This is a genomic window from Arthrobacter sp. Cza30, from assembly GCF_059090765.1.
This window is the reverse complement of sequence record NZ_JBNHGA010000003.1, coordinates 626992-738603: the sequence shown is the minus strand read 5'-3', so window position 1 is coordinate 738603 and position 111612 is coordinate 626992. Positions and strand designations below refer to the sequence as shown.

Sequence of the window (111612 nt, the reverse complement as noted above, 5' to 3'; positions counted from 1 at the left end):
GGCGGTGCCGCCGGTCGTGGCGAGGTCGGCGAAGGCGGGAGAGGCGCCTGGCTGCTGGGCGGGCGAAAGCGGGGCCGCCGTGGCCGAGGGGGTGGCGGACGGCGTCGGCGTCATCTGCGTCAGCGTCACCTGCACCGTCAACGACGCCGCGCCGTTCCGCGTCGCCATGCCCGCCTCCCACGGTAGCGCGGCCGTCAGCGGGATCTGCGCGATCGCTCCCGGCTGCAGCGTGGGACCGGCCCAGGGCTCGTCATCGCCGAGGCTCTCGCCGTCCGCGGTGGCGACGAGAGCGTCGGCGAGGGCCGCATCGGCGGAAACCGCTGGGTCGACGGGCGTCCACGTGGCGCGTACCGATGTGACGGCGGGGTCCGCCGACGCGTTGCGGATCCACAGCGTCCGTGAGGCCGTGTCTCCCGGCACGAAGGTGTCGTCGGCGAACAGCACGAGCGACTCGCCGCTCGTCCACGTCCTCCCGTCGCCGCTGAGCTCGAGCTCCTCGGAAGGCGGGGGCTCCGTCGCAGCGCGCGCCGGGATGGGCGCGCCCACGACCGACCATGCGAGCGCGGCGATCACACAGGCTGCGGCGGCGCGCGGCGCGCTCCGCCGACGCACACCGTCCCGGATCAGCACGAGAGCGCCGTAGCCGACGGCGAGTGCTCCGATCGTGGTGACGACGACGGACTTGACGGCCGGGGTGGCCCAGACGTTGATGCGACCCAGCCACGGCACGGCGTACACGACCACGCCCCGCAGCTGTGCGGCCTGCACGGGTTCGGCGTCGGCGACGTTGTTGGCGTCGCCGCGGGTGATGAGCAGGCGCTCCCCGTGCCCGTCCTCGGTCACGCCGACCACCCGGTGGGTCGCCACCTCCGGCTGCCCCGACCGCAGCTGGAACGTGACGATGTCTCCCGCCTCGACGTCGTCGATGTCGATGGGACGCACGCCGACCAGGTGCCCGGGTTCGAGGCCGGGACGCATGCTGCCGGTCAGCACCGTGTACGGCTGGGCGCCGAGCAGGAACGGCACGACGACGGTGAAGACCGCGAGAAAGCACACGACCGCGACGAGCGCCGCCGTGACCCAGCCGAAGAGCGTGCGCGCCGGACTGCGGCCTCGTGACCGGGACGTCATGCGCACCGCGCCCCGAGCGGAAGCACGGTGTACGCCACGGGCTGCTGCGGGCTGGAATCCGGTGAGGTCCAGCCGGAGCGCACGGTCTTCACGCTGACCTGCAGAGTGCCGGGACTCAGAAGACCGGCGAGTCCGCCCAGCAGACCGGCGTTGATGACGATGAAGGGTTCGTCTACCAGCCGGCTCTGCGCGCCGCCGGCATAGGAGATCGTCACTTCGTAGCGCGCCGGCGCATCCGCCGCGGGCCAGGACACCCTCGCCGACGCGTTCAGGAGGGAACCGGCGTTGTCGCAGTCGATCGTCGCGGGAGGCGTCACCGTCCCCGCCGAGACAGTCACGGCTGGTGCCGTCGTGCTGGCGCGCCAGTAGGCGAGCGACGAACCGGGTGCGGCACCCACCAGCACGGCCGCCGCGACCGCGATGGCCACCGTCCGTCGCGCCAGGCGCCGTCGATGCGAACGCTGCGTCATCCGCCCACCTGTTCCGCCGAGACGATGATCGTGGGGGACAGCGCCTGACCCTGCAGCGAGCCGGGCGCACCCGTGGCCAGTGTGTAGCGGACGCAGACGTCCACGGCCGTCCCGATGCTGAGCGACCCGGTGGCGGGATACCCGTCGGCGGCAACCGGCGTCGCCGATCCGCAGCCGCCGGTCCACGCCTGGAAGGACGTGTACGGGCTGAACGCGTCCGCGACGGAGCCGGCGATCAGCATCCGCCATCCGAGGGTGCTGCCGGCGCCGACGCCGGTGACGCGCAGTGTCGCCTCGACACTGTCGCCGGGGAACAGCGGTCCCCATGTCGGGGCGCCGCCGACCCAGTGGGCGGTCACGTCGAGGTCTCCGGTGGTCGACACCCCCGCCGGCAGGGCGGAGCTCCGCTGCCACAGGCCGTGCGCGCCGGATGCTCCGAGCACGAGTGCCAGGAGCATCCCGGCGATCACGCCGATGTGTGAACGACGCATGACCGGAGGGGACGACTCAGCTGGTCGCCTGGGTCAGCGTGAACTCCACGGCGCTCAGGTCCAGCGGCGTGTTCACCAGGTCGCGGTCGGTTGTGGCGCCGTCGAACGTGATGGTCACAGTCGCGGTGACCGTCCCGGCCGTCTCCGGCGTGAACCGGTAGGTGTCGGCGCCCTCGGCGACGCCGCCGGACACCGACAGGTCGATGGTGAACGCGTCGGCTGCGGCGGCCGGGATCGCGTCGGCGGCATCCACGGCGAGCAGGCCCTGGATGGTGTCGCCGACGAGGGTGACGGTCACCGGCTGCGTCAAGGTCAGCACATCGCCGGGCACGATGCGGACGCTGCTCGGGTCGGCGACGGCGGTGGGGCCGCCGATGACGCCGTCGATCGTCCAGGATCCGGTGCCGAGCGAGAGGTCGAGATCGCCGGACTGGATCGTGCCGGCGGCGAGCGTCTCGGTCGTCGTCCAGTAGGCGAGCGTGGTGCCGCCACCGAGCAGCAGCACGGCGCCGGCGGCGATCGCGATGACGCCCTTGGTCCGGCCGCCCTTGGCGGTGCGGCCGCGGGCCCGGTCGCGGCGTGTGACGGTGGTCCCCGATGCTGCGGAAACGGCGCTTTGCGTGGTCATTTTTCCCCCTTGTCCTGCGATTCCCCCGCAGAGTCGACACAGAGTATCGACCACGCACGGCGGCGGCGAATCGTCTCACCTCCCGCTATCACCCCCGGGGTGATATCACGGCTCCTCACGACGCCCGGGCGACGTCTCGGAACGCGATCCGGCCGCGGAATCTGGCAATTCGCTCGAAGTCCGCGATGACTCGGCGTCCCCCAATCGGGGGACACGCTACGTTGATTCGCATGAACGCGGGCGGCCGCTGGGGAGCCGTTCGCGAGCTGAGGGGGAGTCATCAGACTGGGGCTGTGAAGCTTCCCGCGCACGGCGGGTCACCCCGGGTACGTCGGACTGCAGCCGACGCACCCGGGGTGTCGTCGTCTCTGCGGTCCCCGATCGCCTCGTGGCGGCGCCGGAGCCGCACGAGGGCCCTGGATAGGATGGGGTGTAACCGTCCGATAACGGGGGAGTAGCCCATGCCAGGCATCGTGATCGTCGGCGTCCAGTGGGGAGACGAGGGCAAGGGCAAGGCCACTGACCTCCTCGGCGAGCGGACGGACTGGGTCGTCAAGTTCAACGGCGGCAACAACGCCGGCCACACCGTCGTCATCGGCAACGAGAAGTACGCGCTGCACCTGCTGCCCAGCGGCATCCTCTCCCCCGGCGTCAACGCCGTCATCGGCAACGGCGTCGTGGTCGACCTCGAGGTGCTCTTCGCCGAGCTCGAGGCGCTCAACGCCCGCGGCGTGGACACGTCCCGCCTGCGACTGAGCGCGAACGCGCACATCATCACGCACTACCACCGCACCCTCGACAAGGTGACCGAGCGGTTCCTCGGCAAGCGCCAGATCGGCACCACCGGTCGTGGCATCGGGCCGACCTACGCCGACAAGATCAACCGCGTCGGCATCCGCGTGCAGGATCTCTTCGACGAGAACATCCTCCGCCAGAAGGTCGAGGGCGCGCTCGACCAGAAGAACCACCTGCTCGTGAAGGTGTTCAACCGGCGCGCCATCACCGTCGACGAGATCGTGGAGGACCTGCTGTCGTACGCCGACCGCGTGCGTCCGCTCGTCGCAGACACCTCGCTGCTGCTCAACGACGCGCTGGATGCCGGCGACGTCGTGGTGTTCGAAGGCGGCCAGGCGACCATGCTCGACGTCGACCACGGCACCTACCCCTTCGTGACGTCGTCCTCCGCGACGGCCGGCGGCGCGTCCACGGGATCCGGCGTGGGCCCCAACCGCCTCGACCGCATCGTCGGGATCGTCAAGGCCTACACCACGCGGGTCGGCTCCGGGCCGTTCCCGACGGAGCTCTTCGACGAGCACGGCGAGTGGCTGCGCTCACGCGGGTTCGAGTTCGGCACCACGACCGGGCGTCCCCGCCGCGTCGGCTGGTACGACGCGCCGATCACCCGCTACGCGACGCGGATCAACGGCATCACCGATCTCGTGCTGACCAAGCTCGACATCCTCACCGGGCTCGACAGCATCCCGGTGTGCGTGGCGTACGACGTCGAGGGCGAGCGGTTCGACGAGGTTCCCGTCAACCAGTCCGACTTCCACCACGCGGTGCCGATCTACGAGTACTTCCCCGGCTGGAAGCAGGACATCACCGGGGCCCGCACCTTCGAAGACCTGCCGGTCGAGGCGCAGGACTACGTGCTGGCGCTCGAGCGGATGAGCGGCACCCGCATCTCGGTGATCGGCGTCGGCGCCGCCCGTGACGCCGTCATCGTGCGGCACGACCTCATCGACTGATGGCGTCCGCGAGCCGCTCCTCGGTGCCGGCCCGGCGAGCGGAGAGGGAGACGGTGGCGTGAGGTTCTGGGTAGGCGGCTACGGCGCGGACGGCGGCGGCAGCGCCGAAGGGATCGGGATGCTGCTCGCCGACGCCGCCGACGAGGCTTCGGCGGGCGGTGCCCTGGCGTTCACCGGCATGGTCGCGGCAGCCGACTCGCCGTCGTGGATCGCGACGCACCCGCGTCTCGACGTCCTCTACGCCGCACTCGAGCACCGCGGGGCCGTGCAGGCCTACCGCCGCACGGGCGAGAGCTCCTTCACCCTGCTCGGCGATGCGGTCACGACCGGCGCGGCGACATGCCACGTGGCCGTCGCCCCCGACGGCCGCTCGCTCATCGCGAGCTGCTGGGGTGACGGTCGCGTGGTGCGCGTGGCGCTGGACGACGCCGGACGCCCGACGCGCGCGGTCGCGGCCCCCGCCGCCGCCGATCCCTACGGCCCGGATGCCGCGCCCGCCGTCGGGGCCGACCTCGACCTGGCGGCCGCGGCGCGCGCCCTGCGGGAAGCGGCGGGCGCGGAGTACGCGCACCTCGTCCCCGACATGGGCGGAGCCGCCGACCCGGCGGACGCCAGCGCCGGCGAGGCATCCGATCGCTCCTCACGCGCTCACCAGGCGGTGTTCCTTCCGGGTGGCCTGCTGGCGACGACCGATCTCGGCTTCGATCTCGTGCGTCTGTGGCGAGCGGATGCGTCGGGAATCGCTCCGCACCAGGACGTGGCCCTTCCCCGAGGCAGCGGTCCCCGCCATCTCGTGTGGCATCCGAGCGGGCACCTCTACGTCGTGACCGAGCTGTCGTGCGAGGTGTTCGTGCTCGCCGCCGCGGACGGCACCTGGAGCGTGGTCAGCGGGGCGCCGATCGGCGCGGGCACCCTCCCGGGTGACGCAGGAGCCGAGCTGGCGCTCTCGCGCGACGGCGAGTTCCTCTACGCCGGGGCCCGAGGCAGCAACACCATCGGCACGCTGCGCGTGCGCGGCCAAGGCGACCGCCTGGAGCCGGTCGCCCTCGTCGACGCGGGCGTCGACTGGCCACGCCATCACGCGGTGGTGCGGGACATCCTCCTCGTCGCCGGAGAGCGCTCGGACGAGGTCGCCTCGCTCACCCTCGACATCCGGACCGGCGTGCCCGGGCGGGTGCGCAGCCGGACGTCGGCGCCCACCCCCACGTGCGTCGTGCCCGCGCGCTGACCGGGGTCGGATAGCCTGATCGGCGGACGGAAGGCGGGTATGGCTTCGGACAGGACGTTGAGCGCTGCGGCGCGCAACCGACTGTTCGCATTCAACGGCTTCACCTGGATCTTCGGGATCGTCGTGATCGTCCTGATCGCGGCCGGGACGTTCTCGGACCTGCCGGCAGCGGGCGGCGGCGGTTCCGACGACTACGCCTACGAACCCTGGCGGAACCCCGACCCCGTGCTTGCGGACGACGAAGGCGACGGCGTCTACAGCGGCGTCGACGGTGCGATGATCCGCCTGAGCGATCTCGACCCCGGTCAGCCGCTGTTCATCAGCGCCCTCGACGACACCTACGTCGGCGGGATCACCGTCACGGGCCCCGGCGGAGAGATGCTCGCCGAGAACGAGTACGGAGACCCTGCCGACTTCACCTCGTACATCTCCGTCGACGGCCAGTACGTCGTCGTCCCGCAGGCGGACGTCGAGCTGTGGATCGACGGCTTCAGCGACGAGCGGTGGCGCGCGCGGGTGACGACCCCCGCGCTCGACGAGGAGTCCGGCACCGTCAGCGGTTTCGGCCCGGCCGCGTTCCTCTATCGCGGGGATGCCACCACCGCGCGGGTGAGCACTCGCGGTGAGGGACGCGTGTCCATCGACGCCGTCACGGTCACCGGCGTCACCGAGCTGCTGTCCGAGAGGGACGGCGTCGACCGGTCCGTCGCGTGGGCCGACAGTGATCTCGTGGTCTTCGTCGTCGACGCGTGGGACGACAGCGGCTGGACCATCGAGTTCCCGCCGCCCGCGGCGCCTGCGCCGTCCGGCTCCGCCTCCCCGTCCGCCACACCCGCGCCCACCGGGGGGATGCCGTGAGCGCGGGGGCCGAGCGCATCCGCCGGTTCTCGATCGGCGCGTGGGTCGTCGGGGTCGTCGTGATCTCGGTCATCGCGACCGTCGTCATGCCGCAGATCATGGTGGATCCCGACACCGGACGGGTCTACGTCGACGAGCCCGCAGGCGATGACATCGACTACCCCTGGCTGGGCGAGGGCGTGGAAGAGCTCGCGATCGTCGACGGGAAGATCCAGGGCACGCGGGACGGCGGGTATCTCCGTCTCGAGGCCGGTGCCGACATGATGATGATCTCGGCCGGCGAGCGAGATGTCGACACCGCCGACTGGGTCCGCGTCTATCAGCAGCTCAACACGGAGACCGACGTCGAGTCGGATGACTGGCTCAGCCCGGGGTTCCTCGGCAGCCTCTATCCCGACACGGACGTCCTCGTACTGCCTGGCGACCAGGATGGACTGCTGTGGTTCTCGGCCGCTCTCGAGGAGTGGACCGCGACCGTCAGCACGCCGGAGGTCATCCCGATGGGCGAGAGCTACTCGGGCGAGGGCAACGCGGTCCTCCTCTATGAGGGCGACGCCTTGAGCGGCCGCTTCCAGCACACCGGGTCGGGACTTTTCATCGTCGGAGCCGTCACGGTGGGCGATTGGCAGCTGCTGGTGAACGAGGCCGACGAGGTGGACGTCCGCACGTCCTGGCCGCCGACCGACCGCGTCGTGTTCCAGGTGGAGTCCGACACCGGCGACGGGACCTGGGCGATCACGCTCGATACTCCGGCGGCGGTGACCGGCGGCGACGCCGCCGACTCCGAGCCGCCCGACCCGGGCGCGACGCCGTGAACGCCGCCGGTACCAGGGCGACCACGACCACCCCTGCCACACGAGGAGACGATGTGACCTTCGCTGACACGCTCGACGAGGCGTTCAAGGCGCGCCTGCCGCTGCTCTACATCGAGACGGGCGAGGAGGTGCGGGCGATCAGCGCGATCGCCGACGCCGCGGCCGCGCAGCGGAACGCGCGCGCGCTGTGGACGTGGACGTCCGCCCTCGGCCTGACGGGTCCGGACGGCAAGTCCGTCGCGAACACCGCCAACCCTGCGCGGGCGCTGCAGCACATCGCCGGCGTGCAGGAGCCCTCCGTCTTCGTGTTCTGCGACCTGCACGCCTACTTCGGCAGCGAGCACCGCGCCGGTGATCCGGCGATCGTCCGAACGGTCCGCGAGACGGCACTGGAGTTCCGCCATGGCGACGTGTCGCGCACTCTGGTCATCACCGCTCCGGTGCGGGTCATCCCGCCCGAGCTGGACGAGCTCACGCATCTGCTGGACTTCCCGTTGCCCACCGCCGCCGAGATCCGTGAGCTCCTCGACACGATGATCGACAACAACGCCAGCGGCGGCGGGCGGATCCGAGTGGATGCCGACGACGCGGCCCGCGAGCAGCTCGTCCACGCGGCACTGGGACTGTCGATGGCCGAGGCCGAGAACGCGTTCGCCCGCGCCATGGTCAACGACGGGCGTCTCTCCGCCGACGACATCGGCATCGTGCTCGACGAGAAGCGCCAGGTGGTGCGCAAGTCCGGCGTCCTGGAGTTCGTGAAGTCCGACCTCGACCTCGGAGACGTCGGAGGCCTGAACAATCTCAAGCGCTGGCTCTCGCGCCGCGACGGCTCGTGGCTCGGCGACGCGCGCGAGTACGGACTCCCCGCCCCCAAGGGGGTGCTCATCACCGGCGTCCCCGGGTGTGGGAAGTCGCTGACCGCGAAGGCGACCGCGGCTTCGTGGGGGCTGCCGCTGCTGCGCCTGGACATCGGCCGCATCTTCTCGGGGCTGGTCGGGTCCAGCGAGCAGAACCTCCGCACGGCGATCGCCACCGCCGAGGCCGTCGCGCCGTGCATCCTGTGGGTCGACGAGATCGAGAAGGGCTTCTCGAACACGACCGGGCAGGGCGACTCGGGCACGACTGCACGCGTGTTCGGCACGTTCCTGACGTGGATGCAGGAGAAGCGGCATCCGGTGTTCGTCGTGGCCACCGCCAACAACATCGACGTGCTGCCTCCCGAGTTCCTGCGGAAGGGACGCTTCGACGAGATCTTCTTCGTCGACCTGCCCACCGCGCAGGAGCGGGAGGCCATCTGGACGCTGCAGATCCAGGCGCGCGCCACCGAGGCCAACGGCCTCGCCGAGATCGTGTCGGACCGATCGGCGATCGCCGCGCTGGTCGCCGCCAGCGAGAACCACTCCGGCGCCGAGATCGAGCAGGCGGTCGTCGCCGCGCTCTACGAGGGTTACAGTGCGCGAGGCATCGTCACCGCCGCGATGCTGCAGCACGTCGTGGAGACGATGATCCCGCTGGCCGTCACTCAGGCCGAGGAGGTGCAGCGGATCCGCGGGTGGGCGACGCAGCGGGCGGTGCGCGCGACCGGAGCAGAGGACCTCGATGCCGCCGAGCTGCACGACGGCGAGGCGGAGGGCGTGCTCTCGTCGCGGCGCGGCGGGCGCACGGTCGACTACTGAGGAACGGGAGGACGGTGAGCGACATGGCCAAGCAGCTCGTGGTCAAGCTTCGCGCCGACGGCACGGTCGACGCCGAGACGTTCGGCATGCAGGGGCCCGAATGCCTGGAGTACATCGAGGCGCTCGAGGCGCTGCTGGATGCCGAGACGGTGTCGTCGAGCTTCACCGACGACTACACCGCCGTGGGGACGTCGGCCTCCGACGTCGCTGTGGTGGACGCCGAGCAGGAGGACCGGGGCCTCTGATGCACGTGGTCGCGCAGTCACCGGGAAGCGGGGGAGCCGCCTCGCTCCTCGGCGCGACGATGCCTGCGCCGCGGCCGGGGGAGCTCGTGCGGTGGTCGCGCTTCCTGCCCGCGACCCGGGCCGAGGGCCCGGGCGTCCGGGCTGTGGTCTGGCTGCAGGGCTGCGCCGTGCGGTGCCCGGGATGCTTCAACCCGCAGCTGTGGGCCGATCGCGGCGCCGTCGTCTCGGACACCCACGCGCTCACCGAGGAGTGGATCAGCCGGGCGCGCAGCGCCGGAGCGGAGGGACTCACTCTGCTCGGCGGGGAGCCGTTCGATCAGGCGGCCGCGATGGCCGTCACCGCGGAGGCGTTCCGCGAGAGCGGCTTGACGGTGATGACCTTCACGGGCTACCCGCTGGAGCGGCTCGTCCGCTGGAGCCGCACGCGGCCCGACATCGCCCGCCTGCTGCAGGCGACGGACCTGCTGTGCGACGGCCCGTTCCTGCGTGGGCTGCCGGACACCCGACGCCCGTGGGTGGGATCGCGCAATCAGGGCATCCGCGCGCTGACCGACGCGTATGCGGAGGAGGTGGGCCGCATCGCCACCGACGGCGGTCACGACAGGCTCGAGGTGCGCATCGCGCGCGACGGCACCGTCGCCGTGAACGGCTGGGCGACGGATGCCGCGCTGGCCGCGCTGCTGGATGATCTGGGGGTCCGCGCCGACCGGCCGGGCGACCCGCGGAAGAACGCGACGGCGGCGCGGTCCGCCGACACGACAAGAACGAGAGCGGAGATCGCGCGATGAGCGTGTCCTTGATTCTGATCCCGGCGGCGCTCGCCGCCGTCACCGCGGTCAGCGCGGCCGGCGGGGTGGGCGTTCTGTCCCTGTCCGGGAAGCAGAGCGCGACGGACGACGATCGCGCCATCGCCGCCGAATCGGACGGGGGCGCGCGGCCGATCCAGGTGCGCACGCGGATGAAGGACCCCGACCTGCTGGGCGACGCGCTGCGAGACCTCGGCGCGACCGACCTCGCCGTCGGCCGCGATGAGATCACCGCCGTGATCGACGACGTCGAGGTCGTCCTGACCCGCACTCCCGACGGCGTCTGGGCCGCCCACTTCGCTCGCGCGGACGGCCATGACCTCGCGGAGTCCGTCGCGGTGCGGATCGTGGAGGAACTGGATGCCGCCTACGCGCGGCACGTCCAGCAGGCCGTCGCCGCCCGGATCCGCGATCGCGCCGCGGTGGCCGGCTTCGAACTCGTCTCGGAGACCCGTGACGACGAGGACACCGTGACGATGGTGCTGAACGTCAAGGAGTACGCGTGAGCACCGCACGCACGACCGGTGCAACGGACACGCCGAGCCTCGGCTGGCTGCTCGGGATGAGCTCCTGGATGCTCCTGACCGTCGTTCCCGGCCCCATGCTGGCCTGGCTCGGCTTCTCGATCGTGGGCGGCGTCTCGCGCAGCCGCCGCGTGATCGGCGTGGGCATTGCGGCGGCGGCGATGGCGGTCCTGGCGAACCTTCCGCTGTGGGGAACGTGGCAGCCGATCGTCGCGACCGTGGTCTATCTCGCCGGCATGCTGGTCGCCCTCATGGTCAACCCCGGCTGGCTGCGCACGATGTGGGAGCGGCGGACCGATGCGGGGGCATCCCGGACACGCGACGCGACGTGGCACCGACGCGCGACCACGACACCCGCCGACCGCCGGCCCGGACAGCGGTCGCCGTCCACCAAGCGCTCGAAGACCCGCGCGCAGCGCAAGGCCGAGGCGCGGGCCGACGCGGCGGCGAAGGCCGCGAGCACGAACCCGGAAGCGCGGACGGAGAAGTCCCCGGAAGCGACCTCGTCGGCCGCCTCGTCCGGTTCCGGCGACGAAGCGCGGCAGCTCGCCGCCGCAGCCGGCGCCTCCACCCACCGCTACCTCGCCACCGAACCGGAGCCCGCGGAGCCGGTCGACGTGAACACCGCAGCCGCTGACGAGCTCATGACGCTTCCCGGCGTCACGCGCGCCCGCGCGCGCCGTGCCGTCAAGCAGCGCGAGGAGCGAGGCGGCTTCACCTCGCTCGAGCAGTTCGGCGAGATCATCGGGCTGCAGCCGCACGAGATCGTCCGGCTGCGTCGCACGGCGACGTGCTCGCCTCGCCCTCGCGGCGAGCGCCGCTTCGGGCGCCGCGTGGATTACTGACGCCGTCCGGGGCCTCAGACCTTCGCATCCTGTCGGGGGATGAACACCTGCTTGATGATGAGCAGGACCGACGCCGTGACCGGGATGGCGACGAGAGCCCCGAGCAGCCCCAGCAGCGTCCCGCCCACCAGCGCGCCGATCACGACGAGGGCGCCCGGCACAGCGATCGTGCGGTTCATCACGCGCGGAGTGAGCAGGTATGCCTCGAGCTGCATATAGACGAGGTAGATCGCGGCGAAGAGCAGCGCCGGCAGCCACCCGGTGAAGAGCGCGAGCACCGTTGCCACGACCCAGTACAGCACCGAGCCGACCAGCGGGATGAGGGTGATGCCGAAGGCCGCGACCGCCATCAGCGCCGGGAAGGGGAGTCCCAGGAACAGGTGCAGGAAGAACGCCACGAGGGCGTTGCAGAACGCCAGCACCACCATGCCCATGAGGTAGCCGCCGATCGAGTCGGCGATGCGCTCGGTGAGCTCGGCCGCCTTCGCACGGTTGCGGGCGGGCGCCAGCCGGTTGAACGCGACCTTCATCGTGGGAAGCGACGCGAGGAAGTACAGGCTCAGCACCAGCACGATGATGAGCCCCGAGATCGTGGTGGCCACAGTGACGCCGAATCGCAGCACACCGCCGCCGATGGCGGCGAGATTCGCCGGATTCGTCAGGAACGTCTCGATCTCCTGCAGGACGCCGCCGACCTGGGGCCCGAACGTGTTCTGCAGCCAGAGGTACACATCCGTGTGCTGGAACTCGTCGATCGTCGTGGGGAGATCGGTGAAGAACTGGCCGATCTGCGACACCAGCGCGGGGATCACGAGGAGCAGCACGCCGACCAGCACGACGGCGAAGCCCGCGTAGACGATGACGATGGCCCAGGGGCGCGCGATCCGGTGCCGCTCGAGCCAGCGCACCACCGGGTCGAGGCCGAGCGCGGCGAAGAGTGCGAAGCCGATGTAGATCAGCACCGTCGAGAGGTTCCAGAACGCCAGCCCCAGCACGATGGCGACCAGGCCGCCGAGCGTGGCGAGCAGCCCGACGGTGAACGGCTGATTGATGTTCGCCCAGAACGTGCGCGATGCCGGCGCCTCACCCGAGCGGGCGGCGACCGCGTCGGGCACCGGCGCGCCGCCGTCGCGATCGGCGAGGGACGGCCCGTCCGTGTGTTCGCTGGTGCCGACGGAGGACGAGGCGTCGGTCATGGGGACACTCTAGGGCCCGGTATCGTCGAGGAGCGAGGGAGGACGCCATGACCGAAGACCCGATGACGACGCTCCGGCGCCTGCGCAGCAGCATCGACAACATCGACGCCGCCCTGGTGTACCTGCTCGCCGAGCGTTTCAAGGCCACCAAGCAGGTCGGGTTCCTCAAGGCCGAGCACGGGATGCCGGCGTCCGACCCCGCTCGCGAGGAGCAGCAGGTCGCGCGTCTGCGCAGCCTCGCCGAGCAGGCCGACCTCGATCCGGCGTTCGCCGAGAAGTGGTTCAACTTCGTCGTCGCCGAGGTCATCCGCCACCACACCGAAGCGGCCGACAGCCGCTGACGCACGCCGCCCGCGCCGCCGGATGCACGAATGCCCCGGCCCGCGCACGCGCGAGCCGAGGCATCCGACCTCCGAGCCGAAGCCCGAGTGCCCGGAGGGTCTACGGCACCGCGCGCCGCAGAGTCAGGTACGAGATCCCGGCGAGCACCGCTGCCAGCAGCAGCCCCCACAGGGCCAGACCGAGGGCGCCCTGGGTCGCGAACCACGCGAACACGTCCACCCAGGCGTTCATCTGTCCCACCAGGAACAGCGCCAGCACCAGGAGCGCTGCGATGCCGACGAGCACCGTCGTCAGCGCCACAGAGCCGAAGCGCTTGTAGATCGTGGCCGACCAGAATCCGGAGACGAAGAACAGCATCGTGACCGTGAAGAAGAACAGCGCCGCCGCGAGCGGACCGGCCTCCCAGATCCACGGCAGGTAGAAGAAGTACCCGTTCATGCCCCAGCCGCCGGTGACGTCCTCGATCAGGCCGCCGATCACGAACACGAGTGAGAGCGCCAGGCCCGTCAGGGCCGCGGCCAGCAGGGTGCCGAGGTAGAACTCGCGTCGCGTGACGCTCATGGCCTGCGAGAAGGGGAACGTGAGCGTGAGGGCCTGCACTCCGACCACGCCGAAGTACCACAGCGGCGCCTGCGCGCCACCGCCGTACTTGGGCGTGCCGATGCCGGCGTTGCTGAGGATCGCGTAGATCGCGAGGGTGACCAGCAGGGATCCTCCGAGCACCATGAGCGGCACCCAGATGTAGGTCTGCCGGTTGATCAGCTGCAGACGGACGACGTTGACGGTGCGGTTCATCGCAGTGCTCCTTCGTCGAGTTCGGCGGTGGCGCCGGATCGGGATGCCGCGGCGTCGGCGCCGGCGGCGTGCTGGGTCAGGCGCACGATCAGCTGCTGCAGCGACACGGGCGCCATGTCCAGCCCCGCCTGGCTCAGCCGCTCGCGGTCGGCCGGGGTGAGGGCGCCCAGCACCGTGACCGACGAGACGTGGCCCAGGCTCTCGCGGTGGATGACCTCTCGGCCGGTGACGAAGGCGTCGACCGCGGCGGTCTCGCCGACGATCGTGGCCGCGCGATCGCGCACGGCATCCGTCGACTCGTCCATGATGATGCGGCCGCGGTCGATCACCAGCACCCGCTCGATGAGGTTGGAGACCTCGTCGATCAGATGGCTCGAGAGGATCACCGTGCGCGGGTGCTCGGAGTAGTCCTCGATCAGCCGGTCGTAGAAGATCTGGCGTGCCACGGCGTCCAGGCCCAGGTACGGCTCGTCGAAGAACGTGATCTCGGCTCGTGAGGCGAGACCGATGATCACGCCGACGGCCGAGAGCTGGCCCCGCGAGAGCTTCTTGATGCGGCGCTTGACGGGCAGCTGGAAGTCATCGATCAGCCGCTCGGCGAGCTGCTGGTCCCAGTTCGGGAAGAACAGCCTGGCCGCCTCGAACGCGTGCCGGGGCTGCGCGTCATCGGGGTACTTCTGGCTCTCGCGGACGAAGCACATGCGCGAGAGCACCTTGGCGTTCTCGTACGGATCCATGCCGAACACCTTCACCTCGCCGCTGGTGGCGAAGTTCTGCGCGGTGAGGATCGACATCACCGTGGTTTTGCCGGCGCCGTTGCGCCCGAGCAGGCCGTAGATGGTGTCCTTCTCGATGGTGAAGCTCACGTCGTCCACCGCGAGGGTCTCGCGGTAGCGCTTGGTGAGATGGTTCACCTCGACGACGTGCGTCATGGTGGGTCCTTCCGGTCAGTCGGCGTGCGCGGCGGCACGGTCGTGGATGAGCAGGGCGAGATCGTCGGGGCCGAGGCCGAGCTTGCGGGCTTCGGCCAGAAGCGGATCGAGGTAGCGGTCGGCGAAGGCCGCGCGCCGCTCGTTCAGCAGCAGCTCCCGCGCTCCGGGGGCGACGAACATGCCGATGCCCCGGCGCTTGTACAGCACGCCCTTGTCAGCGAGCATCGCGATTCCCTTCGCGGCAGTGGCGGGGTTGATGCGGTGGAACGCCGCGAGCTCGTTCGTCGACGGCGCCTGCGCTTCTTCGGCAAGCGAGCCATCGATGATCGAGTCCTCCACACTCTCGGCGATCTGGAGGAACAGCGCGCGACCTTCTTCGATCACATCCACCTCGACTTGGTTGGTTACTTACTTGACTAACTAACCATGGAACACGAACCGGCGTGCTGTCAAGTCCCTCGGTTCGCCGCGCGCACGCGCGACTACCCCAAGGGCGCGGGACTCGTCCAATTTGCGACGCCGGCGCGGCGATGGAATGTTGGATGAGGCCCTTTGCGGGCCCTCCCGACCAGTCCGCGGTCGCCGGTGACACCCGTCAGACCGGTGAGCGTATGGTCGGCGGCCTTTGCGCGGACCCGACGTCCGCCGCCGGCGCCGCTCCGATGAGCAGTGCGCGTGTGGCCGCCCACCCGGGCGTGACCGATGCAGCCCACTGCACCGGGCTGCCGAGGTGCACAGTGCAGAATCCGCCTGCCCTCGAGGCGAAGAACCTGTTCAAGGTGTTCGGAAAGAACCCGGGCGCCGTCGTCAAGCGGCTGAAGGGCGGCCAGAGCCGCGCGGATGTCGCCGATGCCGGTACGGCCGCCGTGATCGATGCGAGCTTCACCGTCCAGCCCGGTGAGATCTTCGTGATCATGGGGCTGTCAGGCTCCGGCAAGTCGACCGTGCTGCGGATGCTCAACGGGCTGCTGCCTCCCACGGCCGGCGACGTGCTGGTACAGGGCCAGAGCATCGGAAAGGCCTCGCCGAAGGCGCTGCGAGGCATCCGTCAGCGATCCATCTCGATGGTGTTCCAGCACTTCGCGCTGCTGCCGCACCTCACGGTGCTCGACAACGCCGCATATGCGCTCGAGATCCAGGGCGTCGGCCGTGAAGAGCGGCGCGAGCGTGCGCGCGAGATCCTCGGCAAGGTCGGCCTCGGCGACCGTGCCGACGCCATGCCCGACGAGCTGTCGGGCGGCATGCGCCAGCGCGTCGGGCTCGCCCGGGCGCTGACGGCGGGCACCGACATCCTGCTGATGGACGAGGCGTTCTCCGCCCTCGACCCGCTCATCCGGCGCGAGATGCAGGAGCAGCTGGTCGAGCTGCAGCGCGAGCTCGGCCGCACCATCGTCTTCATCACGCACGATCTGAACGAGGCGATGTTCCTCGGCGACCGGATCGCCGTCATGCGCGACGGCCGCATCGTGCAGCAGGGCACACCCGAGGAGATCCTCACCGACCCCGCCAACGACTACGTCGCGCAGTTCGTGCAGGACGTCGACCGGGCGCGGGTGCTGACCGCCGGGTCGGTGATGGCCCCGCCGGTCGCCACGACGCCGGTCAGCGCCGGGGTGCGCGGCGCCCTGCGGGTCATGCGCGACCTGCAGGTGGGCTCGGTCTCGGTCACCGAGAACCGGCGCTTCCTCGGCACCGTTTCGGACCGCGCGGTGATCCGCGCTGTGAAGGACGGCCACACCGATCTGCGCTCGCTGGTCCGCGCCGGCCGGCCCGCCGTTCATGTCGATGACCCGCTCACGGACGTGGTCGAGCGCGCGGTCGAGAGTCCCGTGCCCGTCGCCGTGATCGATGACGCCGGGCGTCTGGTCGGCACGATCCCGCGAGTGACGCTGCTCGCCGCCCTGGGCGACGTGCCGGCGATCACCCGCGAGAACCCGGTGATCGACGTACCTGCTTCGGTTCCCACCAGCGAGATCGTCCAGACCCTCGCCGCGGTCGACGCGCCGACGCGCGGTGCCGCGACCGGAGCCGGCGCGCCGGCTCCGACCGGTCGGGCCGCACCGCCGATGCGGCTGGGCCCCACCGACGATCGAGCTGCGAAGGAAGGAGCCAGCCGATGAACGACGCCCTCCGTCTCCCGCTCGGCGACGTCGTCGAGACCGCCGTCCGCTGGGTGATCGACGTGCTCGGCGGGTTCTTCGACGTCGTCGCCTTCGTGTTCCGCGGCCTCTACGACTGGCTCGACGCGTCGCTGTCCGCTCCGCCGTTCTGGGCGGTGGTCCTCGTCATCGCGGCGTACGCGTACTGGTCGAAGGGCCTCGTGCTCGCGGTCGGCAGCGCGCTGGGGCTCACGGTGATCGTCGCGGTCGGTCAGTGGGACAACGCGATGGATTCGCTCGCGCTGGTGATCCTCGCGGCCGTGGTCGCCATCGGGATCGCCGTGCCGCTGGGGATTTGGGCCGCCCGCAGCGACCGCGTGTCGGCGGTGCTGCGCCCGGCGCTGGACTTCCTGCAGACGATGCCCGCGTTCGTCTACCTGATCCCTGCGATGCTGATCTTCGGTGTGGGTCCCGTGCCCGGCATGGTCGCCACCATCGCGTTCGCGCTCGCACCCGGTGTGCGGCTCACCGAGCTCGGCATCCGGGGCGTCGACGCCGAGGTCGTCGAGGCGGGGCACGCGTTCGGAGCGTCCCCCAGCCGCATCCTGCGTCAGATCCAGCTGCCGTTGGCGCTGCCGAGCATCATGGCGGGCGTCAACCAGGTCATCATGCTGAGCCTGTCGATGGTCGTCATCGCCGGCATGGTCGGCGCTGGAGGACTCGGCGGAGAGGTGGTGCGGAGCCTCAGCCGCATCGACATCGGTCTCGGCGTCGAAGCGGGACTGTCCGTCGTGATCCTCGCGATGATCCTCGACCGCGTGACGGCGGGCTTCTCGGCGCCGCGGCAGCGCACGCGCCGCACCGGCGCTCGCGTCACGGCGTCGCCCGCCGCGGCGGCACCCGGTACCCCGACGGCGACCGAGGACCCGGCATCCGTCCCCGCAGCCGATCCCGGCTCCGTCGCCCCCGCCGACGAGCGTCAGCCCGTATCGGCCTGACCACGGAAGGAACGAACATGTCGAAGCGACGCTTCTTCGCCGCCGGTCTCGCCCTCGCCGGCACCGCCGCACTGCTCGTCAACGGCGCCCTCGCGCAGACCGGCGGCGGCGGCTCCGACAAGGGCCGCATCACCGTGGCGGTGTTCAACGGCTGGGACGAGGGCATCGCGGCGTCCGAGGTGTGGAAGGCCGTGCTCGAGAAGGAGGGGTACGAGGTCGAGCTCGCCTACGCCGACCCCGCCGCCGCGTACACCGGCATCGCCAAGGGCGACTACGACCTGACGCTGGACATGTGGCTGCCGCTCACCCACGCCGACTACATGGAGACCTACGGCGACGACCTCGTGGACCTCGGCGCATGGAACGACGAGGCCAAGCTGACCATCGCGGTCAACGAGGACGCCCCCGTCGACTCCCTCACCGAGCTCGCCGCGAACGCCGACCTCTTCGGCAACCGCCTCGTCGGCATCGAGTCGGGCTCGGGTCACGTGTCGGTGACCCAGAACGCCGTGATCCCCGGCTACGGCCTGGAGGGGATGGACTTCGTCACGTCGTCCACGCCGGCGATGCTGACCGAGCTGCAGGCGGCGACGGATGCCGGCGAGAACGTCGCGGTCACCCTCTGGCGCCCGCACTGGGCCTACAACGCCTTCCCGATCAAGGACCTCGAAGACCCGGACGGACTGCTCGGCGAGGCCGAGGGCATCCACACGGTCGCCTCGACGACGTTCGAGGAGGAGTTCCCCGAGGTCTTCGCGTGGCTCTCGGACTTCCGCATGGACAACGAGACGCTGTACTCGCTCGAGGACGCCATGTTCGGCCAGTACGACGGCGACGACTACGGGCCCGTGGTGGCCGAGTGGATCGCCGCGAACCAGGACTGGGTCGACGGCCTCACGCCGTGACCCGTGTCGTCCCGGGCGTCAGGTCCGCGGCTTCGGCTGCGTCGCGCCCGGGGCGCCTCCGCCCGATGAACGATTCGGCACCGGCCACGGCGCGGGCTCGGGCGCGGCGTCGCCCCGCGATGGCGAAGGGGCGGTTCCTGCGGCCGGCGGCGTGAGCCCGACGGGTGCCGCAGGCCTCGTGTTCTCGTCGCCGGCGGCAGGTTGGGCGCCGCCTGCACCGGATGCCTCGGCGGGCGCGATCTCGAGCATGACCTTCTTCTCGAGCACTTCGATCGCCTCGTCCGAGACCGCGATGAGCCCGTCGAGCTCCTCGCGCACCCGGCGGTAGGCCAGCTGGCGCTCCGCGGGGGTCGCGGCCTCGTCGACGGCGACGGTCAGCAGCTGCTTGGCGGTGTCGAGGCGCTTGCGCTCGCCCTCCGTGAAGCCCGAGTCCTTGAGCCGGCGGGCATCGCGCTCGGCGACCTCGAACGCCACCTCGAAGTCCACTACGGCGTTGCGGTACTCGGCGAGCTGCTCCTTCGTCAGCTTCGCGGTCGACGATGCCGGCCGCAGCCCGTCGGCGATGCGCTTGGCGCGCAGGAACGCCGCCGTCAGCGGCTGCCGGCCGTCGCTCATCGCCGGATAGGCGATCATCTTCGCGACATCCAGCTCGTACTCCAGCCACCGCGTCGTGACGGCGTCGTGGGTCGCGAGCAGCCGCTCCAGCTGGGTGGCCTGCGTCTCGCGTCCCTCGGTCGCGGCCGATGTCGCGGTCGGCGCGGTCATGGGCGGAAGGGATGCCGCCGGCACGACCTTCCCACGCGCGGCCGCCTGGGCGGCCTTGAGCTCCGCCTTCGCGTGCAGCATCTCGAGGCGTCGCTTGTGGCGTCGGCGCGCGCCGCGCTCCCACGCGCTTCCGGCCGCGCCGAGCACCCCCATCAGGGGGAACGCCAGCCACCAGTAGCCGCCGATGAACTCGAGAACCGGCCCCACCCTGTCATGCTAGCCGCCGCGGCCCGAGGCCTCACCGGCCCGTCCGAACCGGCGATCGACGACGCGGTAGCGGGCGCTTGCGGATTCGACCGTTCGGCATCAGGAGATGGCCGGAATCGAGGATGCCTCGTGGCTCGCCTGTCCTCAGAACGGCCGTCCTCGGAATCGCACCGCGGCCCACGTCCGGCGATCGAGCGGCGCGCCTACTGGTCGTCCGGCGACCGGAGCGGGCGCCAGCTGGGCACCGGCCAGACGCCGGGGCGAGGGAGCGCCGCCCGCACGCCTGCGCGTCGCTCGGCCTCCTCGAACGCCGCCTCGAGCGCCCGCACCGCGGCGCGGTACTGCGCGAACTGCTCCGGCGTGATCCGGTCCCGGGCCGAAGCCGGACGCAGGCGCTGCGCCTCGCGCTGCGCCTCGAAGAACGCGAGGGTGGCCGGATGCCGGGCGTCACTGAGCTGCGGGTAGGCCAGCGCCTTCGCGGCATCCGTCTCGTACGACAGCCAGCGCGCATTCACGGCGTCGTGCTGCGCGTAGAGCTTCTCGATCGGGAGCGGATCGGTTCCGGATGCCGCGTGATAGTGCGCGAGCGACGCCCGCACTCGTGAACGGCTGGCGCGGAGTGCGAGCAGTGCGGCCCGTTCGGCGGCCTTCGCCGACTGCAGCGCCCGCTTCGCTTCGAAGGTGGCGGCTCCGACGTAGCCGGAGTGCGCACGTGCGGCGAGCACGTCCGCCTGCGCGGTGCGCACGTCGGCGCGCGCTTCGACGAGCGCCCGATGCGCGCGGGCCACCTCGTGGCGGGCGGCATCCAGCTCGAGCCGGCGAGCTCTGCGCGACTTCGCCGTCAGCCCGCTGTACGTCGCCGCTCCGGCGCCCGCGGCTGCCGGGGCGATCCACCACCAGCTCTCGATGAAGAGGAGGATCGGCTCCACCCAGCCATGCTAACCGCGCGGAGCCGGCGCGTCCCCCGCGGGTCCCGAGCCGAGGGGCTCGGGATCAGTGGCCGATCCCCATGGAGCCGCCGTGTCGCCGGCGGTCCGTGGCCTCGTCGACGGGGCGGTCAGGGCCCCCGCCGGGCTCCCCGGGACGCGCGTGCCGGCTGTCGTAGCTCTCGCGCGGGGGCGAGAGGACGTTCCTGATCCGCGTCCACAGTGACGGCCTGGATGTCATGGCTCCTCCTGGGCCGAGCCTAGCCCGCGCGGCGTCAGCCGAACAGCAGGGCGAAGACCGTCGCCCCGCCGCCGACGAGGATGAGCGCGACGATCGTCACCCACGCGACGACCTTCACGCGCCGCTGGCGTGTGTCTGCAAAACCCGTGTAGTCGTCGTCGTCGGCCGCCATGCGCACCAGTCTAGGCCGCCCCTCCTTCCGCGAGACAGCAGTGGGGCGCCGAGACAGCGCCTTCGCTCGCGCAGTCTCGGCGCCCCGATGCAGTCTCGCGAGAAGGGACCGTCAGTACGCGGCGGGCTCCGACACGGTCGGCCCGAACGCTGCAGGGAGCGTCGAGGTCGACAGGTCGCGCAGCTCCGCCAGGGGCACGGTGAACAGCCCCTGCACCTCGAGCGCCGGCTCGTCGCCCTCGCTGGCGGCGTCCGTCACGCCGATGCGCAGCACGGGGTAGCCCCGTCCCTCGCACAGGCCCCGGAACTTCACGTCGTCCTCGCGCGGCACCGAGACCAGCACGCGGCCCGTGGACTCCGAGAACAGCGCGGTGGCGGCATCCACCCCGTCGCGCTCGATGATCTCGTCGAGCCAGACGCGGGCGCCGACGCCGAACCGCATCACGGCCTCGGCGAGGGCCTGCGCCAGGCCGCCGGCCGACAGGTCGTGCGCCGACGACACGAGCGACTGCTGCGACGCGGCGTGCAGCAGGTCGGCCAGGCGCTTCTCCGCGGCAAGGTCCACCGCCGGGGGGCGGCCGCCGAGGTGCCCGTGGATCGTGCCCGCCCACTGCGAGCCGTCGAGCTCGGCGGCGGTGACGCCGAGGAGGTAGATGTTCTCGCCCGCGTCCTGCCACCCCGACGGGATGCGGCGGGCCACGTCGTCGATGATCCCGAGGACGCCGACCACGGGCGTCGGGAAGATCGGCTGGTCACCCGTCTGGTTGTAGAACGACACGTTGCCGCCCGTAACCGGAACGCCCAGCTCGAGGCATCCGTCCGAGAGGCCTTCAACCGCCTGCGAGAACTGCCACATCACCTCGGGGTTCTCGGGCGAGCCGAAGTTGAGGCAGTCGGTGACGGCCGTCGGCACGGCGCCCGAGACGGCGACGTTGCGGTACGCCTCGGCGAGCGCGAGCTTGGCGCCCTGGTACGGGTCGAGCTGGCAGTAGCGGCCGTTGCAGTCGGTGGCGATGGCGAAGCCGAGACCGGACTGCTCGTCGACGCGGATCATGCCGGCGTCGTCGGGGAACGCCAGCGCGGTGTTGCCCATGACGTAGTAGTCGTACTGGTTCGTGATCCACGACGTGTCGGCGAGGTTGGGGCTCGCGACCAGCTGCGCGAACTGCTGCCGCAGCGTCTCGGCGTCGTTCGCCCGCGGAAGAGCGGATGCCGAGTCCTCGCGCAGTGCGTCGATCCAGGTCGGGTACGCGACGGGGCGCTCGTAGACCGGCCCGTCGACGGCGACGGTGGAGGGGTCGACGTCGACGATCTGCTCGCCGTGCCAGAAGATCTGCAGGCGGCCGTCGCCGGTGACCTCGCCGAGCACACTGGTCTCGACATCCCACTTCTGGGTCACCGCGAGGAACGCGTCGAGCTTCTCGGGCGCGACGATCGCCATCATGCGCTCCTGGCTCTCGCTCATGAGGATCTCCTCGGGCGTGAGCGAGGGGTCGCGCAGCAGCACCTTCTCGAGGTCCACGCGCATGCCCGAGCCGCCGTTGGCGGCGAGCTCGGAGGTCGCGCACGAGATGCCGGCGGCGCCCAGGTCCTGGATCGCCTCGACGAGCTCGCCGCGGTACAGCTCGAGGCAGCACTCGATGAGCACCTTCTCGGCGAAGGGGTCGCCGACCTGCACCGCCGGGCGCTTGGTCGGGCCGGTGGAGTCGAACGAGTCGGAGGCGAGGATGGATGCCCCGCCGATGCCGTCGCCGCCCGTGCGGGCGCCGAAGAGCACGACCTTGTTGCCCGCGCCGGAGGCGTTGGCGAGCTTGAGGTCTTCGTGGCGCAGGACGCCGACCGCGAGGGCGTTGACGAGCGGGTTGCCCTGATAGACCGCGTCGAACACGGTCTCGCCGCCGATGTTCGGCAGACCCAGACAGTTGCCGTAGAACGAGATGCCGCTGACCACGCCGTGCACCACACGCGCGGTGTCGGGGTTGTCGATGGCGCCGAAGCGCAGCTGGTCCATGACCGCCACCGGGCGAGCGCCCATCGAAATGATGTCGCGCACGATGCCGCCGACGCCGGTCGCGGCGCCCTGGAACGGCTCGATGTAGCTGGGGTGGTTGTGCGACTCGACCTTGAAGGTGACGGCCCAGCCCTCGCCGATGTCGACGACGCCGGCGTTCTGGCCCATGCCGACCATGAGCCGTTCCTTCATCTCGTCCGAGACCTTCTGCCCGAACTGGCGGAGGTAGATCTTCGAGGACTTGTACGAGCAGTGCTCGCTCCACATCACCGAGTACATGGCCAGCTCACCGCTGGTCGGGCGGCGGCCGAGGATCTCGCGGATGCGGTCGTACTCGTCCGGCTTGAGCCCGAGCGCCGCGTACGGCTGCTCCTTCTCGGGGGTGGCGGCGGCGTTCTCGACGGTGTCCGCGACGGAGCGCGCCGATGCGGTGGTCTCTGAGGGGGTGGTCACGCGGCTCAGCTCCAGAATTCGGGGGATGCCGGACCGCTCCAGTCTAGTTCGGCCGCGGCATCCCCCGGTTTCGACAGAAGATCGTCCCGGAAGGGTTGACGGATGCCGCGACCGGGTCTAACGTACAACCAAATGGTTGTACGAACGGAACTCACTGATGACGAGATCGACCGCGTGTTCCACGCTCTCGCGACGGCGACGCGACGGGACATCCTGCGGCGCACGATCGAAGGCGAGCACTCGGTCTCTGCGCTCGCTCGCGACTACGACATGTCGTTCGCGGCGGTGCAGAAGCACGTGGCCGTGCTCGAGGAGGCCGGTCTCATCGTCAAGCGAGCCGAGGGGCGCGAGCGGCTCGTCCGCGCCGATCCGACGATGATCGCCCGCGCCCGTGCCCTTCTCGCGCGCTACGAGGAACTGTGGCGCTCGCGCATCGACCGCCTCGATGCGCTGCTGGCCGAGCCCCGCGCAGGTGGGGGCTCAGCGGCCGAACCCATCAACCCGCCAGATCCACCGAACAACACGACGCAAGGAGAATGACGATGCCCGTCACCGATGTCACCACCGATCCCGAAGCGCTCACGATGACGTTGACCGCCGAGTTCGCGGCGCCCGTCGAGCGACTCTGGGATGCCTTCACCGACCCGCGCCAGCTCGAGCGCTTCTGGGGCCCTCCCGGCTGGCCGGCGTCCTTCACCGCGTTCGACTTCGCCGTCGGGGGTCACGCGCAGTACCGGATGACGGGGCCGCGCGGCGAGAAGTCCAGCGGCCGGTGGGAGTTCCTCGCCATCGACGAGCCGCGCCGCATCGAGGTGCTGGACGCCTTCGCCGACGAGGACGGACAGCCGATCCCCGACATGCCGGCGATGCGCATGGTGCTCACGTTCTCGCCGACCGCCGAGGGCTCCCGCCTCGACAGCATCTCGTACTTCACCTCGGCCGAAGCGCTCGAGCAGGTCGTCGCGATGGGCGCCGTCGAGGGCGCCACGATGGCCATGAACCAGCTCGACCGCGTGCTCGAGGGACTGCGTGCCTACGCCGCCGGCAAGGGCACCCAAACCGAGATCCTCGACGACACCCACGTGCGCATCACCCGGCTCATCGACGGGCCGATCGAGCTGGTGTGGCGCGCGCACCACGAGCCCGAGCTGCTGCGCCAGTGGATGCTGGGGCCGGACGGCTGGCGCATGTCGGTGTGCGAGCTCGACCCCACCGTGGGCGGACCCTACCGCTTCGAGTGGGAGCCGACCGAGGGCACCGAGGGCGAGCGCTTCGGCTTCGACGGCGAGACGCTCCTCATCGATGCTCCGCGGCGCGCCGTGACGACCGAGCACATGACCGGCACCGACTACCCGTCCACCCTCAACGACCTCAACCTCTACGAGGAGGACGGGGCGACGCTCGTCACGGTGCTCATCGAGTACCCCGACAAGGAGACCCGCGACCTCGTGCTTGCCACCGGCATGACCGACGGTATGGAAGCCAGCTACGCCCGGCTGGAGGGTGTGCTCGCGACGGTGTGAGCGGCCGTCGAGCGAGCCGCCGGATGAGACGCCCTCGGTCGGACCGGGGGCGTCTCGCCTTGCTCGCAGTCCGCCTTCAGGCGCGGGGACCGGCGGTGAGCGCCCGCTCTGCCGAGCGCATGTCGGTGATGACGATGTTGGGGATGCCGGAGCGCAGCACCGGCGCGAGGGCGTCCTCCTTCCCCGGACCGCCGCCGACCGCTACGCGCACGGGGACCGCGCGGAGCTGGCGCTCGGTGATGCCGATCACCCGCTCGCCGAGCGTCTCCACCGAGCGACCCTCCTCGTCGAGGAGGACCGTCCCGATCTCGGCCACGACGCCGCTCGCGCGCAACTGGTCCATCACTCCGAATTCCTGCGCCTGCCGGGCGAGCAGCGAGGAGTCGGGCCAGCCGCCGATCGTCAGGAAGGCCTTCGAAAGGTGGTCGAACCGCTTGAGCGTCCGCTGATTGGCGGGATGCCTCACGATCAGCGCCGCCTCGTCTGCTTCGACGAAGATCGGCGCGTACAGGGGATAGGTCGCCCCGTTGCCCGCGCGCCCGAGGTTGGCGATGGCCTCCACGCCGTCTTCCAGCCGCGGCGCGCCCACGCCGGTCAGCTGCACGACATCCACCCACGGGAGCTCGGGCACCTTCCGAGACAGCGCGACGAGAGTGCGACCCGGGGTCAGCCCGATCACATCATCCTGCTGCGTGTGCTCCACGAGGAACCGCGCGGCGACCTCGGCGACCATCTCGCGGACGTCGTCCTCCCGTGACGACGGAGTGATCACGACGATCGCCGAATCCAGTCCGAAGGCCTGCGCGAGGCGACGCGAGAGGTCCACGTCCACCGGGTCATCGGCGGCCGCGCGCACCTCGATGAGCCCGAGCTCACGCGCCCGTCGCACCATGCGTGCTGCGGCGAACCGCGAGACGCCGACCTCATCGGCGATGTCGTTGATCGGTCGCCCATGAGCGAGGTTCTGCAATGCCACGTACACGTACAGCACGCGCTGGTCGATGCTCAGGTCGCCGCTCATATGAGCACTGTACCTCCACATACGAGCGAACGCGGCAGGATATTGCGCGGCGCGGTGCCTGCACCCGCCGGCGCTGGGTCAGCGCCGCGACGACCAACGGAGGACACGTCATGAAACACAACAGCACGAACGCGGTCAGGCGGGGCCTGACCGCGGCGACAGGGATCGTTCTGGCTTCGACGATGATCGTCGGGTGCGCGGCCGGCGGTTCATCGCAAGGCCCCTCGACCGAGGTCGACGAGTTCGACTGGCGCAACTTCGAGGGGACCGAGCTCAACCTGCTGATGAGCGAGCATCCGTTCTCGAACGCGATCAAGGAGCACATCCCCGAGTTCGAGGAGCTGACCGGCATCTCGGTCAATCTCGAAACCCTCACCGAGACCGACTACATGGTCAAACTCCTCACTGAGCTGCAGTCGGGATCGGGCAGCTACGACGCCTTCATGACGTCGCAGCCGATGAACTACCAGTACGCCGCGGCGGGCTGGATCGAAGATCTCACGCCGTGGATCGAGGACGAGACCCGCACCGCTCCGGATTGGGACTTCGAGGACTTCTACCCGGCGCTCATCGAATCGCTCCGCTGGGACAAGACCGAGTACTCAGGCGCCGGCGAGGGCGGCCTCTGGGCGCTCCCGGTGAACGAGGAGGGCTATGCGCTCTTCTACCGCAAGGACATCCTCGAGGCCAACGGCATCGAAGTGCCCCAGACGGTGGACGAGCTCATCGCCGCTGCCGAGCAGCTGGACGGCACCGAGTTCGACGGCAAGACGATCTCGGGCTTCGTCAGCCGCGGCGACAAGACCTACCCCACGCTGAACCCCTTCAGCACGTTCCTCCTCGCCTACGGCGGCGCCGACATCGTCGACGGCAAGGCGGCGGTCAACTCCCCCAAGTCGGTGGCGGCGACCGAGAAGTGGGTCGAGCTCATGCAGTACGCGCCCGACGCGGCGAGCACGTACACGTGGTACGAGGCCCAGCAGGACTTCATCGCCGGCAATGCCGCGTTCTACATCGACGCGGACCACATGGCTCCCGACTTCGAGAAGAGCGCGATCGGCGGCAAGGTCGGCTACGCGCTGCCTCCTGAGGGCCCCGAGGGACGTGGGTCGAGCATGTGGGTGTGGTCGCTGGGCATGAACGCCGCATCCGAGAACAAGGACGCAGCGTGGCAGTTCCTCCAGTGGGCCTCCTCGAAGGAGACCCTCACCGCCGCCATCGCCAACGGCAACATGAACCCGACGCGTCAGTCCGTGGCGCAGGGCGAGGAGATGGCCGCCGCGACCGCCGAGTGGGGCGACTACAACGCCGTCTGGCAGGAGATCCTGGCGGACTACGCGAAGTGGGCCTACACGCCGTCGGCCACGTGGCCGGAGGTGGGTGACATCTGGACCGTCGAGATCCAGGCCGCCGTGCTCGGGCAGAAGTCCGTCGAACAGGCGATGGACGACGCCGCGACGCAGATCGACCAGCTCATCAACGAGTGACCCACCGCGCCCCCGACGGGCCCGCCGCGCGGGTCCGTCGGGGGCGCCCAAGGCCGGAGTCTGTCCCGATGAAACACAAGCCCTACCTGCCGTACCTGCTCGCACTGCCGGGGCTCGCGATCCTCCTCGCGGTCCTGTACCCCTTCCTCACCGGCGTGTACTGGTCGTTCACGTCTTATCGACTGACGCGAGGCGCCCCCGACTTCAACGGCGGCAAGAACTTCCTCAATCTCTTCTCCACCGGAGAAGGCTGGCACGCGATCGCGATCACCGTGGTGTACGCCGTCTCGGTCGTGCTCATCGAGCTGATCATCGGCATCCTGCTCGCCTTGGCCCTCAACCACGGTCGTTACGGGTCGTTCTTCCGCATCCTGATCGTGCTGCCGCTGCTGATGCCGCCGGTGATCGCGGCGCTGATGTGGAAGGTGATGCTCACCGAGAACGGCGTCGTGAACTGGATCATCGAGTCGCTCGGTGGTGAAGGATCCCTCTGGTTCAACGGACCCGACAGCGCTCTGTACACCGTCATGATGGTGGACGTCTGGCTGTACACCCCGTTCGTGGTGCTGCTGATGCAGGCGGCCCTGAAGAGCGTCCCGACCGAGCTGCGGGAGGCATCCGCCGTCGACGGTGCGAGCAATCTCCGCCACTTCTTCACGGTGACGCTGCCGCTCATCGTGCCCGTGCTCGTCGTCGTCGTCGCCTTCCGCGGCATCGACTCGCTGAAGATGTTCGACGTCATCTACACCACCACCAAGGGCGGGCCGGTGGATGCGACGACCAACCTGCACGTCCTGGCCTACCTCGAGGGGATCCGGAACATGAACTTCGGCGCGGCCATGGCGGCGCTGGTCGTGCTGTGGGCCATCTGCTACCTCATGTCGTTCGTCCTGCTGAAGGCCCGTCGCAAGGAGATCTCCGCATGACCACCGTCTCGTCGCGCACCCCCACCGACTCGCCGCGGCCGACCACCGTCTCGTCGCGCACGATCACCATCCCGTACGTCGGTCGCAGCTCGCGCAGGTCGCGGCGCACGCTCGGGCACACCCTCGTCGTGGCCGGCCTCGTGCTGTGGTCGCTGTTCACGCTGGCGCCGATCGCGTGGATCCTGCTGATGTCGTTCAAGACGCCGGACCAGATCGTCGCGAACCCGCCGGTGTTCTTCTTCAGCCCCACCTTCGAGAACTACCTCCAGGTGTTCAGCGGGCCGGAGTTCCTGACGCCGTTCGTGAACTCGCTCATCGTGACGTTCGGATCCCTTTTCGTCACCCTGCTCATCGGGCTGCCGACGGCGTACGCGCTCGCGCGCTTCCGGTTCCGGGGTCGCGAGAACATCGCCTTCGGCATCCTGTCGATCCGATTCGCGCCGGAGCTGCTCATCATCCTGCCGCTGTACCTCATCTTCCAGAACACGGGTCTGTCAGACAGCTACCTGGGGCTGATCCTCGCCTACCAGCTCGTGACGCTGCCGATGCTCGTCTGGATGCTGCGCTCCTTCATCGAGGACCTGCCCGGTGAGCTCGAAGAGGCGGTCGCCGTGGACGGGGGCACCCGGTGGACCGCGTTCCGCCACGTGCTCTTCCGCCTCATCGCCCCGGGCCTCGCCGCGAGCCTGATGCTCTCGTTCGTCTGGGCGTGGAACAACTACACCCTGCCGCTCGTGCTGTCGGGCCGGAACACGCAGACGGTCACGACCGGGCTGCAGCAGTACATCGGCTACCAGTCCATCGAATGGGGCCCGATGGCCGCCGCCACCATGATCTCCATCATCCCGGGCGTCCTGTTCGCGATCTTCTCGCTGCGGTGGATCGTCGGCGGGCTCACGGCGGGAACGGTCAAGGGGTGACCGGCGAGAACCCCCCGGAACTGACCAGCGTCAACATCAGGAAAGAGAAAGAGATGTCCACCGAATATCCCACCACCATGACGGCGAGTGTTCTCGCGGCGCCGCACGAGATCGAGCTGCGCACCGTCGACGTGCCCGCGCTGGGGCCGAACCAGGTCCTCGTCCGGGTCGAAGCCGTCGGCGTCTGCGGATCAGACACGCACTTCTACGAGACCGGTCACATCGGTGACATCGTGGTCAAGGGCGACGTCATCCTCGGGCACGAGTCGTCGGGCACGATCGTCGCGGTCGGAGCGGACGTGCCGCGTGAGCGGATCGGCGCCCGCGTGGCCGTCGAACCGCAGACGGTCTGCCGCCGGTGCGAGTACTGCAAGCGCGGCGACTACCACCTCTGCCGGTCGGTGGAGTTCTACGGCGCGTGGCCGTACCACGGCTCGTTCGCCGAGTACGAGGTCATCGACGACGACTTCGCGCACACGATCCCGGATCACATGACGTTCGAACAGGCCGCGATGGCCGAGCCGGTGTCGGTCGCCGTGCACGCCGTCCGCAAGGCGCGCATCACCGCGGGTGCGCGTGTTCTCATCACAGGCGCCGGCCCCATCGGGGTGCTCAACGCGCAGGTGGCCAAGGCCTTCGGCGCGGCCGAGGTCGTCATCAGCGACCCGGTCGCTCATCGCCGCACGTTCGCCGCGAGCCACGGGGCGGACCGGGTCGTCGATCCCGCACAGTTCGACTTCGCCGAGTATGACGAATACTTCGATGCCTACATCGACGCCTCGGGCAACGCGCGTGCGATCGTCGACGCCATCCCGACCGTGCGTCCCGGCGGCAGCGCTGTCCTGGTCGGAATGGGCGGCGACCGCCTGGAGGTCCCGATCGCGCTCATCCAGCACCGCGAGATCAACCTGACCGGCACCTTCCGGTACGTCAACACCTGGCCCACCGCGATCGAGCTCATCTCGTCCGGTGTCGTGCAGGTCGACGAACTCGTGACCGGCCGCTACGGCCTGCACGAGGTGGAGGGCGCCCTGATGATGGGCAAGACCGACCCGGTCGCCATCAAATCGATGGTCATCCCCGCGCTCACCGAGAGGTGAGCGAGCGCACGCCGCTGGCCGACCCGCGACCTCGGCTGGTCACACGTCTCCGCGAGGGCCAGGTCGTCGAGCTCGCCGGTGTGCTGTTCGATATGGACGGCACTCTGCTCGACTCGATCGGAGCGGTCGAAGAGGCGTGGATGCTGTGGGCGGGCGAGCTCGGAATCGAGGCACCCACCTCAGCCGGCCACGGCCAGACGGCCACCGCCTTGATCGCCTCCCTCGGCGTCCCGGAGGCTGACCGCGCCGCGGCCGAGCGGCGCCTGTCCGAGATCGAGTCCCGTCCCGGGCAGCGCATCGCGCCGCTGCCCGGGGCGCTGCCGCTGCTGCGGAGCATCCCGGCCGGCCGATGGGGGATCGTCACGTCGGCCGCGCCGTCCGTGGCGGCGGCGCGGTTGCAGGCCGGCGGCATCCCGGCGCCTGACGTGCTGGTCACCGCCGGCGACGTCGCGGCCGGAAAGCCCGCGCCCGACCCGTACCTCCGCGGCGTCCGATCGCTCACCGGCAGCGCCGGAGACGGGCTCGTGCTCGCCGTCGAGGACACGGTGGCCGGTCTGCGATCGGCGCGCGACGCCGGATGCCTCACCATCGGGCTCGCCGGCACGGCAGATCAGGCCGTGCTCGCCGAGGTGGCCGACGTGGTCGTCGCGACGCTGGAGCAGCTCACGGTCACAGCAGACGGCGATGGTCTGCGCCTCCGCATCACCGCATAGAGGATCGGCCGTCGCACCGCAACTCACCGGGCCGAGACATCCGGTGCCCCTACGATGTGACCCGTGGACTTCTCCTTCGCCTTCACGCCCGACCTCATCGCGGTCTTCCTGACGCTGTTCGTCCTCGAGATCGTGCTCGGTGTCGACAACGTCATCTTCATCTCGATCCTCGCCTCGAAGCTGCCGAAGGAGCAGCAGGCGAAGGCCCGGAACCTCGGTCTCACGCTGGCGATGGTCATGCGGGTGATCCTGGTGCTGTTCGCCGGCTGGATCATCACGCTGAAGGAGGACGTCTTCTTCATCGGCGAGATGGGCTTCTCGTGGAAGGACCTCATCCTCATCGCGGGTGGCCTGTTCCTCGTCTACAAGGCCGTCACGGAGATCCACCACAAGCTCGAAGGCGCCGAGGAGGAGCACGGTGCCGGCGGACGCAAGGCGATCACGTTCGGCTCGGTGATCGCGCAGATCCTGGTGCTCGACCTCGTCTTCTCGCTCGACTCGGTCATCACCGCGGTCGGGATGACCGAGAACCTGCTCGTCATCATCACCGTCGTCGTGCTGTCGTTCGGCATCATGCTGTTCGCGTCGCGCTACATCTTCGCGTTCGTGAACAAGCACCCCACGGTGAAGATGCTCGCGCTGTCGTTCCTGCTCCTCATCGGCGTGTTCCTGGTCGCCGAGGGCTTCGGGTTCCACATCGACAAGGCCTTCATCTACGGGCCCATGGCGTTCGCCATCTTCGTCGAGGGACTCAACCTGCTCTACGCCGCGCGCAAGGCCAAGCGCGAGCACAAGCGCCTGGCCGCTGTGCAGCTGCGCCCCCAGTACCCCGACGTGGACGAGTCAGTCGCCGTGCACGCGGCGCTGTCGAAGGGCCCGGGCGCCGGTTCTGTCGGCCTGTCGCGCAAGCCCGTCGCCGGGGATGCCGCGGACGCTGACGAGGCCCGGCAGGGCCTCGGCTGAGCCGCCGCCCGCGGGGCTGCGGCGGGGCCGCGGCATCTTTCACGGTTTGGGGCGCGTTCCGTACTGCTGGCGTGTGATCTCCGCGCCCCGAACCGACGGAACGCGCCCCAAAGCAGGGAACCCGGGTGACGCCGCAAACCTCAGGCGCGGTCGAGTGCGTCCTCGAGGGCGACCCACGCGAGCATCGCGCACTTCACGCGCGCGGTGAACTTCGACACCCCGGAGAGGGCGGCGGCGTCGCCGAAGACCTCCTCGTCGAGCGGGATCTCGCCGCGGGAGCGCATCGCCTCGCGGAACGATTCAATGAGCGCGGATGCCTCGGGCCGAGGCATCCCGTCCTCTTCGGCGACGAGCGAGGAGAGCATGGAGGCGGATGCCTGCGAGATCGAGCAGCCGGCGCCCTCCCACGTGACCTCGCGCACGGCCTCGCCGTCGTCGCTGAGGCGGACGCGCAGCGTGATCTCGTCGCCGCAGATGGGGTTGCGCTGGTGCGAGGTGGCGGCGCGGCCGGCCTCGTCCGCGAGTCCTTTGCCGTGCGGGTGCTTCGAATGGTCGAGAATGAGCTCCTGGTAGAGCGAGTCCAGGCCGCTCATGCGCCGGCTCCGAAGTAGCGCCGCACGCCCGAGAGGGCGTCGAGGAACACGTCGATGTCGTCGGGGGTGTTGTAGAGCGCGGTCGAGGCGCGCACCGATGCGGTGAGCCCGAAGCGGCGGTGCAGCGGCTGTGCGCAGTGGTGCCCGACCCGGACGGCGACGCCGCGCGCGTCGAGGAACTGGCCGACGTCGTGCGCGTGCACGCCGTCCACCTCGAACGCCCACAGCCCGACGCGGTCGGCGCCGTCGGCGTCGCCGAGCAGCCGGATGCCGCGCAGCGATCGGAGCCCCGCGCCCATGCGCTGCTCGAGCGCCTTCTCGTGCTCGTGCACGGCGGGCATGCCGACACCCTCGAGGTAGCGGACGGCGGCGGCCAGGCCGATCGCCTGGGACACCGGCTGGGTGCCCGCTTCGAACCGCTGCGGCGGCGGCAGGTACGACGCCTCGTCGAGCGTGACCGTCGTGATCATCGACCCGCCGGTGAGGAACGGCGGCAGCGCCTCGAGCACGTCGGCGCGCCCGTAGAGCCCGCCGACGCCGTACGGGCCGAGCATCTTGTGGCCCGAGAAGACGGCGAGGTCGACGCCGAGCGCCGGCAGATCCAGCGGCAGGTGCGGCGCAGACTGGCACGCGTCCAGGACGGTCAGTGCGCCGACCTCCTGCGCGAGGCCTACGAGCTCCCGCACGGGATTGACGATGCCCAGCACATTGGACACGTGCGGGAAGGCGACGAGCTTCGTCCGGTCGCCGATGACGGATGCCGCGGCATCCATGTCGATCATGCCGTCGTCCCGGACCCGGATGTGCCGCAGGGTGGCGCCGGTGCGCGCGGCGAGCTCCTGCCACGGGATGAGGTTCGCGTGATGCTCGCTCTCGGTGACGACGAGCTCATCACCCGGCTGCAGCGCGAAGCGCGCCGATGCCGGTGCTCCACGGCCGAGCGAGGCGTTGCCGATGGCGTACGCGATGAGGTTGAGGCCCGCGGTGGCCCCGCTGATCCACACCAGCTGGTCCGGGCGCGCTCCGACGAAGCGGGCCACGGTGGAGCGGGCGTCCTCGAAGAGCTCGGTGGCCTCGGCGGCGAGAGTGTGCGCGCCGCGGTGGACGGCGGAGTTCGCGCGCGTGAGGAAGGCGACCTCGGCGTCGATGACCGCCTGCGGCTTCTGGCTCGTGGCACCGGAGTCGAGGTACACGAGCGGCTCGCCGTTGACGCGCTCGCCGAGCAGCGGGAAGTCCGCGCGGACGGCGGCGAGGTCGAGGGCGGGCGCGGTGGAGGTCACGTTTCCAGGCTACGCGGGATGCCTGAGCCCGGGGTGGGTGCGTACCATCCCGGCTCTGCCAGACTCGGGACCGTGGACGAGCAGCTCTCCCTCGGAGCCCTCGCCGTGACCCTGGGGCTGGTTGCGGGCGTCCTGCTGTTCGTGCCGTTCGTCGCGGTGAGCTACCGCCGGCGCGGGGGCTTCGGCTTCGGGCGGTTCGTCGTGTGGAGCGCGGCGCTGGTCTACCTGATGGCCATCTGGACCTACACGCTGCTGCCTCTGCCGGATCCCGATGCGATCCGGTGTGCCGGGGTGAACCTCGACCTGTTCGCCTTCGCCGACGACGTCCGGGGCGCGATCGGTCGCCGCGGCCGTGCGGCCCTCGCGGATCCGGCCGTGCTCCAGCTCCTGCTGAACGTGCTGCTGTTCCTCCCGCTCGGGTTCTTCCTGCGGGTGCTGGCCGGCCGCGGCATCCTCACGGCCCTCCTCGTGGGCGCCGGGCTGTCGGCGTTCATCGAGGTCACTCAGCTCACCGGCGCCTGGGGTCTGTACCCGTGCGCGTATCGCGTGTTCGATGTCGACGACCTGCTGACCAACACGGTCGGCGCGGTGCTCGGTTCGCTGGCCGCGCTCGTGGTTCCGCGTCGGCACTGGGGCGCGCCACGGTTCGTCGACGCCGAGGACCCGCGTCCCGTCACCCGCGGACGCCGCTACCTCGGCATGGTGTGCGACCTCCTCGGAGCGTGGCTGACCGAGATCGCCGTCACCGTGGTGGTGCAGCTGAGTCTGTACACGCTCGGCGCGCGGTCCGCCGTCAGCGACGGCGGGGCGGCCGACGCGGTGGGCACCGTGGCTCCGATCCTGATCTGGCTGGTGGTCGTCGCGGCCACGGGACGCACCGTGGGCGACCTCGCCGTGCAGCTGCGGTTCACGGGCGGCCCGGTCTTCCTGCCGATCGCGAGAATGCTCCGCTTCACCGGCGGGATCGGCGGGTTCCTCGTGCTGCTGGCCCTGCCCGGAGCCTGGGGTGTGGTCGCGGGCGCCTTCGCCCTCGTGTCGGTCGCACTCGTCCTCACCACCCCCGATCGCCGTGGTCTTCCGGGGATCCTCTCGGGGCAGCGAGTGGTCGACGCCCGCGCGTCACGCGGCACGGATGCGTCGTCCGCCGGCTCCCTCGTGGACTGAGGGCACTCCTGCGGCGGTGGGCTGGGGCGCGACGGCCGGCGCCAGGAGTCGCCCTTGACGCCGCCGGTAGACTCCGGGAATGCGCACCAGGCCGGTGCTGCGTCCGATCGTCGACGGTGACGGACCGAGCGTTGCGGCATTTCTGCATCGCCACCTGAACCCGAGGATCCCGCAGCGGGAGTGGGGGCGGGCACTGTCCCCACCGTGGCCGAGCGCGGTCCCCCACCGCGGGTATGTCCTCGTCGGCGCCCGAGGCATCGTCGGCGCGAGCGTGGTGATGTGCTCCGAGCGGGAGTGGGCAGGCCGGCGATACACCGTGGGAAACCTCGCCGCGTTCAGCGTCCTGCCGGAGCATGGCGTGGACGGGATGCGGATGCTGCGCAGGCAGCTGCGGGAGCCGAGCATCGTCTACACCGACCTCGCGCCGACCGCGCGGCTGGTGCCCATCAACGAGAAGCTCGGTTTCACGCACCTCGACACGGCGGCGCGCGTGGCGCCGAACCGGCCGAGCAGGCCGAGCCGGGGCGTGACCGTGACGAGCGACGCGGCGACGGTGGCGCGCACCCTCACCGCTCGCGACGCGACCATCTACCGCGACCATGTCGCGGCGCCCGCGACGCGCCACATCGTCGTGTCGGAGAAGGACATCTGGGCCTACCTCGTGGTCCGCCGGCAGCAGTGGTCGCGGTGGCGCCACCGGCCGCTGATCGCGCTGCCCCTCTATGCGGGAGGGGACCGCGGGCTCCTCCGCCGGCGCTGGCCGCACGTTGCCTCGCACATCCTGCGCAGGCACGGGCTGGTCGCGACATACGCCGAACGCCGCATCCTCGGCTTCACGCTCCCGGCAGGAGCCGACCGGCGGCCCTCCCGAAAGCGGATGGTGTTCGGCCACGGCATCCCGACCGACGAGATCGACTACCTCTACAGCGACCTCGCCCTCTTCGAGGCGATCTGACCCGGCGCCTCGATCGGGCCCCGCGCGCGGATCGGCGGCCGCGGCATCCGATCGTCAGGCGGCCGGCGACCCGAGGAACTCGCGCGCGCCGACCACGAGCGCCTCGACACCCCGCGAGAGAGTCGGCTGCAGGACCGGGGCGAAGAACGGCGAGTGGTTCGTGGGGATGTCGCGCTCGATCGCGTCGGCGGCCAGCGCCTCGGCATACGCCGTCGCGTCGACGCCGCCCCAGAACCAGAACACCAGCGGCACGCCGGCCTCGCGGGCGAACCACGACACGTCCTCGCTGCCGGTGAACATGCCGGGGTCGACGACGGTTCCTTCGCCGAACGCGGCCTCGAACGAGTGAACCAGCCGCGCCGTGGCGTGGACGTCGTTGATCGTCGGAGGAAGGGTGTGGAGGGTCTGGATGACCGGCGGCTGCTCGGCGCCCGAGGCCTGGGCCTCCGCGCGCACGATCCGCTCGACCTTCTCGAGCACGCGGGCGCGCGCCTCGTCGTCGGGGTAGCGCAGGCTCAGCTCGAGCCTGGCCTCGGCGGGGATGATGTTGTTCTTCAGGCCCGCGTGGATCGAGCCGACGGTCACGACGGCGACGTCGCGGGGGTCGACCTCGCGCGACACGATCGTCTGCAGCCGCATGACGGTCGCGGCGGCCATGACGACCGGGTCGATGGTCGCCTGCGGGCGGGAGCCGTGCCCGCCGCGGCCGAGGAGCGTCACCGTGAGGCCGTCGGATGCCGCCATCTGCGTGCCGCTGCGCACCCCGATGGTGCCCGCCGGGAGCGGGGTGACGTGCTGCCCGAGCACGATGTCGGGCTTGGGGAACCGGTCCAGCACACCGTCGGCGATCATCGCCTGGGAGCCGGCCCCGTACTCCTCGGCAGGCTGGAAGACCGCGACCACGGTGCCCGACCACTCGCTCTTGGTCGCCACGAGGCGCTCGACGGCGCCCAGCAGCGCCGCGACGTGCATGTCGTGGCCGCACGCGTGCATGACCGGCACATCGAGTCCCGCGGGGTCGGTGCCGCGCGCAGTGCTCGCGTACTCCAGGCCGGTGCGCTCCTCGACGGGCAGGCCGTCCATGTCGGCGCGCAGCCACACGACGGGGCCGTCACCGGTCGCCCCCGCGCCTGTTGGAGGGTTGCGGATGACGCCGACCACGCCGGTCTTGCCGATGCCCTCTTCGAACTCCACACCCAGCTGCTCGAGGTGCCGCGTGATCACTCCGGCCGTCCGCGTCTCCTGGAACGACAGTTCCGGATGCCGGTGCAGGTCCATGTAGAGCGCTTCGAGGTCGATCGTCATGGGTCGAGCCTAATCCCGCCCCTCGCTCGGTCTTCCCGTCCCGGCTCCTTCCCCGCCCGGCGGGATCAGAAGGGCAGGCGCGCGGTGGAGCCGCGGACGATGAGCTCGTACGGCAGCTCCCCGGGACGATGCGGCGCGGACGCGTCGCGGTCGCCGGCGGTGTTGGGCTCGAGCGCGGCGAGGATCGCCTCCGCTGCCCGTTCCCCCTGCCCGAGCGGGAACTGGTCGACCGTCGTCAGCCGGAAGAACTCGCCCAGCTCGTGTCCGTCGATGCCGATGATGGAGAGGTCCTCGGGCACGCGGTATCCGAGCTCGCGGGCGGCCAGCAGCGCGCCGATCGCCATCTCGTCGGATGCCGCGAAGATCGCGGTCGGGCGACCACCCGGTTTGCCCAGCAGCTGCTTGGCGGCGCGGAAGCCGCCCTCGATGGTGAAGTCGGCCGGCTCGTACAGCGACGGCTTGACCGGGATGCCGGCATCCGCCAGCGCCTGCTCGAACCCCTGCCGCCGGTGCGTCGGGATGTGGAAGTCGACATCGAACTCGGGGCTCGCTCCGATGTGGGCGATGTCGCGGTGCCCGAGCGCGAGCAGGTGCTCGGTCGCCAGGCGCGCGACGGCCACATCGTCGACCGTGAGGGTCGTCAGGCGCGGGTTCGGCCCGCCGATCGCGATGACCGGCAGGTCGAGCTCGAGCAGGCGCCCGGTCTCCTCCTCACCCAGCTCGATCGAGATCGCGATCACCCCGTCGACCCGCTGCCGGCGCAGGAACGTCTCGAAGACGTCCTGCCGCTCGGCGCGGTCGGCGGTGAGGCTGTACAGGGTGATGTCGTAGCCCCGGCGCATGAGCGCCGAGGCGATGCCGCTGAGCACGGTGGAGAAGAACCACCGGTCGAGGAACGGCACGAGCACGCCGATGTTGCGGGTGCGGCCCGACGCGAGGCTCGACGCCGATGCGGACACGACGTATCCGAGGTTCTTCGCAGCGAGCTGGACCTTGGCCTTGGCTGCCGCGGAGACGTGGCCGCGACCGCTCAGCGCCCGCGAGACGGTCGCCGTCGAGACGCCCGCCGCGCGTGCCACTTCGTCGATGCTGACCACGTCGTCACCTTCCTCCGGATCGCTCCGGCGACTCAGTCGTTCGCGAGCCAGACCGTCGTGTCCACCGGGAGCTCCCCACCGTCCACCGGGCCGCTGGACGCGATCACGATACCGGTCGGCAGCGGGACCGCCGTCGAGCCGGCGTTGGCGATGACGGTGACCGTGCCGTTGCGGAAGGCCACCACGTCCTCGCCCAGGCCGTCGATCCACTCGAGAGAGCCAGCGCCGAGCTTGCGTGCGCGGCGCTCGGCGATCAGCGTGCGGTACAGCTCCAGCGTGGAGCCGGGGACCCCGGCCTGCGACGACCGGGCGAACTCGGCCCACTCCGCAGGCTGAGGCAGCCACGAGGCGCCGGAGGGGCTGAAGCCGTAGGCGGGGGCATCCGCCGTCCACGGGATGGGCACGCGGCAGCCGTCGCGGCCGTAGCGCTCGCCGTCGGTGCGGAACCACGTCGGGTCCTGGCGCGCCTCGCCGGGGATGTCGATGACCTCGGGAAGACCCAGCTCCTCGCCCTGGTACAGGTACGCCGAGCCCGGGAGCGCCAGCATGAGCGCCGTCGCCGCGCGCGCACGGCGCAAGCCGACATCGGGGATCGGCTTGCCGGGGGAGTCCGGTCCGATGCCGTGACCCTGCGGGTTCTCGGCCGTCAGCGCCAGTCGCGACGCGTGACGGACGACGTCGTGGTTCGACAGCACCCAGGTGGCGGGAGCGCCCACCGCCCAGAACGCCCGGGTCGACTCGGTGATGACCTCGCGCAGGGCCGAGGCATCCCACTCGGTCTGGAGGTAGGGGAAGTTGAACGCCTGGTGCATCTCGTCCGAGCGCACCCACAGGGCGGTGCGGTCGGCCGTGGGCAGCCACGCCTCGGCGCACAGCGCGCGGTCGCCCTCGTACTCCTCGAGGATGCGGCGCCAGTCGCGGTACACCTCGTGCACGCCCTCCTGGCCCCAGTACGGGACGTTCGCCTCTTCGCCGCCCATCGAGTCGGCGTCGGCGGGAGGCGTGTAGTCGGGAAGTCCCTCGGCCTTGACCAGCCCGTGCGCCACGTCGACGCGGAACCCGTCGACGCCACGGTCGAGCCAGAAGCGCAGGATGCGGCGGAACTCCTCCCGCACCTCTTCGTTGGACCAGTCGAAGTCCGGCTGCGAGGAGTCGAACAGGTGCAGGTACCACTGGCCCGGCCGACCGTCCGGCTCGACGACGCGCGTCCACGCCGGACCGCCGAAGACGGACTCCCAGTTGTTCGGGGGCAGCTCGCCGTTCTCGCCTCTGCCGTCGCGGAACATGTAGCGGGCGCGCTCACGGCTGCCGGGCGCTGCGGCCAGCGCCTTCTGGAACCATTCGTGCTGGTCGGAGGAGTGGTTGGGGACGAGGTCGACGATGACACGGATGCCGCGCGCGTGTGCCCCGGCGAGCATCTCGTCGAAGTCGGCCAGCGTGCCGAACAGCGGGTCGACATCGCAGTAGTCGCTGACGTCGTAGCCGGCGTCCTTCTGCGGCGATCGCTGGAACGGGCTCAGCCAGATCGCGTCGATGCCCAGCTGTGCCAGGTCGTCGAGATGCGCGGTCACGCCCGGGAGGTCGCCGATCCCGTCGCCGGAAGCATCGGCGAACGAACGCGGGTAGATCTGGTAGATCACGGCGGTGCGCCACCACTCGTCGCCGACGGGGGCGAGCGGCGCCGCAGTGCGCTCAGTGGTCTCTGTCGTGGGGGAAGTCATCGCGCCAGTCTACTGCAAGCGCTTACACACGGTGTCGACGATCGAATCTCAGCACGCTGAGCGAGCGCCGGACCGAGCGGGCGCGGCGGTAAAGGGCGGGGAAGCGCGGAGTAGGGTGAGCGGGTGCCGTCCGAAGCCCTGCTGCGCGCCGAGTCCCTGATCCGGACGATCCCCGACTATCCCGAGCCGGGCGTGCTGTTCCGCGACATCACGCCGCTGCTGGCGGATGCCTCGGCGCTGCGCACAGTGGTCCACGCGATGATCGCGCCCTTCGAGGGGGACTTCGATGTCGTCGCGGGCGTCGAGGCGCGCGGGTTCCTGCTCGCCGGTGCCGCGGCGATGGAGGCGGGCGCCGGGCTCGTGCCGATCCGGAAGGCGGGCAAGCTGCCCCGGCCGGCGGCATCCGTCTCGTACGCGCTGGAGTACGGCACCGCCACGATCGAGGCGCACGACGACATCACCGCGGGCATGCGCGTGCTGCTCGTCGACGACGTGCTGGCCACCGGGGGCACGCTCGCGGCGGCGCACGAGCTCGTCGCCTCTCTCGGCGGGACGGTCGTCGGCACCGCGGTGCTGATGGAGCTGCGCGCTCTGGGTGGGCGCGAGGTCGTGCCCGACATCCACACCGTCTTCACCGCCTGACGCGCGCGGACGCCGGCCGTCGGGTGTGCGCCCGACAGCCGGCATCCCCACCGGTCAGCGTCCGGCCCGGCGAGCGAGGCGGGACTGGATCCGGCCGGCGACGAGCACCCCGCCGAGGACCACGAGATAGAGGCCGGCGACGACGCCGCCGCCCATCTGCGAGAAGAACAGCAGCGGCACCTGGACGAACGGCAGCGGAAGGGCGAGCCACAGGCTCACTCGACCGGCGCGAACGAGCGACACCGTCAGGATGATCGCGCCGATCAGCCACAGAGCGTTCGCCGCCATCGCGACGATCGGGAAGAACTCCAGGTCGATGCCGTTGATCGCGCTGGTCACGGTGCCGACAGTGAGCAGGACGGTTCCGGTCGCGGCGACGAAGGCACCCCAGCTCGACCGCGCGTACCGTGCGAGCCCGGCGAACAGGACCGCGAACGCCCACAGCGAGATCGTGAACATCGCGAGGATCACCCGGGTCCGCGGGTCGATCGCCGGGTCCTCATCCTGCGGGAAGACGATCTGCAGAACGCCGATCACGACCGACAGGGCGCCGGCGATGAGCGCGGCGGAGCCGGCGAGACGTGCACTGACACGGCCGATGACGCGGCCGTCGCGCGGAGGCGGCAGCGGGGCGCCGGAGCGGGGAGGGGCGGAAGTGGTGATGGTTGCCATGATCAGGCCTTTCTCTGTTCGAAGTGTCCGTATCGCCCTGCGTTGCGGAGCGAGCAGTGCCACGCTACGAGCGGCCAGTGCAGCGCGGCATCGGCCGGGAGTCGGGCGCTGCGTCGACGGGAGCCGCGACCGGCCGCGTCGATCGGCGCGCGCGGCATCGACGACGGTCGACGCGGGTCGCGACCTTCGTCGCTGTCGGTGTGCGCGACGACGCCCCTACGATCGAGCCGTGACGACCCCGACCGATCCCGCGCCGCCGCACTCGCGCGCGCCCCGGCGCCGAGCGGTCTCGTCCGACGACGCGCCACGGCGCTCACGCCGATGGGCCTCAGGCCTCATCACCGCGCTCCGCGGCTGGACGAGCCCGCTCGACCTCGCGATCGCCGGCGGCATCGGCGTCTGGGCCGTGCTCGAGGCGCTGCTGGTGCCGACCTCGAACCCGCTCGCCCAGCTCGGCTTCGCCCTTCTGATCTCGCTGCCCCTCGCGGTGCGTCAGAGGCTCCCGGCCGGAGTCATGCTGGTGGTCGCGGCGGCGCTCGTCGCCCACGCCGCGTCCGCAGGACCCGATGCGACGTTCAACCCGTTCCCGAGCCTGCTCGTGGCCACCTTCACCGTCGCCGAGCGCATCGCCGCATGGTGGTGGGCGGCGCTGCTCGGTCTGGTGCCGATCGCCGCGATGCTGACGGCCCACGTGCTCGGCTACTTCGGGCAGCCGGGCATCGAGACCGCCGGCGTCGGATTCCTCGTCTTCTTCGTCGGGGCGACCTGGGCCGCCGGCCGCATCGTGCGCCATCGCGCGCTGTCGGTGCAGCGGGCCGACGAGGGCGCTGCCGAGCGTGCGGCCGAGGCGGCGGCATCCGAGCGGCGGCGCATCGCCCGCGAACTTCATGACATCGTCGCCCACGCGCTGTCGATCGTGACGCTGCAGGCCGCGGCGGCCGAGCAGTTCGTCGAGCGCGACCCCGCTCGCGCGCGCAATCACCTGCAGCTGACCCGCCGCACCGCGCAGGGGGCGCTGGACGAGATGCGGCACCTGCTGGAGGTGCTGCGCGAAGACGACGTCTCGTACACGCCGCAGCCGGGACTGTCGGCGCTTCCCGATCTCATCGCCGAGACGGAGGCGGCAGGCCACGCGTGCACGCTGGTGACCGATGTGGCCGGCGACATCCCCGACGGGCCTGCGCTCGCCGTCTACCGGATCGTGCAGGAGTCGCTGACGAACGTGCGCAAGCACGCTCCCGGCGCGGACGTGACGGTGACGGTGACGGCTCTCGGCCGGGATCTCGACGTACGGATCGAGAACGGACCGGCGTCTGCGGCGCCCACGGGCGAGGTCCGCGGCAGTGGACGCGGGCTCCCCGGGATGCGGGAGCGGGCGCGGCTGTACGGCGGCCTTCTCGTGGCGCAGCCGACGGCCGAGGGAGGATGGGTCGTGCACGCGACGATCCCGAACGGAGGTGCCGCATGAGCGGACCGGACGGCGGCCCGCGGGTCCTCGTCGCCGATGATCACGCGCTCGTGCGCTCCGGCATCCGGGGGCTGCTGGAAGGGGCCGAGGTGGAGGTGGTCGGCGAGGCGGGAAACGGGCAGGAGGCCGTGACCGCGGTGCGCGAACTGGCGCCGGACGTCGTCCTGATGGACATCAGGATGCCCGGCATGGACGGCATCGAGGCGACCGGTGTCATCACCGCGCTGCCGCGTGCCCCTCGCGTGCTGGTGCTGACCACGTTCGACCTCGACGAGTACGTGTACCGCGCGCTCGCGGCCGGTGCCTCCGGGTTCCTGCTCAAGGATGCGCCGCCGGACCGCCTCGTCGACGCCGTGCGCACCGTCGCCGCCGGCGAGGCGCTGCTCGCGCCGGAGGTCACCCGACGCCTCATCGAGCGCTACCTGGCCTCGCCGGCTCCTCACGCGCAGCCTTCCGTCGACCTGACGCCGCGCGAGCACGAGATCTGGATGCTGATCGCGCGCGGCCGCTCGAACCTCGAGATCGGACAGGAGCTGTACCTCAGCGAGGCCACGGTGAAGGCGCACGTGACCCGGCTGCTGGCGAAACTCGGAGTGCGCGACCGCGTGCAGGCCGTCGTCGCCGCGTACGAGATGGGTCTGGTGCGGCCCGGCGACGCGGGCTGAGCTGCGGTCGGGCGTCGCCCGCCGCGAGCGCGGCAGTTTCCTGCGAGCGCGGCTGCCCGTTCTGCATCGGCCGCCGGGAACTGCAGCGGTCTGGCGCGCCGACCGCCGGTTCGCCCGGTGGAACCCCCGGGCGTCAGCCGCCGAGCACGACGTTGAGAGGCTCCTCGCCGGCGGCCAGGCGCTCGATCTGCGTCCGCACGAGCCGGGCGATGCGGGGGCGCATGGCGCTGGTCGCCCCGCCGACGTGTGGGGAGATGAGCACGCCCGGCAGGCCCCACAGCGGGTGACCTTCGGGAAGCGGCTCGGGGTCGGTGACGTCGAGCGCGGCGCGGATGCGCTCGCGGCGCACGTGATCGACGAGCGCGTCCGTGTCGACGAGGCTGCCGCGGCCGACGTTGACCAGGAGGGCCCCGTCCGGAAGCGCCGACAGGAACGCGTCGTCGACGATGTGCCGCGTCGCGTCTCCGCCGGGGAGCGAGGCGATCACGATGTCGGTCCGGGGCAGCAGGTCGGGCAGCTCCTCGACGCTGTGCACCGGCATCCCGTCCTCGTCGCGGGCGCGGGATGCCACGGCCGTGAGCTCCACCTCGAAGCCGGCGAGCCGCGCCGCGATCGCCTTGCCGACGCCGCCGTAGCCGAGCAGCAGCACGCGTCGATCGGCGAGGCTCTCGGCGAACACCGGAGACCAGCGCCCGGCCGCCGTGTCGAGGGCGAAGGCGTCGAGGTGCCGCTGCGCGGCGAGGGTGAGGGCGACGGCGAGCTCCGCGGTGGAGGTCTCGTGCGCCGAGGCGGCGTTGGCGAACCGCAGCCCGTCGGGCAGCATCCCCGCGACGCCGTCGTATCCGATCGACTGGCTCTGCACCAGTCCGACCTCGATGCCGTCCAGATGCGAGAGCACCTTGCTCATCGACATGTACGGCGGGACCACCATGTCGAAGCGGTCACGCGGCGCCTCGGCATCCATCGGCCACACGATGAGCTCGACGCCGTCGGGAAGCTCTCCCAGATCGGCGGCCAGCTGCTCGGTGGGAACGGTCACGACGAGATTCCGGATGCCTGCGCTCACTCCTCCCACGCTACCGGCGCGCTGCCGACGCGGGTGTCGGCGTCCCCGGTACGCTCGCGACGAGCGGCGAAGCGACGGCGCGGCGCCGCGAGCGAGGAGGCGTCATGGTCCCCGAGATCAACTACTGGGCGGTGCTGCTGGCGACGGCGTCGAGCATGGTCGTGGGCTCGATCTGGTACACGCCGAAGGTCTTCGGCACGCGCTGGGCGAGGCTCGCCAAGGTCGACATGGACCGCCCCGGCGCGACCGCCGTCGTGCCGATCGTCGTCACGCTCATCGTGAGCTTCATCACGGCATGGGTGCTGGCCGGTTCCACGTCGATCGCGTGGCACTTCTACGGCGGCGGCTACCTGCTAGCCGCGCTCGCCACGGCGGTGATCCTGTGGGCGGGCTTCACGGCGGCGCGGTTCATCACGCACGACGCCTTCGAGGGCCGCCCGTGGTCGCTGACGGTGCTCAACATCGGGCACGAGCTGGTGACCCTGATCATCATGGGTCTCATCATCGGCGTGTGGCCGCCCGCCGGCACCGTCTGACCCGTCCCGCCCGGGCCGCGGATGCCGCGTCAGGCCGCGGCGCCGACGACAGCCGAAACGGCCGCGGTGAAGAAGCGCAGCCCGTCGACGCCCGACCGCATCGCGGCGGCGGTGTTCGGGCCGAAGCCCGGCTCGACGGCGTGCTCGGGGTGCGGCATGAGGCCGACGACGTTCCCGCGCTCGTTCGTGATGCCGGCGATGTCGCGCAGCGAGCCGTTCGGGTTCACGCCGACGTAGCGGAGGGCCACGAGGCCCTCGCCCTCGAGCCGGTCGAGCTCGGACTCCGAGGCGATGTAGCCGCCGTCGGCGTTCTTCAGCGGGATCAGGATCTCCTCGCCGCGTCCGAACTCGCTCGTCCACGCGGTGTCGTTGTTCTCCACGCGCAGACGCTGGTCGCGGCGGATGAACTGCTGGTGCGCGTTGCGGATCAGCCCGCCGGGAAGCAGGTGCGCCTCGACCAGCATCTGGAAGCCGTTGCAGATCCCGAGGATGGGCATGCCCTTGGCGGCGGCATCCTTCACTTCGGACATGATCGGCGCCAGGGCGGCGATCGCGCCCGCACGCAGGTAGTCGCCGTAGCTGAAGCCGCCGGGAAGCACGAGGGCGTCAACGCCCTCCAGGTCGTGCGATCCGTGCCACAGGGCGACCGGCTCGGCGCCGGCGAGCTCCACGGCGCGCTGCGCGTCGCGATCGTCGAGCGATCCCGGGAAGGTGATGACGCCGATGCGCGCGGTCATTCGACCACCTCGACGGCCACGACGTCCTCGATGACCGAGTTCGACAGGATCTCGTCGGCGACCTTGCGGGCCTGAGCGAGGACGTCCTCGTCGACCTCGCCGTCCACCGTGAGCTCGAAGCGCTTGCCGATGCGCACGGACGAGAACGACTCGACGCCCAGCCGCGACAGCGCGCCGGTCACCGCCTTCCCCTGCGGGTCCAGCAGCTCGGCCTTGGGCATGACGTCGACGACGATGGTGGGCACGTGTTCCTCCTGGCGGCCGGAGGCCGCAGCTATCGGTCGTTGCGCGACGAGCGCAGCGAGGAGTCGAAACGCCGGATGTCGCGGGCAGGGGTCCCTCCAATTCTACGGGCCGCGCCGCGCCCGGCGGACGATCGCCCCGCGACGGCGAAGCCGCCCCAGTCCACGGCGCCGCCGCGGCCCGTGACGAAACCGTGACAGCACGTCGTGGGAGCGCTCCCTTGACACTCGTGGGAGCGCTCCCGTAACGTTGCCGCCACTGCCGTGGGAGCGCTCCCACGGCGCACTCGATCGCTACACCGGCGATCGCCAGCAGCAGCCATCCACCTGCACCACAAAGGAGTGACAGTGAACACACGTGCGTTCCGCCGAGGGGCCGTGACCCTCGCCGCCTTCTCGGCTTCCGCCATCGTCCTCGCCGGCTGCGCCGGCGGCAGCGGCAGCGGCTCGTCCGGAGGGGACGGGCAGATCACCCTCACCATCGCCACCTTCAACGACTTCGGCTACACCGACAAACTCCTTCAGGAGTACATGGACGAGAACCCGAACGTGAAGGTCGTGCACAACAAGGCCGCGACGTCCAACGACGCCCGCGCCAACTACTTCCAGAAGCTCGGCAAGAGCGGCCTCGCCGATATCGAGGCGATCGAGGTCGACTGGCTGCCCGAGGTGATGCAGTACTCCGACCTGCTCGCGCCGGTGCCCGAGGACCTCGCGGACCGCTGGCTGGACTGGAAGGTCGAGGCGGCCACCGACGCCGAGGGCAACCTCATCGGCTACGGCACCGACATCGGGCCCGAGGGTGTGTGCTACCGCACCGATCTGTTCGCCGAGGCGGGCCTGCCCACCGATCGCGAAGAGGTCGCCGCGCTCCTCGACGGCGACTGGTCGACCTACTTCGAGGTCGGCGACCAGTACGTCGCCGCAACCGGCAAGGCCTTCTTCGACTCCGCCGGCGGCACGTACCAGGGCATGATCAACCAGGTCGAGGCCGCCTACGAGGACCCCGATTCCGGCGAGATCATCGCCACCGAGAACGACGAGGTGAAGGACATCTACGACCAGGTGACCGCCGCCAGCGCCACCCAGTCCGCGCACCTCGGCCAGTGGTCCGACGACTGGTTCGCGGGCCTGTCCAACGGCGCCTTCGCCACGATGCTGTGCCCCGGGTGGATGCTCGGCGTCATCTCGGGCAACGCCCCCGACACCACCACCTGGGACATAGCGAACGTCTTCCCCAACGGCGGCGGCAACTGGGGCGGCTCGTACCTGACCGTTCCCGCCAACGGCGCCAACGTCGAGGCGGCGCAGGAGCTCGCCGACTGGCTCACCGCGCCCGAGCAGCAGATCAAGGCGTTCGAGAACGCCGGCACGTTCCCCAGCCAGAGTCAGGCACTCGAGTCCGAGACGCTGCTGGGCTCGACGAACGAGTACTTCAACAACGCTCCGGTGGGACAGATCCTCACCGACCGCGCCAACGCGGTCTCGGTCGCTCCCTTCAAGGGCGAGTTCTACTTCCAGATCAACGACGGCATGCAGAAGGCGCTGACGCGCGTCGAGGACGGGACGCAGGACGCCCAGACGTCGTGGGACCAGTGGGTCTCGGAGGTCGAGGCCCTCAAGTGACCAGCGGATGCCGCGGACCGAGACGCTGACGCCCGGCCCGCGGCATCCGTCACCGACCCGGGCGGGGCGACGCCTGACTCAGGCCCGCCCCGCCCGTACCACCGTCCACCCTCTCCCGGAGGAGCGTCGTGACCGCGACCATCACCCCGCCCCGAGCCGCCGCACCCGGCGAGCCGGCGCGCCCGCGCCCCCCGAAGCGCATCGGATTCGGCAGCCGGCTGAGCACGTGGGACCTCAAGCTCTCGCCGTACCTCTACATCTCCCCGTTCTTCATCCTCTTCGTCGTCGTCGGGCTGTTCCCGATCGCCTACACGGCGGTCATCTCGTTCATGGAGTGGGACCTCGTCCGAGGCTCCGGCGAGTTCATCGGCTTCGGCCAGTACGAGTGGGTCCTCGGCAATCCCAAGTTCTGGATCGCCCTGCGCAACACCTTCAGCATCTTCCTGCTCTCCAGCGTCCCCCAGCTGCTCGCCGCCATCTTCATCGCGGCGATGCTCGACCAGAACATCCGCGCCAAGACCTTCTGGCGCATGGGCGTGCTGATCCCCTACGTCATGGCGCCGGTGGCCGTCGCCCTCATCTTCAGCAACATGTTCGGCGACCAGTACGGCATCATCAACACGCTGCTGAACCGGATCGGCGTGCCCGATGTCGACTGGCACTCGAACGCCTTCGCCAGCCACATCGCGATCGCCACCATGGTGAACTTCCGGTGGACCGGCTACAACACGCTCATCCTGCTCGCCGCGATGCAGGCGATCCCGCGCGACTACTACGAGGCCGCCACCGTCGACGGCGCCGGAAAGATCCGCCAGTTCTTCGCGATCACCGTTCCGAGCCTGCGTCCGACGCTCATCTTCGTGATCATCACCTCGACCATCGGGGGCCTGCAGATCTTCGACGAGCCGCGCATGTACGACCAGTACGGCACCGGCGGCGCCAACTATCAGTGGCTCACCATCAGCCTGTGGCTGTACGACATCGGCTGGGGCGAGTGGAACTTCGGGCGCGCGGCCGCGCTCGCCTGGATCCTGTTCCTCATCATCCTCGCCATCGGCATCCTGAACCTCTTCATCACCCGCAGGCTCGTCCGTGACGAGGGCGCGCGCGGCTCGATGACCCGCGCCGAGCGCCGCGCCGCGGCTCGCGCAGCCAAGCGCGCCGTCGCCGCGGATGCCGCACGCACCGTCGCGGCGTCCTCGCGGCAGCAGTCCGAGAACGCCGAGGAGGCACACCGATGACCGCCGTCAACGTTCCGCCGCTGCACGTCGAGGATTCCCGGATGCCTCGGGAGCGGACCCGCCGCCGACGGCGGCACGTTCGGGGGACGCGCCCCGGCTGGTTCGTGTACGGCGCACTGGCCGTCGTCCTTCTCGCGTCGCTGCTGCCCTACTACTGGTCGCTGCTCATCGGCTCCGGCGACTCCTCGACGATCCGCGACCCGAACATGTCGTGGATCCCCGGCGGCAACTTCCTCGCGAACGCGGCGGCGGTGATGAACGACCCCGCGGTCAACTTCTGGCCGGCGCTGTGGAACTCGATCTGGAGCTCCGCCGTGATCGCGCTGTCGGTCGTCTTCTTCTCCACCCTGGCAGGCTGGGCGTTCGCGAAGCTGCGGTTCCGCGGCAGCAGCATCCTGCTCGTGTTCGTGATCGCGACGATGGCTGTGCCGACGCAGCTGGGCGTGGTGCCGCTGTACATCCTCTTCAGCGAGATCGGCTGGACCGGCCAGATCGGCGCGATCATCATCCCGGCGCTGGTGACGGCGTTCGGCGTGTTCTGGATGACGCAGTATCTGCGCCAGGCGGTGCCCGATGAGCTCATCGAGGCGGCCCGCGTGGATGGAGCGAGCTCGTTCCGCACGTTCCTGACGGTCGGGCTGCCGGCGGCGCGCCCGGCGGCGGCGATGCTCGGCCTGTTCACCTTCGTCACCGCGTGGAACAACTTCTTCTGGCCGTTCATCGTGCTCGACCGCCAGAACCCCACCCTGCCGGTCGCGCTGTCGCTGCTGCAGTCGAACTACTTCGTCGACTACTCCGTCGTGCTGGCCGGTGTGCTGCTGTCGACGATCCCGCTGCTGATCCTGTTCGTGTTCGCGGGCAAGCAGCTGGTCAGCGGCATCATGGCGGGCGCGGTCAAGGGCTGATAGACACATGACGAGCGTTACCCGAGAGGACTCTGCCCTGATGACGACCGCGACCTCGCGCGCCTTCCCGTCGAACTTCCTGTTCGGTGCGGCCACCGCCGCCTTCCAGATCGAGGGCGCGGCCCACGAGGACGGGCGCCGCGACTCCATCTGGGACGCGTTCTGCCGCGTTCCCGGCGCGGTGATCAACGGAGACAACGGCGACGTGGCCTGCGACCACTACCACCGGTACCGTGACGACGTCGCCCTGATGAAGGACATGGGGCTGCAGACCTACCGCTTCTCGACCTCGTGGTCGCGGGTGCGCCCCGACGGCGGGCCCCTCAACCCGCGGGGCGTGGACTTCTACGAGCGGCTCGTCGACGAGCTGCTGGATGCCGGCATCCTGCCCTGGCTCACCTTGTACCACTGGGATCTGCCGCAGGCGCTGCAGGACAAGGGCGGCTGGACGAACCGCGACACCGCCGACCTCTTCACCGAGTACGCCCTCGACATGCACGACGCGCTCGGGGACCGCGTGGGCGTGTGGACCACCCTCAACGAGCCGTGGTGCTCGTCGTTCCTCAGCTACACCGCGGGCCTTCACGCGCCCGGTCACTACAGCGTCGGCGAGGGACTGCTGGCCGCGCATCATCTGCTGCTCGGACACGGGCAGGCCGTCCGCGAGCTGCGAGCGCGCGACGAGTCGCTCACGCTCGGCATCACGCTGAACCTGACGGTCGCCGACCCCGTCGACGCGTCGGATCCGAAGGATGCCGACGCGGCCCGGCGGATCGACGGGCAGTTCAACCGGTGGTTCCTCGACCCGATCTTCCGTGGCCGGTACCCGGCTGACATCGTCGACGACATCCGCGCCGTCGACGCCGACGCGGTGCGGGCACTGGACGACGCGGTGCGACCCGGCGACCTCGAGGCGATCGCGACCCGCATCGACACGCTCGGCGTGAACTACTACCACGGCGAGTACGTCGGCGGACACGAGCCGGTGAACCCCCCTCGTCCCGGCGACGCGCCGACGGATCGTCCCGGTCGCTCGCCGTTCCCGTCGCACGAGGGCATCTTCTGGCACGAGCGGGGGCTGCCGCGCACGCCGATGAACTGGGAGGTTCAGCCCGAGGGGCTGACCCGTCTGCTCACCCGCGTGTGGAACGAGTACGCGCAGCCGGCCGGCACGGTGCTGTACGTCACCGAGAACGGCGCCGCCTACGACGACGAGGTCGTCCACGACGACGGCGAGCCGCGCGTCCACGACGACGACCGGGTGGACTTCGTGCGCCGGCACCTGGCGGCGATCCTCGACGCCGTCTCGGCCGGCGCCGACGTTCGGGGATACTTCTATTGGTCCCTGCTCGACAACTTCGAATGGGCGTGGGGCTACGAGAAGCGGTTCGGCATCGTGCGCGTCGACTACGACACGCAGGCGCGCACGGTGAAGGACAGCGGACGCGAATACAGCCGGATCATCGAGGCGCGCGCGATCGACCTGTAGTCGCCGCCGACCGGGCCGCAGCATCCGGGGAAGGGGGCGAGCGTGAGCACCGACTCGCCGCGCGCCGCGGTGACGATCGAAGAGGTCGCCGCGGCCGCGGGCGTCTCGCGATCGACGGTGTCGCGCGTCGTCAACGGATCCACGGCGGTCAGTCCCGAGGCGCTGCAGGCGGTCAAACGCGCGATCGCGGAGTTGAACTATGTGCCCAACCGCGCCGCGCGATCGCTCGCCAGTCACCGGACCCACGCCGTCGCCCTCATCGTGCCCGAGGACACCACGCGGTTCTTCGGCGATCCGTTCTTCGCATCGATCGTCTCGGGCATCAATGCGCGCCTGAGCCGCTCGGACTACGTGCTGAACCTCTTCATCGCGAGCGACGACCCCGGCGACAAGACGACCGGCTACGTCCGCAGCGGCGCGGTCGACGGTGCGATCGTGGTCTCGCACCACACCAGCGACACGTTCATCGACCGCATCGCGAGCGTCGTCCCCGTCGTCTACGGCGGCCGGCCCATCCGGCTGCGCGAGGAGGACTACTACGTCGATGTCGACAACGTCCGCGGCGGCTATGACGCGACGATGCACCTGATCGAACGTGGCAGGAGCCGCATCGCGACCATCACCGGCCCGCTCGACATGCCCGCGAGCATCGACCGGCTGCAGGGGTACCGCGAGGCCCTCGCCGCCGCCGGGCTTCCCGAGGGACCGATCGCCGACGGCAACTTCACCGCCGACGGCGGCGCCGACGCGATGCGGCAGATCCTCGAGGCCGGAGAGCGACCCGACGCCGTCTTCGTCGCCAGCGACCTGATGGCGCGAGGAGCGCTCGCGGCGCTCGCGGCCGCCGGGGTGCACGTGCCCGACGATGTCGCGGTTATCGGATTCGACGACTCGCCCGTCGCGACCTCCGTCACGCCGCAGCTGACGACCGTGCGACAGCCATCATTCGCGCAGGGCGAGCAGATGGCCTCGGTGCTGCTCGATCTGCTCGCTGGTCGGCAGCCGCGCCACGCCACGATGCTCGAGACGGAGCTGGTGATCCGCGAATCGGTCTGAACGGCGGTCGATCGAGGCTCCTTCCTCGATCGAGACCGGGTGGCGTCTGCGGTCAGCCGCGGCCGGGCGCCGTCGCGTGCAGCACGTTCGCCCAGGGGTCATCGAACGACATGGTGCGCCCGTCGTCGCGGACCTCGAACCCGTGGTGCCGGAGCCGCTCGGACAGCGCCCCGAGGGCATCCGCATCTGGAAGAGCCAGATCGAGTCGGCCCAGCCCGAGGGCGGGCATCCGTGGCCCTGCGCCGCGCGAGTTCCACACGTTCATCGCCATGTGATGGTGGTAGCCGCCCGCGCTGACGAAGACGGCCTGATCGCCCAGCCGCGCCGTCTCGTCGAAGCCGAGCGCGTCGACGTAGAACGAGCGCGCCGTGGCGACATCCCCGACCGACAGGTGCACGTGCCCGACGGATGCCGCCGCACCGGCCGTCGCGCCCGCCGCCGCCTGCTCGCTGAGGTGCTCCCGGAGGAAGGCGTTCGGGTCCAGGTACAGCGTCGCCATCTCGACCTGGCCGTGCACCCACGACCACTCGGTGCGGGCGCGGTCCCAGTACAGCTCGATGCCGTTGCCCTCGGGGTCGGTGAAGTAGAACGCCTGGCTGACGAGGTGATCCGCCGACCCGGTGAAGCTGCCCGGCGCCCGTCTCGCGACGCTGTACAGCGCCGCCGCGAGGGCCTCTCGCGTCTCGAACAGGATCGCCGTGTGGAAGAGTCCAGCCGACCCCGGCGCCGCGTGGCGCAACGAGGGCTCGTGTCGAAGGACCACGATCGGCCGTCCGGCGCGTCCGAGCACGATCTCGTCGCCGCTCGCCGACAGCACCTGGAGGGTGACGACGTCCCGGTAGTACGCCGTCATGCCGTCGAGGTCGGCGACCAGCAGCGTGACGGGGCCCATCGCCGTGTCGGTCGCGAGACGCACCGAAGCCGGGAGCTCCTCATCCATGCGAATGGGAACTCCCGGCATCCGTGGTTCATTCCTGACGGGATGCGCCGTGACCGGCATCCCGCCCTCATCAACCTGGTTCGGGGCGCGGATCGGGCGGTTCGGGTGTGACGAACGCGCCCCAACCTGACGGAGTGCGCCCCGAACCCGAAGGAATGCGCCCCAAAACCCCGGAGGAAGGCCCTACTGCGGGTCGCCTCCCAGCTGACCGACGGCGGGGATGGGACCGCCGTCGTCGGCGCCGGTCCTGCGCCACCGGGCGATGAGGTTGCCGAGGTGGTAGATCACGAGCGCGGCGGCCGAGCCGAGCACGATGGCGCCGAGCTGGAAGTCGCCCCACTGCATGGTGAAGCCCGCGATCGCGATGACGAGCGCCACAGCGCCGGTGTACTGGTTCACCGGGCGCGAGAAGTCCACGCGGTTGTCGACCCAGATCTTGATGCCGATGATGCCGATGAGTCCGTACAGCGCGGTGGTCACGCCGCCGAGCACGCCGGCGGGGATGGAGTTGAAGACCGCGCCGACGACGGGCGAGAGGCTGAGCAGGATGGCGAAGATGCCCGCGACCCAGTACGCCGCCGTGGAGTACACGCGAGTCGCGGCCATGACGCCGATGTTCTCGCCATAGGTCGTGGTGCCCGAGCCGCCGAAGAAGCCCGCGAGCGTCGTCGCAGCGCCGTCGGCGATGAGCGCGCGGCCGGTGTGGCGGTTGACGGAGGCATCCGTCATCGTCGCGACACCCCGGACGTGGCCGACGTTCTCGGCGATGAGCACGAGCACGACGGGCAGGAACATCGCGATGACGCCCCACGTTCCGGGGGAGACGAAGTCGGGCAGGTGGAAGGTGGGCAGGCCGACCCACTGACCGTCGGCGGCGAGCTCGTTGACCGCGGTGAAGTCCACCTCACCGCGGATCAGCGCGAAGACGTACCCCACGATGACGCCGAGGAAGATCGAGATGCGTCCGAGGAAGCCGCGGAACAGCACGCTGAAGAGCACGACGGCGACGAGCGTGACGGTCGCGGTGAGGGGCGCGGCCTGGTAGCTGTCCCAGGCGACCGGTGCGAGGTTGAACCCGATCAGCGCGACGATGGCGCCGGCGACGACCGGCGGCATGAGCTTCTCGATCCACCCGAGCCCCGCGAACTGCACGAGGAAGCCCACCGCGGCCAGCAGCACGCCGACCGCGACGATGCCCGCGAGCGCCGAACCCATCCCGGCGGACGCGGTCGCGGCGGTGACGGGAGCGATGAACGCGAAGGACGACCCGAGGTAGCTGGGCAGCCTGTTGCGCGTGACGAGCAGGAACAGCAGCGTGCCGAGGCCCGAGAACAGCAGTGTGGTCGAGACCGGGAAGCCGGTCAGCACGGGCACGAGGAACGTCGCACCGAACATCGCGATGACGTGCTGGGCGCCGATCGCGATCGTGGCCGGCCAGTTCAGGCGCTCCTGCGGCTTCACCACCTGGTTCGGTTCGACGGTCCGGCCGTTTCCGTGCAGGGTCCACAGCGGCATGCGCGCTCCTCGGGAGTCGGGGGATGGGGGGCGACCATCACGATAGTGGTCGACGCGACCGCGCCCGGCATCCGCTCGTCGCCGCGCCGCGGATGCCGCGCCCCGGGGTTCTATGAGCGGGTCAGGCGCTCCAGCAGCTCGCGGTAGCGCGCGGCGGTGCGCTCGACGATCTCGGAGGGGAGCGCGGGCGGCTCCCCCTCGCGCGGCTCGGCCCAGTTGGCCGCGAGCCAGTCGCGGACGATCTGCTTGTCGAAGCTCGCCATGCGCTCGGCGGACGTGGTGCCCTTGGCCCAGGCCGCGGCATCCCAGTACCGCGACGAGTCGCTCGTAAGCACCTCATCCGCGAGCGTCAGCACGCCGGCGTCGTCGACCCCGAACTCGAACTTGGTGTCGGCGAGGATCAGGCCGCGGGCCTCGGCCGTTCGCGCGGCACGCGCGTAGATCTCCAGCGACAGGTCGCGCAGCTCCTCCGCGCGCTCCGGCCCCACGAGCTCGACCGTGCGCTCGAACGAGATGTTCTCGTCGTGCTCGCCCAGCGGCGCCTTGTAGGCCGGAGTGTAGATCGGCTCGGGGAGGCGGTCGCCGTTCGACAGCCCTGCAGGAAGGGGGATGCCGCACACCGTCCCGCTCTCGCGGTACTCGGCCCACCCCGACCCCGTGAGGTAGCCGCGCACAACGCACTCGATGGGCTGCATGTCGAGGTTCTTCACGAGCATCGCGCGTCCGACGACGGCATCCGGGATGAGGGACTGCACATCGTCCGCGGTGTTCGGCTCGCCGTCCTCCCCCAGGGACAGCACGTGGGAGGCGGCGAGGTGGTTCGGGATGCTGCGGCCGCCGTCGCCGCCGGCCAACTGGTCGAACCACCACAGGGTGAGAGTCGTCAGCAGCACGCCTTTGTCGGGGATGCCGGGCGAGAGGACGTGATCGAACGCGCTCACACGGTCGCTCGCGACGACGAGCATGCGGTCAGCGGGCGCCTCGTCGGCGGTGTCGGGCACGTACAGGTCCCGCACCTTCCCCGAGTAGACGTGGCGCCAGCCGGGGAGGTCGAGCGGGGTGGGAGAGGTGTCCGTCACCCGCCCATTATCCCGGAGCCCCGGCCGGCATCAGGGTGTCAGCTCATCGACGTACGCGTAGGCCTCCGCCATGAGCGGCTCCCAGGAATCCGAACGTTCGGGGCCGATCAGCACCCACTCGCGCATCACCCGTTCTCGCACCGCCAGGCGCTCACCGTCGCCCGACGAGACGATGGCATCCGCCCGCGCCGCCGGGACCTTCACGACGAGACTGTCCCGGTAGCCGACGAACGCGAACACCTTGCCGCGGATGCGCAGGCCCTCGCTGCCGAACATTGGACCGATGTCGACTCCCTCGCGGCGAAGGTAGTCCGCCGCGATCGGATCGAAGATCGCGTGAGCCCGCTCGGCGGCACCGTCATCGCTCATGGCCACAGCGTAGGGGCAGCCCCCGACGTGGGCCACGGCCATCTCGCCCGGTGCCGGATTCGGATGCCGAGCCCGGATTCGGGTTCGCGGCACGCCCGGGTCCGAATCCGGGGCGGCGCCCCGAATCGGAGCCGAGGCGAGGCATTGCGCGCGCTCAGACCGTTGTCAAGCGGCTGGCCGTGCCTGCGGCATCCGGCCAGCATGGCGACATGACCGGACTCGCCGTAATCCTGCTCATCGTCGGAATCGTGCTGCTGCTGCTGGGTGTCTTCGTCGAGGCGGTGAAGTTCCTGCTGTGGCTCGGCATCGTGATCATCATCATCGCGGTGATCGCGTGGCTGATGCGCTTCATCCGCCGTCAGACCTGACGTCGGCGTGACCCGGTGAACCGCCGCGGGGCGCTCGACGGCTGAGCCGCGGGCGCCTCGCGCGTTCAGTCCTCGACGACCCGCGCGGCGATGTCGGTGCGGTGCTGACCGCCCTCGAGGCCGATCTCGGCGACCGCGCGGTATACGCGGTCCCGCGCCTCGGCGAACGTCGTACCGACACCCACGACGTTGAGCACGCGTCCGCCGGTCGCAACGAGGCCGCCGTCGGTCTCGGCGGTGGCGGCGTGCGCGAGGTGCACGCCCTCGACGGCCTCGGCCGCAGACAGCCCGGTGAGCGGCCGACCCGTGACCGGGGCGGCGGGGTAGTTCTCGCTCGCCAGCACGACCGTGACGGCGGCCGCGTCGGCGAACGACGGACGCGGGCGGTCCTCCAGATGACCGGATGCCGCCGCCAGCAGCAGCTCCGACAGCGGGTCGAGCAGCCGCGGCAGCACGACCTGCGTCTCGGGGTCGCCGAAGCGCGCGTTGAACTCGATGACCTTCACGCCGGCGTCGGTGATGATCAGGCCCGCGTAGAGCAGTCCGATGAAGGGCGTGCCCTCGGCATCCAGCTGACGGATGACCGGCTCGGCGATCTGGCGGGTGACGAGGTCGACGAACTCGTCCTCGCCGCCGAACCGCTCCGACAGCCACGGCAGCGGCGAGTACGCGCCCATGCCGCCGGTGTTCGGGCCTTCGTCGCCGTCGCGGAGGCGCTTGTAGTCCTGGGCCGGCGAGAGCGGAAGCACGTGGTCGCCGTCGCTCAGGAAGAACAGCGACACCTCGGGCCCGGAGAGGAACTCCTCGACCAGCACCGGTCCGGTGGGGAGGTAGGTCTCAGCGTGCGCGAGGGCCTCGTCGCGGTCGGAGGTGACGATCACGCCCTTGCCGGCGGCGAGACCGTCCGCCTTGACGACGTGCGGAGCGCCCAGCTCGTCGAACGCCGCCTCGACCTCAGCGCGCGTCGTCGCTCGGACGGCGCGGCCGGTGGGGACGCCCGCGGCGTCCATGATGCGCTTGGCGAAGGCCTTGGAGCCCTCCAGCTGCGCCGCCGCCTTGCCGGGACCGAAGACCGGGATGCCTCGCTCCCGCAGAGCGTCGGCGACGCCGGCGACGAGCGGGGCTTCGGGGCCGACGACGACGAGGTCGATGAGGTTCTCGTTGGCGAAGCTCGCCACGGCCGCCGGGTCGTTCGCGTCGAGCGCGACGAGCTGCGCGTCCTGCGCGATACCGGCGTTGCCGGGGGCGGCGAAGATCTCGTGCGCGGTCTCCTCCGAACGCAGCGCCAGGATGATGGCGTGCTCACGCGCGCCCGAGCCGAGGACCAGAATCTTCACCCGCCCAGCCTACCGAGGGCATCCGGCGCGCTCCGGTGAGGGGACGCGACGGACGGTTTCGCGCGTACCGTGGTGCCATGCCCCGCAGGATCTCCATCGACGACGGCCGCGCCGCGCTCGATGCGGTGCGGGCCTCGGGTGAGGCGGCTCCGCGCACCGCCCGCGCCACCGCCGTGCGGTATCTGCTGCAGCTGCTGGCCGAGAAGGCGCCGGGCAACTCCGTCGAGGTGCGGGTGCCGCCCTTCGGTGCGGTGCAGGTGCTCGAGGGCCCCCGCCACACGCGGGGCACACCGCCGAACGTCGTCGAGACCGATCCCGCCACATGGATCGCGCTCGCCACCGGCGTCGAGCACTGGACGGATGCCGCCGCCGACGGCCGTATCAGCGCATCGGGCACGCGCGCCGACATCTCGCACCTGCTGCCGCTGCGCCCTTGACGCACACCGCTCGATAGGCAGGAGTGCACCCCGGATCCCGTGGTCCGCTCGGACGGGAATCGACCCCGTGCGAGCTCCCGCGGTGGGACAATGGATGCATGGCTGAGCACGTGCACGACCACGTCGAGACCGTCCGCGTGCGTCGCGCGCCGAAGATCACGGTCTTCCTGCTGCTCGGTGCAGCACTGGGCGTCCTGCTGGCGCTGATCCTGACCTTCGCCTTCAACGGCACGGCCGAGACCAGTCCCAACACGGGCTTCGAGTACTCGCAGGGGCAGGTGTTCGGCTTCCTGCTGGTCGCATGCATCCCCATCGGCATCGCGGTCGGCGCCGTCGTAGCCCTGATCCTCGACCGCCGATCGCGCCGCCGGGCCCAGGACGTGGCGGTCGACCACAGCTCGATCCACACCGCCCCCGAGCCGGGCACCAATCACCACGGGCGTCGCTGACACGAGGCATGCGCCCCGGCGACGACCCGGGTCGCCGGTCAGGCGAGCTCGGCGATGATCGGGTGGATCGCGGAGTCGAAGGCCGCGACATCCCCTCGCAGCCCGTCGGTGACGGCGATGGTGAGTGAGCCGATCCACCACACGCCCCGCTGGCTGAGGGGCAGCACCTGCACGTTCAGCTCGAAGGAATGCGCCCGGCGCCCGACCTTCCGCTCGTACTCGGCGATCGCGCTGGCGTACGCCCGGTACGCCGTCCCGGTGCCCGAGCCGGCGTCACGCCGATAGCGCGCGCTCGCCGACTGCGCGAACGCCAGCGCCTCGGGACCGAACGGCCGCACCGCCGCCCGCAGCTCGTCGGCGCCTTCGGACGGCAGGGCGAGTAGGGTCTCGAAGCCATCGACGAGGTCGAGAGGCACCGGAGACGGATGCGCCTGCGGCTCGACCGTCATGGCCCAGTACTCGCGCCACTGTCGCTCCAGCAGAGCCTGGGCGGCTTCGTCTCGGTGGTTCTCCCGTGGCGGGATGCCTCGCAGATGCGGGAGCTCGTCGGGGGAGCGGATGCCGAGCACCTGTCGCAGATACAGGGCGAGAAGAACCGGCTGACCGGCGTCTTCGCGGATCAGCCACTCCGGACCCCCGGTGCCGCCCATGGGTCACATTCTAATTTCCCCGGTGGGAGCCGGGGCGGCGTGGGAGGACCGAATCGAGCCTGCGAGCCCGCGGTGAGGGCTCGGCGCGGAGTGCCCGCGAGCGGACTCCGTGCGGCATCCGTCGGGCGACGCCGCCGGTAGGCTTGACACGTGGCCCCCTCCTCTTCCGACGCGCCGGTGAACCCGTACGCGGCGGCCGGTGTCGACACGGCCGCCGGCGACCTCGCGGTCGAACTGATGAAGTCGGCCGTGCGGCGCACGCACGGCTCTGAAGTGCTGGGCGGCGTGGGCGGATTCGCCGGACTGTTCGACGCGAGCGCGCTGACGGCGTACGACCGGCCGCTGCTGGCCACCAGCACGGACGGCGTCGGCACCAAGGTCGCCATCGCGCAGGCGGTCGACAAGCACGACACCATCGGGCTCGACCTCGTCGGCATGGTGGTCGACGACATCGTCGTCGTGGGCGCCAAGCCGCTCTTCATGACCGACTACATCGCCTGCGGCAAGGTCTTCCCCGAGCGCATCGCCGACATCGTGCGCGGCATCGCCGCCGGCTGCGCCGAGACCGGCACCGCCCTCATCGGCGGCGAGACGGCCGAGCACCCGGGACTTCTCGGCGTCAACGACTACGACGTGGCGGGTGCCGCGACCGGTGTGGTCGAGGCCGGTCGTGTGCTCGGCGCCGACCGCGTCCAGGCCGGTGACGTGGTGCTCGCCCTGGCCAGCTCGGGTCTGCACTCCAACGGCTACTCGCTCGTGCGTCACATCGTCGCCGGTGCGGGCGTGCAGTACGGCGCACCCGCGGTGGACCTGGGCACGCACGGGACGACCTGGGGCGAGGTGCTCCTCGAGCCGACCCGCCTGTACACCGCGCCGCTGCTGCGCCTGATCGCCGACCACGGCGATCGCATCCACGCCCTCAGCCATGTCACCGGCGGCGGCATCGCCGCCAACCTCGCCCGCGTCCTGCCGCAGGGCACGTGGGTGGAGGTGGACCGCTCGACGTGGTCGCCGCCCCCGGTCTTCCGCGTCCTCGCCGACCTCGGCGATCTCGACCTCATGTCGACGGAGGGCACCTGGAACCTCGGCATCGGCTTCCTGGCGGTCGTGGCCGCCGACAAGGCCGACGCGGCGGCATCCGCTCTCTCCCATGAGGGGATCGAGACGTGGCAGGTGGGCGTCGTCCGAACCGGCGCCCGGCCGGACGGGGATTTCGAGCAAGGCGCGAAGGGCGTCGACGGAGGCGCCGTGCGCCTGGTCGGCGCGTACGCGGACAGCACCGGCCGCTGAGCCGGGCCCGACAGAACAACGGAGCAAGCGACACCCATGTGCGGAATCGTCGGGATGGTGGGCCGTGGGTCCGTCAACCAGGAGATCTACGACTCCCTCCTCCTGCTGCAGCACCGCGGGCAGGACTCCACCGGCATCTCGACCGCCGAGCGCAGCGGCGTCGTCCACATGCACAAGGCGCGCGGCCAGGTGCGCGAGGCGTTCCGGACGCGCGACATGCGGGCCCTGCTCGGCGACATCGGGCTCGGTCACGTGCGTTACGCGACGAAGGGCACCGCCTCCAGCGAGGAGGAGGCGCAGCCCTTCTACGTCAACGCGCCCTACGGCATCGTGCTGGTGCACAACGGCAACCTCACCAACACCCGCGAGCTGACCGACGAGCTCTTCCGCAAGGACCGCCGCCACCTCAACACCAGCTCCGACACCGAGCTGCTCGTGAACGTGCTGGCCAACGAGCTGCAGGCCTCCATCGCGGGGCTGGAGCTGGACCCGGACCAGGTCTTCCAGGCGGTCAGCCGCGTGCACGAGCGCGTCGAGGGCTCGTACGCCGCGATCGCCCTGATCGCCGGCTACGGGCTGCTGGCGTTCCGTGATCCGTTCGGCATCCGCCCGCTCATCCTCGGAACCCGCAAGCACGAAGACGGCAGCTCCGAGTGGGTCGTGACCAGCGAATCTCTCGTGCTCGAGAACGGCGAGTTCGAGGTGGTCCGGGATGTGGCGCCCGGCGAGGCCGTGTTCATCGACCTCGACGGCACGCTGCACTCGCGGCAGTGCGCGGCCGACCCCAGGCTCGTGCCCTGCTCGTTCGAGTACGTGTACCTCGCTCGCCCCGACTCGGTGATGAACGGCATCTCGGTGTACGAGGCGCGCCTGCGCATGGGGGAGCGCCTCGCCGACACGATCGCCAAGCACACGCCGCGCGAGGCGATCGACGTGGTCATGCCGATCCCGGACTCGTCCCGCCCCGCCGCCATGCAGGTGGCTCGGAAGCTGGGCATCGAGTATCGCGAGGGCTTCTACAAGAACCGTTACGTCGGTCGGACGTTCATCATGCCGGGGCAGGCGGTGCGCAAGAAGAGCGTGCGCCAGAAGCTCAACGCGATGTCGAGCGAGTTCAAGGGCAAGAACGTGCTGCTCATCGACGACTCGATCGTGCGCGGGACGACCTCGAAAGAGATCATCCAGATGGCTCGGGATGCCGGCGCCAAGAGCGTCACGTTCGCGTCCGCCGCGCCGCCGGTGCGCTTCCCGCACGTCTACGGCATCAACATGCCCTCGCGCCACGAGCTGGTCGCCCACGGCCGCACGATCCCCGAGATCGCGGAGGAGCTCGGCGCCGACTTCGTCGTCTACCAGGAGGTCGAGGACCTCAAGGCGGCGATCCTCGAGGGCACCGACATCGAGGACCTCGACATGAGCTGCTTCGACGGCCGCTACGTGACGGGAACCGTGAGCGAGGAGTACCTCGCCTGGGTCGAAGGCTCGCAGGAGAGCTGAGCCGCCGACCGCGGCGGCGTCGAGGAGCATCCGGGCGCCCGTAGGCTTGGGGAGTGAACTCGACCCCTGCCCGGCCGCTGTGGCAGGGAAGAGCACTCGCCCTCGTCGGGATCGTGCTGTTCGCGTTCTCGCTGCGCTCCGCCGTCGCCTCGCTGTCGCCGCTGTTCGATCACATCGCCGCCGACTTCGACCTGCCCGCCGCCGTCATCGGCCTCATCGGCACGGCACCGCCCGTCTGCTTCGCGGTCTTCGGCCTGCTCACGCCCGCACTGGAAAGGCGGTTCGGGCTGGAGCGGCTCGCGGTCGCCGCCATGGTCGTCGTCACGCTCGGACTCATCGCGCGCAGCCTCGCTCCGAACTCCTTCCTGCTGCTGGCCGGGACCGCGCTGGTGTTCGCCGCCGTCGGAACCGGCAACATCCTCATGCCGCCTCTCGTGAAGCGGTACTTCCCCGACCGCGTCGGCCTCATGACGACGGTGTTCTCGACCACGATGTCGATCGCCACGTTCGTGCCGCCGCTCGTGGCGGTTCCGGTGGCGGATGCCGCGGACTGGCACTGGTCGCTCGGCCTGTGGGCGGTCTTCGCCTTCGCCGCCGCTCTTCCCTGGATCCGATTGGCCGCGTGGCGGCGAGCGGACACGGCGCCGGAGGACATCGAGGTGGCGAGCCCCCGCGTGTTCGGCCGGATGTGGCGGATCCCTGTGGCGTGGGCGCTCATGATCGGCTTCGCCGTCTCGAGCACCCTCGCCTACACGTCCTTCGCCTGGATGCCGAAGATGCTGGTGGACATCGCGGGCGTCACCCCGGCCGGCGCCGGCATCCTGCTGTCGCTGTTCGGCTTCATGGGACTGCCGGCCTCCCTCGCGGTGCCCCTGCTGGCCACGCGCTGGAACGCCACGCGAGTGCTGTTCGGTGTCGCGGTCACCGCGGGACTGGCCGGCATCGCCGGGCTGCTGTTCGCGCCGACGGTCGCCCCGTGGCTGTGGGTGGCGCTGTACGGACTCGGACCGCTCCTGTTCCCGCTCATCCTCGTGCTGCTGGGGCTTCGCACGCGCACGCACGAAGGATCGGTCGCGCTCAGCGGCTTCGTGCAGAGCTGCGGCTACGCGATCGCCGCGGCGTTCCCGCTCGGCATCGGACTGCTCCACGACGCCACCGACTCATGGACCGGCCCCCTGATCGTGCTGGCTTGCATCGTCGCGGCCGGGATCCCCGCGGGCGTCGTGGCGGCGCGTCCCCACACCGTCGAGGACGAGTGGGAGCGCCAGCACGGTCGCTGGTGACTCCTGCGCGAAGGCGACCCCCGGTCGATGCATGCGCGGGCACGCGCGCGAGAACCCCGCGAACGCGACCGCCCGTGCATGCGCGCGAGGGTACGACTCAGGGTGCGTCGTTCATCAGCATCGCGCGCCTGGTGCGCACGATCGAACGTCGCGTCGAGGGTGGTGCGGTGGTCACACCTGGGACGACGGAACGGCCGACGTCTCGTCTTCGTCCTCGTCGTCGTACTGGTCAGCCCACTTGTCGATGTACTCGTCGTCACCCGACGGGTGACCGAGCTCTCGCTCGAGCGCTGCGTAGTTCACGCTGTACGTGTCGTACTTCAGCTCACGGGCGATCTTGGTGTGCTTCGCCTTCTGACGGCCACGCCCCATGCGAGACCCCCTCATATCTGAGTCGCGGGCTAATTTGCGGGCTCTCAGCCGCCGCAAACCCGGGCATTCACGAATCCGGTTTGAACCGGTAAGAGTAGCATTCAGGATATCACGGAGCCCCCGCACCCCGGCGGTCCGCGGGTGCGGGCTGGAGCGATCGCCCGAGGAGGCGCGAGACGTATGACAGATGAGGCATCTGAGACCACCGCTGCGGCCGAGGACAACACGCATCTTCACGGCGCTGTCATCGCCGGCGTCGTGCCGGACCAGTCCCCGAGAGTCATGAAAGAAGCGGCCCGCTACGCGAAGCTGCTGGGCGTGCCGCTTGTCGTCACCCACGTCGACGTCACGCGGTTCGTGACGTACGAAGACCCCGACGGCTACGTGCACTCCGCGCCGATCGACATCAACATCGCCGCGGGTGAGGACGAGTTGAAGAGGGTCCGCGAGACCGCTGCGGCGGTGCTCGGTGCCGCCGGTGTGCGTTGGGAGGTGCGTCAGCTCGTCGGCGACCCCGCCATGGCGATCAAGCACTTCGCCGACAAGATCGACGCGCGCCTGCTCGTGGTCGGGACTCGCAAGAGGGGCCTGGGTGAGTCGCTGCGTGAGTTCTTCACCGGCTCGGTGGGTGCGCGGCTCGCGCACCGGCAGCACCGACCGATCCTGATCGTCCCGCTGGGTGAGCCCGTTCCGGACGACGAGGAGATCTGGCCGGCCTGAGGCGAGTCGGCGTTCCGTCTCGCTTCGCGGATCCTGAGTAGGGCGCTCTGCGCCCGTGGCGAAGGGCGGTCAACGACCGCGGATCCCGTCGCTCGCTCAACGACCGAGGGCTGCCGGTCGTCGAGCGAGGAGCGAAGCGACGGGACGACACGGGCTAGCCGTGCAGCGCCCGCGTGATGTCGCGGGCGACGCGATCGAGATTCGACACGATGTCGTCGACGACGGACGACGCGAGGTCGCCGCCTCGCGCGACGTGGGTGCGCAGGTCGCTGCGGACCCGTGCGCGGAACTCGTTCACGGCGGCGTCCGCTCGATGCAGCTGCTCGCGCGACGACACACGCGGCTCGTCCTTCGCCGCTCTGGCGTGCGTGTACTCCTCGTCCTTCGCCGCCGCGAGGTCTGCACGAAGGCTCCGCATCGCCTCGCGGACGCTGCCGCGCACCTCTTCCGCGATCAGTCGCACGGAATCGGCCAGGCCCGCTTCGATGCCCTCGAGCTCGCCCGCACGCGCCTCCACCTCGGCATGGCCCGCCTCGGTGATGGAGTAGACCGTCTTGCGACCCTCCACGGTCTTCGTCACCAAACCCTCCTCTTCAAGCTTCGCCAGCCGCGGATAGATCGTGCCCGCGCTCGGGGTGTACGTGCCGCCGGTGCGATCCGACAGCGCCTGGATGATGTCGTAACCGTGGCGCGGGCCCTCATCCAGCAGGTTCAGCAGGTACAGGCGCAGATCGCCATGCGAGAAGACAGGACTCATCACCACTCCTCCTCGTCCACGCCGGCGGAGACGTCGTCGGCGTGCGCCGAGGCATCCGCACCCCCGGCGCCGGTGCGCCGCAGCACCGCGATGTCGCCCGAGACGGAGTTGGCGCGCACGTCGGCGAAGCTGCCGCTGAGCTCCCCGACAGAGCCGGTGAAGTTCGTCGTCGGGCCCGGGCCGTGCCCCGACCGGACGACCCCGTCCACCTGCACGCGACCGCTCACGCTGCGGATCACGTAGTTGGCGGGATACCCCTCGTCCAGCCGCACGGTCGCGTTGCCGCTGACGGTGTTCAGGCCGACGCTCTGCAGATCCCCGGTCGAGTCGACCGTCATCGCACCCGACACGGTGTCGATCGACACCCGCTTCAGGGCTCCGGTCGCCGCGATGTCTCCCGAGACGCTGTTGGCGCTGAGGGCCCCGACCAGCTCGCGCACATGCACGTCGCCCGAGACGGCGTTCACCGTCAGGTCGCCGGTGAGCCCGTCGACGATGATGTCGCCCGAGACGGTGTTGAGCCGGGCGTCGTGGCGGATCCCGGCGACCAGCGCGCTCGCGGAGACGACGCCCAGGTTCAGCGCAACCGAGCGAGGGACGGCGACGCTGATCTCGGCCTTGGGGCCGCCGGCTCCGAAGTTGCGGAACACCTCGAGGAAGTTGTCCCAGCGCAGCTGCGGATGATCGATCTCGACGGCGTCGCCGGAGACCTCGATACGCAGGTCCTTGACGGCGACCGCATGCACCTCGATGCGAGCGCCCGGCTCGTCGTGGGCGACGACGTCGATCTGGCCGCCGACCAGACCGACTTTGAGCGAGCGCACGGTCTCGATGTCGATGACGCGCGTCTCACCCGGGTGGATGATCCACTTCTCCAGGGTCATGACTGCCTCCATAGGTGTCGGATGTGTGTCTAGTCGCGATATATCGCGTGCAAGGAGAGTAACACGATATATCGCGACCCGCCACACTTTCGCCCCCGCATGACGTTGTCCATGGCCGGATGCCCCGCGCTGCACCATACTGAGCGCGTGTCTCCGCGACCGGTGGTTCCTGCCTGTGTCCTCCTCCTTCTCGTGACAGGGTGCTCTGTGGAGTCGCCGGTCGTTCCACCGACTCCCTCGTCGACGTCGAGCAGCCTGCAGGGGCAAGAGGCCCTTGCAGACACCGAGGAGGTGTTCACGCCGGTGGTCGGGTCAGTGCTCGCGCCGCCGATCGCCACGGCGACAACCGATGGGCGCGTGCATCTCGCATACGAGCTCCTCCTGCAGAACGCCCTCTCGCAGGATGTGGGGATCGACGCAGTCACCGTGAGGGGCGATGGCGTTGATCTGCTCACTCTGAGTGCGGACGACCTGCTCGACTGGTCGAAGGTGTTCGGCCAGACCCAGCCGACGACGACGATCGGTCCCGGGCAACAGGCGTTGGTCTGGCTGGATGTCGTCGTGGATTCGATGGCAGATGTCCCTGCAGAGCTCGAGCACGGCATCCAGATCTCCCCGACGGAACCGATTCCGCCGGTGATCGCGTCCACGATGACAGAGACCATCGCTGCCGTGGCGCCTGATACTCGAGAGCCGGTCGTGATCGGTGCGCCCCTCGCCGGCGCCGGCTGGCTCGACGGCAACAGCTGCTGTGCGTTGACGGCGCATCGCGCCGCCGTGAACCCCATCAACGGGGCGTTTCATGTTCCGGAGCGGTTCGCCATCGACTTCGTCCAGCTGGACGCCGACGGCCGCATCTTCGACGGCCCCGTCGACGAACTGGACAGCTACGCCTACTACGGGTCCGACATCCACGCTGTCGCGGACGGCCCGATCATCGGCATGCGGTGGGATCTTGAAGAGCAGGTGCCCGGCGCGAATCCCACCGGCCTGGGTGTCGACGAGTACGGCGGCAACCACATCGTTCAAGACATCGGCGGCGGCCGCTATGCCTTCTACGCGCACCTCCAAAAGGACAACCCGTTGGGGGTGGAGATCGGACAGCACGTGTCCCAGGGTGCGGTCATCGCTCGGCTCGGCAACACGGGCAACACCGATTCGCCCCACCTGCACTTCCACGTCATGGACGGTCCGCTGCCGCTGGCGTCCAACGGACTGCCGTTCCTCATCGAGTCGTTCGAACTCGTCGGTCGGGTCGCCTCGGCCGATGACGTCGACGCGTGCGCGTCGAAGCCGGTGGTCTGTGTGATGGACGATGCCGGGGCTGGCGCGCGTCAGAACGAGAGCCCTCTCTTCCGCGATGTGATGGACTTCCCCGCCCGACCCTGAAACTCATCCTCCACCTTCGCCCCCGAGAACCGCTTGACGTTGACGCTGCGTCAACGCTTAGCGTGAGGAGTCGACGCGGAAGGAGGCGCGATGACACAGAAAGAGTGGTCGATCCAGCAGATCGCGAAGCTGGCGGGAACGACGAGCCGCACGCTTCGTCACTACGGCGACGTCGGCCTCCTGTCGCCGTCGAGCGTCGGCCATAACGGCTACCGCTACTACGACGAGGCGGCGCTCGTACGGCTGCAGCGGATCCTGCTGCTGCGCGAGCTCGGCCTCGGGCTGCCGCAGATCGGCGAGGTGCTCGAGCAGGAGACGTCCGAAGCGCATGCGCTGGAGACGCACCTCGCGTGGCTGCGGCAGGAGCAGGACCGGCTGAAGCGACAGATCGCTTCGGTGGAGAACACGATCGACGCCTTGAGAGGAGGTGAACGACTGATGGCAGAGAACATGTTCGACGGCTTCGACCACACGCAGTACAAGGACGAAGTCGAGCAGCGTTGGGGCAAGCGGGCCTACGCCGACAGCGACCGCTGGTGGCGCTCGATGAGCGGCGAGGAGAAGACCGCCTGGCAGCAGCGGACCGCGGACCTCGGTCGCGACTGGGTCGCGGCGGCGGAATCGGGCATCGCACCCGACAGTGCAGAGGCGCAGGCGCTGGCCCAGCGCCACGTCGAGTGGCTGACCGGCATTCCGGGCACCCCGACCGCAGTTCCGGGCGGCGATGTCAAGGCGTACGTCGTCGGTCTCGGCGAGATGTACGTGGCGGACCCCCGCTTCGGCGCGAACTACGCGACGAGCCAGGGGGGCAGCGCCGGCGCCGAGTTCGTGCGCGACGCGCTGCGCGTGTACGCGGACGCGAACCTCTGACGCTGACAACGAAAAGACGGATGCCGCGGCCCTCTGTGGCCGCGGCATCCGCCTTCTGGGGTGTTACCGGGGAACGGTCTCCGGTCAGGTGCGGCGGCTGCCGCTGATGACTCGGAAGAGGAATGCGATCAGCGCGATCACGCCGACGATGAGCGCCACCCACAGCAGCCAGTTCAGCGCCGTGTTGAGGCCGCCGACGATCGCAAGGATGATCGCCACGACGATGATGATGATCAAGGCGAGGTTCATTGAAGGTTCTCCTTCTCCGTCGTCGATGCGCCGGAAAGCGCATCGGATGCCCCGGGAGGGCACGTTCCGAGATTGGCATTCGCCGTGCATTCGCCGTAGGGGCTTGACGACATTCCTCACCCGGTGATAGCGCCGATCCCCGCCATCGCCACGATCGGCGGGCACGATCGCCGTATGCTGCGCCCGGCATCGGTGGAGCTAGGAGCGGCCGAGGGGCATGTCAAGCCCTGTCGAGCCGGCCGTCCGGCGACGTAGCGTCGCGCCATGACGACTTCCGAGCGCATCGATCCGACCGAGAAGCACCACTCCGACGGCTTTCCCGAACAAGAGCAGGAGCAGCCGGGCCTGACCGAGGAGACGACACCCGAGCCCGACCATGGCGAGCGCACGTACACCGGCGCCGGGCGGCTGCAGGGCCGGAGGGCGCTGATCACCGGGGGCGACTCCGGCATCGGCCGCGCGGTCGCGATCGCCTTCGCACGCGAGGGTGCCGATGTGGCGCTGGTGTACCTGCCGGAGGAGCAGGAGGATGCCGACGACACTTCGCGCTGGGTGACGGAGGCCGGCGCGCGTGTGCTGACCCTTCCCGGCGACGTGCAGGACGAGACGTTCTGCGCCGAGATCGTCGAGCGGACGATCGCCGAATTCGGCGGCCTCGACATCCTGGTGCTGAATGCGGCGTACCAGAAGGATCGCGAGGGGCTGGATTCGCTTCCCACCGAGGAGCTCGAGCGGGTCTTCCGGACCAATCTCTTCGCGCAGATCTTCAGCGCCCGTGCGGCGATCCCTCACATGGAACCGGGCTCCTCCATCATCGTGACGACGTCCATCCAGGCGTTCAACCCGTCGCCGGGGCTGATCGACTACGCGATGACCAAGGCCGCGCAGGTCGCCTTCGTCAAGGCGCTCGCGCAGGAGCTCGGTGAGAAGGGCATCCGCGTCAACGGCGTCGCGCCCGGACCCATCTGGACACCCCTGATCCCGGCGACCGGATGGGACGAGGAGCGCCTGGGCAGCTTCGGCCAGGACACGCCCCTGGGTCGTGCGGGCCAGCCGGCCGAGCTCGCGGGAGCGTACGTGTACCTCGCCAGCGAAGCGGCGTCCTACGTGTCCGGCGCGATCCTGCCCGTCACCGGCGGGAAGGGGCTGTAGACCGCGTGAGGGCGGGCCGTCGCCCGCGCACGCGGACCAGGAAGGAAGGAGAGGAACATGCCGGCTGGACGTGGATCCAATCTGAAGGATCGCGAGATGTACGAGAAGCTGCGGGAGGACGGCGCGTCGAAGGAGAAGGCGGCGCGCATCTCCAACGCCGCAGCGAATCAGGGGCGCAAGAGCGTCGGAAAGCGCGGCGGCGATGCCGAGAACTACGAGGACCGCACGGTCCCCGAGCTGCGCAAGCGGGCGAAGGAGCTCGGCCTCACGGGCTACTCGGGCAAGAAGAAGTCCGAGCTCATCTCCATGATCCGCAACCACTGACGCGCTTCCGCCCGCCCGGCCGACGCCGATTGTTCGGGGCGTCGGTAGGCTGGCCGTCCCACGGCGTGAGAGGGGAGTGACGGATGCCGAGACTCGCGCGCGTCCGTCCGCTGCAGGACCCCGGCTTCCGGCGGGTGCGAGCGGGCTCCGGGTTCCGCTACATCGACTCCTCGGGCCGGAGCCCCGGCGAGGAGCACCTCGAGCGCATTCGCGCGCTCGTCATCCCGCCGGCGTGGGAGAACGTCTGGATCTGCCCCCGCCCGAACGGGCACATCCAGGCGGTCGGCACCGATGCGGCCGGACGGCGGCAGTACATCTACCACACGGAATGGTCCGCCGGACGGGACCGCGGCAAGTTCGCACGGGCCCTCGCGCTCGCCGAGGCGCTGCCGCGTGCACGGGCACGCGTGACGACGTCGCTGCGTCGCGACGCCCTCGACCGCGAACGCGTGCTCGCTGTGTCCTTCCGGTTCCTCGATCAGGCGGCCCCGCGCATCGGCTCGGAGCGGTACCTCGCAGCGAACGGCAGTCGCGGCCTCACGACGCTGCAGCGACGGGATGCCTCCGTCGACGCAGCGGTGGTCACCCTGTCGTTCCCCGGCAAGAGCGGCAGGCGGCAGCTCATCGAGCTGGAGGACCCGGACCTCGCGGCCGTCGTGGAGGTGCTCGCGACAGGCCGCCCGCGGTCGCCGCTGCTGTCGTGGCAGCGCGGCCGACGACGCGTGCCGCTCACGCCCGCCGAGGTGAACGCGTACGTGCGGTCGCTCACGGGCGGGTCGTTCACCGCGAAGGACTTCCGTACGCTGCGCGGCACCATCCACGCCGCCGAAGCCCTCGCCCGCATCGGCACCGTCGACACCAAGAGCGACCTCAAGCGGGCCGAAGCGCTCGCCGTGCGAGCGACCGCCGAGGCGCTCGGGAACACGCCGGCGGTGGCGCGTGCCTCGTACATCGACCCGCGCGTCTTCTCGCGCTATCGCGACGGTCACGTGCTCGACCTGTCGATCTCACCCGAGTCCGCGATCCGTGCGCTGCTGCGCCCGGTCCGCGAGCCGGCCACCCCCGATCCGGTCGTCGACGAGTCCGACACCGCACTCCCTCCCGACGGCGAGTAGCGCGACCGCCTCCTCCGGAGGTCGAGTAGCGCGGCAGCGCGTATCGAGACCCCGGGCGTGATCTCGATACGGCTCGCTCCTCGCCTCCTCGATCACCGGTGAGAGGTTCCTCGCCTCCTCCGGTCCGCCGGTAGCGTGAGGGGATGCCGCAGCGGATCGACCAGCGGATGCTGGGATACGTCGTGGTGGGCGGTGCCATGGGTGTGCTGGCGCGCGCGGCGATCACCGCTCCTATGGCAGACGACGCGATCGTGCCCTGGCTGACGCTCGCGATCAACATCGTCGGATCTCTCCTCCTCGGCGTCGTCGTCGGAGGGCTGGGCGAGCGTCGCCCGCACCTGCGCGCGTTCCTCGGCACCGGTGTGCTGGGCGGCTTCACCACCTACAGTGCCTTCGCGGTCGAGACGGTCCTGTGGCTGACGACGCCGCTCCTGGCCGCGGTGCTGGTGGTGGCATCCCTGGTCGGCGGAGCCGCCGCAGCGCTTGCCGGGCTCCTGCTCGGCCGGCGCATCGCCGGCCGGACCGGGGGCGTGGAGTCCCTGGAGGATGCGGAGTGAGGGCGTGGCAGCTGCTGCTCATCGCCGTCGCCGGGGGTGCCGGAGCGGGGCTCCGTCACATCGTCGACCGGCTGCTGAGCCCGCCCGCGCGCGCTCGGCTGCCGATCGGCATCCTGGTGGTCAACGTCTCGGGCTCCTTCGCGCTCGGCGTGCTGACCGGGTTCGGAGCCCTCCTCACGCCCGAGGTCTCCCTCGCGCTGGGTGTGGGACTGCTCGGCGGCTACACGACCTTCAGCACCGTGTCGGTCGAGTCGGTGCTGCTCGCGGAGCGTCGGCGGTGGCGGGATGCCGCGCTCAATCTCGCCGGCACCTTCGTGCTGGCGGCGCTCGCGGCGGGCGCCGGCGTGGCTCTCGGAGGAGCCGTCGCGAGCGCCTTGGCCGGCTGAGCGGCCATGGAATACTGAAGCCGATACATTCTCGTATCGGCCGCCTCGCGGCCGCCCAGTCCGGCTCGTCGTGCAGGTCGCGGGCTCGGGCCTTTCTTCACCCACCCCAGCGAAGGCAGCCGTGTCGAACCTCGCCGTTCTGAGTCTGAAGAACCGCGCGCTCATCGCGCTCATCACGATCGTGGCCGCCGTCTTCGGCGGTCTGGCGCTGACGAACCTGAAGCAGGAGCTCATCCCGTCGATCGAGTTCCCGACTCTCATCGTCGTCTCGTCCTACCCGGGCGCCTCGCCCGAGGTCGTCAACAACGACGTCTCGACTCCCATCGAGACCGCGATCCAGGGCGTCGCGGGCCTGGAGTCCACGACCGCCACGAGCACGACGAACGCGTCCGTGATCCAGGCATCCTTCACGTACGGCACCGACCTGGCCACGGCGGAGCAGAAGATCACGCAGGCGATCAACCGCATCGACAACGAGCTGCCGGAAGGCGTCGAGCCCTCCGTGCTGACCGCGAGCATCGACGACTTCCCCGTCATCCAGCTCGCGGTCACCGGCTACGACGACGAGTCGGCCATCCAGTCCCGGCTCGAGACGAGTGTCATCCCGGATCTCGAAGACGTCGACGGGGTCAACGCGGCGACGATTGTCGGTGGCGTCGGTCAGCGCGTCACGATCACCCCCGACCCTGCCCTGCTCGCCGAGTCCGGGTTCACACAGCAGGCCATCCGCGACGCCATGGAGCAGAACGGCGTGCTGTTCCCCGGCGGTGAGATCACCGAGGACTCCCAGACCCTCACCGTGCAGACCGGCCAGAAGCTGACCTCGGCCGACGACATCGCCGCGCTGCCGCTCGTGCCCAGCTCGGCCGAGCAGGCGACAGCCGGTCAGGTGACGGTCGGGGACGTGGCGACGGTGGCGCAGGAGCCGGATCCGGTGACCTCGATCTCACGCGTCGACGGCGATCCGGCCCTGACGATCGCCGTCACGAAGCTTCCCGCCGCGAACACCGTCGAGGTGTCGCACGGCGTGCTCGACGCGCTGCCGTCGTTGGAGGACGCGCTCGACGGCGCCGAGTTCACCGTCGTCTTCGATCAGGCGCCCTACATCGAGCAGTCCATCGAGACGCTCGCCGTGGAGGGGATGCTCGGTCTCGCGTTCGCCGTGCTCGTCATCCTGCTGTTCCTGCTGTCGGTGCGCTCCACGCTCGTCACGGCGATCTCGATCCCGACCAGCGTGCTGGTGACCTTCGTCGGCATCCAGGCGTTCGGGTACTCGCTGAACATCCTGACCCTCGGTGCGCTCACCATCGCGATCGGACGTGTGGTCGACGACTCGATCGTCGTCATCGAGAACATCAAGCGCCACTACGTCGGCGATGCCGACAAGCTCGCCTCCATCAAGCTCGCCGTGCGCGAGGTCGCGACCGCGATCACCTCTTCGACGATCACGACGGTGGCGGTGTTCCTGCCCATCGCGTTCGTCGGCGACATCACCGGCGAGCTGTTCCGTCCGTTCGCCCTCACCGTCACGATCGCGATGTCGGCATCGCTGCTGGTGGCGCTGACGATCGTGCCCGTGCTGGCGTACTGGTTCCTTCGCCCCGGCAAGCCCCTGCTCGACGCGCGCGGCAACCAGGTCGATCCCGAGGCGGCGGAGGCCCCGCCGTCTCGTCTGCAGAAAGGCTACCTGCCGATCCTTCGGTGGACGCTGCGGCACTCGTGGGTGACGCTCTTCCTCGCGGTGCTGGTGCTCGGCGGTACGGTGGCCGCGGCGCCCTTTATGAAGACGAACTTCCTCGGCGACTCCGGCCAGAACACCTTCACGATGACGCAGGACATCGGCGCCGCGCCGAGCCTGGACGCGGAGGATGCCGCCACCCAGCGCGTCGAGGACGCCATCGTCGGGCTGCCGGGCGTCGAGACCGTCCAGGTCTCGATCGGCTCGAGCGGTTCACCGCTGCGGGACGCGTTCTCGGGCGGCGGTGCCGGCATCACCTATTCGATCACGACCGACCCGGACGCCGACCAGGTCGCGGTGCGCGAGGACGTCCAGCGCGCCGTCGCGGAGCTCGACGACGTGGGCGAGATCACCGTCTCCGCTGGCGGCGGCGGCTTCGGATCCAGTGACATCGAGATCGACGTCACCGCGCCCGACTCGACGACGCTGCAGGAGGCGACGGACGCCGTCATCGCCGCCGTGGAGGACCGCGACGGGGTCGGACAGGTCTCGAGCAACCTTTCGGCGTCGCTGCCCTACATCGGCGTCGTGGTCGACCGCGACGCCGCGGCGGCCCTCGGGCTGTCGGAGGTGTCGGTGGGTGCGCTCGTGTCGGGCGCGATGCAGCCGCAGTCGATCGGCACGGTCGAGATCGACGACACCGCGCTGACGGTGTACCTGGCCGCGTCGGACACCCCGGTATCGCTGGAAGAGCTGCGCCGGCTCACGATCCCCGCGGCAGCGGGCCCCGTGCCGCTGGAGCGGGTCGCGACGGTCGAACAGACCCAGGGGCCGGCGTCGATCACCACGCAGCGCGGCCACCGCACCGCGACTGTCACCGTGACGCCGTCGACCGACGACCTCACGGCCGCCACCGCGACCGTGGCGCAGGCGCTCGAGGAGGCGGATCTGCCGTCAGCGGCCGACGCGTCGCTCGGCGGTGTGGTCTCTCAGCAGCAGGATGCCTTCTCGCAGCTGGGCCTGGCCCTGCTGGCGGCGATCCTGATCGTGTACATCGTCATGGTCGCGACCTTCAAGTCGCTGCGCCAGCCGCTGCTGCTGCTGGTGTCGGTGCCGTTCGCCGCCACCGGCGCCATCCTGCTGCAGATCGCCACGGGCGTTCCCCTCGGTGTGGCCTCGCTCATCGGCGTCCTCATGCTCATCGGCATCGTCGTGACCAACGCCATCGTGCTGGTGGACCTGGTGAATCAGTACCGGCTCAAGGGCCTCTCGACGCATGACGCGACCATCGCCGGCGGAGCTCGTCGCCTGCGGCCGATCCTGATGACGGCGCTCGCGACGATCTTCGCGCTCACGCCGATGGCGCTGGGCATCACCGGTCACGGCGGGTTCATCTCCCAGCCGCTCGCGATCGTCGTGATCGGCGGACTGGTCTCGTCGACGGTCCTGACGCTGCTCGTGCTGCCCACCCTGTACAACCTCGTCGAGGGCGCCGGGGAGCGCCGACAGGCGCGACGCGGCCGGGACGAGCGTGGTGCGAGCGATCCGGCGTCGTCGAACGACGGACCGGAGGGGACGGATGCTGAGGCTTCGACGGCCGGCGCCGTGACGGGGGCTTTCGGGGTCGCCGCGAGCGGTGCGGTCTACGAGACCCGTCGCCAGCGGCGCGCCCGCGAGGGGACATCGACCGGCGCCATCGCGACGGTCGCGGTTCCGGCGATCGAGGAGGGCCCCGACGTCGAGGTGCCGACCGGGTCGGTCGCGGACGCAGCGGAGGAGGTGCCGGCTGTCGCGCTGTCGGAGGTTCCGGTGATCGAGGAGGGCGCCGACATCGAGATGCCGATGGGGTCGCGTGCGGACGCAGCGGATGAGGTGCCGGCTGTCGCGCTGTCGGAGGTTCCGGTGATCGAGGAGGGCCCGGACATCGAGATGCCGATGGGCTCGCACGCGGAAGACGAGGCGCCGGCGCTGCCGGAGGTGCCGCTGATCGAGGAGGGCCCCGACATCGAGATGCCGATGGGGTCGCATGCGGACGCAGCGGAGGACGTGCCGGCTGTCGCGCTGCCCGAGGTGCCGCTGATCGAGGAGGGCCCCGACGTCGAGCCGCCCGCGACTCCGCCTATCGAGGAGGATCCCGACGTCGAGACGCTGACCCCTTCGGCGCCGGCCGATGCGGGGAAGCGAGAACCGTCACCCCACGAGCACGACGCCGTGACGCCGGCCGACGTGACCGAGGGCGACACCGCCCCCATTGAGCCCGGCCGCGGTGAGCGCCGCGCCGAGCACTAGGAGCCGGGCCGCGCGGGCGCGGACCCCGATCGCGAGCCTGAGGTGGACCGGCGCCGGCTGCTGACCCGGCGACGCGCCCGCGACATGTTCGCTGCCCGGCCGGTCGGACGCGTGCGTGCGCGGGTCGACACGGGCGCGCGCCGAGACGCCGGCCGCACCGGCCGCCCGCTCGGCGATGACGTTCCCTGCGAAGCGGACCGGGCCGTCGATCGCCGGCTGCGCGCTGCGGTCGGGCGGACGCGAGACCGCGTGAGTCCGACGCGCGTGCTCGGTCCTGCCTCGCGGGCCGAGCGTTCCGCATCACGGACGATGACCGCATCCGACCTGTCGCAGGTCACCCCGTCGGCGCGAGGAGAAGACACCCGTACGAGACCGACACCCGCGGTCTCGGTCGGCGCGACCACCTCCTTCCGCCGCGACCCGGTGGGGAGGGAAGACGTCGATGGTGCGGACGGTCGCGGGGCCGTCGTGGCGACAGGCGGACGCTGAGCCGCCACTCGGCGGCCGGCGCGAGCGATCCGCCGGGCGCGGCGACGGGCCAGACGCCGCGTCGACGGAGACGGCCCGGCGTACGCGAGCGCCCGGGGAAGCGCCGTCAGCCAGATGCCCATCGCGACGAACGCCACCAGCTCGAACAGCGCGAGCGTGATGAAGCCGGCGGTCAGGACGACCATCCCCGTCGCAAGAAGGACCACGCAGAACGCCGTGGCCTGCCGGAAGCGCCGACTGCGCCCCGGCAGAGCCAGGCTCGTCGCGACGATGCCGAGGAACGACAGTCCGAGTCCGCTCGCGATGAGGTCATGCATGCCGGGGCTGACCGGGATCGGGATCACGCCGACGAGAACCAGGTGAAGGCCGGCGGAGGTGATCGCGATGCGGAACGCCCGTCGTGCACGTCGTCCGGTGCGCGCCGGCAGCGCGACGGCGACGAGCACGCCGTAGACGGCGAGGAAGAACCCCGACAGCATCACGGTGGAGTTGAAGGCGCGGCTGGACGCATCGCCGAAGGTGCCGAGCTGCGAGAAGTGCTGCTGCCACCACAGCGGATCCTGGGTGGTCAGCACGGACAGCGCCACCCCGATGGGCAGCGCCAGCACGGCGACGCGGTTGAAGTGATGCACGCCCCCGGCGTGCATCGGGGTCGGGCGGGAGCCGCTCGGCGATGTCGGCGGAGCGGCTGGTACGGTGGTCGCTTCGAAAAGGGTCGTGGAAGGCATCGGTTTCACGATCGGTTTCTGTGTGACAGTCCCGATGCCCCGACCCGTCCCCTGGGGTCGAAACACCAGGGCCGTCGCCTAAACGACAAAAATCCCCAGTTCAGCGGCATGCCGCTCAGGAGAACAGTATCCCGGAGAACCGGGGCGGCGCTGTCTTCTTGCCGAATTCCCTTCGGGATTCGCACGGGTGCGAGGCGTACGCTGGGTGCTTCTCGGACGATCCCCGCCGCCTGCGCGGCGCGTCCACGACGATCCCGGAAGACGGATGCCCAAGAACAAGAAGCCCGCCGGCGGTCGAGCGGCCAAGAACTTTGACCCGCGGTACAACCCGAAGTACAAGACGGGCGGCAAGCCGACGGCCGAAGGGCGTGAGGGCAAGCGCCGCCCCGGTGAATCGTCAGCCGGGACGCCGGGAAGCCGAAGCCCCGGTCACCGGGGGCATCGAGCGCCCGAATCGGATGCCGCTCCCAAGCGGCGCTGGAACGAGCAGGAGAAGGCCGGCCGCGACGAAGCGCGGGCCATCCGCGCGCAGGCGCGAGGCAGAAGCGCCGGTCCGGCCGCGCCGCGTGCCCCGCGTCGGTCCGCACCGGTCGACCGCGGCCGCGGGCCCGTCCGCGACCAGGTCCACGAGCGGCTGGAGGGCGAGACGGTCGACGCCCGCGCGCTCGCCGGCGGCACCTTCGCGGACCTCGGCCTGGGCCAGAACATCGTGCGGACGCTCGAGGAGCTGGGCGCGAGGCATCCGTTCCCGATCCAAGCGGCCACCATCCCGCCGATCCTCGAGGGACGCGACGTGCTGGGGAGGGGGCGCACCGGGTCCGGCAAGACGATCGCCTTCGGGGCGCCGCTGGTCGAAGCCGTGCTGCGCTCGCAAGCGGGCATCCGGCGCGAGGAGGGGCGCGCGCCTCGCGCGCTGATCCTCGCCCCGACACGCGAGCTCGCGCTGCAGATCGACCGCACCATCCAGCCCATTGCGCGGAGCGTGGGCCTGTTCACGACGCAGATCTACGGCGGTGTGCCGCAGGCGCGCCAGGTCGGTGCGCTGCGCCGGGGCGTCGACATCGTCATCGGAACGCCCGGCCGCATCGAGGATCTCGTCGAGCAGCGCGTGCTCGATCTGCGCGAGATCAGCGTCTCGGTGCTCGACGAGGCCGACCACATGGCGCAGCTGGGCTTCATCGACGCGGTGCAGCGCATCCTGCGCCGCACGCCGCGGAAGGGTCAGCGGCTGCTGTTCTCGGCGACGCTGGATCGCCAGGTGAGCGCGCTGGTCGGGGAGTTCCTCAGCGACCCCGTCGTGTACGAGGTGGCGGGCGACGAGGAGCACGCCGGATCGATCGACCACCGCGTGCTCCTGATCGATCATCGCGACAAGCCGGCCGTGCTCGGGTCGCTTGTGGACCGTGACGGCAAGACCCTCGTCTTCACCCGCACCCGCGCGTATGCGGAGATGCTCGTCGGACAGTTCGCCGACGTCGGCGTGCGAGCCCTGGCGCTGCACGGCGATCTGGATCAGGCGCGGCGCTCCCGCAACCTCGAGCAGCTCACGACCGGCCGGGCGAGGGTCCTCGTCTGCACGGATGTGGCCGCCCGCGGGATCCATGTCGACGACATCGACCTCGTCGTCCAGGCCGATCCGCCCGACGACCACAAGGCGTACCTGCATCGAGCCGGCCGCACCGGCCGGGCCGGACGCAGCGGGACCGTGGTCACCCTCGTGGCGCGACAGCGCCGCGCGCGCATGGAGGAGCTCCTCGAGCGGGCGCAGATCGAGGCCCGCTTCGACGAGGCGGCGCCGGGCGCGCCGATCCTCGAGCAGGTGCGCCGCTCAAGCTGACCGGCCCGGCGCCGGGCGCGGCCTGACGGCGGCGGCCCCGTCGTCAGCGCACGGATGCCCCTTCGCCGATCGTCGCGACCAGCCCCTCATCAGCGCCGAGGGCCGTCAGACGCGCGACCAGCGCGGTCGTCGCACGCGCGTACGGCTCGGAACTCGTGTACAGCAGCGACCGGCTGTTCGCGGCCTCGAGCAGCGCGACGAACTCGAAGGCCAGCTGGCGCGGGTCGTCCAGTCCCGTCAGCTCACCCGCGTCGACGGCGTACCGGATGCTGACCGTCAGATAGTCCTCCCAGTCGGTCGTCGCGGCGAGGATCGCATCCCGCACCGGTCCGGGCTTGGAGTCGAACTCCACGGCCGTCGCCGCGAAGAAGCATCCGCCGCGGAACACGCGATCGCGGGAGTAGGCGAGCCAGTTCGACAGGAGCGCGCACACGCGCGCCAGACCGCGGTCGGCTCGCGCGCGAGCGGGCGTGACGACATGATCCACGAACACCTCCCGCGCGGCGGCGACCACCGCGAGCTGCAGCTGTTCCTTGGAGCCGAAGAGGGTGGCCACGCCGCTCTTGCTGTGCCCCGCCGCGTCCGCAAGGCGCCCGATCGTGAGGCCCTCGAGTCCCTCGACGGACGCCGTGTCGACGGCGTGCGCGAGGATCGCGCGCCGGGACTCGCTGCCGCGCAATCGGCGGCCGTCGATCCGCACTTGCTCCATGGGACGACATTAGCGTACGATCGTTCGTATATCTAAGTACGATCGTTCGTATTGTCGCTGCAAGGGAGCATCATGAACGTCATCCGCATCGCCGCCGGTGGGGTCGCTCGCTCGATCGGCACCATCTCACCCGCGTCCGGGTCTGCGATGGCCATGCCGCTCTTCACAGCGGTGGCCAAGCCCCGCCCGGTGAGCACACGGGACCAGCCCACGATGTGGCGCGCGCGGCGGAGCACGCTGCGCATCGCCGGAGTGGATCGCCGCGGTGTCGACGTCTGCGTGTACGAATGGGGAACCGGCCCGCGTACCGTGGCGGTCCTCCACGGATGGGACGGGCGGACGAGCCAGTTCGCCGCACTGACGCGGGAACTGGTCGCCGAGGGCTACCGGGTCGTGGCGTTCGATGCGCCCGCGCACGGGGGATCGGGCGGCAGGCGCACCTACCTCGTGGACTGGACCGATGCGCTGACCGCGCTGCAGGACAGGCACGGCGTCTTCGCCGGCGTGATCGGGCACTCGTTCGGCGGCCTGGCGGCGCTGGTGGCCGTCGTCGGAGGGCTGAGCGCTGAGCGAGTCGTCACCGTGGCGGCGCCTGCCGATGCCGAGGCGCTGCTGTCGCAGTTCACCGCCGCGATGCGGTACTCCGACCGCGTGGCCGACGCGATGGCCGCGCGCTTCGCGCGCCGCTATTTCGCCGGCGACCCCGACCCGTTCGCCTGGCTGTCGGCGATCCGTCGCCCGCTTCCGGCAGGCATCCCTCTCCTCGTCATCCACGACGGAGGTGACCGGACGGTCCCGGCGAGCGAGGCCGACCGCATCCTCGCGGCTCACCCCGGCGCGCTGTCGCTGCGCACCCGCGACCTCGGGCACAACCGGATCCTCCGTGCCGATGAGGTGCTCGACGCGGTGCCGGCGTTCCTCGGCGCATCGACGACGCCGTCGGACGACGAGCGTCCCCGCGACGGCGCCGCCCCGCATGCCGAGCGCGCGTCGATCCTCGCGGCCCCGGAGTTCGTGACGGGCTGATCGCTGCCCACGCGGCTGTGCATGCGGAAGGGGCGCGCCGCCGGTGATCCGGCGACGCGCCCCTCGGTCGGCGCCGACTGGTGTCAGCCGCAGAACGACGGCGCGTACGGGACGGCGTCCTTCACGCTGACGGTCTCACCGGCGATCGTCGCGGTCACCGTGACCTCGACGGATCCGCTCGGGATGCTGCCCTCGCGAGTGGTGAAGGAGTGCGACCTGCTCTTTCCTGCGGGGAGCGAGGTCACCTCCTTCGTGCCGTACGGCGACTCGATGGTCGCCGACACCCGAACGTCCTCGCCGTTGGACAGCGTGACCACCTGCACCACCTTGCCCGCCACGCAGCGTGACGTCACGGCGGCGGTCACGGCCAGCTCCGATGCCTCCGCCACGGTGGTGACCGTCGACTCGTTGCCGGCGTTGTCGGTCGCGACCACCGTGATCGTCCGCTCCTCGAAGGCGCGGGGAAGCGTCGTGGTGGGCTCGCAGTCGGCCCAGGCCCCCTCGTCGACGCGGTACTGGCACGATGCCAGGCCGGAGTTCTCCGCCCCGTTCGCCGGTGCCGGATCGGCAGCCGACACCGTCAGCTCCGTGCCGTCGACGTCGGCCTCGACGGTCGGCGCCGTGAGGTCGAGCTTGTACGACACATCCGTCGTCCACAGCATCACGTCGTCACCGCCGAGCGAGGCATCCCGGTACTCCACCTGAGCCCAGTTGGTGCCCTCGACCGCGTTGACCGGCAGGGTCATGCCCTGCTCGATGCCGGAGTCGATCACCTCGTCCGAGACCGTTCGGGGGCCGTCGTTGTGACCTTCGACCAGTCGCAGCCATGCCGGTGCGAGGTCCGTGCCGTTGAAGTCGGTCCAGTCCACCTTGAGCTCGGGCACCTCGTTGATCCACTCGTCCTCGGTGACCTCGGTGCCGTTCTCCGTGACGATCGACGCCTCGACGTGGACCGGGGAGTTGTAGTGCGACATCACGCCCTCCCACTCCTCGAGCGTGACCGGCAGGACGGAGCCGTGGCGTGGGCTCACCGGAAGCGACCAGTACGGCGAGGTCGCCGACTGCGCCGTGCACGAGCTCGACAGGCCCGTCGTGTTGCACCACGACTGGCCGAGGTACTCCCACTCATTGGGGGCCTTGTCCATCGAGTCCGAGCGCCAGGCGACGTAGCCGCCGCCGGAGGCGTAGTCGATGAAGACGTACCACATGTCCTCGACGTTGTCCTTGAACACCAGCGGCCCCTCGAGGTTGCCGCCGTTCAGTCCAGGGATCTGCCACTTGCTCGAGCCGTCGGGGTTGCCCACCATCGTCCACGCGTTGGGGCTCTCCGTCAGCGGGGTGATGGGGTTGCGGTTGGTGACATACGGCGTGGTCTCCTCGGCGCCCCATGTGTCGTAGAGGTCATCCAGCGAGTCGATGTACTGCAGCAGGACCCGGAACCCGTTCTCGTCCTTCGTCAGACGGTAGATCCTGTCGTCCGCCGCGATCATCGTCGAGTCGATCATCCCCCAGCCCTGCTGGCCGGTGGACCGGTCGAGGTTGACCCAGGTGGTCGGTTCCGAGAACGTCACGAAGTCGCGCGTGGTCGCCATGCGGATGCGGTTGTACGAGATCTGCGAGGTGTTGCGGGTGTCGATGTTCTCGTCGGGGTACAGGTTCGAGGCCCAGAACACGATGTACTGACCGGTCTTCTCGTCGTAGAACGCCTCGGGCGCCCACACGTTGCCGGCGTGGTCGTCCTCGACCTTGACGAATCGGGGCTCGGACCAGTTGACGAGGTCGTCGGATTCGTAGACCACCAGGTCACGCGATCCGCGCGACTGCCGGTACGACCACGACTGACCGTCCTGGTACGTCTTCAGGTCGGTGGCCAGCAGGTAGAAGCGGTCGCCGTCGGCGGAGCGGATCAGTGAAGGGTCACGCAGGCCCATCTGGCCCTGGGGCGGGTTCACGGTCTGCAGGATGGGCTGCGAGACCGACGTGCCCTCGTCGTAGTTGACCTCGTACCAGTTGAAGGGGTCGTTGCCCTTGGACGCGCTGATCCAGATCTGCTCGCCGTTGCGGCCGCCGTCGTCTCCGCCGTGGAAGGAGGCGAACAGGTACCGCTCGTAGGTCTTTTCTTCGGGAAGCGGCGTGACGGTGACGTCATACGTGCAGGTCGCGACCTCGTCGCCCAGTGTCGCCGTGGCGGTCAGCGTCACCTCGACCGCCGGCGCGTCCGCGGCCGGGCGGGTCACCCAGCCGGATGTCGAGATGACGTCCGGCGCGCTGGACTGCCATGAGATCGTCGACCCGAACTCGCGTCCCGTGGTCGGCAGTTCGAGGTGTCCGCGCACGTCGGTCACATCCGTCTGAACCGCGGTGGTGCAGTCCACATGGGCGTTCCCGTCGGCGTTCTGGTTCAGCTCGCTGCGCAGCTGCGCGGCCGCCGGCGTCGCCGCCAGCATGGCGACCCCCAGCGCGCCGGCCAAGCCGGCGGCGAGGAATCGCACCGGTGCGCGCCCCCTCGATCTGCGACTGGACGTCGCGTGCGGTTTCGGCACATTCGCCATTGCATGCTCCTTCTCCGGTTGAACCTGGAGATCGACCCCAGGCGACAGGAAGAGCGCTCGCCGGACAGCTGCCGTCCTGCGGGAAGCGACGATCTCTCCGTTGAGGCTCATGCTCCGCGCCACTGCACGCGGAGCTGTATCCACGGTAGTTCGTTAGCGCTCACATTGGAAGCGCTTTCCCGGTTCGCGCGGAGCACGACGCCTCCGCCGTCGGTGCGGGCGGCTCAGAAGAGCCGCGCCGTCGCTTCTGCCCGCGGCGAGGTCGCGGCGGACGCCGTGCGCACCGTGGAGGCTGCTGCACGACCGCGCGAGGTCACGACGATCGGTGCTGAGGAGCGGGCGTCGGCGCGCGAGGCGAGACCGGCCACCGGTGTTCCTCGTGGGTGGTCGTCCTCGGCGCGCCCGTCGAGTCCGTGCACCCTCAGCAGCGGGCGCACCCGCTTGGCCAGCCACGCGCGATACGCCTTCGGAGCGTTCGCCGTCATGCCCGGATACAGGCCCCGGTACGACGAGACCAGCTCGGGGTGCCGCTCCTCGAGCCACTGCATGAACCACTGCTTCGCGCCGGGTCGCAGGTGCATCGCGCCGTAGACGACCCGCACGGCGCCTGCCTCCTTGATCCGCGTCAAGGCGTGATCGATCGCGGCGATGGAGTCGGTCAGGTGGGGGATGATCGGCATCATGAACACCGTCACGCGGAAGCCGGCGTCGGTCGCGGCGCGCACCGTGTCGAGTCGCGCGGTGGCACTCGGTGTGCCGGGCTCGATCAGCCGCTGCAGTTCGTCGTCGAACACCGCGATCGACATCGCGAGTGACACCGGCACCTGGGTGGCGGCATCCTTCAGCAGCGGAAGGTCACGCCGTAGGAGCGTGCCCTTCGTGAGGATCGAGAACGGCGTTCCGGACTCGGTCAGGGCCGACACGATGCCGGGCATGAGACGGTGGCGCCCTTCCGCCCGCTGGTACGGGTCGGTGTTGGTGCCGAGCATCACGGGGTCGCTGCGCCAGGTGCCGCGCCGCAGCTCCTTCTGCAGCACGTCGACGACGTTGATCTTGACGACGATCTGGCTGTCGAAGTCGCGGCCGGCGTCGAGCTCGAGGTACTCGTGCGTTCCCCGCGCGTAGCAGTACATGCACGCGTGACTGCACCCGCGGTACGGGTTCACGGTCCAGTCGAACGGCATCGCCGAGGCGCTCGGCACGTGATTCAGTGCCGACTTGCACAGCACCTCATGGAAGGTCATGCCGGCGAACTCGGGCGTCGTGACGGAGCGCACCAGACCGTTGAGCTGCTCCATGCCCGGGAGCGCCGCCGCGTCGGCGACTCCGAGTTCCTGACTTTGCCAGCGCATGGCTCCATGAGAACATACGTTCGATACTGCGTCAAGCGCTGCGCCGCGCACCGTCGAAGAGCTCGGCTTCGGGGTCGCGAGGACGCCGTTCGATGGCAAGAATGGAGCCGATGGCGTCCCCCTCGCCCGAAGCCCCTCTCACCCGTCGCGCCCTCTCGGCTGCGCGCGCACGGGAGGCCGCGGCTGCCCGCGCACGGGAGGACGCAGCTGCTCGCGCACGGCGCGAACGGCCGCCTGCGCTGCGCCGGACCGTCCTCAGCGCCGCCGGCACGCCGGTGGCGCGGCATGCCCGCCGGGCGCCTCGGCACTGGCGCTCGGTCGTGGCCGGCACCGCTCTCGTCGCCACGTTCCTCCTCGCCTCCAGCGCCGGCGTCACAGCGGCGCTGATGCCGGACCCGCAGGCACCCGTCGCCGCCGCGACGCCGGCGGCCGAGCGGCAGGAGATCCGCGCGGTGATCGCAGCTCCCGGCTCGTCCGACGGGGAGCGGGCATCCGACCCGCCGCCCCCCGCGACGACACCGCCGCCTGTGGAGTCTGTGACCGGAGAGCAGCTGTGCGACCATCCCGACGTGGTGGCCGCGCTGGCCGCGGGGAACGACGCCGCCGTCATCGCGGCCGCGGGAGGCGCCGAGCCGTTCCGGGCCGCCGTCGCCGCGGGAGCGGCGGGATGCATCCGCCTCGATGATCCCGCTCGCACGTGGGTCGTCGTGAACAAGCTCCGCCCGTACACGCCGGTGGACTACGTCCCGCAGTCGCTCGTCCCCCCCGAGGGCGTCCGCAGTGTCGACACCGCGACCCTTCGGGCCGATGCCGCAGCGGCGCTGAGCGCCATGGTCGCCGCCGCTGCGGCAGCCGGCGCGGGGGAGATCGGGATCGAGAGTGCCTACCGCTCGTACCAGACGCAGCATTCGTCCTACAGCGCCCAGGTGTCTATGCGCGGCACCGAGCAGGCCGACCTCGTCAGCGCGCGCCCGGGTCACAGTGAGCACCAGTCCGGCCTCGGGGTGGATGTCATCCCCTGCGACGGACAGTGCCGGACCATCGACGATCTCGCGGCGTCGCCGCAGGGCGCCTGGGTCGCGCAGCACGCGTGGGAGTACGGCTGGATCGTGCGCTACGTCGACGGCGCCACGGGAGTCAGCGGCTATCTGCCCGAGCCGTGGCACTTGCGCTACATCGGACCCGAGCTCGCGCGGGCGTATCACGTGGGCGGATGGAAGACCCTCGAGGAGTTCTTCGGGCTTCCACCCGCGCCGTCGTACGCCGGCTGAGGCGTACGCCGGCTGAGGGGCGCGCCACGGGCCCGGGTCGTGGGGCTGGTGGCGGCATCCCGGATTCCCCTGCGCCCGACCATGACCCGCTCAGACGTGAGCCGCCGCGCCGGCGGCTGCCGAGTCGATGAGGTTGCTCTTGCTCAAGGACTCACCCGACTGAACAGCGTCAAGCCACGCGGTGGTCGGGGCCACTGCCGCGAAGTTCGAATGGAGCAGGGCGAGCAGGGTCGTGTGCACTGTCTTGGCATCGACGGAGCCTGCTTCGTTGGCGATGTCAATCGCTCCGGTTGCATCCGAGAGCACCTCGACGCTGATGCCATGTGCCTCTGCTTCTGCAGCGGACGCGAGGACGCAGTTGTTCGTCATGTATCCCGTGAGCGTGATGGTGTCGATCCCCTGCTCTCGGAACCACTCATCGAGCCCAGTGCCGGGAAAGATCGAGCTGTACTGCTTGACGACGCTCTTCCACGTCGCCGCATCGCGCTCCTCAAGGGAGGAGTGCAGGCGGAACTGCGGCGTGGAGGGGCTGAAGGCCGGGGCCCCTTCGCTCATCGCGTGCTGAACCATCACGACGGGAATGCCGACGCGCTCGGCGGCGTCGATGGCGTCGTTGATTCGCTGGATCGATTCGTCGCGGGGCGGGTACTGAATGCGCAGCCGACCGGTGAAGTACTCCTGCTGAGCATCGATCACAATCAGGGCGCGGCGGGCGGGAGTCATGTCTCCTCCTGGGTTGCGGGTGTGGACCTGTCCCAGACTCGTTCAACCGACGACGTGCCACAATTGGCGCAAATGCACACTAACGATGAGTTCGCGCCATCCCTGCGGGCGCGAATGAGGATCGCGATCTATGCCTTCGACGGTGCGACGATGTTCCATCTGTCCATTCCCCAGATGGTGTTCGGCGAGGTCCGCAGGCAGCGCCTCGCCGAGTGGGAAACCGAGCTCTTCAACGAGGACGGTTCGGATATCAAGACCGCGGAGGGGTACCGGCTCGGAGGACTCGCCGACCTCAGCGCCGCGGACGGCGCAGACATCATCGTCCTGCCGTCCTGGCACAGCGATCATCGGCAGCCTTCCGCCGCACTGAGTGAGGCGTTGCGGGCTGCGCACGTTCAGGGTGCCGTGGTTGCGGGCCTTTGCCTCGGCGCGTTCCCGGTGGCCGAGAGTGGACTGCTGTCATCGCGCACCGCGGTGACCCATTGGCAGTCCATGGGCGAGTTCAGCTCGCGATACCCGAGCATCGCTGTCGACCGCACCGTCCTGTACATCGACCATGGGGATGTGCTGACATCTGCTGGCACCGCCGCCGCCGTCGATGCCTGCTTGCACATCGTCCGCTCCCGCCTCGGCGCCGAGGCCGCGAACCGGGTGGCGCGCAGCCTCGTCGTCGCCCCCCACCGCGACGGCGGCCAGGCGCAGTACATCGATCGCCCAGTACCGCAGCCGAACTCCGCGAGCCCGATCTCGCGCGCGCTCGAGTGGGCTTCCGAACGTCTGGAGGAGCCGCTGGGTGTCGAGGACCTGGCCCGTGCGGCGCACATGAGCTTGCGCAGCTTCATCCGCGCATTCAAGAGCAGCACCGGCACGACGCCTGCGAGCTGGCTGCGCGAGCGGCGTCTCGAGGAGGTCAAGCGCCTGCTGGAGATGACGGATCTGAGTATCGACACCGTTGCCGCGCGTTGCGGATTCGCCAGCCCCGTGACCATGCGTCAGAGCTTCGCTCGCGCCTTTGCGACGACCCCGTCGGAGTACCGGCGCCGTTTCGCTCTGCATCGCGCGGATCGGTCGCGAGCACAGCTCGCGAACAAGGCATCCGTGGCAGGCTCCGACGGCGACTGAACTGCTCTCAACGAGGTTCGCTCCTCACACCGATGCCGCGAACGCGCCTCATCTTGACATGCGCGCCGTTGGGTGGAAACGTTTACGATGACATATTGGAAACGATTCCAACGCCCTCGAAGGAGAGAGCCGTGCCGCGAGTGACCATCACGCAGCTCGCCGCCCACGCGGGCGTGTCGATCGCATCGGCGTCTCGGGCGCTGAACGGTCAGATCGCCAGCGCCGAAACCGTGGCGAAGGTGCGGAAGGCCGCCGCCGAGCTGGGATACGTCCCGGATGCCGCGGCACGGTCGCTCAAGCTCCGCCGCACGCAGCAGCTGGCCTATGCCGTGGCCGACATCGGGAACCCGGTCTACGTCGAGATGATGACGGCGATCGAGAAGATCGTCTCGGCATCCGGCTTCCGGCTGGTCATCTCGTCGACGGGGACGACGTCCTCGTCGCTCGAGGTCGTGCGCGACCTCGGCAAGGGCTACGTCGACGGCATGATCCTCTCGCCGCTGCGCGTCACGGCCGAGCTGCTCGACGCGCTCGACGACGCTCCGGTCCCGGTGGTGGTGCTGGGGCGCGTCCCGGACGCGGCGAGCCTGGACTCCGTGCGGGCGGATTCGCTGACCGGTATGCGCCTGGTCGTGGACCACCTGGTCGCCGAGGGACGCCGCGACATCCTGTTCCTCAACGGCCCGAGCGACACGACGCCCGGTGTGGTGCGCTCCGAAGGCTTCGCCGCCGCCGTCTCGGCGCATCCGGGTGTGCGCAGCCGCGTCGCCTCGGCCGCCGACTTCACCATCGTCGACGGGTACCGGGCGGCGATGACCGCCCTCGAGGGCTGCGGCGACGAGCGACCGGATGCCATCGTCGCAGCCAACGACCTCATGGGGATCGGCGCGCTCCACGCCGCCGACGACCTGGGCTGGTCCGTGCCCGACGACCTCGCCGTCACCGGGATGGACAACACGCAGCTGGCCGAGGTCACGCGGCTGGGCCTGACCAGTGTCGATCTCGGCGCCGAGGAGCGCGGCCGCGTCGCGGCGGACCTGCTCCTCACGCGCTTGGCCGATCCCGACCGCCCGGTGCGCACGGTCACCGTCGCACCCTCGCTCGTCGTGCGCGGCTCGTCGGTGCGCGAAGCCGCCGTCCGCGGTGTGGAGAGGAGCGCCGGATGAGCGCCACCGTGACCCGGACCCCGTCGACCACGACGACCCCGCCGAAGGTGCGGCGGCTCGGTCCGCGCGCTCGCGCCGAGCGCCGCGAGGCGATCGTCCTGGTCGTGCCGGCGCTGCTGCCGATCCTGATCTTCTCGGTGATCCCGCTCGCCAGCGGCGTCGCGCTCGGCTTCACCGACGCGACGCTCCGGCGCAACGACGACATCGACTTCATCGGCCTGGGCAACTTCATCGAGCTCGCCGGCGACCACCGGTTCTGGGGCTCCTTCGGCATCGGCATCGTGTGGGCGGGCTCCGTCGCGCTGCTCACGCTGGTGTCGGCGATGGGGCTGGCGCTGCTGCTCAACAGCAACCTGCGGCTGAAGTCGCTCACGCGCGTGCTGGCCCTCATCCCGTGGGCGATGCCCCCGGTGGTCATCGCGATCGTCTGGCGCATGATCTACAACCCGAACTCCGGGCCGCTCAACGGGTTCCTCGAGTCCATCGGCCTCGACGGCGTGAACTGGCTCGGCGACTTCTCGACGGCCCTGCCCGCCGTGATCGTGGTCGGCGTGTGGTCGGGCATCCCGCAGACGACCGTTCTGCTGCTGGCCGGCATGCAGTCGATCGCTCCCGAGCTGCACGAGGCCGCCGCCGTCGACGGCGCCAACGCCGCGCGCCGCTTCTGGCACGTCACGCTCCCCGCCCTGCGACCGGTCATCATCGCCGTGACGACGCTCGACTTCATCTGGCAGTTCAACTCGTTCGGCCTCATCTACGTGCTCACCGAGGGAGGACCGGGCGGTCGCACGATGATCCCGCCGCTGTTCACCTACCTTGAGGCCTTCCGCAACCGCGAGATCGGCTACGCGTCGGCGATGGGCGACGTGCTCGTGATCGCGATCATGCTCATCCTCTCGCTGTACCTCATCCATCAGTTCCGTCAGGCCAAGGAGCGTCGCGCATGAACGGCCGCCGCTGGTACGCGACGGCGCTGATGTACGTCGCGCTCGCCGCCTATCTCCTCTTCCTCGGCTTCCCGCTGCTGTGGCTGCTGTCGGCATCCTTCAAGTCGTCGGCCGAGCTCAACTCGCTCGCGGTCAACCTCCTGCCCGCCGTGTGGGAGTTCGGCAACTACGTCACCGCGCTGGAGCGGCAGAACCTCATCACGGCCGCCGGCAACTCGCTGCTGGTCTCGATCGCGACCATGATCCTCACGGTGCTGCTGTCGATGCCGATGGCCTACGCACTGGCCCGGCTGAAGGGCAGGCTCCGCGCGGCCGGGACGATCTGGATCCTCACCAGCCAGGTGTTCCCCACGATCCTCATCATCATCCCGCTGTTCCTCGTACTGCGGACGATCCAGCTCAACGACACCCTGCTCGGACTCATCCTCGTCTACGTCACCTTCACGATGCCGTTCACGCTGTGGATGCTGCAGGGCTATGTCGCCGCGATCCCGCGGGAGCTCGAGGAGGCGGCCGAGGTGGACGGCGCGACGCGGCTGACGATCCTGCGCCGCGTGGTGCTGCCGCTCCTGGCCCCCGGTCTCGTCGCGACGGCGATGTTCACGTTCGTGTCGGCGTGGAACGAGTTCTTCCTCGCGCTCGTGCTCATCCAGAGCCCCGAGCTGTACACCCTGCCGATCGCGCTGCGGTCCTTCCTCGGCGCCGAGGGGCAGACCCAGCTCGGGCCGCTCGCGGCCGGCGCGATCCTGGCCACCATCCCGTCGCTGATCATCTTCAGCATCCTGCAGAGAAAGCTCACCGGCGGCATGCTCGCCGGTGCGGTCAAGGGTTGATCCCCTTCAAGAGAAAGGCAGTCATCATGCGAAGCACCATCCGAGGCATCGGTGCCTTGGCATTCGTCGGCGCCGCCGCCCTCGCGCTCAGCGCGTGCCAGCAGGGCAGTGCGAGCCGCGACAACGAGGGCGGCGACGGCGTCACCCTCCAGTTCCAGTCCCTCTCCGATCAGCCGGCGACGCAGCAGGCCGTGCAGCAGATCGTGGATGCCTGGAACGAGGACAACCCGGACGTGCAGGTCGAGATCATCCAGGCGGGATGGGACGGCACGTACGACAAGCTCATCACGCAGTTCACCGGCGGCACGGCGCCCGACATCATCCACTTCGAGGCGTCGTCGATCACCTCGTTCGCGCAGGACGGCTACCTCGCCGACCTCACCGACCTGATCGACCCCGAGCTGCGAGACGACATCTCCGACGGCATCTGGGAGTCGGTGACGGTCGACGACCAGATCATCGCCTACCCGTCGACGCTGCAGTCGTACATGGTGTTCGCGAACACCGATCTGCTCGAGCAGGCCGGCGTCGAGATCCCCACCGGCGACACCATGACGTGGGACGAGTTCCAGCAGATCGCCGCCGCGACCACCGCCGAGGGCCGCTACGGCGTCGGCTGGGGCCTCGGCTCGCCGACGGCGACCATGATGAGCCTGTCGCTCGGCTTCGACGGGGGCTATTTCGAAGGCGAGGGCGACGAGGCGACGATCGAGGTCGGCGCCGACGAGCTCGCCGTTCCCGAGCGCATCCACGAGATGGCCTACACCGACCGCTCGATCGACCCGACGTCTCTGACCCAGTCGGGGTCGGACGTGCTGGCCTCGTTCTACGGCGGCACCGTCGCGATGACCGTGCAGGGGTCGTTCCAGGCGACCAATATCGCCAACGACGCGCCGGAGGGGCTCAACTGGACGGTCCTGCCGCCGCTCGAGGGCAGCGCCGGAGCCGTGCAGGCGGCCAACCCGCAGACCTACTCGGTGAACGTCGACTCGGAGTACGTCGAGGAGTCCGCCGACTTCCTCAACTTCTTCATGAGCGCCGACAACCTGGCGCAGCTCGCGTACGCCGACGCGCTGATCCCGTCCTCGCAGGGCGCGCGCGACGCCGTCGCCGAGCTCGCGGCCGACGCGACCGGCTGGGACCAGATCCTCGCCTCCGGTGAGGGACTCGTCGGCCCGCCCTTCCTCAAGGCGAACAGGTACACCGAGTGGAAGGACACCATCGCGACGCCGGCCTTCCAGCAGTACCTCGCGAACCAGATCACCACCGAGCAGCTGGCAGCCCAGCTGAGCGACGGCTGGACCGAGATCAACGGCTGAGCCGGCGCAACCCGGGGCGGGTTCGCGCGAGCGGCCCGCCCCGGGACCACGGGAACGAGCGAAAACGGATGAGGATGATGGACGGGTTGCAGGATCGGGTCGCGGGCGTGCTCGCGGGAGCGGCGGTGGGCGACGCCCTGGGCGGAGCGACCGAGGGGTGGACGCCCGCGCAGATCGAGGAGCGCCACGGCGGACGGGTGACCGGGATCGTGGGCCCGTTCCTGCCCGATTGGCGCACGGCCCGCCCCATCGCCCCGTATCACAAGGGCGACGGGCACGTCACGGACGACACCCTCATGACGCACGCGCTCGTGCAGGTCTACGCCCAGCGCCGCACCCACCTGGACGCGTATCACGTGGCCAGCGACCTGGTGCCGCTCATGATCGGCGAGCGCCGCTGGGTGCCCGAGCTGGAAGACGAGGCGCTGATCCTGCAGCGCGTCTTCCTGGCCGAGAAATGGCTCGTCGCCAAGCTCCACTACGGCCACGCCGACCCGCGCGAGGCCGGGGTCGGCAACATCGTCAACTGCGGCGCGACCATGTACATGGCGCCCGTGGGCCTGGTCAACATCGGCGATCCGGAGGGCGCGTACGCCGAGGCCATCGACATCGCCGGCGCGCACCAGGCCTCGTACGGACGCGAAGCGGCCGGCGTGTTCGCCGCAGCCGTCGCCGCCGCGGCGGCGCCCGGCGCCCGCGTCGCCGATGTGCGCGAGGCATCCCTCGCCGTCGCGCACGACGGCACGGCCGCCGCCATCCGCGCGGTGCTCGACGCCGTCGACGACTTCGTCGCCTCGGGCGGCTCGGACGACCCGCGCGCGCTCGGCCAGGTCGTGCGCGCGGCGGTGGCTCCGTTCGACACCGTGGGGGACGAGTACCGCGCTCCGGCGATGGATGCCCGGCTTCCTTCGCGCACCAAGTCGATCGAAGAGCTGCCTGTCGCCCTCGGGTTCGTGGTCGCGCACCGCGGCGACCTGCGGGCGGCGGTTCTGGATGCCGTCAACTACGGCCGCGACTCCGACTCGATCGCCACGATGGCCGGCGCCATCTGCGGCGGCCTCGGCGGGCTCGCCGCGGTGCCCGATGAGTGGGTCTCGCGCGTGGTCACCGCGAGCCGCCTCGACCTCGACGGCGTCATCGACGCGATGACCGATGTGGTGCGCGAGGTCGCGCAGCGCGACGCTGAACGGGCGCGGGCCCGCAGCATGGCGATCGACGCCGTGCTCGCGGGACGCTGGGACAGCGGGGCCGCGGCATGAGGCTGACATGGGCGCAGCCCGAGGACCTCGTCCCGGCCGAGCTGCAGGCGCTGCGCGAGCAGGGTGTGCCGGACGCGGAGCTCGCGGCCATCGAGGACCGGTGGGAGCGCGCCGGCGGCTCCACCGAGGTCGCGCCCGGCGGCGCGAGCGCCGTTGCGGCGTCGCCGGAGGTGCGCGCGCTCGCCCGAGAGCTGCTCGACGAGCTGCAGGCGTTCCACCGCCCCGACCCGGATGAGCCGGACGAGTGGTCCGACATCGAACGGCTGCTGCCGGCACCGCGGACGACGGCACGCCCGGCCGCGGTGCCTTTCGACCGCGTGCACGGCGCGTGGCTCGGCCGGGCGGCGGGATGCCTCCTGGGCAAGCCCGTCGAGAAGATCCCGCGCGCCGGCATCGAGGAGATCGCCCGCGCCACCGGGAACTGGCCCATCACGGGCTACTTCACCGCCCGTGGGCTGACGGACGAGATCGCCGGGCGCTGGCCGTGGAATCGACGGTCGGCGGCGACCTCGCTCATCGAGAACATCGACGGGATGCCCGAGGACGACGACCTCAACTTCCCCCTGGTCGCGCTGGAGCTGCTCGAGACGCACGGCGGCGCGCTGACCACCGACGACGTGGCGACCGCGTGGCTGGCCTCCCTGCCGGCGGGACGCGTGTTCACCGCGGAGCGCGCTGCGTACCGCAACATCCTCGACGCGCGGCCTGTCCCCGAGACGGCGACGTACCGCAACCCGTTCCGCGAGTGGATCGGCGCCCTCATCCGCACCGACGTGTACGGGTGGGCGCACCCCGGCGATGTCCGGGCGGCCGCCGCCGCGGCGTGGGTCGACGCCCGGCTCAGCCACACCCGCAACGGCGTCTACGGCGCGATGTGGTCGGCGGCGATGTGCTCGGCGGCGCTCGTGAGCGACACCGCATCGGCGGTGCTCGATGCCGCGGACGGCGTCGTGCCGCCGGCATCCCGTCTCGCGCGCGCGGTCGCGCTCGGACGCGAACTCGGAGCCGACCTCGCCGCGGGCCGACGCGACACCGCGGCGGCGCTGGACGTGCTGCATGAGGAGTACGCCGGCATGCACTGGGTCCACACCCTCAACAACGCCGCGCTCATCGCCTGCGCGATCGAGGGGTCGTCCGGCCGCTTCGACGCCGGCATCACCCTCGCCGTCACGGGCGGCTGGGACACCGACTCCGCCGGCGCGACCGTCGGCTCGGTGCTCGGCGCGCTCACCGGGGCCTCCGGCATCGATCCGGCGTGGACCGAGCCGCTGCACGACCGCCTGGCGACCTCCATGCCCGGCGGCGAGCACCGCTCGATCCGCCGCCTCGCCGAGCGGACCGCCGCCCTCCCCGAGCGGGTGGCACCGGCATGAGCGTCGTGGTGGTCGGAAGCGTGAACAGCGACATCGTCGCCCGCGTCGCGCGCATCCCGGGACCGGGCGAGACCGTGCTCGGCGCCGACCTCGCCCGCACCAGCGGCGGCAAGGGTGCGAATCAGGCCGTCGCCGCCGCGCGCGCCGGCGGTGCCGTCGTCGCGTTCGTCGGCGCCGTCGGGGACGACAGCGACGGCGCAGCGCTGCGCGCGCAGCTCGCCGCGGACGGCATCGACGTGTCGGGGCTCGAGACGGTGCCCGAGCCGACGGGCACCGCCCTGATCTCGGTCGGCGCGGACGGTGAGAACGCCATCGTCGTCGTGCCCGGGGCCAACGGCGCCCGGGACCGTCTGGCCGAGGCCCAACGCCGGCTTGTGGAGCGCGCGGACGTGCTCGTCACGCAGCTCGAGGTTCCCGCGCGCCTCGTGCTCGCAGCCGCCGCGGCGCGGCCGGACAGCGCCCTGCACGTGCTGAACGCCGCCCCGTCGGCGCCGCTCGTCGAGCACGCCGACGAGCTGCTGCCGACCGTCGACGTGCTCGTGGTGAACGAGCACGAGGCGCTCGACGTCAGCGGGGACAGCGACATCGAGACGGCTCTGGTCACCCTGTCCGCCCGCGTTCCGGCCGTCGTCGTCACCCTGGGGGCGGCCGGATGCCTCGTGATCACCGACGGCGCGCGGCACCGGGTCGCCGCGTTCCCCGCGCGCGCGGTGGACACCACCGGTGCCGGCGACACCTTCTGCGGTGTGTTCGCGGCGACCCTCGCGGCCGAGGTCTCACGCGCGCGCCCGGACGGGGCGATGCTCGCCCGCGCCGCGGAGGCCGGATGCGCCGCGGCGGCCCTCGCCGTCGGCCGACCCGGTGCGCAGGAGGCGGTCCCCACCCGCGACGAGGTGACGGCGCTGCTGGCGACCCGGGCGCCGGAGGCGCACCCGTGAGCGGCGGCTTCGATCCGCTGGTGCCGCGCGAGATCGACCTGCCGACACCCGTGCCGCTCGACGTCGACCTCGCCATCGACGACGACGCCGCACGCGTGCTGGACGACGCCAAGATCTTCGCCGCACCCGAAGACCCCTCTGACATCCCGCGCTGGCGCGAGCAGCTCGCCGCCTGGCGTGCGAGCGCCCGCCGACGGCACGGAGAGACGGAGCGATACAGCGATCCGGCGTCCGCGTGGGCGAGCCGCTGCTTCACGGTCGCGCAGGTCTGGCTGTGGGACGAGCTGTTCTTCGACTTCGACGCGCAGCGGTTCACGCCCGAGCGGTTCCTCGCCGACGCGCGCGAGCGGTTCGGCGGGCTCGACGGCGTCGTGCTGTGGCACGCGTACCCGGTCATCGGCATCGACGACCGCAACCAGTGGGACTTCTACGGAGTGCCGGGGCTCGAGGAAGCCGCTGCGACGCTGCGGAACGCGGGCGTCGCTGTCTTCGTCGACTACAACCCGTGGGACACCGGCACGCGCCGGGGCGGCCCCGACGCGGACGAGCTCGCCGACACCGTCCGCCGTCTCGGTGCGGACGGGGTCTTCCTCGACACCCTGAAGAAGGCCGACCCCGAGCTCGTCTCCGCGCTGGATGCCGCCCGCCCGGGCATCGGCCTCGAGGGGGAGTCGAAGCTCGCCACCGAGCGGATCGCGGACCACACGCTGTCGTGGGCGCAGTGGTTCGCCGACTCCGAGGTGCCCGGCGTGCTGCGGGCACGGTGGTTCGAGCGTCGGCACATGCAGCACCACATCCGCCGCTGGCACCGTGACCACTCCGGCGAGCTGCGCTCCGCGTGGCTCAACGGCGTCGGGATCATGGTGTGGGAAGTGGTCTTCGGCGTCTGGGTCGGCTGGAACGATCGCGACAGCGCGACGCTGCGCCGGATGCTGCCCGTCCAGCGCACCTTCCACCGGTGGCTGACAGAGGGAGAGTGGATGCCGCTCGCCGTCGTCGACGGTCCGCTCGCCGGATCCGACTTCGCTCTCGACGGCGTGACGCTGACACTGCTCGCGAACGCCGGCGCGGTCGATCTGACGTACCGGCCCGAGGGGGACGGTCGATGGGTCGGGCTGCACGAGCCCGGCGCTCCCGTGACCGAGGCGCCGCCCGTGATCACCGTGCCCGCGCACGGCATCGCCGCCCTTCTTCACGTCCCGGACGGCGCGTCGACGCCCGAGGGCGTCGACGCCGTGCGCGCGGCGCTCGCCGACGAGCCGCCGGTGGCTGACGCGTCATTCCCGCACCGGCCGGCACGCCGACTCGCCCCGCCCGCTTGGACCGGGCCCGTGGCATCCGTCGCCGAGCGCGACCGGCTCGCGAGCGGCGCCGTGCCCGTCGCCCCGGGCGAGTACGTCCTCACCGTGCGGTTCCGCGCACGCGAGACCGGGATGTACGACGGCGCGCCGTACGTCGACGAGTGGAAGCCGCTCCCCCCGCGCCTGCACGACCAGCGCACCGTGGAGCGTGCGGTCGAGATCGCGCGTGGCATCCGCGTCGCCGCCGCCGAGGTCACCGAGGCCGACTACGCGCGCTTCCTCGAGGCGATCGGCGAGCCGGTGCCCGACGCGCGGTCGGCCGACCGGCCGGCGACGAGCGTCACCTTCGCCCGCGCCCGGCAGTACGCCGCGTGGGCGGGCGGGCGCCTGCCCACCGAGGACGAGTGGCAGCTGGCCGCCGAGCGTCCCGGCTTCCGCCGCCTGTCCCCCGAGGTGTGGAACTGGACCGAATCGGAGCACAGCGACGGCCGCACCCGCTTCGTGATGCTCAAGGGCGGCAGCGCCCACGTCTCCGAAGGCTCTGACTGGTACTTCGACGGCGGCGTGCGCGGACCCGAGTTCGCGGCGAAGCTGCTGCTTCCCGGACTCGGGATCGACGCCTCGCCGTCGATCGGCTTCCGCGTCTGCTGGGAGGACGTTGCATGAGTCCACTGCAAGGCCTGAGGGTGATCGATGCCTCCACCCTCTTCGCCGGACCCATGGCGGCGATGCACCTCGGCGATATGGGCGCCGACGTCATCAAGGTCGAGCACCCGCGCAAGCCCGATCCCGCCCGTGGCCACGGACCGAGCAAGGACGGGCACAACCTGTGGTGGAAGACGCTCGGGCGCAACAAGCGCACGATCGCGGTCGACCTGCACACCGAAGGCGGACGCGAGGTCTTCGTGCGGCTGGCGGCGACGGCCGACGTGGTGATCGAGAACTTCCGGCCCGGCACGCTCGAGCGGTGGGGCCTCGGCTACGCCGAGCTCTCGGCCGCGAACCCCGGGCTCGTGCTCGCACGCGTCACCGGGTTCGGGCAGATCGGGCCGTACCGCAACCGGCCCGGCTTCGGCACGCTCGCCGAGGCGATGAGCGGATTCGCGGCAGCGACCGGCGAGCCCGACGGGCCGCCCACGCTGCCGCCGTTCGGGCTCGCCGACGGCATCGCCTCGCTCGCCACCGCGTACGCCATCATGGTGGCGCTGCGCTCGCGCGATGCGACGGGGCAGGGTCAGGAGGTGGATGTGGCGATCATCGAGCCGATCCTCGCGATGCTCGGTCCGCAGATCACCCGGTGGGACCAGCTCGGCACGATCCAGCCGCGCACCGGCAACCGGTCGACGAACAACGCGCCCCGCAACGCCTACCGCACCGCCGATGGGTCGTGGGTCGCCGTCTCGACGAGCGCGCAGTCCATCGCCGAGCGGGTGGTGCGCCTCGTCGGGCGCCCCGAGCTCGCCGACGAACCGTGGTTCGCCTCCGGCGCCGAGCGCGCCGCCCACGCCGACGTCCTCGACGAGGCGGTCGGCGGCTGGATCGCGCAGCACAGTCGCGATGAGGTGATCGCGGCGTTCGAGAAGGCCGAGGCCGCCGTCGCCCCGATCTACGACGCGAGCGACATCGTCGCCGACCCGCAGTACGCCGCCATCGGCACGATCCACCGCATCGACGACCCCGACCTCGGCGACATGGCGATGCAGGGACCGCTGTTCCGGATGTCGCGCGACGAGGCATCCATCGCCTTCACGGGTCGCGCGCACGGTGCCGACACCGATGCGGTGCTGCGCGAGCTCGACTACGACGACGCGCGAGTGGCCCAGCTCCGCGCCGACGGAAGCGTCGCATGAGCGTCGTCGTCACGGCGCTGTACGTTCCCGGCGACCGTCCAGACCGCATCGCCAAGGCTCTGCGCGCCGGCGCCGACGCCGTGATCGTCGACCTCGAGGACGCCGTCGCGCCCGCCCACAAGCAGGAGGCCCGCGACGCACTGAGCGGCCTCGCCGATGCGATCGCCGCGGCTGCGGCCGAAGGCTCCTCCCCGGGCGTCCAGGTGCGGGTGAACGCCCGGGGCTCGGAGTGGCACGAGCCCGACATCTCCGCGCTCGCCGCACTGCCGGAGGCCGTCGGGGTCCGCCTGCCCAAGACCCAGTCGCCCGGCGACGTGGCCGCCCTGCGCGTGGCCCTTCCCGGGCGCGAGATCCACGCGCTTCTCGAGTCGGCTCTCGCGGTCGAGCGGGCCTTCGAGATCGCGTCGGCCGGCGTCGCGTCGCTCGCGCTCGGCGAGGCCGACCTGCGCGCCGAGCTCGGCGTGCCCGCCGGTCGCGACGGTGAGGACGGACTGCGCTGGGCGCGGAGCCGGCTGGTCAACGCCGCCGCGGCGGCCGGGCTGCCGGCGCCGCTGATGAGCGTCTACGCCGACGTGGCCGACCTCGACGGGCTGGCGTCGAGCTGTCGCGAGGGTCGCATGCTGGGGTTCGGCGGGCGCACCGCCGTGCACCCGCGCCAGATCGCGGTGATCGACGAGGTCTTCGCTCCGACGGCCGAGGAGGTGGCTCGCGCCGAAGAGGTGGTCCGCCGGGTGGGCGCCGCCGCGGCGGACGGCACCGGCACGGTCGTCCTCGACGACGGGACCTTCCTCGACATCGCGATGGTGCGCGCCGCCGAGCGGGTGCTCGCCCGCGCCCGTCGCGCCTGAGGCGGCCGCCCGCGCCGGCGCCCTCTTCTTACACCGATGGGTTCGGGCCGGACGAGATGCGAACGGGACCGAGCGTGCGGCCCTACGGGTTGATGACGAGGACGTCGCCGGGCTGAAGGGTCGGCCAGGCGTCGTTGGCGACGAGGAGGGTGACGTAGTCGACGCAGAATCGCTCGCCGATGCTTGTCCCGGCGTCGCCCGGCTGGACAGTGTAGGTCTCGACGGCGCCGTCGGCATCGAGAGTGACCGGACCGGACGCGTATTCGAGTGGTCCGCGATCCGGACGAGGCGACGGCTTCGCGGCACCGGCGTACCCGCCTACCGCGGCGAAGTCGTCGCATCCGATCGCCCATGCAGCGGCCTGCAGCGGATCCGTAGGTGTCGGTTCGGGCGTCGGCTCGGTGACCGGCTCGGCGCTCGGGTCCGCCGTTGCGGTGAGGTCGCCGATGCCCTCTGCTGTGTCCTGCGCTGCCTGCACGATGGAAGCGGCCGCGGGGACCGCGAGAGCGACGAGGCCGCCGACGACAACCACTGCAGCTCCAGTGGTGATCTTGGCGGCGAGGTCCACGCACATCAACGTAATGGGACTTGGCGCGTCAGCGCCAGCGTCGGCTCACGGCATCCGCTCGGTGAAACTGAGTACCCTGGATCGTGGGACGTGATCCCACGGACTTGGCGGCCGGCCGCCGCTCGACGATGAGAGGAAGGGTGCGCATGGAGCGCGACATCTACGACGAGGACCACGAGGCGTTCCGAGACGTCGTCAAGGAGTTCATCAAGCGCTTCGCATCCGAGCAGAAGCGGCAGCAATGGGACCGCGAAGGCGAGATCGACCGCGCCACGATGCTCGCGGCCGGTGAGGCCGGCATCATCGGCCTGTCCGTCCCCGAGGAGTTCGGCGGGGCCGGGATGCTGCAGGACTACCGCTTCCGCTCGATCGTGCTCGAGGAGACGATCGGCGCGGGGCTCGGGTCGCTCTCGGGTGCCCTCGGCATCCAGGACGACCTCGCGGTGCCTTACATCGCGCACATGGGAACGCCGGAGCAGAAGCAGAGGTGGCTGCCCGGCATGGCGACGGGCGAGATCCTCGGTGCTTTGGCGATGACGGAGCCGGGGGCGGGCAGCGACCTGCGCGGCATCAAGACGACCGCGCGCAGGGTCGAGGGCGGTTACATCGTCAACGGCGCGAAGACCTTCATCTCGTCGGGCAAGACGGCCGACATGGTGGTGACCTTCGTCAAGACCGGCGAAGGCAACCGCCCGGATGCTTTCAGCCTGCTGATCCTCGAGGACGGCATGGAGGGCTTCGATCACGGCAAGAAGCTCGAGAAGATGGGCTTCCACGGTTGGGACACCGCCGAGCTGTCGTTCAGCGACGTCTTCGTGCCCGAGGAGAACCTCATCGGGGGACGCGAGGGCCAGGGCTTCGTGCAGCTGATGATGAATCTGCCGCTGGAGCGTCTGTCGATCGGCGTCGCCGCCGCGGCGGCCGGTGAAGCGGCATACGTTTGGACCAGGGACTACACCCTCAGCCGTGAGGCGTTCGGGCAGTCGGTCGCCGACTTCCAGAACACGCGGTTCAAGCTCGCCGACATGGCCACCACCGTCGATGTCATGTGGGCGTACGTCGACCGCGCGATGATGCTCTACAAAGACAGCAAGCTCACCGCCGAAGAGGCCGCGAAGGTCAAGTACTGGGCCACCGAGCGCGAGTGGGAGCTGCTCGACATCGGCGTGCAGCTGCACGGCGGCTACGGCTACATCACCGAGTACCCGATCGCCCGGGCGTTCCTCGACGCGCGTGTGCACCGTATCTATGGCGGCACGAACGAGATCATGCGCGACATCGTCGCGCGTCAGATCGTCGGCAAGCGCTGAGGGTCACGCCCCACCCGGGTCGTTGACCGAGCGTAGAGAGTTGAAACCCTGCACCGAAGAGGCGCTCGTATACGGCACCCTCGCGGGCTTCTTCATCGGGCGGACTGAACGTGCATCCCGCCGATTGCGCGGCCAGAGCGGCCGTGGTGGCTCGTATCCGCTAGCGGGCGACGCCCCTAGCCCCGTGTCCGGCACTTGCGCGAAGCGCCCGTTCGAGGACCGCGACCGCTAGCCGAGCACCGTAGACCGTTGTTGGGCCTCGCGACGGCGCGTAGCTTGGCCCGCAAGTGAGGTCACGCCGATGAGGCCAACCAGACTCCCGCCGACGAGGCCGACGGACCAGCGTGGGTCAGGACCCATCCGGAGAATCTGGCCTGTGTATGGGTCCTGGAAAACGCACAATCCGCCGTACGGCAGAACGGAGAACTCGGTCCAGGCGCGGAAACCGCCCTCACCGAATGGTTGGAACGTCGTGGAGCAGTTCTCCGCACCAACCAAGAGCGGCATCAGGCCCACCGCAAGGCAACTCACCACGAGATATCCGCCGACCGTCAAGGCGAGGATGCCCGCAATCGTTCGTCGGTCACTCATGTCGCCCACGGTAGGCCGCGCACCTTGTCTGCCGCCATCCTCGGCGTGCGGTAGCCCACCGGCAATCGTGCGGTGAGCGACCGCCGATGCGGCCTACCGGGTCTCAGCGGCGAGTGCGGGTGGTGGGCGCGGACGTCGCCGCGCCCTTCGCGCGCTGCGACTGGATGATCTTCATGGCAACGGGGAGGATCACGGGAAGGTACTTGATGACATTGCGGAGCATGGCACGAGTCTCGCTCGCGCGAGGGGACGCCGTCCTGTCATTGTCAGTTCTGCGGTCCTGTGATACCTGCGGGTCCCGCACCCCTCTCCGCAGCCCCGCGTTTGGTGTCGCGCGATGCGCCACCGAGCTACGTGCGCCTCTATGCGAAGGTCCACACGGCAGGGCAGAGTGTCACCTCGCTTGCAGCCGGCGCGCTGGCATCTTCGCTGGTCCCGACGTTCTTTCGAGGATACCCCCCGCGGGTATCGATATAGTGGTGGTGGATACCCGCGGTGGGTATCCGGGAAGGGCGGCTTCGTGACCAACACGGCGAAGGGCAGCGGCACGAGGGTGGCCCTGCTGGTGATCGCGACTACCCAGCTGATGCTCGTGCTGGACGACTCGATCGTGAACATCGCGCTACCGACCATCCAGTCCGAGCTCGATGTGACCGTGGCCACTCTTCCGTGGGTGGTCAACGCCTACATCCTGACGTTCGGCGCCTTGCTGCTCGTGGGTGGGCGAGCCGGAGATCTGTGGGGTCGGCGGACGGTGCTGCGTGTCGGGCTCACCATCTTCGTGCTGGCCTCCCTGCTCGGCGGCCTGAGCCCGATCACGGACGTGCTGATCGCCTCGCGCGCGCTGCAGGGAGTTGGTGCGGCGCTGGCGGCACCCAACGCGCTGGCGCTCATCGCCACGACCTTCGCCGACAGAGGAGAGCGAGACAGGGCCCTGTCCCTGTACGGCGCGATGTCCGGTCTCGGGATCGTGCTGGGGCTGCTCCTGGGCGGCGTGCTCACCCAGGCGTTCGGATGGCGATGGGTGTTCTTCATCAACATCCCGATCGGCATCCTCGTCCTACTCGGCACCCGCACATTGACCGCCGCCCAGCCCCACACCGGGCGCCTCGGTGCACTGGGTGCCGTCCTAGGAACCGCTGGCATGGCGGCGCTCGTCTACGCGATCACACGATTCGGCGAAGACGGCCTGACCGACTCCGTCGCATGGATCCTGATCGCCGCCGGACTCGTGCTGTCAGTGTTGTTCGTGCTCACGCAGGCCCGCAGCCGACAGCCACTGATTCCGCTCACCCTATTCCGCGATAGCAACCGCAGCGGCGCGTACATCATGATGCTGCTGCTCGCCATCGGACCCATGGGCACCTTCTACATCGTCACGCTCTACATGCAACAGGTGCTTGCTTTCTCGCCCCTGCGAGCCGGCGCGGCATGGCTACCCTTCGCCGCCGGCATCGTCGTCGGCGCGGCGGTCGCGCCGAAGCTGCTGCTGCGCCTGGCGCCCCGACTCGTCGGAGGCGTCGCGGCGCTCCTCAGTGCCGGAGCGGCACTTTGGTTTTCCACCATCACGGCCGACACCAACTATTGGTCACAGCTCGCTCCGGCCATGTTCATCCTCGCGGTCGGCTTCGGCGCGGGAGTCATCACTCTCACCCAAGCGGCTGTCTACAGAGTCGACTCCGATAAGGGCGGCATCGCCTCGGCGCTTCTGAATTCCGCCCAACAGATCGGCGTGGCCCTCGGCCTGTCGGTCCTTGCAAGCGTCGCCGCTACCACCACCGGAACCGCGGCAGCGACAACCGACCTCCTTGAGGGGTACCAGGCGGCTCTCCTCACCGCTACGGCCATCCTGCTCGCCGCTGGGATGGTCGGCGCAATCATGCTGAACACAACGCCCACCCCCACTACTTCAGCGCCGTCAGAGTAACCACCCCGCCGCAGGGCTTCTGCGTGATCGATGCGGGCGCCTGACGGATATAGAAGCTTCACGCGACCCACCCGCCAGAGACACCTGTGGCGACCGCGCCGATGACCGACACGCCGACGACAACGGCCACTCCCATCGCACCGCTCGCCAGCAACCGAACGTCGCACCATAGGGAGTGGTTGGCTGATTCCCATCGACATTCCGCGCGGTCGCCGACCGGCATGCGAGCGCTTGACGAGCAGCGGCCGCACGAGCGGACGACCGCCAGTGCGAGTCACCAGTCTTGAACCGCCGACGGTGGCGAGCCGGCAACGCGACCTGATTGGGTATGACCGTGGCGACAACGCGGCGCTGGACTCGAGCGGCAGTCGTTTGGGCGGGCGTTGCGATGGCAGCGGTCGCGTCCATTCTTCTTGCACCCCTTATCACCGTCGGATGGTGCTCTGACGCTGACGAAACCGGCACGTCGGTCTGCGACTCGGCGCAGCGGTCCGTCTTCGGATTCGACACCAACGGCTGGCTGTGGCTTGGAGCCGTCGGTTTGATCATCATCGGAACGCTCGCGGTTGTGATGTCAGCGCCAAGACGACAACGGTCGGGACGCGAGCGCGCGTAGCACGACGGGCCCGCGCAGCGAGAAAGACGCCACCATCCTGCCCTAGCCTGGGCCCATGCGGATGCTCCTGACATCCAACGGGATCGCGAACACCCCGATCCGAGACGCGCTCGTCGATCTGCTCGGCAAGCCGATCGCCGAGTCCCGCGTGGTGGTTGTGCTCGACGCGATCCTGGGATTCCCCGGCGACAGCACGACGCTCGTCGAGCATCTCAAGGGGTTGAGCTCGCTGGGCTGGGCGGAGTTCGACGTGGCCTCGCTCTTCGCCGGCCCGCGGGCGCTGGTCGAGTCGCGGCTGCGGTCCGCCGACGTGATCCTCGGCTATGGCGGCAGCAATCTGTGGTTGGCGCACGCCTGGACGGCGACCGGCCTGGCACCCGTTCTCGCCGAACTCCTCGAGGAAAAGGTGTACATCGGCTGGAGCGCGGGCTCGATGATCTTCTCGCGCCTGCTCGCCCGCTGGCCGCAGGGCTTCGATGATCAGGAGGAGGTCGAGCTGTTCGAGCTTGATGCGGTTGCCCCCGCCGTTCCGCTGTTCGACTGGTTCTTCGTAGGGCATCTCGGCGCCGCCTGGTTACCGGCGGAGGCCGAGGCGTGGGCCGCGCGCGGCGCAGCGCGGACGGGCCAGGCCGTCTGGTTCGTCGACGACGACTCCGCACTCCTCGTGCGCGACCCCACGGCCGACCCGATCGTCATCTCCTCGGGCCACTGGCGCCGCTTCGGCGCCGACGGCTCGTTGCTCGAGTCATACTGACTCCTGCCATATGTTGGTCGCGCTGATCAGGGTTCGGGAACATCGGTACCTGGGAAGGTGTTTCCGTCTGACCGGGGGCATTCCTGCCGCAGCCGCCGCGTCTCACGAGCTCTTGCGAGCGGCCGGGAGATGATGGCCCTATGTCCTCCTCCGTCGAACGCCGCTCCAACCCGACCGCCTGGGCCGCATTCTGGTTTGCGCTGGCTGGCCTCGTGCTCATGCCCATCCCCCTGTTCATCGGGCTGATCCTGGGCGGCGGCCTTTCCATCGTCGCCGCCATCCTGGCCGTGATCGCCCTCCTCAAAGGACTCGCGCGCAGCGGTAAGGGCATCGCGCCCGTCGTGTTCGCGGCGATCTTCATCGCGCTCACGTGGGGCGGCATCTCGATCGGCGGCGGCACCATCTGGTAGGTCGCCATCGCTGGCAGCTGCCATGATCGGCGCCCGGGCAGAGGCTCCGATTGATCGAGCGCTCCGGCTCACTACTCAGCGAGCGGGGGCGTGCGTAGGGTGATCGCCATGAGTGAAGACGGGTGGCGCGCGTTCCTGTCCGGCGACGGGGTCGACGACTGGGTGATCCTGCACGGCGGTCCGACGGCAGTGTTCAAAGTGTCATCACTCCGAGACGCTGCCCGGCTGGCCTCGGCGGTGTCGGAGGTGCCCGGGCTCGGGCCGCGAACGCTTCTCACCGCCACGTCGGATCGCCTCACCGTGAAGCTGACCCGCGAGATGTGGGGAACCGAGCCCGACCATCTCACCGTGGCGCGTGCGATCTCCGCGCTTGCGCGCGAGCATGGCGCGGTCGCTGATCGGAGCGCTGTGCAGGAGGTCCAGGTGGCGATCGCGGCGAAGCCGCAGGCGATCGACCTGCCGTTCTGGCGCGCCGTTCTCGGCTACGCGCCGATGCATGAGGACAACGGCATCGATCCGCTCGGTCAGAGTTCGACGATCTGGATGCAGGATCTCGACCCCTCGAAATCGCTCCGACACGCCATGCACATCGATGTCTCGCTCGCCCGGGACCAGATCGAGGCCCGTCTCGCCGCGGCCGTGGCTGCCGGCGGACGCATCGTCGACGACTCGGAAGCACCGAGCGCGTGGATCCTCGCAGACCGGTCCGGGAACAAAGTGTGCCTGGCGGCATGGCCCGATGGCGCTCGTCCCGCCTAGGCAACCGACGCGGCAGCCACGAGTCAGAATGACAAGAAGGGCGGTGATAACCGCCGTCGCACCCCTGCCTGCGAGCTCTTCGCGTGTTCCCAGGCCACCGATGCATGGTCAGTCATGTTCGACCCAGCAGACGAGAATGGCTGAGGCGAGCGCATACGCTGCTTCGGATCGTGTGGTGGTTCTGTCGGCGCCGAGTCCACTCGGAAGCGCCGTGGCGTCCACCAGCAGCGTTTTGCCATCCCGCACGAATGCGACGATGCCTTCACCGTTGGAGAACGATGGCATGCCGAGGCCTGCCATGCCGTCGATACGCTCGGCGTTGCCGAGGTTCTTCTGCAGTGCTGTGAAGTGCTCGTGGCCCTCGGCCTCGTTCGTGGCGTCATGGACGGAGAGCACCAACGGGTTCCCATCGACCTCGTAGGTGCAGGTGAACGTGGGCTTCTCCCACGAAGACGATGGAGCAACTTCCCTTTCCAGCTCCAGGACGCCAGCAACGGCGGTCACGACCTGACCGGCGCAGATCATCTGTGCTGCTTCCGACGGCCCGTCTTCGTTCTGGAGTTCGGCGTGTCCTTCATGCTCGGAACCGGACATCGCGGTCCCGTCGGGCATGACGTGGGACGTCCCCGCACCGGGGCTTTCCAGTGTCTCCGTGGCCGTCGCCGTACAGCCGGTCATCATTAGGGAGGCGATGGCGATAGCCCCGAGCCATGTCTTGTGTTTCATTCGATTTCTCCACATCGTTCGGTCAGGTCACGCTGACGAGCTTCGCGTAGACGACGAGGTTGTTCGCGTGGCGCGAGTTGTTCTCGTCGTACGCGTCGCAGGTGATGAGGCGAATCTCGGCACCTGGCACGGGGTAATAGATGGCCTTCGTCGGGAACTCGTCCTTCGGATACGTCTCGTTCTTGTACACCTCGAAGACCGCCGTTGCGCCGTCGGCGCGGGCGACGGAGACCCGGTCACCCGGCTGGAGGTTGCGAAGATCGTAGAAGACGCCGGTCGCGTCACTGAAGGAGCTGACGTGCCCGAGCAGCACGGACACGCCGGTGGAGCCGGGCGTGGCCGAGCCGTTGTACCAGCTCGCCGGTGATCCCTCATCGCCGGGTGGAACCTCGAGCGTGTTGTCCTCGCGCATGCCCGTCTCTATGAGTTCCGAGTCGATGTTCACCGTCGGAATGCTCAGGCTGACTGGCACTGAAGGCGCCATGGCGAGCGCCACGGAAGGCGGCAGCTCTTGCGTCGCGGCAGACGAGGGGATCCGGTCTGGTTCGGCGTCTACCGGGTGGCGAGAAGGAGCGGAATGGTCGGTGGGTGGATTGGAGGACTGCTGCGCATCACCGGTGGCACAGCCGGTCAGGAGCAGCAGCGCGGCCACCACCCCCGCCGCGAGGCGGAGATGGTGGTCGGTGCTGTTACGCGTCATGTGGAGGGATCCTCAGCGGGTCGCGTTGGCCCGACGGAGGACATACATTCCGCCGATCGCAGCGAGGCCGAGAACGCCACCCAGGGCGAGCATTCCGGCGTCGTTGCCACCGGTGTTGCCGGGATAGGCGACGCCTGTGTCGACACTTCCGGCCGGCTGCATCTCAAGAGCACCGCACAGGGCCGGCGAGGTCGCTGCCAGGGGGAGCTCGGGAACGAGGTCGCTCGGCGCTGTCGCACCTTCGGGCTGCGTTGCCGGGTCAAGACCGTGCACCACGATGACAGCCGTTCCGTTAGCCAGCGAGTCCTGGGTCTCCTGGTTCAGCTCGAACGTCTCCATGTACTCGATGGATGCGCCTGACGGCGCGACGGTGAGGTTCGTTCCGGCGGCGGGGCTCTTGTCGGCGTCGCCGACCGACAGCGTGGTGCCGATTCCGCCGTACGATGGGACACCCTCGGTCGTGCTGATGATGCCGTCGCCGTTCTCGTCGACGCTGATATCCGGGCAAGCACCCTGGGCGCCGACGTGGATGTGCTGCACATGCGGGTACGGATTGCCGTCGAACTCGGCCGCTAAGCCGGACGCGTTCAGCGTCACCGTGGCTGTGGCGCCCTCGACGTCGATCCACACCTCGCCGGATGCGCCGCTGTTGTTGATGACGTTCAGTGTTGCCGAGTACGACCCTGTGGCGTCCGCGGCCGTCGCCGGCGCCGCTGCCATCGCTACGAGGGCAAGGCCCAGCGCTGGGGCGACCATGAGTTGCTTCTTCACCAGAGATACCTCTTCCGAGCAGATTGCGGGCACCGAATCGTGCCCTATGCACTTCGGGTGTGGTGCCCTATGCGCTTCGGGAGTTGTTCGGAGCCTTCCGCCGATCGGATCGGTGTCGGTCGCAGATCTGGCGTCCGATGAAGGCGCCATCGCGCGTGTGGGGGAGGTCGTCGGGGCCCTATCCGAACGTGTAGTCGCTGACCCAGAGGCCGGGGATGACCTCCCGATCGCGGACGTGGGAGAACCCGGTGGCCTCGTACAGGCGACGTGCGGGGTCGTTGTCGCGACCGGTGGAGACGGTGACGCGGGACGCCAAGCGCAGTGCGCGTCGGACCAGCCTCGCGCCGATGCCCCGCCGGTGCTTCGCCGGGTCGACGACGAGGCGGTCGAGGTCGAGTTCGCCCCGGTCGATCGTGAAGCCCAGAGCTCCGACGATGCGATCCTCTTCCAGTTCGAGGAGCCAGTCCAGATTCGCGGCGATGAGGTCGTCCCGGCTCTCGTGCAGCGCGGGTATCCGGTCGTCGCCGATCAGCGTGGCCTCGACGGCGTACGCGTCCCGCTGGAGTCGCAGGAGTTGATCCGCGCGTCCGCGCACGTCCGCTGCCGTCAGTTCGCGCTCTGCCATCGTCGCCATCCTCCCAGAAGCGGGGTCGCGCGAGGGTGAAACCGCGATTCAGTCAGTCGCCACGACGCCCGCCCGGTGTGCCAGCACTGCGGCCTCCACCCGGTTGCGCACGCCGAGCTTCACGAGGATCGCGCTGACGTATCCCTTCACCGTGCCCTCCACGAGGTGCAGCCTTCGTCCGATCTCGGCGTTGGAGGCGCCGGCGCCGAGCAGCGCGAGCACCTCGCGCTCGCGGTCCGTCAGCGTGGCCACCGTGCGGCGGGCCTCGGTGTCCCGCGCGTGCCCGCCCTCCCGGTAGGGGGCGATGACCCGGCGGGCGATGTCAGGGGAGAGGTAGGCGCCGCCCTTCGCCACCGCGCGCACCCCCGCGATCAGCTCGCGCGGATCCGCCGCCTTCAACAGGAAGCCCAGCGCCCCGCCGCCGAGTGCGCGCTCGATGTAGTCGTCTTCGCCGAACGTCGTGAGCATGACGACGCGTGTGCCAGGCACGGTGGCGGCGATCTCACTGGCGGCGGCAAGGCCGTCGAGCACCGGCATCCGGATGTCGAGGACGGCCACGTCGGGACGGTGACGGTGCGTGCCGTCGATGGCCTGGCGGCCGTCGGCGGCCTCGAACACGATGTCGATCTCGGGGTCCGACTCCAGGATGGCGCGCACGCCTGCCCGCATCATCGCTTCGTCGTCGGCGATGAGCACCCTGATCATGGCGCCTCCAGCAAGGTCTTCTCGACGAGCACGCCCTCGTCGAAGCACAGTCGATACGTCGCGTCGGTGAAGTGAAGCCAGCTGTCCCGCGCCGCGAAGTAGTCGCACTCGGCGCCCTCGGGCGCGGGCGGCTCGGTCACGACCGGAACGGGCTTGGGAACCCCTGCGGGCAGGACAGTGGCGAGCTGCGAGCGCGTCATACCCAGCTCGATCCGCTCGTATGTGTCTGACGAGATCGCCGTCTGCGCCACCGTCGCCGCCTGCACCACACCGAAGCCCACGATCATGACGGCGACGATCGTGATCGGCACCACCGCGGCCTGCAGCGCCCGTCGCCGTGCGAGGCGCGCGTTCGACCGCAGCGCCGTGTCGCCGCCGCTCGCCATGGTGGGGCGCGCTGTGTCGGGCATCGCCGGCGTACGCAGCTGCAGGTGGAATCCGCCGTCGGCCGTGGGCTCCGCCTCGATCGAGGCTCCCAGCAGCTCCGCACGTCGACGGAGGCTCGGGATGCCGTGACCCCCGCCCTGCTGCCGCGGTTCGGCCGAGGCAGCGGAGCGCACCGACACGGTGAGGCCACCGGCGTCGGAGCCCGCCACACTGATCCACACCCGCGCCCCACGCGCGTGACGGGCGGCATTCGTGAGACCCTCGCGGACAGTGCGAACAGCAAGCTCCGCGAGCAGCGGGTGCGCCTCGGCGATCAGCGTGGGCTCCACATCGGCATCGACGGTCATGCCGGCGTCGCGCGCCCCCGTGATGAGGGCTTCGATGCCCGCGCCGCCGCTCGGGTCGAGGCGGCCAGGCCCGTCGGGGCGTGTCACCCGCACCACATCGCGCAGCCGACCGCTCGCCCGCACGGCTGCCTCGCGAAGCTCCCGGAACTGCTCGCGCTGCTCCGGGTCCAGCCCGCGTCCGAGCTCCAGCGCACCGGC

At 70.3% G+C, this 111612-nt stretch carries 111 protein-coding genes and 1 pseudogene (2 of these 112 cut by a window edge); 66 read left to right on the top strand and 46 right to left on the bottom strand.

The window, feature by feature from the left end; translation table 11 throughout:
• The 4 genes in view from AC5RVZ_RS12915 to AC5RVZ_RS12900 are tightly spaced (at most 16 nt apart) and all read right to left on the bottom strand, a layout consistent with a single transcriptional unit that may run on beyond the window.
• Positions 1-1131, bottom strand: partial view of a signal peptidase I gene (locus tag AC5RVZ_RS12915; protein ID WP_494066159.1) — the 5' portion only. 81 nt of this gene lie to the left of the window's left edge; only the first 1131 of its 1212 coding nucleotides appear in the window; the start codon lies at positions 1129-1131; its stop codon lies beyond the left edge, outside the window.
• Positions 1128-1601 (bottom strand): hypothetical protein, encoded by a 474-nt coding sequence (locus AC5RVZ_RS12910; RefSeq protein WP_494066158.1) that lies wholly within the window; start codon positions 1599-1601, stop codon positions 1128-1130. The genes AC5RVZ_RS12915 and AC5RVZ_RS12910 overlap by 4 nt, the downstream gene beginning before the upstream one ends.
• Entirely contained in the window at positions 1598-2092 is a 495-nt protein-coding gene (locus AC5RVZ_RS12905; RefSeq protein ID WP_494066157.1) for a hypothetical protein, read from the bottom strand. The genes AC5RVZ_RS12910 and AC5RVZ_RS12905 overlap by 4 nt, the downstream gene beginning before the upstream one ends.
• A 16-nt stretch (positions 2093-2108) precedes the next feature.
• Entirely contained in the window at positions 2109-2720 is a 612-nt protein-coding gene (locus AC5RVZ_RS12900; protein ID WP_494066156.1) for an alternate-type signal peptide domain-containing protein, read from the bottom strand.
• 461 nt (positions 2721-3181) lie between these two features.
• Between AC5RVZ_RS12900 and AC5RVZ_RS12895 the strand changes: the two genes are divergently transcribed.
• From AC5RVZ_RS12895 to AC5RVZ_RS12855, 9 genes are read left to right on the top strand one after another with little or no spacing between them, the layout of a single operon-like run.
• On the top strand, positions 3182-4468 hold the full coding sequence (locus tag AC5RVZ_RS12895; protein WP_494066155.1) for an adenylosuccinate synthase: 1287 nt from the start codon (positions 3182-3184) through the stop codon (positions 4466-4468).
• Positions 4469-4526: 58 nt separating this feature from the next.
• Positions 4527-5696 (top strand): lactonase family protein, encoded by a 1170-nt coding sequence (locus AC5RVZ_RS12890; protein WP_494066154.1) that lies wholly within the window; start codon positions 4527-4529, stop codon positions 5694-5696.
• Between the two features lie 39 nt (positions 5697-5735).
• The gene (locus AC5RVZ_RS12885) at positions 5736-6554 is read left to right on the top strand and encodes a hypothetical protein (protein WP_494066153.1); all 819 of its coding nucleotides are present in this window, start codon (positions 5736-5738) and stop codon (positions 6552-6554) included.
• Positions 6551-7369: a hypothetical protein gene (locus tag AC5RVZ_RS12880; RefSeq protein ID WP_494066152.1), complete on the top strand. Its 819-nt coding sequence runs from the start codon at positions 6551-6553 to the stop codon at positions 7367-7369. Before AC5RVZ_RS12885 ends, AC5RVZ_RS12880 begins: the two co-directional genes overlap by 4 nt.
• 53 nt (positions 7370-7422) lie before the next feature.
• Positions 7423-9045 (top strand): AAA family ATPase, encoded by a 1623-nt coding sequence (locus tag AC5RVZ_RS12875; protein ID WP_494066151.1) that lies wholly within the window; start codon positions 7423-7425, stop codon positions 9043-9045.
• A 23-nt stretch (positions 9046-9068) separates the two neighbouring features.
• Positions 9069-9290, top strand: coding sequence for a DUF2997 domain-containing protein (locus AC5RVZ_RS12870; protein ID WP_494066282.1), 222 nt, complete (start codon positions 9069-9071; stop codon positions 9288-9290).
• Positions 9290-10078, top strand: a complete 789-nt coding sequence (locus tag AC5RVZ_RS12865) for a 4Fe-4S single cluster domain-containing protein (RefSeq protein WP_494066150.1) — start codon at positions 9290-9292, stop codon at positions 10076-10078. Before AC5RVZ_RS12870 ends, AC5RVZ_RS12865 begins: the two co-directional genes overlap by 1 nt.
• Complete coding sequence (locus AC5RVZ_RS12860) at positions 10075-10602, top strand: hypothetical protein (RefSeq protein WP_494066149.1); 528 nt, start codon at positions 10075-10077, stop codon at positions 10600-10602. The genes AC5RVZ_RS12865 and AC5RVZ_RS12860 overlap by 4 nt, the downstream gene beginning before the upstream one ends.
• Complete coding sequence (locus tag AC5RVZ_RS12855) at positions 10599-11465, top strand: ComEA family DNA-binding protein (RefSeq protein ID WP_494066148.1); 867 nt, start codon at positions 10599-10601, stop codon at positions 11463-11465. Before AC5RVZ_RS12860 ends, AC5RVZ_RS12855 begins: the two co-directional genes overlap by 4 nt.
• A gap of 14 nt (positions 11466-11479) precedes the next feature.
• Here the strand turns inward: AC5RVZ_RS12855 and AC5RVZ_RS12850 are convergent, their stop codons facing one another.
• Complete coding sequence (locus AC5RVZ_RS12850) at positions 11480-12661, bottom strand: AI-2E family transporter (RefSeq protein WP_494066147.1); 1182 nt, start codon at positions 12659-12661, stop codon at positions 11480-11482.
• Positions 12662-12708: 47 nt separating this feature from the next.
• Between AC5RVZ_RS12850 and AC5RVZ_RS12845 the strand changes: the two genes are divergently transcribed.
• Complete coding sequence (locus AC5RVZ_RS12845; RefSeq protein WP_494066146.1) at positions 12709-13002, top strand: chorismate mutase; 294 nt, start codon at positions 12709-12711, stop codon at positions 13000-13002.
• A 100-nt stretch (positions 13003-13102) separates the two neighbouring features.
• Here the strand turns inward: AC5RVZ_RS12845 and AC5RVZ_RS12840 are convergent, their stop codons facing one another.
• The 3 genes from AC5RVZ_RS12840 to AC5RVZ_RS12830 are packed head-to-tail and all read right to left on the bottom strand — an operon-like array spanning position 13103 to position 15114.
• Positions 13103-13798, bottom strand: coding sequence for a hypothetical protein (locus AC5RVZ_RS12840; protein ID WP_494066145.1), 696 nt, complete (start codon positions 13796-13798; stop codon positions 13103-13105).
• The gene (locus AC5RVZ_RS12835) at positions 13795-14730 is read right to left on the bottom strand and encodes an ABC transporter ATP-binding protein (protein ID WP_494066144.1); all 936 of its coding nucleotides are present in this window, start codon (positions 14728-14730) and stop codon (positions 13795-13797) included. Before AC5RVZ_RS12835 ends, AC5RVZ_RS12840 begins: the two co-directional genes overlap by 4 nt.
• A gap of 15 nt (positions 14731-14745) precedes the next feature.
• The gene (locus AC5RVZ_RS12830) at positions 14746-15114 is read right to left on the bottom strand and encodes a GntR family transcriptional regulator (RefSeq protein WP_494066281.1); all 369 of its coding nucleotides are present in this window, start codon (positions 15112-15114) and stop codon (positions 14746-14748) included.
• Positions 15115-15467: 353 nt separating this feature from the next.
• Here AC5RVZ_RS12830 and AC5RVZ_RS12825 point away from each other — a divergent pair, with 353 nt between their 5' ends.
• Genes AC5RVZ_RS12825 through AC5RVZ_RS12815 form a run of 3 tightly spaced genes read left to right on the top strand, consistent with a single transcriptional unit; the run spans position 15468 to position 18732 of the window.
• A complete protein-coding gene (locus AC5RVZ_RS12825; RefSeq protein ID WP_494066143.1) occupies positions 15468-16850 on the top strand; it encodes a quaternary amine ABC transporter ATP-binding protein in 1383 nt (460 codons plus the stop codon).
• A complete protein-coding gene (locus tag AC5RVZ_RS12820) occupies positions 16847-17827 on the top strand; it encodes an ABC transporter permease (protein ID WP_494066142.1) in 981 nt (326 codons plus the stop codon). The genes AC5RVZ_RS12825 and AC5RVZ_RS12820 overlap by 4 nt, the downstream gene beginning before the upstream one ends.
• Positions 17828-17844: 17 nt before the next feature.
• On the top strand, positions 17845-18732 hold the full coding sequence (locus AC5RVZ_RS12815; protein ID WP_494066141.1) for a glycine betaine ABC transporter substrate-binding protein: 888 nt from the start codon (positions 17845-17847) through the stop codon (positions 18730-18732).
• A gap of 18 nt (positions 18733-18750) precedes the next feature.
• On the opposite strand, the gene AC5RVZ_RS12810 is transcribed toward AC5RVZ_RS12815, so the two are convergent.
• The 5 genes from AC5RVZ_RS12810 to purL form a co-directional block, all read right to left on the bottom strand.
• Positions 18751-19704 carry a hypothetical protein gene (locus tag AC5RVZ_RS12810; RefSeq protein ID WP_494066140.1) on the bottom strand — a complete coding sequence of 318 codons (954 nt, stop codon included), beginning with the start codon at positions 19702-19704 and terminating at the stop codon, positions 18751-18753.
• 203 nt (positions 19705-19907) lie between these two features.
• The gene (locus tag AC5RVZ_RS12805; protein WP_494066139.1) at positions 19908-20633 is read right to left on the bottom strand and encodes a hypothetical protein; all 726 of its coding nucleotides are present in this window, start codon (positions 20631-20633) and stop codon (positions 19908-19910) included.
• Positions 20634-20697: 64 nt separating this feature from the next.
• Positions 20698-20871 carry a hypothetical protein gene (locus AC5RVZ_RS12800; protein WP_494066138.1) on the bottom strand — a complete coding sequence of 58 codons (174 nt, stop codon included), beginning with the start codon at positions 20869-20871 and terminating at the stop codon, positions 20698-20700.
• Between the two features lie 34 nt (positions 20872-20905).
• On the bottom strand, positions 20906-21043 hold the full coding sequence (locus tag AC5RVZ_RS12795; protein ID WP_494066137.1) for a hypothetical protein: 138 nt from the start codon (positions 21041-21043) through the stop codon (positions 20906-20908).
• Positions 21044-21154: 111 nt separating this feature from the next.
• Positions 21155-23506 carry a phosphoribosylformylglycinamidine synthase subunit PurL gene (gene purL / locus AC5RVZ_RS12790; protein ID WP_494066136.1) on the bottom strand — a complete coding sequence of 784 codons (2352 nt, stop codon included), beginning with the start codon at positions 23504-23506 and terminating at the stop codon, positions 21155-21157.
• A 132-nt stretch (positions 23507-23638) separates the two neighbouring features.
• Between purL and AC5RVZ_RS12785 the strand changes: the two genes are divergently transcribed.
• Positions 23639-24046 carry an ArsR/SmtB family transcription factor gene (locus AC5RVZ_RS12785; RefSeq protein WP_494066135.1) on the top strand — a complete coding sequence of 136 codons (408 nt, stop codon included), beginning with the start codon at positions 23639-23641 and terminating at the stop codon, positions 24044-24046.
• A 2-nt stretch (positions 24047-24048) separates the two neighbouring features.
• Positions 24049-25029, top strand: a complete 981-nt coding sequence (locus AC5RVZ_RS12780) for an SRPBCC family protein (protein WP_494066134.1) — start codon at positions 24049-24051, stop codon at positions 25027-25029.
• Positions 25030-25105: 76 nt separating this feature from the next.
• Here AC5RVZ_RS12780 and AC5RVZ_RS12775 read toward each other — a convergent pair whose 3' ends face one another.
• Complete coding sequence (locus AC5RVZ_RS12775) at positions 25106-26050, bottom strand: sugar-binding transcriptional regulator (protein WP_494066133.1); 945 nt, start codon at positions 26048-26050, stop codon at positions 25106-25108.
• Positions 26051-26160: 110 nt separating this feature from the next.
• On the opposite strand from AC5RVZ_RS12775, the gene AC5RVZ_RS12770 reads away from it, so the two are divergent.
• The 6 genes from AC5RVZ_RS12770 to AC5RVZ_RS12745 all read left to right on the top strand — a co-directional run bounded on the left by AC5RVZ_RS12770 (position 26161) and on the right by AC5RVZ_RS12745 (position 32159).
• The gene (locus AC5RVZ_RS12770; RefSeq protein ID WP_494066132.1) at positions 26161-27537 is read left to right on the top strand and encodes an ABC transporter substrate-binding protein; all 1377 of its coding nucleotides are present in this window, start codon (positions 26161-26163) and stop codon (positions 27535-27537) included.
• Between the two features lie 68 nt (positions 27538-27605).
• Positions 27606-28463, top strand: coding sequence for a carbohydrate ABC transporter permease (locus AC5RVZ_RS12765; protein ID WP_494066131.1), 858 nt, complete (start codon positions 27606-27608; stop codon positions 28461-28463).
• Complete coding sequence (locus AC5RVZ_RS12760) at positions 28460-29383, top strand: carbohydrate ABC transporter permease (protein WP_494066130.1); 924 nt, start codon at positions 28460-28462, stop codon at positions 29381-29383. Before AC5RVZ_RS12765 ends, AC5RVZ_RS12760 begins: the two co-directional genes overlap by 4 nt.
• 53 nt (positions 29384-29436) lie before the next feature.
• Positions 29437-30483 carry an NAD(P)-dependent alcohol dehydrogenase gene (locus AC5RVZ_RS12755; protein WP_494066129.1) on the top strand — a complete coding sequence of 349 codons (1047 nt, stop codon included), beginning with the start codon at positions 29437-29439 and terminating at the stop codon, positions 30481-30483.
• Positions 30480-31196 carry an HAD-IA family hydrolase gene (locus AC5RVZ_RS12750; RefSeq protein ID WP_494066128.1) on the top strand — a complete coding sequence of 239 codons (717 nt, stop codon included), beginning with the start codon at positions 30480-30482 and terminating at the stop codon, positions 31194-31196. The genes AC5RVZ_RS12755 and AC5RVZ_RS12750 overlap by 4 nt, the downstream gene beginning before the upstream one ends.
• Positions 31197-31259: 63 nt before the next feature.
• Positions 31260-32159, top strand: a complete 900-nt coding sequence (locus AC5RVZ_RS12745; RefSeq protein ID WP_494066127.1) for a TerC family protein — start codon at positions 31260-31262, stop codon at positions 32157-32159.
• Positions 32160-32299: 140 nt separating this feature from the next.
• On the opposite strand, the gene sufU is transcribed toward AC5RVZ_RS12745, so the two are convergent.
• Both sufU and AC5RVZ_RS12735 read right to left on the bottom strand, forming a co-directional pair.
• Entirely contained in the window at positions 32300-32752 is a 453-nt protein-coding gene (sufU, locus tag AC5RVZ_RS12740; protein WP_494066126.1) for a Fe-S cluster assembly sulfur transfer protein SufU, read from the bottom strand.
• Complete coding sequence (locus tag AC5RVZ_RS12735; RefSeq protein ID WP_494066125.1) at positions 32749-34032, bottom strand: SufS family cysteine desulfurase; 1284 nt, start codon at positions 34030-34032, stop codon at positions 32749-32751. Before AC5RVZ_RS12735 ends, sufU begins: the two co-directional genes overlap by 4 nt.
• A 72-nt stretch (positions 34033-34104) precedes the next feature.
• Between AC5RVZ_RS12735 and AC5RVZ_RS12730 the strand changes: the two genes are divergently transcribed.
• Positions 34105-35196 carry a VanZ family protein gene (locus AC5RVZ_RS12730; protein ID WP_494066124.1) on the top strand — a complete coding sequence of 364 codons (1092 nt, stop codon included), beginning with the start codon at positions 34105-34107 and terminating at the stop codon, positions 35194-35196.
• Positions 35197-35275: 79 nt separating this feature from the next.
• The gene (locus AC5RVZ_RS12725; protein WP_494066123.1) at positions 35276-36151 is read left to right on the top strand and encodes a hypothetical protein; all 876 of its coding nucleotides are present in this window, start codon (positions 35276-35278) and stop codon (positions 36149-36151) included.
• 54 nt (positions 36152-36205) lie between these two features.
• Here AC5RVZ_RS12725 and AC5RVZ_RS12720 read toward each other — a convergent pair whose 3' ends face one another.
• The 3 genes from AC5RVZ_RS12720 to AC5RVZ_RS12710 form a co-directional block, all read right to left on the bottom strand.
• On the bottom strand, positions 36206-37456 hold the full coding sequence (locus tag AC5RVZ_RS12720; RefSeq protein ID WP_494066122.1) for an amidohydrolase: 1251 nt from the start codon (positions 37454-37456) through the stop codon (positions 36206-36208).
• Between the two features lie 65 nt (positions 37457-37521).
• Positions 37522-38553: a LacI family DNA-binding transcriptional regulator gene (locus AC5RVZ_RS12715; RefSeq protein WP_494066121.1), complete on the bottom strand. Its 1032-nt coding sequence runs from the start codon at positions 38551-38553 to the stop codon at positions 37522-37524.
• A gap of 32 nt (positions 38554-38585) precedes the next feature.
• The gene (locus AC5RVZ_RS12710) at positions 38586-40274 is read right to left on the bottom strand and encodes a glycoside hydrolase family 13 protein (protein ID WP_494066120.1); all 1689 of its coding nucleotides are present in this window, start codon (positions 40272-40274) and stop codon (positions 38586-38588) included.
• 123 nt (positions 40275-40397) lie between these two features.
• On the opposite strand from AC5RVZ_RS12710, the gene AC5RVZ_RS12705 reads away from it, so the two are divergent.
• The gene (locus AC5RVZ_RS12705; RefSeq protein ID WP_494066119.1) at positions 40398-40916 is read left to right on the top strand and encodes an adenine phosphoribosyltransferase; all 519 of its coding nucleotides are present in this window, start codon (positions 40398-40400) and stop codon (positions 40914-40916) included.
• Positions 40917-40970: 54 nt separating this feature from the next.
• On the opposite strand, the gene AC5RVZ_RS12700 is transcribed toward AC5RVZ_RS12705, so the two are convergent.
• Entirely contained in the window at positions 40971-41588 is a 618-nt protein-coding gene (locus AC5RVZ_RS12700) for a hypothetical protein (RefSeq protein ID WP_494066118.1), read from the bottom strand.
• 229 nt (positions 41589-41817) lie between these two features.
• Between AC5RVZ_RS12700 and AC5RVZ_RS12695 the strand changes: the two genes are divergently transcribed.
• Positions 41818-43056 carry a sensor histidine kinase gene (locus AC5RVZ_RS12695; protein ID WP_494066117.1) on the top strand — a complete coding sequence of 413 codons (1239 nt, stop codon included), beginning with the start codon at positions 41818-41820 and terminating at the stop codon, positions 43054-43056.
• On the top strand, positions 43053-43721 hold the full coding sequence (locus tag AC5RVZ_RS12690; RefSeq protein ID WP_494066116.1) for a response regulator: 669 nt from the start codon (positions 43053-43055) through the stop codon (positions 43719-43721). The genes AC5RVZ_RS12695 and AC5RVZ_RS12690 overlap by 4 nt, the downstream gene beginning before the upstream one ends.
• Positions 43722-43854: 133 nt before the next feature.
• Here the strand turns inward: AC5RVZ_RS12690 and AC5RVZ_RS12685 are convergent, their stop codons facing one another.
• Positions 43855-44787 (bottom strand): 2-hydroxyacid dehydrogenase, encoded by a 933-nt coding sequence (locus AC5RVZ_RS12685; protein WP_494066115.1) that lies wholly within the window; start codon positions 44785-44787, stop codon positions 43855-43857.
• A 104-nt stretch (positions 44788-44891) separates the two neighbouring features.
• Between AC5RVZ_RS12685 and AC5RVZ_RS12680 the strand changes: the two genes are divergently transcribed.
• Positions 44892-45323: a DUF1761 domain-containing protein gene (locus tag AC5RVZ_RS12680; RefSeq protein ID WP_494066114.1), complete on the top strand. Its 432-nt coding sequence runs from the start codon at positions 44892-44894 to the stop codon at positions 45321-45323.
• 29 nt (positions 45324-45352) lie between these two features.
• Here AC5RVZ_RS12680 and purQ read toward each other — a convergent pair whose 3' ends face one another.
• The gene (purQ, locus tag AC5RVZ_RS12675) at positions 45353-46060 is read right to left on the bottom strand and encodes a phosphoribosylformylglycinamidine synthase subunit PurQ (protein WP_494066113.1); all 708 of its coding nucleotides are present in this window, start codon (positions 46058-46060) and stop codon (positions 45353-45355) included.
• Positions 46057-46305 carry a phosphoribosylformylglycinamidine synthase subunit PurS gene (purS, locus tag AC5RVZ_RS12670; protein ID WP_494066112.1) on the bottom strand — a complete coding sequence of 83 codons (249 nt, stop codon included), beginning with the start codon at positions 46303-46305 and terminating at the stop codon, positions 46057-46059. Before purS ends, purQ begins: the two co-directional genes overlap by 4 nt.
• Before the next feature lie 345 nt (positions 46306-46650).
• Here purS and AC5RVZ_RS12665 point away from each other — a divergent pair, with 345 nt between their 5' ends.
• The 5 genes from AC5RVZ_RS12665 (at position 46651) to AC5RVZ_RS12645 (ending at position 52619) form a co-directional block, all read left to right on the top strand.
• The gene (locus tag AC5RVZ_RS12665) at positions 46651-47928 is read left to right on the top strand and encodes an ABC transporter substrate-binding protein (protein WP_494066111.1); all 1278 of its coding nucleotides are present in this window, start codon (positions 46651-46653) and stop codon (positions 47926-47928) included.
• Positions 47929-48056: 128 nt separating this feature from the next.
• Positions 48057-49169: a carbohydrate ABC transporter permease gene (locus tag AC5RVZ_RS12660; RefSeq protein ID WP_494066110.1), complete on the top strand. Its 1113-nt coding sequence runs from the start codon at positions 48057-48059 to the stop codon at positions 49167-49169.
• Positions 49166-50074 (top strand): carbohydrate ABC transporter permease, encoded by a 909-nt coding sequence (locus AC5RVZ_RS12655; protein ID WP_494066109.1) that lies wholly within the window; start codon positions 49166-49168, stop codon positions 50072-50074. Before AC5RVZ_RS12660 ends, AC5RVZ_RS12655 begins: the two co-directional genes overlap by 4 nt.
• A gap of 40 nt (positions 50075-50114) precedes the next feature.
• On the top strand, positions 50115-51563 hold the full coding sequence (locus tag AC5RVZ_RS12650) for a glycoside hydrolase family 1 protein (protein ID WP_494066108.1): 1449 nt from the start codon (positions 50115-50117) through the stop codon (positions 51561-51563).
• 42 nt (positions 51564-51605) lie between these two features.
• On the top strand, positions 51606-52619 hold the full coding sequence (locus AC5RVZ_RS12645; protein WP_494066107.1) for a LacI family DNA-binding transcriptional regulator: 1014 nt from the start codon (positions 51606-51608) through the stop codon (positions 52617-52619).
• A 52-nt stretch (positions 52620-52671) separates the two neighbouring features.
• Here AC5RVZ_RS12645 and AC5RVZ_RS12640 read toward each other — a convergent pair whose 3' ends face one another.
• The 4 genes from AC5RVZ_RS12640 to AC5RVZ_RS12625 form a co-directional block, all read right to left on the bottom strand.
• Positions 52672-53559: a VOC family protein gene (locus tag AC5RVZ_RS12640; protein ID WP_494066106.1), complete on the bottom strand. Its 888-nt coding sequence runs from the start codon at positions 53557-53559 to the stop codon at positions 52672-52674.
• 183 nt (positions 53560-53742) lie between these two features.
• Positions 53743-55074, bottom strand: coding sequence for a uracil-xanthine permease family protein (locus tag AC5RVZ_RS12635; RefSeq protein ID WP_494066105.1), 1332 nt, complete (start codon positions 55072-55074; stop codon positions 53743-53745).
• A 110-nt stretch (positions 55075-55184) separates the two neighbouring features.
• Positions 55185-56153 (bottom strand): phosphoribosylaminoimidazolesuccinocarboxamide synthase, encoded by a 969-nt coding sequence (locus AC5RVZ_RS12630; protein WP_494066104.1) that lies wholly within the window; start codon positions 56151-56153, stop codon positions 55185-55187.
• Positions 56154-56183: 30 nt separating this feature from the next.
• Positions 56184-56522 carry a hypothetical protein gene (locus AC5RVZ_RS12625; RefSeq protein WP_494066103.1) on the bottom strand — a complete coding sequence of 113 codons (339 nt, stop codon included), beginning with the start codon at positions 56520-56522 and terminating at the stop codon, positions 56184-56186.
• Between the two features lie 209 nt (positions 56523-56731).
• Between AC5RVZ_RS12625 and AC5RVZ_RS12620 the strand changes: the two genes are divergently transcribed.
• Positions 56732-56890: a hypothetical protein gene (locus AC5RVZ_RS12620; RefSeq protein ID WP_494066102.1), complete on the top strand. Its 159-nt coding sequence runs from the start codon at positions 56732-56734 to the stop codon at positions 56888-56890.
• A gap of 65 nt (positions 56891-56955) precedes the next feature.
• Here AC5RVZ_RS12620 and purD read toward each other — a convergent pair whose 3' ends face one another.
• Positions 56956-58227: a phosphoribosylamine--glycine ligase gene (gene purD / locus AC5RVZ_RS12615; RefSeq protein WP_494066101.1), complete on the bottom strand. Its 1272-nt coding sequence runs from the start codon at positions 58225-58227 to the stop codon at positions 56956-56958.
• 77 nt (positions 58228-58304) lie between these two features.
• Between purD and AC5RVZ_RS12610 the strand changes: the two genes are divergently transcribed.
• Both AC5RVZ_RS12610 and AC5RVZ_RS12605 read left to right on the top strand, forming a co-directional pair.
• Positions 58305-58664: a sterol carrier family protein gene (locus tag AC5RVZ_RS12610; protein ID WP_494066100.1), complete on the top strand. Its 360-nt coding sequence runs from the start codon at positions 58305-58307 to the stop codon at positions 58662-58664.
• Between the two features lie 98 nt (positions 58665-58762).
• Positions 58763-59113, top strand: coding sequence for a potassium transporter Trk (locus AC5RVZ_RS12605; protein ID WP_494066099.1), 351 nt, complete (start codon positions 58763-58765; stop codon positions 59111-59113).
• A 38-nt stretch (positions 59114-59151) separates the two neighbouring features.
• Here AC5RVZ_RS12605 and AC5RVZ_RS12600 read toward each other — a convergent pair whose 3' ends face one another.
• Positions 59152-59763, bottom strand: a complete 612-nt coding sequence (locus AC5RVZ_RS12600; RefSeq protein ID WP_494066098.1) for a zinc-binding alcohol dehydrogenase — start codon at positions 59761-59763, stop codon at positions 59152-59154.
• 237 nt (positions 59764-60000) lie between these two features.
• On the opposite strand from AC5RVZ_RS12600, the gene purM reads away from it, so the two are divergent.
• From purM to AC5RVZ_RS12585, 3 genes are read left to right on the top strand one after another with little or no spacing between them, the layout of a single operon-like run.
• Positions 60001-61053 (top strand): phosphoribosylformylglycinamidine cyclo-ligase, encoded by a 1053-nt coding sequence (purM, locus tag AC5RVZ_RS12595; protein ID WP_494066280.1) that lies wholly within the window; start codon positions 60001-60003, stop codon positions 61051-61053.
• A 36-nt stretch (positions 61054-61089) separates the two neighbouring features.
• Complete coding sequence (gene purF / locus AC5RVZ_RS12590; RefSeq protein ID WP_494066097.1) at positions 61090-62550, top strand: amidophosphoribosyltransferase; 1461 nt, start codon at positions 61090-61092, stop codon at positions 62548-62550.
• Between the two features lie 53 nt (positions 62551-62603).
• Positions 62604-63833 (top strand): MFS transporter, encoded by a 1230-nt coding sequence (locus AC5RVZ_RS12585; protein WP_494066096.1) that lies wholly within the window; start codon positions 62604-62606, stop codon positions 63831-63833.
• A 171-nt stretch (positions 63834-64004) separates the two neighbouring features.
• On the opposite strand, the gene AC5RVZ_RS12580 is transcribed toward AC5RVZ_RS12585, so the two are convergent.
• Positions 64005-64205, bottom strand: a complete 201-nt coding sequence (locus tag AC5RVZ_RS12580; protein ID WP_494066095.1) for a DUF3073 domain-containing protein — start codon at positions 64203-64205, stop codon at positions 64005-64007.
• A gap of 180 nt (positions 64206-64385) precedes the next feature.
• Between AC5RVZ_RS12580 and AC5RVZ_RS12575 the strand changes: the two genes are divergently transcribed.
• Positions 64386-64925 (top strand): universal stress protein, encoded by a 540-nt coding sequence (locus AC5RVZ_RS12575; RefSeq protein WP_494066094.1) that lies wholly within the window; start codon positions 64386-64388, stop codon positions 64923-64925.
• Positions 64926-65079: 154 nt separating this feature from the next.
• Here AC5RVZ_RS12575 and AC5RVZ_RS12570 read toward each other — a convergent pair whose 3' ends face one another.
• Complete coding sequence (locus AC5RVZ_RS12570) at positions 65080-65682, bottom strand: PadR family transcriptional regulator (RefSeq protein ID WP_494066093.1); 603 nt, start codon at positions 65680-65682, stop codon at positions 65080-65082.
• The gene (locus tag AC5RVZ_RS12565) at positions 65682-66566 is read right to left on the bottom strand and encodes a DUF4097 family beta strand repeat-containing protein (protein WP_494066092.1); all 885 of its coding nucleotides are present in this window, start codon (positions 66564-66566) and stop codon (positions 65682-65684) included. Before AC5RVZ_RS12565 ends, AC5RVZ_RS12570 begins: the two co-directional genes overlap by 1 nt.
• Before the next feature lie 207 nt (positions 66567-66773).
• Here AC5RVZ_RS12565 and AC5RVZ_RS12560 point away from each other — a divergent pair, with 207 nt between their 5' ends.
• Together AC5RVZ_RS12560 and AC5RVZ_RS12555 are read left to right on the top strand one after the other, a co-directional pair.
• Positions 66774-67955, top strand: coding sequence for a M23 family metallopeptidase (locus tag AC5RVZ_RS12560; RefSeq protein WP_494066091.1), 1182 nt, complete (start codon positions 66774-66776; stop codon positions 67953-67955).
• 90 nt (positions 67956-68045) lie between these two features.
• Positions 68046-68825 carry a MerR family transcriptional regulator gene (locus AC5RVZ_RS12555; protein WP_494066090.1) on the top strand — a complete coding sequence of 260 codons (780 nt, stop codon included), beginning with the start codon at positions 68046-68048 and terminating at the stop codon, positions 68823-68825.
• An 84-nt stretch (positions 68826-68909) separates the two neighbouring features.
• Here AC5RVZ_RS12555 and AC5RVZ_RS12550 read toward each other — a convergent pair whose 3' ends face one another.
• The gene (locus AC5RVZ_RS12550) at positions 68910-69074 is read right to left on the bottom strand and encodes a hypothetical protein (protein WP_494066089.1); all 165 of its coding nucleotides are present in this window, start codon (positions 69072-69074) and stop codon (positions 68910-68912) included.
• Positions 69075-69338: 264 nt separating this feature from the next.
• Here AC5RVZ_RS12550 and AC5RVZ_RS12545 point away from each other — a divergent pair, with 264 nt between their 5' ends.
• The 6 genes and pseudogenes from AC5RVZ_RS12545 to AC5RVZ_RS12520 all read left to right on the top strand — a co-directional run.
• Entirely contained in the window at positions 69339-70226 is an 888-nt protein-coding gene (locus tag AC5RVZ_RS12545) for an SDR family oxidoreductase (RefSeq protein ID WP_494066088.1), read from the top strand.
• 57 nt (positions 70227-70283) lie between these two features.
• The gene (locus tag AC5RVZ_RS12540) at positions 70284-70550 is read left to right on the top strand and encodes a DUF7218 family protein (RefSeq protein ID WP_494066087.1); all 267 of its coding nucleotides are present in this window, start codon (positions 70284-70286) and stop codon (positions 70548-70550) included.
• An 83-nt stretch (positions 70551-70633) separates the two neighbouring features.
• Complete coding sequence (locus AC5RVZ_RS12535; protein ID WP_494066086.1) at positions 70634-71665, top strand: DNA topoisomerase IB; 1032 nt, start codon at positions 70634-70636, stop codon at positions 71663-71665.
• Positions 71666-71808: 143 nt separating this feature from the next.
• Complete coding sequence (locus tag AC5RVZ_RS12530) at positions 71809-72222, top strand: CrcB family protein (protein ID WP_494066085.1); 414 nt, start codon at positions 71809-71811, stop codon at positions 72220-72222.
• A complete protein-coding gene (locus AC5RVZ_RS12525; RefSeq protein WP_494066084.1) occupies positions 72219-72608 on the top strand; it encodes a fluoride efflux transporter FluC in 390 nt (129 codons plus the stop codon). The genes AC5RVZ_RS12530 and AC5RVZ_RS12525 overlap by 4 nt, the downstream gene beginning before the upstream one ends.
• 121 nt (positions 72609-72729) lie before the next feature.
• Positions 72730-75960 (top strand): annotated as a pseudogene (locus AC5RVZ_RS12520) (efflux RND transporter permease subunit); the annotation flags it as partial.
• Between the two features lie 611 nt (positions 75961-76571).
• On the opposite strand, the gene AC5RVZ_RS12515 reads toward AC5RVZ_RS12520, so the two are convergent.
• Complete coding sequence (locus AC5RVZ_RS12515) at positions 76572-77792, bottom strand: DUF998 domain-containing protein (protein ID WP_494066083.1); 1221 nt, start codon at positions 77790-77792, stop codon at positions 76572-76574.
• Between the two features lie 265 nt (positions 77793-78057).
• Between AC5RVZ_RS12515 and AC5RVZ_RS12510 the strand changes: the two genes are divergently transcribed.
• Positions 78058-79629: a DEAD/DEAH box helicase gene (locus tag AC5RVZ_RS12510; protein WP_494066082.1), complete on the top strand. Its 1572-nt coding sequence runs from the start codon at positions 78058-78060 to the stop codon at positions 79627-79629.
• A 43-nt stretch (positions 79630-79672) separates the two neighbouring features.
• Here the strand turns inward: AC5RVZ_RS12510 and AC5RVZ_RS12505 are convergent, their stop codons facing one another.
• Positions 79673-80338: a TetR/AcrR family transcriptional regulator gene (locus tag AC5RVZ_RS12505; protein WP_494066081.1), complete on the bottom strand. Its 666-nt coding sequence runs from the start codon at positions 80336-80338 to the stop codon at positions 79673-79675.
• A gap of 72 nt (positions 80339-80410) precedes the next feature.
• Between AC5RVZ_RS12505 and AC5RVZ_RS12500 the strand changes: the two genes are divergently transcribed.
• Positions 80411-81364: an alpha/beta fold hydrolase gene (locus AC5RVZ_RS12500; RefSeq protein WP_494066080.1), complete on the top strand. Its 954-nt coding sequence runs from the start codon at positions 80411-80413 to the stop codon at positions 81362-81364.
• 83 nt (positions 81365-81447) lie between these two features.
• Here the strand turns inward: AC5RVZ_RS12500 and AC5RVZ_RS12495 are convergent, their stop codons facing one another.
• Together AC5RVZ_RS12495 and AC5RVZ_RS12490 are read right to left on the bottom strand one after the other, a co-directional pair.
• Positions 81448-83916 carry an immunoglobulin-like domain-containing protein gene (locus AC5RVZ_RS12495; RefSeq protein ID WP_494066079.1) on the bottom strand — a complete coding sequence of 823 codons (2469 nt, stop codon included), beginning with the start codon at positions 83914-83916 and terminating at the stop codon, positions 81448-81450.
• Between the two features lie 224 nt (positions 83917-84140).
• A complete protein-coding gene (locus tag AC5RVZ_RS12490) occupies positions 84141-85268 on the bottom strand; it encodes an Rv2578c family radical SAM protein (protein WP_494066078.1) in 1128 nt (375 codons plus the stop codon).
• A 110-nt stretch (positions 85269-85378) separates the two neighbouring features.
• Between AC5RVZ_RS12490 and AC5RVZ_RS12485 the strand changes: the two genes are divergently transcribed.
• Positions 85379-86539 carry a M15 family metallopeptidase gene (locus AC5RVZ_RS12485; RefSeq protein ID WP_494066077.1) on the top strand — a complete coding sequence of 387 codons (1161 nt, stop codon included), beginning with the start codon at positions 85379-85381 and terminating at the stop codon, positions 86537-86539.
• A gap of 90 nt (positions 86540-86629) precedes the next feature.
• Here the strand turns inward: AC5RVZ_RS12485 and AC5RVZ_RS12480 are convergent, their stop codons facing one another.
• Positions 86630-87262: an isochorismatase family protein gene (locus AC5RVZ_RS12480; RefSeq protein ID WP_494066076.1), complete on the bottom strand. Its 633-nt coding sequence runs from the start codon at positions 87260-87262 to the stop codon at positions 86630-86632.
• Between the two features lie 21 nt (positions 87263-87283).
• Between AC5RVZ_RS12480 and AC5RVZ_RS12475 the strand changes: the two genes are divergently transcribed.
• The 11 genes from AC5RVZ_RS12475 (at position 87284) to AC5RVZ_RS12425 (ending at position 100218) form a co-directional block, all read left to right on the top strand.
• Positions 87284-88384: a GlxA family transcriptional regulator gene (locus AC5RVZ_RS12475; RefSeq protein ID WP_494066075.1), complete on the top strand. Its 1101-nt coding sequence runs from the start codon at positions 87284-87286 to the stop codon at positions 88382-88384.
• Positions 88385-88515: 131 nt separating this feature from the next.
• Positions 88516-89550: a LacI family DNA-binding transcriptional regulator gene (locus AC5RVZ_RS12470; RefSeq protein ID WP_494066074.1), complete on the top strand. Its 1035-nt coding sequence runs from the start codon at positions 88516-88518 to the stop codon at positions 89548-89550.
• A complete protein-coding gene (locus AC5RVZ_RS12465) occupies positions 89547-90497 on the top strand; it encodes a carbohydrate ABC transporter permease (protein WP_494066073.1) in 951 nt (316 codons plus the stop codon). Before AC5RVZ_RS12470 ends, AC5RVZ_RS12465 begins: the two co-directional genes overlap by 4 nt.
• Positions 90494-91330, top strand: coding sequence for a carbohydrate ABC transporter permease (locus AC5RVZ_RS12460; RefSeq protein WP_494066072.1), 837 nt, complete (start codon positions 90494-90496; stop codon positions 91328-91330). The genes AC5RVZ_RS12465 and AC5RVZ_RS12460 overlap by 4 nt, the downstream gene beginning before the upstream one ends.
• 26 nt (positions 91331-91356) lie before the next feature.
• Positions 91357-92649, top strand: coding sequence for an ABC transporter substrate-binding protein (locus tag AC5RVZ_RS12455; RefSeq protein WP_494066071.1), 1293 nt, complete (start codon positions 91357-91359; stop codon positions 92647-92649).
• A gap of 68 nt (positions 92650-92717) precedes the next feature.
• Positions 92718-93908, top strand: a complete 1191-nt coding sequence (locus AC5RVZ_RS12450) for an ADP-ribosylglycohydrolase family protein (protein ID WP_494066070.1) — start codon at positions 92718-92720, stop codon at positions 93906-93908.
• Positions 93905-95281 carry an ADP-ribosylglycohydrolase family protein gene (locus AC5RVZ_RS12445; protein ID WP_494066069.1) on the top strand — a complete coding sequence of 459 codons (1377 nt, stop codon included), beginning with the start codon at positions 93905-93907 and terminating at the stop codon, positions 95279-95281. Before AC5RVZ_RS12450 ends, AC5RVZ_RS12445 begins: the two co-directional genes overlap by 4 nt.
• Complete coding sequence (locus tag AC5RVZ_RS12440; RefSeq protein WP_494066068.1) at positions 95278-96219, top strand: PfkB family carbohydrate kinase; 942 nt, start codon at positions 95278-95280, stop codon at positions 96217-96219. Before AC5RVZ_RS12445 ends, AC5RVZ_RS12440 begins: the two co-directional genes overlap by 4 nt.
• Positions 96216-98186: an SUMF1/EgtB/PvdO family nonheme iron enzyme gene (locus tag AC5RVZ_RS12435; protein ID WP_494066067.1), complete on the top strand. Its 1971-nt coding sequence runs from the start codon at positions 96216-96218 to the stop codon at positions 98184-98186. The genes AC5RVZ_RS12440 and AC5RVZ_RS12435 overlap by 4 nt, the downstream gene beginning before the upstream one ends.
• A complete protein-coding gene (locus AC5RVZ_RS12430) occupies positions 98183-99370 on the top strand; it encodes a CaiB/BaiF CoA transferase family protein (protein ID WP_494066066.1) in 1188 nt (395 codons plus the stop codon). The genes AC5RVZ_RS12435 and AC5RVZ_RS12430 overlap by 4 nt, the downstream gene beginning before the upstream one ends.
• Positions 99367-100218, top strand: coding sequence for an HpcH/HpaI aldolase/citrate lyase family protein (locus tag AC5RVZ_RS12425; protein ID WP_494066065.1), 852 nt, complete (start codon positions 99367-99369; stop codon positions 100216-100218). The genes AC5RVZ_RS12430 and AC5RVZ_RS12425 overlap by 4 nt, the downstream gene beginning before the upstream one ends.
• A gap of 82 nt (positions 100219-100300) precedes the next feature.
• On the opposite strand, the gene AC5RVZ_RS12420 is transcribed toward AC5RVZ_RS12425, so the two are convergent.
• A complete protein-coding gene (locus AC5RVZ_RS12420; protein WP_494066064.1) occupies positions 100301-100786 on the bottom strand; it encodes a hypothetical protein in 486 nt (161 codons plus the stop codon).
• 146 nt (positions 100787-100932) lie between these two features.
• Here AC5RVZ_RS12420 and AC5RVZ_RS12415 point away from each other — a divergent pair, with 146 nt between their 5' ends.
• Positions 100933-102096, top strand: coding sequence for an acyl-CoA dehydrogenase family protein (locus AC5RVZ_RS12415; protein ID WP_494066063.1), 1164 nt, complete (start codon positions 100933-100935; stop codon positions 102094-102096).
• Between the two features lie 228 nt (positions 102097-102324).
• Here AC5RVZ_RS12415 and AC5RVZ_RS12410 read toward each other — a convergent pair whose 3' ends face one another.
• On the bottom strand, positions 102325-102687 hold the full coding sequence (locus AC5RVZ_RS12410; RefSeq protein WP_494066062.1) for a hypothetical protein: 363 nt from the start codon (positions 102685-102687) through the stop codon (positions 102325-102327).
• A gap of 520 nt (positions 102688-103207) precedes the next feature.
• Between AC5RVZ_RS12410 and AC5RVZ_RS12405 the strand changes: the two genes are divergently transcribed.
• The 4 genes from AC5RVZ_RS12405 to AC5RVZ_RS12390 all read left to right on the top strand — a co-directional run bounded on the left by AC5RVZ_RS12405 (position 103208) and on the right by AC5RVZ_RS12390 (position 107153).
• Positions 103208-104614, top strand: coding sequence for an MFS transporter (locus AC5RVZ_RS12405; protein ID WP_494066061.1), 1407 nt, complete (start codon positions 103208-103210; stop codon positions 104612-104614).
• Positions 104615-105285: 671 nt separating this feature from the next.
• A complete protein-coding gene (locus AC5RVZ_RS12400; protein ID WP_494066060.1) occupies positions 105286-105984 on the top strand; it encodes a Type 1 glutamine amidotransferase-like domain-containing protein in 699 nt (232 codons plus the stop codon).
• A 140-nt stretch (positions 105985-106124) separates the two neighbouring features.
• On the top strand, positions 106125-106394 hold the full coding sequence (locus AC5RVZ_RS12395; protein WP_494066059.1) for a hypothetical protein: 270 nt from the start codon (positions 106125-106127) through the stop codon (positions 106392-106394).
• Between the two features lie 108 nt (positions 106395-106502).
• The gene (locus tag AC5RVZ_RS12390) at positions 106503-107153 is read left to right on the top strand and encodes a VOC family protein (protein ID WP_494066058.1); all 651 of its coding nucleotides are present in this window, start codon (positions 106503-106505) and stop codon (positions 107151-107153) included.
• A 108-nt stretch (positions 107154-107261) separates the two neighbouring features.
• Here the strand turns inward: AC5RVZ_RS12390 and AC5RVZ_RS12385 are convergent, their stop codons facing one another.
• The 6 genes from AC5RVZ_RS12385 to AC5RVZ_RS12360 all read right to left on the bottom strand — a co-directional run.
• On the bottom strand, positions 107262-107879 hold the full coding sequence (locus AC5RVZ_RS12385; protein WP_494066057.1) for a hypothetical protein: 618 nt from the start codon (positions 107877-107879) through the stop codon (positions 107262-107264).
• Positions 107880-107901: 22 nt separating this feature from the next.
• Positions 107902-108579 (bottom strand): sortase domain-containing protein, encoded by a 678-nt coding sequence (locus AC5RVZ_RS12380; protein ID WP_494066056.1) that lies wholly within the window; start codon positions 108577-108579, stop codon positions 107902-107904.
• 12 nt (positions 108580-108591) lie between these two features.
• Positions 108592-109350 carry a hypothetical protein gene (locus AC5RVZ_RS12375; RefSeq protein WP_494066055.1) on the bottom strand — a complete coding sequence of 253 codons (759 nt, stop codon included), beginning with the start codon at positions 109348-109350 and terminating at the stop codon, positions 108592-108594.
• Between the two features lie 178 nt (positions 109351-109528).
• Entirely contained in the window at positions 109529-109975 is a 447-nt protein-coding gene (locus AC5RVZ_RS12370) for a GNAT family N-acetyltransferase (RefSeq protein WP_494066054.1), read from the bottom strand.
• A gap of 48 nt (positions 109976-110023) precedes the next feature.
• Positions 110024-110680, bottom strand: coding sequence for a response regulator (locus tag AC5RVZ_RS12365; RefSeq protein WP_494066053.1), 657 nt, complete (start codon positions 110678-110680; stop codon positions 110024-110026).
• On the bottom strand, positions 110677-111612 hold the 3' portion of the coding sequence (locus AC5RVZ_RS12360; protein WP_494066052.1) for a sensor histidine kinase. 465 nt of this gene lie beyond the right edge of the window; the window shows 936 of its 1401 coding nt (coding positions 466-1401); its start codon lies beyond the right edge, outside the window — the gene reads right to left on this strand; the stop codon is at positions 110677-110679. Before AC5RVZ_RS12360 ends, AC5RVZ_RS12365 begins: the two co-directional genes overlap by 4 nt.

Bases quoted from the DNA above. Each gene is read 5' to 3' on its own strand.
- AC5RVZ_RS12910 (WP_494066158.1), bottom strand. From the start codon at position 1,601: ATGACGCAGCGTTCGCATCGACGGCGCCTGGCGCGACGGACGGTGGCC.
- AC5RVZ_RS12905 (WP_494066157.1), bottom strand. From the start codon at position 2,092: ATGCGTCGTTCACACATCGGCGTGATCGCCGGGATGCTCCTGGCACTC.
- AC5RVZ_RS12900 (WP_494066156.1), bottom strand. From the start codon at position 2,720: ATGACCACGCAAAGCGCCGTTTCCGCAGCATCGGGGACCACCGTCACA.
- AC5RVZ_RS12895 (WP_494066155.1), top strand. From the start codon at position 3,182: ATGCCAGGCATCGTGATCGTCGGCGTCCAGTGGGGAGACGAGGGCAAG.
- AC5RVZ_RS12885 (WP_494066153.1), top strand. From the start codon at position 5,736: ATGGCTTCGGACAGGACGTTGAGCGCTGCGGCGCGCAACCGACTGTTC.
- AC5RVZ_RS12870 (WP_494066282.1), top strand. From the start codon at position 9,069: ATGGCCAAGCAGCTCGTGGTCAAGCTTCGCGCCGACGGCACGGTCGAC.
- AC5RVZ_RS12865 (WP_494066150.1), top strand. From the start codon at position 9,290: ATGCACGTGGTCGCGCAGTCACCGGGAAGCGGGGGAGCCGCCTCGCTC.
- AC5RVZ_RS12860 (WP_494066149.1), top strand. From the start codon at position 10,075: ATGAGCGTGTCCTTGATTCTGATCCCGGCGGCGCTCGCCGCCGTCACC.
- AC5RVZ_RS12850 (WP_494066147.1), bottom strand. From the start codon at position 12,661: ATGACCGACGCCTCGTCCTCCGTCGGCACCAGCGAACACACGGACGGG.
- AC5RVZ_RS12845 (WP_494066146.1), top strand. From the start codon at position 12,709: ATGACCGAAGACCCGATGACGACGCTCCGGCGCCTGCGCAGCAGCATC.
- AC5RVZ_RS12840 (WP_494066145.1), bottom strand. From the start codon at position 13,798: ATGAACCGCACCGTCAACGTCGTCCGTCTGCAGCTGATCAACCGGCAG.
- AC5RVZ_RS12835 (WP_494066144.1), bottom strand. From the start codon at position 14,730: ATGACGCACGTCGTCGAGGTGAACCATCTCACCAAGCGCTACCGCGAG.
- AC5RVZ_RS12820 (WP_494066142.1), top strand. From the start codon at position 16,847: ATGAACGACGCCCTCCGTCTCCCGCTCGGCGACGTCGTCGAGACCGCC.
- AC5RVZ_RS12815 (WP_494066141.1), top strand. From the start codon at position 17,845: ATGTCGAAGCGACGCTTCTTCGCCGCCGGTCTCGCCCTCGCCGGCACC.
- AC5RVZ_RS12800 (WP_494066138.1), bottom strand. From the start codon at position 20,871: ATGACATCCAGGCCGTCACTGTGGACGCGGATCAGGAACGTCCTCTCG.
- AC5RVZ_RS12795 (WP_494066137.1), bottom strand. From the start codon at position 21,043: ATGGCGGCCGACGACGACGACTACACGGGTTTTGCAGACACACGCCAG.
- AC5RVZ_RS12785 (WP_494066135.1), top strand. From the start codon at position 23,639: ATGGTTGTACGAACGGAACTCACTGATGACGAGATCGACCGCGTGTTC.
- AC5RVZ_RS12780 (WP_494066134.1), top strand. From the start codon at position 24,049: ATGCCCGTCACCGATGTCACCACCGATCCCGAAGCGCTCACGATGACG.
- AC5RVZ_RS12775 (WP_494066133.1), bottom strand. From the start codon at position 26,050: ATGAGCGGCGACCTGAGCATCGACCAGCGCGTGCTGTACGTGTACGTG.
- AC5RVZ_RS12770 (WP_494066132.1), top strand. From the start codon at position 26,161: ATGAAACACAACAGCACGAACGCGGTCAGGCGGGGCCTGACCGCGGCG.
- AC5RVZ_RS12765 (WP_494066131.1), top strand. From the start codon at position 27,606: ATGAAACACAAGCCCTACCTGCCGTACCTGCTCGCACTGCCGGGGCTC.
- AC5RVZ_RS12760 (WP_494066130.1), top strand. From the start codon at position 28,460: ATGACCACCGTCTCGTCGCGCACCCCCACCGACTCGCCGCGGCCGACC.
- AC5RVZ_RS12755 (WP_494066129.1), top strand. From the start codon at position 29,437: ATGTCCACCGAATATCCCACCACCATGACGGCGAGTGTTCTCGCGGCG.
- sufU (WP_494066126.1), bottom strand. From the start codon at position 32,752: ATGAGCGGCCTGGACTCGCTCTACCAGGAGCTCATTCTCGACCATTCG.
- AC5RVZ_RS12725 (WP_494066123.1), top strand. From the start codon at position 35,276: ATGCGCACCAGGCCGGTGCTGCGTCCGATCGTCGACGGTGACGGACCG.
- AC5RVZ_RS12720 (WP_494066122.1), bottom strand. From the start codon at position 37,456: ATGACGATCGACCTCGAAGCGCTCTACATGGACCTGCACCGGCATCCG.
- AC5RVZ_RS12710 (WP_494066120.1), bottom strand. From the start codon at position 40,274: ATGACTTCCCCCACGACAGAGACCACTGAGCGCACTGCGGCGCCGCTC.
- AC5RVZ_RS12700 (WP_494066118.1), bottom strand. From the start codon at position 41,588: ATGGCAACCATCACCACTTCCGCCCCTCCCCGCTCCGGCGCCCCGCTG.
- AC5RVZ_RS12690 (WP_494066116.1), top strand. From the start codon at position 43,053: ATGAGCGGACCGGACGGCGGCCCGCGGGTCCTCGTCGCCGATGATCAC.
- AC5RVZ_RS12680 (WP_494066114.1), top strand. From the start codon at position 44,892: ATGGTCCCCGAGATCAACTACTGGGCGGTGCTGCTGGCGACGGCGTCG.
- purQ (WP_494066113.1), bottom strand. From the start codon at position 46,060: ATGACCGCGCGCATCGGCGTCATCACCTTCCCGGGATCGCTCGACGAT.
- AC5RVZ_RS12655 (WP_494066109.1), top strand. From the start codon at position 49,166: ATGACCGCCGTCAACGTTCCGCCGCTGCACGTCGAGGATTCCCGGATG.
- AC5RVZ_RS12650 (WP_494066108.1), top strand. From the start codon at position 50,115: ATGACGACCGCGACCTCGCGCGCCTTCCCGTCGAACTTCCTGTTCGGT.
- AC5RVZ_RS12640 (WP_494066106.1), bottom strand. From the start codon at position 53,559: ATGGATGAGGAGCTCCCGGCTTCGGTGCGTCTCGCGACCGACACGGCG.
- AC5RVZ_RS12635 (WP_494066105.1), bottom strand. From the start codon at position 55,074: ATGCCGCTGTGGACCCTGCACGGAAACGGCCGGACCGTCGAACCGAAC.
- AC5RVZ_RS12625 (WP_494066103.1), bottom strand. From the start codon at position 56,522: ATGAGCGATGACGGTGCCGCCGAGCGGGCTCACGCGATCTTCGATCCG.
- AC5RVZ_RS12620 (WP_494066102.1), top strand. From the start codon at position 56,732: ATGACCGGACTCGCCGTAATCCTGCTCATCGTCGGAATCGTGCTGCTG.
- AC5RVZ_RS12610 (WP_494066100.1), top strand. From the start codon at position 58,305: ATGCCCCGCAGGATCTCCATCGACGACGGCCGCGCCGCGCTCGATGCG.
- AC5RVZ_RS12605 (WP_494066099.1), top strand. From the start codon at position 58,763: ATGGCTGAGCACGTGCACGACCACGTCGAGACCGTCCGCGTGCGTCGC.
- AC5RVZ_RS12600 (WP_494066098.1), bottom strand. From the start codon at position 59,763: ATGGGCGGCACCGGGGGTCCGGAGTGGCTGATCCGCGAAGACGCCGGT.
- purM (WP_494066280.1), top strand. From the start codon at position 60,001: ATGAAGTCGGCCGTGCGGCGCACGCACGGCTCTGAAGTGCTGGGCGGC.
- purF (WP_494066097.1), top strand. From the start codon at position 61,090: ATGTGCGGAATCGTCGGGATGGTGGGCCGTGGGTCCGTCAACCAGGAG.
- AC5RVZ_RS12580 (WP_494066095.1), bottom strand. From the start codon at position 64,205: ATGGGGCGTGGCCGTCAGAAGGCGAAGCACACCAAGATCGCCCGTGAG.
- AC5RVZ_RS12575 (WP_494066094.1), top strand. From the start codon at position 64,386: ATGACAGATGAGGCATCTGAGACCACCGCTGCGGCCGAGGACAACACG.
- AC5RVZ_RS12570 (WP_494066093.1), bottom strand. From the start codon at position 65,682: ATGAGTCCTGTCTTCTCGCATGGCGATCTGCGCCTGTACCTGCTGAAC.
- AC5RVZ_RS12565 (WP_494066092.1), bottom strand. From the start codon at position 66,566: ATGACCCTGGAGAAGTGGATCATCCACCCGGGTGAGACGCGCGTCATC.
- AC5RVZ_RS12555 (WP_494066090.1), top strand. From the start codon at position 68,046: ATGACACAGAAAGAGTGGTCGATCCAGCAGATCGCGAAGCTGGCGGGA.
- AC5RVZ_RS12550 (WP_494066089.1), bottom strand. From the start codon at position 69,074: ATGAACCTCGCCTTGATCATCATCATCGTCGTGGCGATCATCCTTGCG.
- AC5RVZ_RS12545 (WP_494066088.1), top strand. From the start codon at position 69,339: ATGACGACTTCCGAGCGCATCGATCCGACCGAGAAGCACCACTCCGAC.
- AC5RVZ_RS12540 (WP_494066087.1), top strand. From the start codon at position 70,284: ATGCCGGCTGGACGTGGATCCAATCTGAAGGATCGCGAGATGTACGAG.
- AC5RVZ_RS12535 (WP_494066086.1), top strand. From the start codon at position 70,634: ATGCCGAGACTCGCGCGCGTCCGTCCGCTGCAGGACCCCGGCTTCCGG.
- AC5RVZ_RS12530 (WP_494066085.1), top strand. From the start codon at position 71,809: ATGCCGCAGCGGATCGACCAGCGGATGCTGGGATACGTCGTGGTGGGC.
- AC5RVZ_RS12515 (WP_494066083.1), bottom strand. From the start codon at position 77,792: ATGCCTTCCACGACCCTTTTCGAAGCGACCACCGTACCAGCCGCTCCG.
- AC5RVZ_RS12510 (WP_494066082.1), top strand. From the start codon at position 78,058: ATGCCCAAGAACAAGAAGCCCGCCGGCGGTCGAGCGGCCAAGAACTTT.
- AC5RVZ_RS12505 (WP_494066081.1), bottom strand. From the start codon at position 80,338: ATGGAGCAAGTGCGGATCGACGGCCGCCGATTGCGCGGCAGCGAGTCC.
- AC5RVZ_RS12500 (WP_494066080.1), top strand. From the start codon at position 80,411: ATGAACGTCATCCGCATCGCCGCCGGTGGGGTCGCTCGCTCGATCGGC.
- AC5RVZ_RS12495 (WP_494066079.1), bottom strand. From the start codon at position 83,916: ATGGCGAATGTGCCGAAACCGCACGCGACGTCCAGTCGCAGATCGAGG.
- AC5RVZ_RS12490 (WP_494066078.1), bottom strand. From the start codon at position 85,268: ATGCGCTGGCAAAGTCAGGAACTCGGAGTCGCCGACGCGGCGGCGCTC.
- AC5RVZ_RS12485 (WP_494066077.1), top strand. From the start codon at position 85,379: ATGGCGTCCCCCTCGCCCGAAGCCCCTCTCACCCGTCGCGCCCTCTCG.
- AC5RVZ_RS12480 (WP_494066076.1), bottom strand. From the start codon at position 87,262: ATGACTCCCGCCCGCCGCGCCCTGATTGTGATCGATGCTCAGCAGGAG.
- AC5RVZ_RS12465 (WP_494066073.1), top strand. From the start codon at position 89,547: ATGAGCGCCACCGTGACCCGGACCCCGTCGACCACGACGACCCCGCCG.
- AC5RVZ_RS12460 (WP_494066072.1), top strand. From the start codon at position 90,494: ATGAACGGCCGCCGCTGGTACGCGACGGCGCTGATGTACGTCGCGCTC.
- AC5RVZ_RS12455 (WP_494066071.1), top strand. From the start codon at position 91,357: ATGCGAAGCACCATCCGAGGCATCGGTGCCTTGGCATTCGTCGGCGCC.
- AC5RVZ_RS12450 (WP_494066070.1), top strand. From the start codon at position 92,718: ATGAGGATGATGGACGGGTTGCAGGATCGGGTCGCGGGCGTGCTCGCG.
- AC5RVZ_RS12445 (WP_494066069.1), top strand. From the start codon at position 93,905: ATGAGGCTGACATGGGCGCAGCCCGAGGACCTCGTCCCGGCCGAGCTG.
- AC5RVZ_RS12440 (WP_494066068.1), top strand. From the start codon at position 95,278: ATGAGCGTCGTGGTGGTCGGAAGCGTGAACAGCGACATCGTCGCCCGC.
- AC5RVZ_RS12430 (WP_494066066.1), top strand. From the start codon at position 98,183: ATGAGTCCACTGCAAGGCCTGAGGGTGATCGATGCCTCCACCCTCTTC.
- AC5RVZ_RS12425 (WP_494066065.1), top strand. From the start codon at position 99,367: ATGAGCGTCGTCGTCACGGCGCTGTACGTTCCCGGCGACCGTCCAGAC.
- AC5RVZ_RS12415 (WP_494066063.1), top strand. From the start codon at position 100,933: ATGGAGCGCGACATCTACGACGAGGACCACGAGGCGTTCCGAGACGTC.
- AC5RVZ_RS12410 (WP_494066062.1), bottom strand. From the start codon at position 102,687: ATGAGTGACCGACGAACGATTGCGGGCATCCTCGCCTTGACGGTCGGC.
- AC5RVZ_RS12400 (WP_494066060.1), top strand. From the start codon at position 105,286: ATGCGGATGCTCCTGACATCCAACGGGATCGCGAACACCCCGATCCGA.
- AC5RVZ_RS12395 (WP_494066059.1), top strand. From the start codon at position 106,125: ATGTCCTCCTCCGTCGAACGCCGCTCCAACCCGACCGCCTGGGCCGCA.
- AC5RVZ_RS12390 (WP_494066058.1), top strand. From the start codon at position 106,503: ATGAGTGAAGACGGGTGGCGCGCGTTCCTGTCCGGCGACGGGGTCGAC.
- AC5RVZ_RS12385 (WP_494066057.1), bottom strand. From the start codon at position 107,879: ATGAAACACAAGACATGGCTCGGGGCTATCGCCATCGCCTCCCTAATG.
- AC5RVZ_RS12380 (WP_494066056.1), bottom strand. From the start codon at position 108,579: ATGACGCGTAACAGCACCGACCACCATCTCCGCCTCGCGGCGGGGGTG.
- AC5RVZ_RS12370 (WP_494066054.1), bottom strand. From the start codon at position 109,975: ATGGCAGAGCGCGAACTGACGGCAGCGGACGTGCGCGGACGCGCGGAT.
- AC5RVZ_RS12365 (WP_494066053.1), bottom strand. From the start codon at position 110,680: ATGATCAGGGTGCTCATCGCCGACGACGAAGCGATGATGCGGGCAGGC.